Raw genomic sequence first — 113,295 nt, forward strand, 5'->3', positions numbered from 1 at the left:
ACGGTCCACGCCTTGCTCACACCGAACCGAACGAGACTGATCTTCAGCTCGTAGCGCCGATCAACATCGATTCAGCAGATCGTGTTAGCGGCTCTAAGTGACTTCAGCCGCCGTGGCGGAGTCGAACTGAGCGTCGAATTTGCAGCTTTTCGATTTCGCCGGCCGTGGTCGCGTCCAATCCGGGGGAGGGGTTGCCTTCAAGAAGACGCGGAAGGGTTCACCGGCATAGGCTGGACTGGCCGCGAGATACAACGTCCAATTGGCACATATCTCGACGTCAACGCGATTCCCTCCAGTGTCCGGGCCGGGTCGCAGGCGCTCGAGCGAATACGCGGAGCCAGCGTTCCGATTGCTGAAAATATCAAAGTAGACGGCGAGATAGCAAACGCTGCCCGCGGCTGTGCATCCGATCAACAGCCAGATCAGCAGCGTGAGCGGATTGACTCGTTCCCTCCAGCGAAGTTTCCGGGAGGCGCCACGGGTGCGCTTCCCTGCACCGGCAGGAGGTGTCCCCTCCCCACTCGCCGACATCTCCGTCACGCTCCAAGGTGGAACCTGCGTTTCTCACCAGAAACAGCCGTAGCCGGTCGCCCGACGATCGGGAACCGATGTGACCTAGATCCGACCGAGCTCAGTGGACCCGGTCACCCGCAGCCGGTCGGGCCGCCCCCGTTCAGGAACCTACGACCCGCCAGTGCAGCTCGGCCGGGGTGATCCCGGCCGCCGCCTGAGCTTCGGTCCGGCGGCGGCGGAACCACGATGTGGGGATTGGCTGCTTTCGGCGGGCTCGGGGGCTGGCACAGTCGGTGGGGTGGACATCGATGATGCGCAGCGGCTCTGGAGTGCTCGTCCTGGGTGGCTGAACACCGCCAGCTATGGGCTTCCGCCGCAACCGGCCTGGGACGCTCTGCAGGCGGCCCTCGCCGACTGGCGGGGCGGCGCCACCAGCTGGGAAGGGTGGGACGACGCGACCGATGACGCCCGCGCCGGCTTCGCCCGGCTGGTCGGGGTGCCGAGTGCGGACGTCGCCGTCGGGTCGCAGGTGTCGCAGTTGCTCGCGCCGGTCGCGACCTCGCTGCCGGACGGCGCCCGCGTCGTGGTGCCGGAGATCGAGTTCACCTCGAACCTCTTCCCGTGGCTCGCCCAGGGTGAGCGGCTCAAGGTGACCACCGTGCCCACCGCGCGGCTTCTGGAGACCGTCGCCGCCGGTTGCGACGTCGTCGCGTTCTCGCTGGTGCAGTCGGCCACCGGCGAGGTCGCCGCCTATGCGGACCTCATCGCGGCCGCTCGTGCGGTCGGCGCGCTGGTCGTGGTCGACGCCTCGCAGGCCTGCGGCTGGCTGCCGTTCGACGCGGCACCGGCGGATGTGGTCGTGGTGGCCGGATACAAGTGGCTGATGGGCCCGCGCGGCACCGCCTTCGCCTATCTGAACCCGGCCGTCCGCGGCTCGATCCGGCCGATCGCCGCCGGCTGGTACGCGGGCGCCGACGTGCGCGCCTCCTACTACGGCCCGGAGATGCGCCTGGCCGGCAACGCCCGCCGCTTCGACGTGTCGCCGGCCTGGTTCAGCTGGATCGGCGCCGCGCCCGCGATCGCCCTCGTCGAGCGGATCGGCGTGGCGCGGATCCACGAGCACAACGTGGCCCTCGCCAACCGGTTCCTGACCGGCCTCGGCCGGCCACCCGGCGACAGCGCGATCGTGACGGTCGACGCGCCGGGCGCCGAGGCCAAGCTGGCCGCCGCGGGCATCCGCGCCGCCGTCCGCGCGGGCCGGGTCCGCGCGTCGTTCCACGTCTACACCACCGAGGCCGACGTCGACCTCGCCGTGGCGGCGCTCAGCTGAGAGCGAAGATCACCACGCGGGGGCGCCGGGCGGGGTCGGCCGCGATGGACTCCCCCGGCTTCAGCGTTCCGGTGGCGAGCACCTCGCCGGTGCGTGGATCGACGATGCGGTACGCCGCGGGCGTACCCGTGTCCTGCATCATCGGCAACCACCCGCCCAGCTCCTGATAGACGATGTGCAGGGCGCCCGGCGCGCGGAGCGCGCGCGGCGCGATCAGGGTCTCCCAGTCCGGTTTCATGTCCGTCGTGGGCAGGCCGTGCAGGATCCGGCCGAGCAGGCCGACGTAGGTCGAGCCCTGGTAATCCAGGGCGTCGCGCCAGCTGCCGCCGGGGCCGAGGAAGAACGGCGCGTGGCCGGGCTCGCCGTCGCGTTGCACCCACTGCCAGATGTTCGCGGCGCCGTAGACGACGCCCATCGTGCCGCCCGCGCACAGGTTGCTCCACGCCTCGTGGCCCTGCCACCAACCCGTGGCGACGTCCGGGTGACCGGTCCGCTCATAGGACGGCTCGCCGTTCGCGACCGCCTTGACCGGCTCGTCGCGCCACATGTCCGCGACCCGTTCCGGCACGTGCTCGCCGCCGTGGCCGGTCTGGCACCACTGGAAGTCCAGCCACTCCTGGTCCTGATGAGCGTGGGCGCGGGCGTGCGGACGATAGTGGATGCCGGTCGGCTGGGCGTAGCAGTCGGTTTCGTGCACGGCACGACCGCCCGCTTCGACCTGTGGCTCGGTGCCCGATCCGTCGGCGCCGACGAGGTACACGGCGGGCCGGGCGCCGTAGCGGGCGACCAGGTAGCGGCAGTAGCGGGCGTACTCGTCCGGTGGGACGACCGTGCCGGCCACGTCCAGGCCTTTCCAGCCGAAACCCTGGAACACCGGCTGGAGCACGGGAACGATGCCGTGCTCGACCAGGATGCCGAGCAGCCGGTCGAGGTACTGGAAGTAGGCCGGGTTCAGCTTCGTGAGCCGGCCCTCGGGCAGGTCCTCGAAGCCGACGTCGAAGCCCTCGTCGGCGGTGCGGTCGCGGGGGCCGGTCGCGCGCATGTCCGGTTGCACCGACATCAGCAGCACGGCGTTGAATCCCTTGGCCTGCCGGTCGCGGGCGTAGACCCGGACCTGTTCCTCGGTGGCCCGCCAGGGCAGTGCCCAGGCGGTGTCGGCGACCAGCAGGGCCGGGGTGCCGTCGGCGTGCACGAGGCTGCGGCCGCCCGGGGACATGCGCCAGAAACCGTGCCGGTGGAAGGGATCGGCGCTGTCGTCCGGCACCACCGTCATGGTTCCGGTCCGGCCGGTCGTGGTCTCCCAGCGCCACTCGCCGTCGAACTTGGGCGAGGCGAATCGCACCCGCCAGACGCCATCGCCGTCGAAGAAGGCCGGCCGCCGCAGCACGGTCCCGTCGTCGTGAGTGAACGTCGCCCACGCACCGTCCGCGCCGTAGAGCTCCGGGCTCGACAGCGTGATCTCGGCTTCCTGCCACGGTCTGATGTCCATTCAGCGTCCGTCCGGGTCTCGGCTCAGCCCTTGGACGCGCCGGCGGTCAGGCCGCCGACGATCCAGCGCTGCAGGAAGGTGTACGCGATCAGGATCGGCACCACCGCGATGAGGATGCCGGCGGCCAGTCCGGTGCTGTTGTTGGAGAACTGGCCCTGGAAGTTGAGCAGCCCCACCGGGATCGTCTTGTTGGCGTCCGAGTTGAGCAGAATCAGCGCGAACAGGAACTCGTTCCAGGTCGCCACCGCGTCGAGGATGAACACGGTCACCAGCGCGGGCAACGAGAGCGGCAGCACGATGGTCAGGAAGATCCGCCACGCACCGGCGCCGTCGATCCGGGCCGCCTCGATGATCTCGTCCGGGATCTGCCGGATGAACGACTGCAGCACCAGCACCTCGAACGGGATGCCGAACGCCAGATAGGGCCCGATCAGCCCGAGCAGGCTGTCGGTCAGGCCGGCGCTGCGGGCCATCACGAACACCGGCACGATGGTGATGTAGATCGGGATGGTCAGGCCGAGGAAGACCGTGTACATGATGGCCGGGCCGAACCGGATGCGGAGCTTGGCCAGGGCGTAGGCGAGCATCGCGGAGACGAAGACGCCGAGCGGCACCTTGAGGACCAGCAGGATCGCGCTGTTGCGATAGGTCGTGCCGAAGTTGCCGATGTTCCAGGCGTCCGCGAAGTTCTGCAAGGTGAACGTGGACGGCCACGACAACGGCCCGTTGCCGACGAAGTCCGTCAGCGGGCGCACGGCGGTGACCACGAGCAGCACCAACGGCGAGATCCAGATCAGCGCGGCCAGCGTCGTCAGCACGGTCGCGCCGATGCCGCCCCGGGGCCTGCGGTTGACGGCGGGCCCGGGCTCGGTCGCGACGGTGGCGTCCGGCAGGGCCGCGGTCGGGGCGATGCTCATACCGCGTGCTCCTTCGTCTGGGAGCGTACGTAGGGGATGCTGACCGCGATCGCCACGACGGTGATCACGACCGCGATGGCGGTGCCGTAGCCGGCCTGGCTGTACTGGAACACGTTGAAGTACATCCACGTGCCCATCACCTGGGTGGCCGTGCCGGGGCCGCCGTAGGTCATCGCGTAGATCAGGTCGAACACCTTGAACGAGTCGATGACCGACAGCGCGATCACCACGTAGTGCGCCGGGCGGAGGCTGGGCATCGTGATGTGCCAGAACTGCTGCCATCGGGACGCGCCGTCGACGGTCGCCGCCTCGTACAGGTCGGGGTTGATGCCCTGCAGCGCGGCCAGATAGAGCAGCATCGGGAAGCCGACCCGCAGCCAGATCGCCGCGACCATGGTCGCGCCCAGCGCGGTGGAGTCCTGGCCCAGCCACGGCTGGGCCAGGCCGTCGAGGTTGACGGCGCGCAGGAACGCGTTGATCGCGCCGTACTGCGGGTTGTAGAGCCAGCCCCAGATCGACGCGACCGAGACCAGCGGCAGGACGGCCGGGGTGTAGAAGATGAGGCGCAGCACCGGTTTGCCGCGGACCCTGCCGTTCAGCAGGACCGCCAGCACGAGGCCGAGGACGACCGGCACGACGACCGTGACCACGGCCCAGATCACGTTGTTGATCGCGGCCTGCACGACCACCGGGTCGCTCGGCATGTTCCGGTAGTTGTCCAGCCCGACGATGTCGTAGTCCGCGCTCAGGCCGTCCCAGTCGGTGAAGCTGAACCACAGCGAGGACAGCGCCGGATAGACCAGGAAGGCGACGTAGACGAGCAGCGCCGGGAGCGCGAACGCCCAGGCGACCAGGCCCCCGTGCCGAGTCTTGGGCCGGGCTCGCCGATGCGTCGTGGTGGCCACCGGTCAGTCCTTGTTCCAGGCCTTGATGACGTCCTGCATCTTCTTCGCCGCCTCGGCCGGGCTCGACTTGCCCTGCAACACATCGCTCTGCACGGCGAAGTACTGGTCCGCCTCCTTCTTCGGGAAGGCCTGATCCTGAATCGTGTAGAAAGGCTGAGCCCCAGGACCCTTCGACCATTCGTACGAGAGCGGCAGCGTCGCCTGGTCCGGCTCGGCGCCGGTCACGATCGACGCGGAGATCTTCAGTGCCTTGATCGTCTCGACCTGGATCAGGAAGTCGAGCAGGGCGGCCGCCATGTCGGGGTTGCCGCTCTTGGCGTTGACCATGTAACCCTCGACGAAGCCGGAGTGCCGGGCCGGCTGGTGATCGGTGGGCAGCTGGAAGACGCCGAAGTCGTCCGCCTTCTTGCCACCGGCCTGGATGCCCTGCGCCTCGGTCCACGGTCCGGTCAGCGTGTAGGCGGTCTTGCCCTGCACATACCAGAGCTCGACGTCGGCCGGGTCCAGACCGACCGCGCCGTCCGGCAGCCACTTCCGGTCCTGCCACTTCTTGAAGTTCGTGAAGGCCGTGACCACCTCGGGCCGGTCCCAGCTCTCGTCGCCGGTGAGCAGCTTGTCGTGCAGTTCCGGGCCGGCCGAGACCTCCAGCAGGTATTCGAACAGGCGCATGACGTCCCAGCCGTACTTGCCGCCGAGGCCGGCCGGAGTCACCCCGGCCGCCACCAGCCTGGTGTTCGCATCCTCGAGCTCGGCATAGGTCTTGGGCGGCGCGGCGATGCCCGCCTTGGCGAACGCGGCCTTGTTGTACCAGGCGCCGATGCCGAGGGCGATGAACGGCAGCCCGCCCTTCACGCCGTCGAAGGTCATGCCCGAGACGGCGGCCGCGTTCAGCTTGGAGTCCCACCCGAACTTCGTGTAATAGGCGCTCAGATCCATGGCCTGCTTCGCCTTCACGAACGGCGCGCCGATCTGGCCGCCCCAGATCCGCCAGACGTCCGGACCCTTGCCGCCGAGCAGTTCGGTGCGCAGCTTGTCGGGATAGACGGCGGCGCCGGAGCCGGGCAGCGAGTCGACCGTCGTGGTCGTGCCGTTGGCCGCGTCGAACTTCTTGATCTGCTCTTTCAACAGATCGATGGTCGAGTTGTCCTCATAGGTGAACACCCGCAGTTCCTTGGACCCGGTGCCCGAGCCGCCGGTGCTCGGTGCGCCGGACGTGCCGCCGCCGGTGCAGGCGGCGAGAGCGGCGGCGAGAGCGGCGCCGGAGCTCAGGCCGAGAAATCGGCGCCGATCGAAGGCGTTGTCGGTCATGACACTCTCCTGGGGGGATGGCGCGGCCCTGGGGCCGCGGGATCGCCCCGGTCAGCGGAGGTTCTGTTGCCGGCCGAAGCGACGGATCTTGGCGAACATGTCCTCGAGCAGGAACCGGACGTCGACGATCTCGACCACCCGGATCGGGTTGCCGGAGCCCGGCAGGTAGTGGCCCTCCCGGCCGAATCGGGGAGCCGGCACGGTGCGGAACTGGGCGCCGCGCGGGAAGAGCATGAGGGAGACGGCCGGCGAGTCGCCCAGCGAACGGGACTCGATCGGCTCGCGGTGGTGGGTCGCGTTCCACTCGATCAGCTGGCGAATCAGGTAGTCGGCGAGATCGGAGGTGCCGCCGATCCTCTCCTCCAGCTCGGCATAGCCGACCGAGACCTGGGAGTACACATTGGACGGCACCTGCCAGACCGTGATCCCGGAATCGAAGACCACGTTGGCGGCGGCGATGTCGTTGCCGAGGTTGAACTCCGGGCCCGGATAGGAATCGACGCCGCCGTAGCCGACGCCACCGATCCAGATCACCACGACTTCGCGGCGGACGATCTCCGGGTCGAGCAGGATGGCCGTGGCCATGTCGGTCAGCGGGCCGAGGAACGCGACGAAGAGCGGGTCGTCGGCGGACGCGAGGCGGCTCTCGTCGATGATCAGGCGCGCGCCGGGGCTGCCCCGCGGCGTCGCCTCGTCGGGGATCGCGGTGGCCGCGCCGTCGGCCACCGTGATCTGTCCGGTCAGATCCATCAGCCGCAGCAGCAAGTCGATCTCCTCGCGGGACTCGGCCATGCTGCGGTCACTGCGGTGGTCTCCGAAGTGGGCGGCGATCAGGCCGCGCACCTCCAGCGTGGGCGACAGCAGGGCGTGCACGATGGCGAACTGGTCGTCGGCCTCGTTCTTGGCATCGGTGTTCACGATGACGCGGCGCCGGGCTGCTGGAGACATGGAAGCTCCTTGCTGTCAATTTCATTCAGCACCGTATATTTTATCGGTGAGCACCGTCAAGCAATCACTTCGTCATACTTCGGAAACTCCGCACCGTATTTTTATTCGCTTCCCGGCGCGGATACCCGGCAAGATGGATCCCGACGAGCAGCGGAAGGGGCATCCGGACATGACGGCAGGACCGCGGGGCGGGGCTCGCCCGCTCCCGGACGGGCAGCTTCGGATGATCACCAAGGTCGCCCGGATGCACCACGAGCGCGGCATCCGCCAGGTCGACATCGCGGAGACCCTGCACCTGTCCCAGCCGCGGGTCTCGCGCCTGCTCAAGCGGGCCGCCGAGCTCGGCATCGTGCGCACCGTCGTGGTCGTCGAGGAGGGCATCAACACCGAGGTCGAGGAGGCCCTGGAGGAGCGCTACGGGCTGGCCGAGGCGGTCGTCGTGGACGTCGACGGAGACAGCTCGGACATCCTGGCCGGGCTCGGGTCGGCCGGCGCCACCTATCTCGAGTCGATCCTGACCGGCGGCGAGCGGATCGGCATCTCGCCGTGGAGTCAGACGCTGCTGTCGATCGTCGACCGGATGCGCCCGCTTCGGCTGGCCGGCGCCGACAATGTCGTGCAGCTGATCGGCGGGCTCGGCGTGACCTCCGCCCAGGCCCGGGCCAACCGCCTGCTGGACGACCTCGCGCACATCCTCGGCGCCACCGCCACCTTCGTGCCCGCGCCGGGGCTGGTCGGCAACAAGACCGTCCGGGACAGCCTGCTCGCCGAGCCGGCGATGGCCGCCGTCGCCGCCGAGTGGGCCTCGCTGACCATGGCGCTGATCGGCATCGGGACCCTGCCGCCGTCCGAGTTCCTGCGCCAGAGCGGCAACGCGGTGGGCGACCAGGACCAGGCGAAACTGCTCGCCGCGGCGGCGGTCGGCGATGTCTGCCATCGCTTCTTCGACGCGGCCGGCGAGCCCGTGCCCAACGACCTCGACGACCGGGTGCTCGGCATCGATGCGGCCACGCTGCGGGCCGTGCCGCGCCGGATCGGCTTCGCCGGTGGCGCCGCCAAGCACGAGGCGATCCGGGCGGCGGTCGTCGGTGGCTGGGTGAACGTGCTGATCACCGACATCGGCACCGCGCACGCGCTGCTCGACTGAGCCTCGCCAGACCCGGGCGTTGACAAGCCCGACATCACGCGTTCACAGTGGTGGCATGAAGATTCGCCTATGAATGGATATTCATGAGTCTCCACCGAACACTCGTCATCGCCGTCGTCGCCGTCGTCGCCCTGACCACCGCCTCCACGCCGGCCGCGGCCTCCTCCGCCGGGCGCGCCGACAAACCGCGAACGGTCGTCACCACCGACATGGAGCAGGACGACCTCGCCTCGCTGGTGCGCTATCTGCTCTACACCAACGACGTCGACACCCAGGGCATCGTCTACACCAGCGGCCGGTTCCACTGGGCCGGCGACGGCAGGGGCACCGAGTTCTTCCTGCCGGGCCGGGAATACGACACACCGCAGACGTCCTGGCGGTGGACCGGCACGCGGACGATTCAGGATCAGGTGCTCCCGGCGTACGCGAAAGTGTTCGGGAATTTGCGAAGGCATGACCGGGACTATCCGAGCCCGGCGGAACTGCGCTCGCTGATCCGGGTCGGGAACATCGCGTTCGAGGGTGAGATGTCGGCGGACACACCTGGCTCCGACCTGATCCGCGGGCTGTTGCTCGATCGCGACCCCCGGCCGCTCTATCTGCAGGCCTGGGGCGGCACCAGCACGATCGCCCGCGCGCTGAAGTCCATCGAGGAGCGTTACTCGGAATCCCGGCAGTGGCCTCGGATCCGGGCCGCCGTCTCGGCGAAGGCGGTCATCCTGGCGAGCGGGTTCCAGGACGAGACCTACGCGGACTACATCGCGCCGAACTGGCCCGGGATCCGGGTCGAAGAGCTGTCCGCGGGCTATGCCACCTGGGGTTACAACTGCAACTGGGGCGGCGCGGGCAACGTGCGCGGGCTGCCCGCCGACCGCGTCTACTTCACCGGGCCGTGGATCCGGCCGAACATCCAGACCGGACCGTACGGTTCGCTCTACCGCTCGTGGCTCGACGGGCAGGCCATGCCGGGCGATCAGCTGGACATCTTCGGCGATCCGGAGCTCGCGCCCGGCGGTTGGTGCAAGCCGCTCGCGCCCTACGACTTCCTGTCCGAAGGGGACAACGTCGCCTTCAATCCGTTGCTCGACACCGGAATCCAGGCGCCGGACAAGCCGTGGCTCGGCGGCTGGGGCGGCCGCGCCGAACAGGTGACCGCCTCCCCCGACCTGTGGCGGCTGGTCCCGGCCGAGAACGGCATCGAGGACTACACGACGCTGCGCTGGGCGGCGGCCGCGCAGAACGACTTCGCGGCGCGCATCCAGTGGACCCTCGGACGGGCCGGCAATCACGCCCCGACCGTGCGGATCCTCGCCGATTCGGTGCGGGCGCGGCCGGGCTCGACCGTGACGCTGCGGTCGCACGTCTCGGATCCCGACCGGGACCGCGTGACGACGAGCTGGTGGCAGTACCGCGAGGAGGGCACCTACCCCGGCGCGGTGACGGTCAGCGCGCGTGGAACCGTCCGAGTCCCGGCGGACGCCCTGCCGGGGCAGACCATCTCGGTCATCCTGCAGGGCACCGACGACGGCGGGTTCCCGCTCACCCGCTACGACCGGGTGACCATCCGGGTTCAGGGGGTGTAGGCGCGGACGGTGGCTCCCCTGGTGAGGTAGAGGGCGCCGCCGGCCGCGACGACATGGTCGGTGAGACCGGTGTGGGTGGTGCCGTAGGCGACCGGCTTGCCGTCGGCCGGCGACAGGATGACCAGGGTCTTGGCGCCGGTCACGGTGTAGAGCAGCCCGCCGGCCCGGATCGGCCGGCCCGGGGCGTTGACCGCGCGGGTCCAGAGCAGCTTGCCGGTCGCGGCGTCGTAGGCGTTGATCCGGCCGGCCGACGCCACGTAGACCCGGCGCCCGTCCGTGGCCAGCTCGCCGGACTCGTTCCTGACCCGCCACAGCGTCTTCGCGGTCTTCGCGTCGACCGCCCGCAGCTCCTTCGAGTCCCACAGGTAGAGCTGATCGCCGGCCGGGTTCGCGGCGCGCGCCACCACCTTGCCGCCGGTCCCCCAGGTGGAGACGCCGGTGGCGATCGAAGCCACCCAGGTCTCCGGCGACGTCGTGCGGGACAACACGATCCGGCCGCCCGCCGAGACCGGACCACCGAGCACGGTGTTGGGCGCGTCCCACAGCTGCTTGCCGTCGGACACCCGGTAGGCCACCACGCCGTAGCGCGCGTCGTCGCAGGTGCCGCAATAGCCGGAGGTCGCGATCACGCCGGCGTCGGCGACGATCGTGTCGACCATCCAGGACCCCTGACTCGACCACTTCTCCACGCCGGTCTTGACGTCGAGCGCGGTGACCGTGCCGTCGTAGTTGCTGTTCGAGTAGCAGTTCGTGTCGGTGGCGATCACCAGGCCGCCGACCACCACGAGCCGTGCCGTAAGCGCGCTGAAGCTCTGGTTGATCCAGAGGCGCTTGCCGGTCTTGACGTCGTAGGCCGCCACCCCGGCGTCGTGCAGGAAGACGCGGCCGTCCACGACGACGGGCGCGGCCGGGGCCGGGCCGCAGCCGGGATCAGCCTCGCCGATGGTGACGCTCCAGCGCTGCTTGAGCTTCTTGATGGTGCTCGCGTTGACGACCGACTCGGCTGGGTTGTAGCCGGTGTTCCCGGGCCCGTAGCCGTCATGCGTCCACGTGGTGGGCACCACCGCCGACGCAGAGGCGCCGGCCAGCACCGCGGAAACCGTCAAGACCGCAACCAGCAGCCGCCGAACCTGTCGCATGCCCAACCCCCGTCGTTTCCCTGTTCAACGGACGGTCACGGGGGTTCGACACGGACGATGACTGCCGGACAGAACCCGCGGCGTTCCCCGGAGCTCGGCGCTCTCCACCAGCCGTTCATCAGGTTCACCGTGTCCGTCGTTCGGGTCGGCGTTCTCGTTATCGTCAGGAGCGAGTCCACCAGCACCCACTCCCCGCCGCCGGCGAGTATTCGCGTCGAGGCTTCGGTGCGGGCGTAGAGCACCGGCGGCTCCACGGATGTGAGTTCCCGCCAGGCCACCTCCGCCGCGGACACCCGGATCACGTCGGGCCCTGGCCATGGCCGCCGCCAACCCGCACCCAGACGAGTGTTGAGCTGCGCTTGCGTCGGCGATGTCGCGAACTCGAAATCAGCATGCTCGATCGCGTGACGCAGATAGCGCTCGGCCTGCGCCAGGGCATATGTTCCGTCGAGCCGTACGCCGACCTCCACGCCACTGGTCAGGCCGTGCTCACCGTCCAGATTCGCGGAGAACAGGGCACCATGCCGGCCGTCGGCGATGATGCCCTTGGCGTGATTCAATGAGTCACCGACGATGCGTACGCCGAGCGCATCGAGCGCGCGCGCCTCCTCGCGATGGTCGGCGATGTTGTTGCGTGCCCGGCAGAGCAGGGTCACCCGCACGCCCCGTGCGACAGCGGCCGCGATCCGGTCGTGCACGAGGTCCGGTTCTTCGATGAGGTCGCGCAACGCGAAGGTGGCGAGCAGCAACTCCCGCTCGGACCGGTCGATGATGTCGTGCATGGCCCGCAGGATGAATCGCTCGTCATCGTGCGTCCAGATCACCCCCGGCCGGCGGACCATGTCCGGCAGCGCCGGCTGACACGGTGACGGCGTCGGTTCCCGCCGGGCAAGGGCGTACGCCTCCCCGGGTGACGCCTCCCAGCCGCAGTCGGAGTACCACATGCGAGTGAAGAAGCGGGCCAGGCGGGAAGCCTCGACCGGATCCTCCAGGACGACGCCGCTCTCGCCGGTGACCTTGCGTTCGGGCCGATCGATGAGCGCACTCGTCTCCAGGTTCGCACTCGAGACGAGGGCGACCTCGTCGTCGATCACGAGAAACTTCGCGTGGCAGCTGTCGTAGCCACGGACGAAGATCCCGCGCCTGGTCATCTCCTCGAATCGGTGACGCTGGGCGGCGTCGGCCGCGGTCGCATCGTCCTCCAGCCCGGCCAATCCTCGATGCAGGCTCTGTTCGTTCCAGGCGGTGATGACATAGACACCGCCCCGGAGTCGTTCCACCGCCTCGAAAAGCGCGTCCAGCAGAGCCTTGTCGCCGATGCGAAAGCTGGCCAGGAAGACTTTTCTGCGAGCCCGGCGGATCAGCTCCACGGCGACCTGCTGGATGCTGGGCTCCGAGTCGCGGTAGCTGAACAGGTGGCGGTACTCCCCCGGATCCGGCGCGGCCACGAACGGCGCCCGGCCGCCGTCCCGGAGCAGGAAATAGCCACCGGGGACGGCCATGGCACCGAGGTCCAAGCGGTTGTCAGGCGTGGTCGAAGTCATCGTGCTCCCGCAGGGCGTAGGCGAGGCGATAGTGACCCAGTTGCCAGGCTCGGTCGAGGACCCTGTCGCTCGCCAGAGCCGCGACCGCCGAGTGCGGAAGACGGGCGGCCGCCACCGCGAGCCGATCGTGCACCACACGCGCGATCGAACCGGCGCTCACCGCAGCATTGATCGCCTCGTCCACGGCGACTGCGGCGGTCGCCGACGGGTCGGCCGCGACGAAGGCGAGTGCCACCTCGACGACGACGTCCGGCGTCTCGATCGCGAGGCCGGCCGGTTTGGCGAGATTCCTTCCGGCGCTCGCCATCACCGCGGCCTGGCGGCCGGTGACGGCGATCCGCCATGCCGCGGGCGACGCCCGGCGCGGTTGTGGCGGTGCCTCCGACGTCGCCTGACCGCCCACCAACGCCTGCCACATCTCCAGCGGACGCTCGGCCAGGACCTGATCGACTCCCAACCATCCCTTGACCAGACCTTTCAAGCCCGGAAGCAGAACCGCCGGCACCCCATCGCCGATGGACAGCCGCACCTCGGTGCCGGTGTCGCCGACGACTTCGGCGGTGCAGCGGAAGACCGGGCACAGCCCGTCCGCAAAGACGCTTGCTTCGGTCTCCACCCCGACGATGCCGGCCATCCCCACCAGGAGGTCGTTGAGGCTGCGCCCGCGCCAGGTCCCGTTCACCGGCCACCGGCCGGCCGGTCGCACCCGAGCGCGGTCCCAGCCGAGCAGGGGATCGCCCCCGGCGGTTTCCCGGTCCAGAAGGATGATCTCGCCGGTTGCCGGAAACAACACGACCTGAACGGTCGCGAGTCGCTCCTGTTCGATCTGCTCGGCCAGCACCATGCTCCGGCACAGCGCATGGTCGGCCGGCGCGCCGGTCGGAGAGAGTGCGCCGGCCGCGACCAGGCGGCGGCCGAGCACCGGAAGCAGGTGGGACGGCAGGTCGGTGATCTCCTCGAACTCCGCTGGGGTGGAGGCGCCGAACGCCAACCCGATTTCGAGGATGAACCGTTCCATCGAGGTGAGGTCGGTGGTCCCCGCCAACCGCACCGGGACGTTGCGCCACCAGCGCATGGGCACGAGAGACTCCTGCACGACCACCCACGTGTCCTCGTTCACGTCAGGTGGGGCATCGAGCAGGTGCAGCTTTCCGGTCACAGGTCCTTCACCAATCCGTAGCCATCGGCGCCGCTGTCCAGGAGCTGGAAGAGGTTCGCGTAGAACCGTTCGGCCGGATCCAGGCCCCTGAGCCGGCGCAGCGTGTCGCCATGGCCGACGAGGACCAACGCCCGGCGGGCGCGGGTGCAGGCGACGTTCAGGCGGCGGATGTCCTGGAGCCAGAGTCCGGCGTTGCGGCGCGGACCGCTCCGGCCCGGGTACGCACGGCAGAAGCTGACGATCACCAGATCGGCTTCCTGGCCCTGAATCTTGTCGATCGAGTCGATCACCCGGAATTTGAGTGCGCGGAAGGCGCCGCACGACGGCCAGCCGAGTGCCTCCCTGATGAGCGTGGCCTGCCGGCGATAGAAGGTGAGCACGCTGACCGTGATCGGCGCCGCGCCCACCCTTCTCAGTTCGCTCTCCCACCTCTCGCAGGTGGCGACCACCCAGTCGACCTCCAGGCTGTTGAAGCAGCCGTTCCGATACTGCTGGTGCCGGGCCCTCTCGCCATAACTCGAGGTGTCCAGCAGGGTGACCGGATGCCGGAGCGCGGTGGAGGTGAGCGGCGTGACGCCCAGCTCGGCCAGCTCGTCGGCCCGGGGAGTGCGATAGTCGCCGCGGTAGACGGGATCCCTGACCAGGCCGGCGATCGGCTCGATCATGCGACGTTGTTCGACCAGGGACTGCCGCAGCCCTTCGGGGCAGGTGGTCAGCGCACGTTCGAACAGACTCCGCACCAGGTGATCCAGCGTGGTTCTCAGCATCGCCGAGTCGAACCGTCGCCACATCTCCGTCACGAGGTCCCGGTAGTGGTCGGGCCAACTGCCGTCAGCGACGCAGCGTTCGGCCTGGCGCAGGACCTCCGCGACCCGGAACGCGTGCATCTCTTCGTCCTCGCGCCAGAGCGCGGCGAGCTCGTCCACCGCGGCTCTCACGTCCGCTGCACCGGTGCCGCCGGCCTTGTGCAGCGCGGCCAGTGCATGGAGATGCTGTTCGTCGGCGGGCTCGACATACGGTGGCAGCTGATGCTCGTCGCCCACCAATATCCAGCGGCGGGCCCGGACCGCACCGATCAGGAACTCGCTGTCGATCACCCGGCTGGCTTCGTCCACGATCAACGTGTCGAAATCCAAGCCTTCGATGGCTTCGGCCGTGACGCCGGCGGTCGTGCAACAGATCACGTTGGCGGCTTGGCGGAGCTCACGGGTCAGCCGATCGGGCTCCAGGGGACGCACCAGTTCGAACCATCGCTGTTCCAGGGTGATTCGCTTTGTCAGCACCGCGAGCTGCGAATCGACCTCGTGCAGACGCGGCAGTGGCGGCGTCCGGGCCGGCCGGCCGGATGCCGCTGCCGCCTGCTGCAGGGCCTGCTCGGCGGCATCGAGGGACTGCCGGTCGAGCTGCCACCTGCCGTAGCGTTGCCGGCCGTCGCCGTCGCGGGCGGCGCCCAGTGCCCGAAGGTTCTCCTGAGCGGTTTGGTGCTCCAGGCTCCAGCTGTGGTGCAGGCGGGCGAGCCGCGCGCCTTCCGCGGTCGCCGCTCGGCCGTCGCTCCGGAGCCGGCTCAGCTCGTCGGCCCGGCCGACGAGCCCGGCAGCCCAGGAGCGAAATCGCCGGCCGGCGGAGGCAGCCACTATCCGGTCACGCAGTTCGCCCGCCGTCCGATCCGCCACGACCATCGCTTCGGAGAGACTGTCGACGGCCTGCTGGGCGGCCTCCATCCGCTGGGTGCACGCGTGCCAGGACCGCTGAAACCAGCTCTGCCAGGCCCGGAACGACTCCGCTGACGCGGCCTCCTGCCTGGCCGCTCGGGCCCGGGCCGCCTCGGCACGGATGTGCTCGACCAGGATCGGACGCTCGGCGTGGAGCCGGTTTACCCGGCTTCGCCACACCTCAGACCTCGAGTTCTTCGGTGTCCGCGTGCGGCGCAGGTACTCGGCGCTGATCCGATCCAGCAGAAATCGCTGAAGGTCCTCGCTCACCTTCGCGTCGTCGTAGGCGAGGCGAATCGGGAAGACCTCGGGTCGGTCGCCGATCCGGCGGAGCACCTCGTCGACGGCCACGTGCATGGGAGCGAGCAGGAGCACTCGTTCGCCCCGGGTGACCAGGTGCAGGATGAGCTCCACGATGACCGTGGTCTTGCCGGTGCCGGGCGGGCCCTGGATCAGGAAGGCGTGCGGTGTGGCCAACGCACCCGCCACGGCATCGCGCTGCTCGTCGTTGAGATCGACGCCGCTGAGATTCCGGAGCGGCGTGGGCGACGGGTGCGCCGGCCGGAGCGTGGCGGGCTCGGTGAGAAGCGCGGCCAGATGATCCCAGTTCCCTTCGATCCTTCCGTCCAGGAAGGCGTTGACCGCGATCCTGTTCTTTGCCATCGCGAATCGGTCCTGCTGGACGAGCTTGACGCGTTCGCCGACCAGGAGGGTGCGGCGAGGCTGCGGAAGCTCACAGGCCCTGCCGTCGATCGCGAGCAGTGGCAGGCGGTGACTGTCTCCGTCAACGTGCACGGTGACCAGGCGATCTTCGGACAACTTCGCGGCGGAGGACAGCTCCAGCTCCGCCCTGCTCTCGTCCGCGGCGACGACGACCGCGGTCTCCTCGACCCGGCCGGTCAGTGCGCTGCGCGCCTCCAGCAATCGGAACACGGTCAGCAGGGGGCGGTATCGCTGACGCACCTCACCCTGCGTTCGCCCGTGCGCGGACACCGCCGGCTCTCCGGCGCGCAGCGCGCGGTGCGCCCGGCCCGTTTCCGTGCGGCGGCGACGGACCAGTTCCAACGCCACGCCGAACAACTGAGTCAGAACATCCAGGTCGCAGGCTTCTTCGTCCCACAGCTCGGTGAAAGCGACGTCCCCGGGACGAACCGGATCCAGCCGGCCGAGGCCGCCGCCATCCTTGATCGAGCTGACCTTGCCAACCGCGACTCCGCTGTCTTTGCCGCTCGACTGATTGACGTAAACGACGTGATACGTGCCGCGCAGGACGTAGTACGGACCCTGGTTACCCGACCTGCGTTCGATCATGACGCCGGCGCGCAGATCGGCCGCCACCTGAGTCAGCTCGAACCCGTAGTCGCGGCGCGGATCGACGCTCAGGCACACCCGGGCCGACTCGAATTCGGCCGGCTCGAACAGGTCAGGTCGATGGTCTCGCAGATAACGCTCAGCCCACTCGCTCGGCAGGCTCAGCCGACCCGTCATGCATCAGCCAGAAAGGTGAGTTGCTCGATTCTCTCGTCCACGTCCTCGGTGCCGTATTCGAGCTGCCAAAGTGCTCGTACGCTGCGCAACGCCAGACTTCCCAGATCCCGGCTCAGCTTGGGGTCGATCGTTCTCGAACCGTGGGCGAGCACCGATTCGTTGCGGACCCGGATGATGCCCTTCAGGTGCCGCAGTCCTCTCTCGGAGGACATGTTCAACCGCTCCATCAGCGGATCACCGAGGGCGTGCAGCAGCAAGGCGGCGTCCATCAACGCGATCGGAGCGGGAAGTCCTTTGGCCGGCACACCGTGGACTTTGACGCTGGCCGCAAGATAGCGTTTCTCGAGGTCCTCCGGGTCCTCGACCAGCAAATGGTAGTCGGGGTCACCGGTCCGGAAGCCGGATGCGATTCCGGCCAATCGCCGGGCGAAACAGCTTTCGATGGTCCGGTAACACAGCAGAGCACCGAAATCGTTACGGCCGAGCCGCAGATAATGCTGCCCCAGGAGGTAGAAGTTCAGCATCAGTGACGCATCCTGATGTCCGGCCGGCGCTCCGGCGAGCACGTCGAGGAAATCGAGTTGCCGGCGCAGCCGCCGGATCGCAGCGGGACGAACGCGGTGCCCGGGATCGGTCAATCGGGTCCGCATGATCTGCACCCGCTCGCTGATCTCCGTGAGGTTCAGATCGCACCATGCCTCGTAGACGCTGGACAGATCGCGGAAGAACCGGGCTCTCGAAGGTTCGTAGGCAGACTCGGCGACCTCCGCGAAGCGTGCCTGCGCCGCCGTGAACGCCCCGTGCCGGAAGGCGACCATGGCGGTGTCCAGTTCACGATCGCCGAACATCTTGGTCGGGTTCGGAATGATCACCAGGCGTTCGGTGCCGGGCAGGGACTGACGAAGCTCGGGGTCGAAGGTGCTGTCGATGTAACACATCGACAAGTCGAGCTGCGCTGCGGCCAGCGCGGCGCTGGCACTCATGACCTTTTTGCCGCCGGTGATGTCGATGATGATGTTCGGGCGATCGTTTCCGTCGTTTCCGGCCGGCCGCGCCGCCTCCTGGATCAGCTGGTAAATCTTCATGGGATCAGTCGGCTCGACAGAGTGTGCCTGAATCTGGGAAAAGGGCAGCGTCACCGCGTCGTGGATGGTGTCGAGACTGGATCGGGTCGCGTCCGAGCCGATGATCATTAGTCTCTTCGGGCGGAGCAGCTCGAAGGCCAAGATCGTCGTCTCCGGCGAAAACCCGGAAAGGCTCACCAGCAGGTCAACCGGCTCCCGTTCGACATCCGCTGAATTGATCTTCGCCTGTGCGATGACGGCCGGCAGCAGCTCGGTCAGCCGGAATCGGCGCGCCTGCTCAGCGGGAGGTCCTTCGCCGCAAGCGACTTCTCCTCGAAAGATGCGGCGCAGCTTGCCGTTCATCTGCTCCAGAGTGTCCATCGAAATCTGACTCTAGCCATCCATTGTGCTCAGCGCAGCAACGATTTTTCTACACGACCGGCGAAGAGTGACGGGCCATCGGGTCCGTGATCGAGTCCGCGCTCGCGGCGCGCGAACATCCTGAGCGCTGCGGCCGGCAGATCGTGGTCGAGCATGCGATCGACGCCACGGAAGGGGTGGGGGTAACACCACCGGTAGCGCCTGCTGTACCCGACTTTGGCCAGGCTGCTTCATTTTCCGGACGGCGGAAGGTTTACAGACTTTCAGGTGTGTTTAATCAACAGGAACCAGCGGTCCGCCTCCAGGGCCTGACCCGCCACTATCCGGCCGACGGGGAGCCGGTGCGCGCCCTCGCCGGCGTCGACGCGGTCTTCACTCGCGGCAGCTTCACCGCCGTGATGGGACCGTCCGGCTCCGGCAAGAGCACGCTGCTGCAGACCGCCGCGGGGCTGGACCGGCCCACCGCCGGCAGCGTCCGGATCGGCGGCACCGAGCTGTCCCGGCTCTCCGAGACGAAACTGACCCGGTTGCGCCGGGACCGGATCGGCTTCGTCTTCCAGGCCTTCAACCTGATCGGCGCGCTGACCGTCGAGGAGAACATCGTGCTGCCGCTGCGGCTGGCCGGCGCCCGCCCGGATCGGGCCTGGCTCGACCAGGTGATCGGGCGGGTCGGGCTCGGCGACCGGCTGCGGCACCGGCCCTCCGCTCTGTCCGGTGGACAGCAGCAGCGGGTGGCGATCGCGCGGGCGCTGGCGGCTCGGCCCGAGGTCATCTTCTGCGACGAGCCGACCGGCGCGCTCGACACCGCCACCGCCGCCGAGGTGCTGGCCCTGCTGCGCGGGGTCGTCGACGAGCACGGGCAGACCGTCATCATGGTGACTCACGATCCGGTGGCCGCCTCCTATGCGGATCGGGTGATCGTGCTCGCCGACGGCCGGATCGTGCGGGACATGCCGCAGCCGGGCGCGCGGGTCATCGGCGAGAGCCTGGCCGCGCTGGGTCGCAACCGGGAGCCGGTCCGATGATGGCGCTCGCCGCGCGCATGCTGCGCCACCGCCCAGGTTCGTCCTTTGCCACGTTGCTGGCGCTCACATTGGGCGCGCTGATCCTGACGGCGATGGGCGTGCTCGTCGAGTCGGGACTGCGCCATCACCCCGAGCCCGTGCGCTACGCGGCCGCCGATCTGGTGGTGGCTCGGCCGGACACCACCTTTACGACCAAGGAGTTCGGCGGCGACGTTCATCGGAGCACGGTCGTCCTGCCCGAGGGCGGCACGGTGCCGGCCGCGCTCGCCGGGCGGATCCGGGAACTGCCCGGGGTCGCCGCGGTCGCTCTCGACGAGAACATCGTGGTCGACGGCACGAGAAGTGGGCGCGGCTGGAGCAGCGCGGCGCTCACCCCCTATCGGTTGGTGGCCGGGCATGCGCCGCAGAAGGATGACGAGGTCGTGCTCGATGCGGCCGGCGCGCGGCTGAACGAGCGGGTGGACCTGCTGGTCGGCGGGGTGCTCCGGCCGTACACGATCAGTGGCCTGGTGGCGGGGAGCGGGACCGCCGCGGTCTTCTTCAGCGACGCGCACGCCGCGGCTCTCGCGCCGCATCGCGGAGAGGTCGCAGCGATCGGCGTGCTGGCCGCCCCCGGCGCCGACGTCGGCGACCTGCGTGCCCGCATCGCCTCCCTGGCCGGCGATGCGAAGGTGCTCACCGGCGCGGACCGCGGCCTGGCGGAGCGCTCGGCGGATCGGGCCGCGGCGAGCCTGCTGGTGCAGATCGGCGGCTCGTTCGGCGGATACGTGGTGCTGCTCATCGTCTTCGTGGTCGCGGCGACCGTCGGGCTCTCCGTGCGCCATCGCCGCCGCGACCTTGCCCTGGTGCGCGCGGTCGCCGCGACGCCCGGTCAGGTGCGCCGGATGATCATGGCGGAGGCCGCGCTGATCAGCTCGATCGCCGGCCTGCTCGGCGTGCCTCTCGGCCTGATCACGGCCCGGTGGCTGACCGGCGAGCTCACCGGTCGCGGCTTCCTCCCGGAGAGCTTCCCGATGGTGCCCGGCCTGATCGCCGCGCCCGCCGCGTTCGTCGTCGTGCTGGTCTCGGCCGTGCTGGCCGCGGTGCTGGCCGCGCGCCGGGTGGCCCGCATCAGGCCCGCGGAGGCGCTGGGCGAGATCGCGGTCGAGCCCACCGGCGGCGGCCGAGGCCGGCGGATCGGCGGTCTGATCACGCTCGCCGCGGCGGTGTCGGCGACGCTGGCCGCGATCGGCCTGAGCGGGCAGACCGCGATGGGCGCCGCGATCGGCATGCTCTATCTCTTCGTGCTGGCGGTCGCTCTGCTGGCACCCTGGATCAACCGTGCGGCGGCCCGGTTGCTCGAGGTGCCGCTGCGCGCGGTGTTCGGCACGAGCGGCTATCTGGCGACGGCCAACCTGCGCGCGAACGCCCGCGGCACGGCCACGGTGCTGACGTCGCTGGTGCTCGCGGTCGGGTTCGGCGGTTCGGTGTGGTTCCTGCAGAACAATCTGGAGCGTCAGGCGGTCACGCAGAGCCGTGCCGGCCTGCTCGCGCAGCGAGCCCTGGTTGCCCCGGCGGGCCTCTCCGGCTCGGCGGTGGCTGATCTCCGCGCGATTCCCGGGGTACGGGTGACAGCCGTCCGCCACACGTCGGTCGTCGTCCCCCTGCTGGGCGACGGCGAAGTCATCGCCGCACGGGCCGTCGATCCGTCGACCGCCTCGTCCACCCTGGACCTGAAGGTGACTTCAGGCAGCCTGACCGATCTGGGCGACGGCACGGTCGCGGTGTCGCGCACCCACGCGTCGATGTTCGGCTGGAAGCTCGGCGAGAACGTGGAGATGCGGCTCGGCGACGGCACCGAGACCCGGGCCCGGGTGATCGCGATCTATCAGCGCGGTCTCGGCTTCGGCGACGTCGTCCTGCCGCACGACACGGTCGTCGGGCACACCGCGGCGAACCTGGACGACGAGGCGTTGATCAGTGCGCCGCCCACCGCCGATCCCGCCCTGCGCGCGGTCGCCGCCGCGCATCCGGGCAGCACCCTCGTCGACACCGCCACGCTGACCGGCGGCCTGGCGCGGGACCTCGCCCTCAGCGCCTGGCTCAATCGCCTGCTGATCGCCGTGATGGTCGGCCTGACCGTGATCGCGGCCGCCAACGCCATGGTGATCGCCGCGCTGGCCCGCCGGCGCGAGTTCGCCGTGCTGCGCCTGACCGGCGTGACGCGGCGCCAGGTCAAGCGGATGGTCGACGCGGAGCAGCTCGGCCTGCTCGGAACTGCGGTGGTGCTCGGCGGCGCGATCGCCGCGCTGACGCTGAGCAGCGTGGTCCGGGCGCTGACCGGCAGCCCGGTACCCTATGTGCCGGCGCTGGGCTGGGTGGTGGTGCTCGGCGGGACCGCGGCGCTGGCCCTGGCCACGACCGTGCTGCCGATCGCCCGGCTGCTGCGGACGCCGCCGGTCGAGCACGCCGGCATCAGGGAGTGACCACCGGCCACTCCACCACGGTTTCCGTCCACATTCCAACTGCCTCTCATGGCTTCCGTCCGAGGGAGCTCACAGGATGGGTCCATGAACGGAGGTGGGTGTGTGATGACGGATCAGGACGAGGTGCGGGAGCGGGCCCACTCCGGGTGGGGGTTCCTGCTGGTGCTGGTCGTGCTGACCGGCACGGCCGGTTACCTGTACGTGAGCACGGACCCGACGCAGGGCCTGGGCTATCGGTCCGGTGATCGTCCGCACGAGATGCGCCGCGCGATCTGCTACAACGACGGTGGCCGCTGCCCGCCGAGCGGTCTGCGGTGGACGATCCCGGCCGCCGGCGCGGTCGAGACGAGGCTCACGCTCGACGATCCCGGGCGCACCGAGCTGTACGGCCGGATGAACCTCGCGTCGGCCGGCTGCGACGCCGCGGTCGACTGGTCCATCACGGTCGGCGGCGTTCTGATCGGCGGCGACACGATCCGCGCCGGCGGCCGCGACCAGCCGGTCGCCGGCACGCCGCCGGCGGGCTCGCAGGTGCTGACGGTCACGGCGCGGCGCACCGACGACGGGTCCTGCCCGGCCGTCTTCCAGTGGTTCTCCGCGGGCCTGACCTGACCGCTCGCGGGCCATGCCGAACTGCACGACGAGGCTTTCACGGTGGACGCGTTCGAGCAGCTCTACGCCATCGGACGGCCGGCCGCCGAGCCCTCGCCGCGACGGCCGGCGGCGGCCAGATAGGCGTCCAGGGCGGCCGCGCCGGCGAGCATGGCGCGGCCGCGCGCGGAGAGGCGAGCGTGCCAGTCGTGCAGCATCGACTCCAGCGGCGCGACGCCGCCGGCCGAACGCACCTGGACGATCAGCGGGGCGATCTGCGCCAGCCGGTAGCCGCCACGCCTGAGCTGGTGGACGAGCTGAGCGTCGCGCACGTCGGCCGCGCCGTAGACCCGGTAGCCCGTCCTCGGGTCGCGGCGCGGCTGGACGACGCCGGCCCGTTCCCACTTGCGCAGGGTGGCCGGGCGGACGCCGAGCCGCCGGGACAGCGGGCCGACGAACTGGTCGCCGCGCTCCGGGCGCGCCGGATTGAGGGTTGGCAGGGCGGCCTCGACGGCCTGGAGTGTGCGGCGGTCGTCGAGGAGCTGGGCATGACTCTCGTCGATGAGGCGCAGCGCCTCGGCGGTGTCGTCCCGGTTGACGGCCCGCATTATCGCGGTAGCGGACTGGTGGCCGTGGCCAGGCGCGAGGGCGAGGAACGCGTGCAGGGCCTGCGCGTGCCGCGGCGTGTAGGTGCGGTAGCCGTGTGGGGTGCGCTCGGCCGCGGGCAGGATGCCGGCCGACTCGTAGTTTCGGATCGCCTGGGTCGAGAGGCCGTGCCCGCGCGCCAGGTCGACCGGCCTCAGGTGCCCGTCCGTTCGAAGGTTTCGCCCCACCGCTCCGCCCACACTCGTGGAAAGTTTCAACAGTTGGTTCAACGATACCGTTAAGGGTATGTACATCGCTCTGAAGGAACTTCGGCCGACCCGGCCACGACTGCTCGCGCTGGGTGAGCCCACCCATGGCGAGGACACGCTGCTCGAGGTTCGCAACGATCTCTTCCGGCAGCTGGTGGAACGGGACGGCTATCGGACGATCGCGATCGAGAGCGACTGCGTCATGGGCCTGATCGTGGACGACTACGTCACGTCGGGCACCGGCGACCTCGACGACGTGCTGGCGCGCGGCTTCAGCCACGAGTGGGGCGCCTTCGGCGGCAATCGCGAGCTGGTGCGCTGGATGCGGGCGCACAACGAGGGCCGGCCGGCGCCGGAGCGGGTGCGCTTCGCCGGCTTCGACGGCCCGCTGGAGATCAGCGGCGCGGCGAGCCCGCGACAGGTCCTCACGACGCTGCACGCCTACCTGGCCGCCCACGTCGACGCCGGGCTGCTGCCGTGCGGCCCGGAGACGCTCGACGGCCTGCTCGGCGACGACGACCGGTGGACCGACCCGGCCGCGATGCGGGATCCGGCGCGGTCCGCCGGGCAGACACCCGAGGCGGATCGGCTGCGGCTGCTGACCGACCAGTTGGTGGCCCTGCTCGAATCGCAGACGCCGGGCCTGATCGCGGCATCTTCACGTGCGGACTGGGACCGGGCGCGGATGTTCGCGCGCACCGCGGTCGGCCTGCTGCGCTACCACTTCTGGATGGCCGACACATCACCGGCCCGGATGGCGTGGCTGCTCGGCATGCGGGATGCGATGATGGCCGCCAACCTGCTGGCCGTCGCCGAGCGCGGTCCGGCGCTGGCATCGGGCCACAATGGACACTTTCAGCGCCACCGGGGCAGCATGCGGATGGGCGGCGCGCCGGTGGACTGGTGGGGGGCCGGCTCGATCGTGAGCGCGCACCTGGGCGAGCGATATGCCTTCGTGGCCACCGCCATCGGCACGATCGCGCACCGCGGCGTGCGGACCCCACCCCCGGACACCGTCGAGGGCATGCTGTACGCCCGCCCGGGCGACCGCTTCATCGTCGACCCCGGCATGCTGACAGCCGCGGCAGAACGCGAATCCCCCTGGTACGGCTATTCCCCGCTGTCCCACCCGTCCGAGGCCGACGGCATCGTGTTCGTCAAGGACCTCTAGGCCGGGCGCGTGCGCCAGAGCAGCAGCACGAAATAGGGCGCACCGATCAGGGCGGTGACCAGACCCGCGGCGAGCTGGGTCGGGGCCAGGACGGTGCGGCCGAGGGTGTCCGCCACCGAGACCAGCAGGGCGCCCAGCGCGACCGCGACCGGCACCGCCCGGGCGTGGTTGGCGCCGACCAGCGCGCGAGCCGCGTGCGGCGCCACCAGGCCGACGAAGGCCAGCGCGCCCACCGCGGTGGCCGCGCTCGCGGTGAGCACGGCGGCCAGCGATAGAAACCCGAGCCGGGCCCGGCTCAGCGGCACGCCCAGCACCCGCGGCACGTCCTCGTCCAGCGCCACCAGGTCCAGCGTCCGGGTGCCGAGCAGGGTCAGCGGCAGCGCGATCAGCAGGACCAGCGCCACCGGGAACACCTGGGACAGGGTGCGGCCATAGGTGGAACCGGCCAGCCAGGTCAGCGCGAGGTTGGTGTTCCACGGCGAGGCGACCAGCACGATCAGGGAGGTAAGCGCGGCCGCGCCGGCACTGACGCCGATGCCGACCAGGACGATCCGGTCGGAAGCCGGGCCGCGGCCGGCCGCGAGCCGGTAGACCATCGCGAACGTGCCGAGCGCCGCGACCGTCGCGACGGCCATCACCGGCCACGCGCCGATGCCGGGCAGCAGCAGGACCATCGCGACCGCGCCGACCGAGGCGCCGGGCGTGATGCCGAGCAGACCGGGCTCGGCCAGCGGATTGCGGCAGACGGCCTGCACGACGATGCCGGCCAGGGCGAGCGCGGCGCCGCCCAGCAGTGCCGCCAGCACCCGCGGCCAGCGCTGGTCGAGGACGAACGTGACCGCCCGGCCGGAGTTGCCCTGCCACCAGTTGGCGACGTCGCCGAGCAGCAACATCCGGTCGCCGAGCAGCAGCGCGGCGATGAACGCGGCGATCAGGCCGACGCCGAGCAGCACGCCGATCACGGTGATCGCGGCGCGGCTGCGGATCCGGCCGCGCGCGCCGCGGGCGGGCGCCGCCGCCGGGCCACCGGACCGCAGCCGGCGGGCCAGCCAGACCAGCAGCACCGCGCCGGCGAACGTGGTTACCACGCCGGTGGGAATCGAGATGGCCCGCTCGGCGGGCAGCACCGCGCGCAGCAGCACGTCGGCGCCGACCACGATCAGCGCGCCGGTCAGCGCGGCGAACGGGAGCAGCAGCAGGTGTTTCCCGAGGCCGGTCACCCGGGTGGCGAGCAGCCGGGCGATCACCGGCGCGCTCAGCCCGACGAAGCCGATCGGCCCGGCGACGGTCACCGCCGTCGCGGACAACAGCACGGCGAGGACGACCGCGACGACCCGGGTACGCCGGACGTCGACGCCCAGCACCCGCGCCGAGTCGTCGCCCAGTTCGAGCACGTCGAGCCGGTGTGCGAGCAGCAGCACGGCCAGCACCGCGACCAGGATCAGCGGCGCGGCCAGGGTGACCTGCCGGGTGCCGGACTGCACGGTGGTGCCACTGCCCCAGCCGAACAGTCCCGGCGTGTTCACCTGGAAGAGCATCAGCAGCACATAGGTCAGCGACTGCAGGGCCAGCGCGACCGCCGAACCGGCCAGCACCAGCCGGGTCGGCCCGGACGCGCCCCCACGGGCCACCGCCAGCACCAGGCCGGCGGCGGCGAGCCCGCCGACGAAGGCGACCACCCCGTTGACGAAGAACGGCAGGGTCACCCCGAACGCCGCCACGGCCACGACGGCCACCCAGGCGCCGGCGTTGACGGCGAGGGTGTCCGGCGCGGCCAGCGGGTTGCGGGACACCGACTGCAGCACCGCGCCCGCGACGCCGACGCCGATGCCGACAAGCACCGCCGCGGCCAGCCGGGGGAACCGGCTCTCGATCAGGATCGCGACCGACTGGGCCCGGGCGTCGTCCGGCCGCGCCCACGGCAGGATCCCGTCGAGCAGTTCGCCGAGGCTGAGGCTGGCGGTGCCCTGGGTCAGGTGCACGGTGGCCAGGACCACCAGCAGCACGACCGCGCCGGCGAAGGCGCCGACGATCCCGACCGTGCGGCGCGGGGCCGGCGTCTGCGCCCGCGGTTGCGGCGGTGCGACCGTGCTGCTGATGGTGCGGCTGGTCATGATCGGTTACTTGGTGATGGCGCCGACGAGCGCGTCGATGTAGGCGTTGGCGGACAGCGGGCCACCGAACATCCAGATGCCGTCCGGGAGCCGCTTGACCCGCTGGGCCTGCACGAACGGCAGCCCCTTCCAGATCGCGTTGCTCTCGAGCGCCGCCACGTACGCGTCGCTCTTGTCGGCCTTGTTGCTGATGTAGACGAAGGTGTTGTCCTTGTTCGTCAGCTTCGTCAGGCCCTCGACGTCGGTCTGGGCCAGCCCGTAGACCTTGTCGCCGCCCTCGGTCCACTGGTTCTGCAGGCCGAGCTCGACGCCGATGCCGCCGAGGAACGACTGCGGGGTGAACATCCGGATCGACACGGTGCCGGAGTCGAGCCAGCCGTCCGACATGGTGTACGGCGCGCCGGCCTTGCCCGCCGCGGCGAGCTGCGCCTTGGCCGAGGCCACCTTGGCGTCGAAGTCGGCCAGCAGCTTCTCACCCTCGGCGACCTTTCCGGTGGCCTGCGCCAGCGTGGTCACCGACTTGCGCATGTAGCCGATCGGGTCCGGCCCGTTCGAACCGAGCAGGGCCACCACCGGCACCTGCTTGGCGATCTCCGCGATCACCGTCTCGGGCAGGTCGGTCGTGGTGACGACCAGGTCCGGGTCGAGCGCGATGATCGCGTCCAGGCTGGGCTCGCCGCGGGTGCCCACGTCCGGGGTCTTCGGGTCGATCGGCGCGGTCGTGTCCCAGTCGTTGTAGCCCTTGGGATCGGCCTGGCCGACCGGCTTGACGCCGAGCGCCACCAGGTTCTCGGTGGGACCCCACTCCAGGGAGACGACATTCGTGGCCGGCTTCTCCAGGGTGAAGGTGCCCCGCTCGTCGGTGATCTGGACCGGTCCGGACGAGGCGGACGGGCCGGGGGCGGCGGTGCCGGCCGGTTCCTCCGTGGTGCCGCAGGCGGCGAGGGCCAGCGCGGTGAGCGCGGCCGCCGTCGTGACGAACGCGCGGCGGGTTGTGAACATCAGGGGTTCCCCTCTGGTGGTGATTCAGGTGGTGGCGTGCCGGTGGGTGTGCCGGCCGATCGGCTGCGTGCGAACGCGCCCGTCCTCGTCGACGTGCACCTCGATCCGCAGCCCGTAGACCTCGCTGAGCAGCTCGGCGGTGAGGACTTCGGCGGGCGGGCCGGCGGCGCGTACGGCGCCCGCCGACAGCAGGACCACGTGGTCGGCCACGGCGGCCGCCTGGTCCAGGTCGTGCAGCACGACACCGATCGCGACACCGTGCTCGTCGGCCAGCTCGCGGACGGTGTCGAGGATCTCCATCTGGTAGCGCAGATCCAGGAAGGTGGTCGGCTCGTCGAGCAGCACCACGCCGGTGTCCTGGGCGAGGCAGGTGGCCAGCCAGACGCGCTGCAGCTCGCCGCCGGACAGCTCGTCGACCGGGCGCTCGGCCATGCCGGAGACACCGGTGAGCCGCATCGCCCGGTCCACCACCTCCGGACCCTGGGCATCGCCGGCGCCGAACCGGCCGCGGTACGGGTGCCTGCCGTACGCGACCACGTCGCGCACCCGGACCCCGCCCGGCGTCGGCCGGGACTGGGTCAGCAGGGTGACCTTCCGCGCGAATTCCTTGGGGCGCAACGAGAGCGCGTCGCCGTCGGGCAGCCGCACGGTGCCGGACCGCGGCGGGTGCAGCCGGGCGAGCGCCCGCAGCAGCGTCGATTTGCCGGAGCCGTTCGGCCCGACCAGCGCCACGACACGGCCGGCGCGGAGCTCGATGCCGGCACCGTGCACGACCGTGCGGCCGTCATAGTCCAGCGTGAGCTCCGCGCCGATGAGCGCACCAACCCCATCCATGCAGGTGAGGCTAACCTAACTTCCTGCGGATCTCCTACTCGGGCTGGTCACGCCGCCCTTCGCGGCTCAGCACCGCCAGATTCCGCTTGAGGGCGTTGAGGTCCTGCAGGTCCTGCCGGTTCGACCCGGCCGCCGCGTGCAGGTGTGCCGGGTGTGCGGCTCCCGGGCAGGTCACGCGCGGGTTCCACATCGCGAACCGGCCGGCCGGGTTCGACTGCCACGCCCACACGTGCAACGAGTAGTAGGCGGGCAGTCCGAAGCGGTTCGGCGCGGCGGTCACGTCGAACTCGTGGCCGAACAACCGTGGCGGCCGGCGGTGCGCGCTGTCCCAGTCGGCCTTGAGGACGACGTATTCGACGGCGGCGAGGACCAGCGTGCCGTCGCGGCCGGGCGCGTAGACCATCGCCTCCGGACGGACCGCCTCGACCCGGCCGTCGCCGACCAGATCGGACCGGGCCCAGTGCACCCCCATGCCGCCCATGCCGGGCATGTCGATGCACGCGATCCCGCTCGCGTCGGTGAGCAGGGCATAGCCGCGCTGTTCCGCGACGGCGATGCTGTGGAACTCCGTGGTGGCGGCCCGGACCGGCCCGAGGCCGGACGGCTCGGTCGCCCGGGCGACCGACATCGTGCCGGTCACCAGCAGGACCGTGGCGGCGGCGGAGCCGAGAAGGATGCTGCGGCGCATCGTCAGGCCCCTTCCTGCACGGGGTGGATCTCGTCGGCGACGAGCCCGTGCGCGGTCCGGTGCACGGTGTTCGCCGCCTCCGCGTCGGGCGCGTCGACCAGGCAGAAGATCTTTCCGGCGGCCTCGTCGACCCAGTACCTGAGGTACTGCACGTCGTAGCGACCCTGCGCCTGCAGGTCGGCCTTGTGCGCCTCGGCGACGTCGTCGAAGGACACTCCGCCGGCGATGTGGTGAACGTCCATGAAGAGCGGCATGACAGGTTCCTCCCGGGTTCGGATGCGGACCCCTGTCACGGTAGGAATGCGGCTCTGACCTGGGCATCGGCAGTCGATGCCCAGGTTGCGCGGCGGATTACCCAGATCGGGCGGCGGCGCGCGAGGACACCCCGAGCTTGCCCAGCACGGCGGACACGTGGTGGTGCACGGTGCGCTCCGAGATGTAGAGCCGGCCGGCGATCGCGGCGTCGGTCAGGCCCTCGCGCAGCAGCGCGAGCACCTCCGCCTCGCGTGGGGTGAGCCCGTGCGGGTTGGCGCGGGTGGCCGCGCGGGGTCCACGCGGGACCACGGTCTCGCCGGCCCGCCGCATCATCTGCCGCACCCGCGCGGCGGACCGATCGGCGCCGATGGAGGTGACCAGGTCCAGGGCGGCGGCCGGCGCGGATCGGGTCAGCGCCATCGCCTCGTCGTGCGGGCAGCCCGCCTCGCGCCACCACCGGGCGGCGGCCTCGTGCTCACCGCTCAACTCCAGCGCATAGGGCTCGGGCGGCGACTCGGGGCGCGGGCCCGGCGCCGCCAGCCGGTCCAGCCAGACGGCGAGCTCGGCGCGCAGCCACACGTCGTCGTCCGGCGAGCCCGCCGCGGCCTCGGCGACCCGCTCGTCGAGCCGCCCGCCCAGCCAGGCCGCCTCGGCCGCCACCGCGGCCACCCGCAGCGGCCAGCTGCGCTCGTCGACGCTGACGGCGAGCTGCCAGGCCTGCTCCAGCGCGTCGTCCGCGGCCGGATCGCCCTGTCGCAGACGGGCCGCCGCGAGCGGAATGAGCAGCGCCAACCGGTTGACCGGCGAGATCGTCCCGCGCAGCGTCTCCTCGATCAGGGCGACCGATTCGGCGAGCCGCCCGGTGCGCAGCAGGGCGGCGGCGTGGGTGCCGCGCAGGCAGACGCCGTACGTCGTCACGTCGTGCTCGTGGCAGAACGCGATGCCCTCGGTGTAGTGCTTCTCGAAGTCGGTGAACCGGCACCGGTCGACCGCCGACTGGCACAGGTTCGCATAGGCGCGGCCGGCCTCGTCCTCCCAGTCGTGCTCGACGGCGAGCTCCAGCGAGCGCAGCAGGTCGGGGAAGCCGTCCCGCCCGGCCGCCAGCTCCAGCATCCCGATGCTGTTGAGGCTGTATGCGACCGCCTTCGGCGCGGATGCCTCCGCGGCCTGGCGCAGTCCCTCCCGCGCCGCGGCCAGGGCCTCCTCCCGCGGATGCGTCTCGCTGATCACCGCGGCATGGAGCGACTGCGCCCACGCCTTCTCCGGCGACGCGGGCCGGCCGGCCATGACGGCGAGCGCCTCGTGCGCGGCGGCCGCGGACTCCTCGCCCCGGCACAGCCGCCAGAGGCAGCGCGACAGGCCGCGCAGGTTCTCGCTGATCCGCACGGGGTCGCCGAGTCCGCGGCGCAGCGCCAGCGCCTCGGCCCGTTCGGCCGCCGACTCCGCCCAGCGGTCCGTCAGCGCCAGCGCCGTGGCCAGCCCCTCGTGCAGCTCCGCGCGGGCCGCCGGGTCGCTGCCGCCGGCGAAGCGCAGCGCCCGCTGGAACTGCGCCGCGGCCTCCCGGTTGGATCGCAGCGCCACGGCGTCCGCGGCGGCGAGCGTGGCGTGCCGCAGCGCTTCGTCGGTCGCGCCGGCCGCCTCCGCGTGGTGGGCCAGGCGGGCATGATCCGCCGGCGTCCCGGCGCGCACCGCGGTCAGCGCCAGCGCGTGCAGCCGCGACCGCCGGCGTGCCGGGATCGCCCGCTCCACCGCGAGCCGGGTCAGCTCGTGCCGGAACCGGTAGGCCTCCGGCTCGCCGACCAGCGTGCCGGAGTCCAGGCATTCGTCCAGCGCCTCGGCGGCCGCGCCGGCGTCCAGCTCGGCGACCGCCGCCAGCATCGGCCCGTCCCCCGGCCGGGTGAGCACCGCCGCCGCGCCGAGCACCTGACGCGCCGCCGGAGACAGTCCCGCGGTGCGGGCCGCCACCACGTCACCGACCGTCCGCGGCACCTCCCCCGGCCCGGCGCTGAGCACCTCCTGCACATAGAACGGCACCCCGCCGGTGAGCCGATGCACCTCGTCCGCGTCGCGCCCGCGCTCGCCGGCCATCCGGCGCACCGCCTCCGGCGAGAGCGGCGCCAGCGAGAGGCGCCGGGTGCCACGATGGGAGGCCACCTCACCGATCACCGTACGCAGGTTCGCCACGTCCCCCGGCCCGTCGTCCCGGTAGCTGACCACCACCAGAGCCCGGGTCCGGGCGATCCGCCGGGACAGATAGCGCAACCAGTCGAGCGTGGCGTCGTCGGCCCAGTGCAGGTCCTCCACCACCAGCACGGTGGTGGCGCCCGGGTCGTCGAGAGCGGACAGGAACGCCGCGAACAGCTCCCGCCGATCCGCGTCCACCCCGCTCAGGGCCAGCAGCCGGCCGCCGACGCCGAACGCGATCTCGAAGAGCGGGCTGAGCGGGCGCGGCGTGAAGCTGCCGTCGCACGCGGACCACCACCAGCGCAGGTCGCCGCGCTGCTCGCGGAAAGCCTCCAGCAGCGCGGTCTTGCCGACCCCGGCCTCGCCGGAGACGAGCACGAAGCGCCCGCTGCCGGCCACCGCGTCGACCGCATAATCGTCGAGAGCCCGCAGGAAGTGCTCTCGCTCGACCAGCTCCATCGAGCGAGCTTACGTCTCGCCGGCCCGCCACGCCGACACACCATCTGGTGTTGTCATTTAGCCGTCACGGCCATATATGGTGTGCCCCGCAGCTGGTTCGATCATCGCTCCACGGTGGTCGAGGCAACAGGGAACCCGGTGCGAAACCGGGACTGCCCCGCAGCGGTGAGTGGGAACGACCGCCGTCATGAAGCACTGAGCGCGAGCTTGGGAAGCGACGGCCAGTAGGCGACCGACAGGTCACGCCCGCGAGTCCGAAGACCTGCCAGCGCGCCGCACGCGTCGCGTGCGGCGGTCGATGGCCGCGTGGGACGGCCGACGCCATCAGCCGGACGACCGCGTCCGGCGGCGTCCCCCTGCGCGCCCGTAACGAGGGGGACGGATGCAAGTTCGCAAGCGCGACGGCAACACCGAGACGGTGGACGTCAACAAGATCGTCAGGGCGGTCGAGCGGTGGGTCGCCGACCTGGACGAGGTCGATCCGCTGCGGGTGGCGACCCGGACGATCAGCGGCCTCTACGACGGCGCCACCACTGCCGAGCTGGACAAACTGTCGATCCAGACGGCCGCCGAGCTGATCGGCGAGGAGCCGCAGTACTCACGTCTGGCGGCGCGGCTGCTCGCCGCCTTCGTGGAGAAGGAGGTGCGCGGCCAGGAGGTCGCGAGCTTCAGCCAGTCCATCCGGTACGCGCACCTGCAGGGCCTGATCGGCGACCCGACCGCCGCGTTCGTGGCCCGCCACGCCCGCAAGCTCGACGACGCCGTCGACCCGGAGGGTGATCTGCGGTTCGAGTACTTCGGCCTGCGCACCGTGGCGGACCGCTACCTGCTGCGCCACCCGTCGTCGCGGCTCGTGGTCGAGACCCCGCAATACTGGCTGCTGAGGGTCGCGTGCGGACTGTCGCAGTCGCCGGCCGAGGCGATCGGCTTCTATCGGCTGATGTCGTCGCTCGCCTATCTGCCCAGCTCACCGACTCTGTTCAACGCGGGCACCCGGCACACCCAGATGTCCTCGTGCTTCCTGGTCGACTCGCCGCGGGACGAGCTCGACTCGATCTACGAGCGCTACCACCAGGTCGCGAAGCTGTCGAAGTTCTCCGGCGGCATCGGCATCTCGTGGTCCCGGGTCCGCGGCCGGGGCGCCCTGATCCGGGGCACCAACGGCCGGTCGAACGGGATCGTGCCGTTCCTCAAGACGCTCGACGCGGGCGTGGCGGCGGTCAACCAGGGCGGCCGTCGCAAGGGCGCCGCCTGCGTCTATCTGGAGCCGTGGCACCCGGACGTCGAGGAGTTCCTCGAATTGCGCGACAACACCGGCGAAGATTCGCGCCGGACGCACAACCTCAACCTCGCCAACTGGATCCCCGACGAGTTCATGCGCCGCGTCGAGGCTGATGCGGACTGGTCGCTGATCGACCCGTCGGATGCCCCGGATCTCCCGGACCTGTTCGGCGACGATTTCGACGAGGCCTATCGCACGGCCGAGAAGAAGGCGGTCAAGACCGTCAAGGCCCGCGATCTGTATGGCCGGATGATGCGCACCCTGGCTCAGACCGGCAACGGCTGGATGACCTTCAAGGACCGGTCCAACGCGCTCTCCAACCAGACCGGCGCGCCCGGCAACACCATCCACCTGTCCAACCTGTGCACCGAGATCCTCGAGGTGAACAGCGACGACGAGACCGCGGTCTGCAACCTCGGGTCGATCAACCTCGGCGCGCACGTCACCGCGGACGGGGTGCAGTGGGAACGGCTGCGGGCCACGGTCCGCACCGCGATCACCTTCCTGGACCGGGTGATCGACATCAATTTCTACCCGTCGGAGCAGGCGGCGGCCTCGAACCCGCGGTGGCGGCCGGTCGGGCTCGGGCTGATGGGCCTGCAGGACGCGTTCTTCCAGCTGCGGCTGCCGTTCGACTCCACCGCGGCGAAGGAGCTGTCCACCCGCGTACAGGAAGAGATCTTCCTGACCGCGCTCGAAGCCTCCACCGTTCTCGCCGAGCGCTTCGGCCCGCACCCCGCATTCGCCGAAACCCGTGCCGCACAAGGCAATCTGCACCCCGAGCTGTGGGGCGCCTCGGTCGGTCAGACCGAGCGGTGGGCGGCGGTGAAGACTCGGATCGCCGAGCACGGCCTGCGCAACTCGCTGCTGATCGCGATCGCGCCGACCGCGACCATCGCCTCGATCGCGGGATGTTACGAGTGCATCGAGCCGCAGGTGTCCAACCTCTTCAAACGCGAGACGATGTCCGGCGAGTTCCTGCAGATCAACACCTATCTGGTACGCGAGCTGAAGGCGCGCGGCCTCTGGACGGCGCGGGTTCGCGAGCAGATCAAACGGACCGAGGGTTCCGTGCAGGGCATCGCCGAGCTGCCCGCCGAGGTCCGCGAGCTGTTCCGCACCGCGTGGGAGCTGCCGCAGAAGGCGCTGATCGAGCTGGCCGCGAGCCGGCAGCCGTTCGTCGACCAGTCGCAGTCGCTGAACCTGTTCCTGAGCGCGCCGACCATCGGGAAGCTCTCCTCGATGTACCTGCACGCCTGGAAATCCGGGCTCAAGACCACCTATTACCTGCGTTCGCGCCCCGCGACGCGGATTCAGCAGGCGACCGTCTCGATCGAGCTCACCCCGGCCGAGGCCTGCTCCCTGGAGAACCCCGAGTCCTGTGAGGCGTGCCAGTGAATCAGAGGTTGCTCGATCCCGGCATGGACCTGACCCTGCGGCCGATGCGCTACCCGCACTTCTTCGACCGCTTCAAGGACGCCATCAAGAACACCTGGACCGTCGAGGAGGTCGACCTGCACGCCGATCTCGCCGACCTGGCCGGGCTGTCGCCCGCCGAACGGCACCTGGTGTCGCGGCTGGTGGCCTTCTTCGCCACCGGGGACACGATCGTGGCCAACAACCTGGTGCTCAACCTCTATCAGCACGTCAACTCCCCGGAGGGCCGGCTCTATCTCTCCCGGCAGCTGTTCGAGGAGGCGGTGCACGTCCAGTTCTATCTGAATCTGCTGGACACCTACGTGCCCGATCTCGCCGAGCGGGCGGCCGCCTTCGACGCGGTGGAGAACATTCCCTCGATCGCCCGGAAGGCGGAGTTCTGCTTCACGTGGATCGACTCGATCTATGAGATGCGTTCCCTGAAGTCCAAGGAGGACCGGCGGGCCTTCCTGCTCAACGTCATCTGCTTCGCCGCGTGCATCGAGGGCCTGTTCTTCTACGGCGCCTTCGCCTACGTCTACTTCCTGCGCTCGCGGGGCGTGCTGCAGGGCCTGGCTTCAGGCACCAACTGGGTGTTCCGCGACGAGTCCATGCACATGGCGTTCGCCTTCGACGTCGTCGACACCGTTCGCGCCGAGGAGCCGGACCTGTTCGACGACGCCATGGTGCAACAGGTCAGGGACATGCTCGCCGAGGCCGTCGAGTGCGAGGTGCAGTTCGCCGCCGACCTGCTCGAACAGGGCGTTTCCGGGATGTCCCTGACCGACATGCGCGAGTATCTGCAACACGTCGCCGACCGGCGGCTGGCCCAGCTGGGCATCGACCCGCTCTACGGCAGCACGAATCCGTTCGCCTTCATGGAGCTGCAGGACGTGCAGGAGCTCTCGAACTTCTTCGAGCGCAAGGTCTCCGCCTATCAGGTGGGCGTCTCCGGCACGGTCAGTTTCGACGACGACTTCTAGGCATCAGTTCGGACGGATCGGCAGGCGTTCGCCGGCCAGCAGGCGGCGGCCGCCCTCGACCTTGGCCTCATAGGGGTCGTCGAGTTTCCACAGGCGGGCGAGCTTCTCGGCCTCGTCCCAGTTGTAGCCGGCGTGGAAATACGCGTCCAGCTCACTGTCGATGGTCGGCGGCTCGGCGGACGGGGACTTCGATTCCCGTCCGCCGGCGGCCGTCGGCGGGGGCGCGGACGGCGGCTGGGCGGCCTCGCCCTGGATGAAGGCGTTCATCTGCACCAGGCCGAGCAACACTCCGGCGCCGAGCAGCACCCCGCTCGCCGACTGCATGAGCAGGCGCCGCCGGCGGTAGACCCGGGCCAGCGTCTCGACACGGTTGTACACCGCGCCAGGGTCGGGGGCCTGGTTCTCGTGTTCCTCCAGGGCCTTGCGGAACGGGTGCTCAGGGTAGTTCACACCTACCTAGACGGCTGTCGCTCGGGATCTGTGCAGTTGCCGGTCGAAGAAGTCGACGATCACGGCCAGCGCCTCCCGTTGCACCTCGTCGACCTGAGGGACACCGTCGGCGCCGGTCTCGGGGTAGATGTAGCCGTGGATGTCGTGGCTCCAGGAGCGCCACTCCGCGTCGGCCCGCTTCTCGGCCAGCAGGTCGTAGGTCAGCCGGAAGATGCCCTGGAGCTCGTCCTGCTCGCGGCCGAGGACCAGCGCCGGGATGTCGACGCCGTCGAGCCGCCGGGAGACCTCGTCCGGGTCGGTGATCCGGGCGCGGGCGCGGTCGGCGCTGCGTACCTCGAGGTTTTCGATGTTGCGCAGTCCGTCGGTGACCTTGACCGTCGGGGCGTCGTCGAGCCGCAGGGTGAGGAGCTCGTGGGAGGCCGGTTCCGCGGCCACGCCGGCCCGGAGCAGGCCTTGATATTGCGAGCACAGCTTGAACAGCATCTCGCCGGCATGGCTGACGCCGAGGTGCAGCAGGCGGTCGGCGTCGATGCGGGGGTGCCGCGCCACGTGCCGGAGCACCGCGACCTCGTCCTCGTACTCGAGGGGTGCCCGGCTCATCAGCTGCATGCCCTGCCGGATGTCGGTCCGCAGCGGCCCGCCGGTCTGATAGCCCAGCTCGACCTCGGTGCGGTAGCGGCTCCAGGCGCAGGCGTAGCCGGCGTCGAGGAGCACGTCGGTCACGTGCCGGAACCGGTGCACCCGGTCCCGCAGCCAGGCGAGCCCGCCGCCGCCGTTGCCATAGGCGACGAAGACGAACGGGTGCGGGCCGTCGCCCTCGGGCAGCCGCAGGGCATAGGGCGTGTAGAGCCCGTCCAGCGTCTCGGCCAGGAAGAAGTGCGCGGGCCGGTCGGATCCGGCGAGCGTCTCGGTGAACACCGGATCGTCCATCACGACGCCCTCAGCTCGACGGTCAGCCGGCCGAGCGGGCCGAGCTCGACGGCCGCGGTCTGGCCCGCGGCGACCGGCAGCGGCGGCAGCACCGACCCGGTGATGATGACGTCGCCGCCTCGCAGCCGCTCGCCGCAGGCCTCGAGCAGCTCGGCGGTCAGCCGCACCACCTCGACCAGCTCGCCGGTCAGCGCCGCGACGTCATCGGTGGCGGCGACCTCCGCGCCGTCGCGCAGGATCCGCGCGTGGATCTCGTCGGGGCCGGTCCAGCCCTCGCGCACCGGGCCGAGCAGCACGTGGCGGTGGAAGATGTTGCCGGCCAGGATCGTGCGGACGTCCTCCGGCGGCGGGTCGACGTCGGCCAGCTCGATCGCCGCCGACAGCCCGCCGACGGCCTGCCGGACGGCGTCCCAGGACGCCCCGACCGGCACGTCGCGCGCCAGGTGCACCGCGATCTCCGGCTCCAGCATCGGCGCCGCCCAGCCCGCCAGGGACACCGCGGCGCCGTCCGGCAGCAGGTTGCTCCGCAACAGGAAGCCGACCAGCGGGCGGTCGATGCCGAACTTCGCCCCCGCGGCCGGCGAGCCGAAGCCCACCTTCCAGCCGAGCGCGCGCTCGCCTTTCCGGAGCCGCTCCGAGCGGGAGGCGAGCTGCACGCGCATGCCGTCGATGATGCGCACGTCAAGCGCGGTCATTCCGCAGGCCCGTGCTGGTGCGTGTAGGCGTAGCCGGTCTGGTCGAGCGCGCCGGCGCCGCTCCAGCCCCAGATCAGCACGACGTCCTCGGTGCCGGTGTTGTCGAAGCCGTGCCAGTGTCCGCGCGGGGTGAAGATGACGTCGCCCGCGGTCGACGGCTCGCGGCCCTCGTCGGTGTAGATCTCGCCGGATCCGCTCAGCACCACCAGGAATTCGTCGGCGTGGTGGTGCAGGTGCCGTTCGTGCCGGGCGCCGGGCGGCAGCACCGTCTTGCCCACCGTCAGGTCGTCGGTGTTGCCGCGGTGCGCGCCGATGAGGAACTGGACTCGCATGTCGATCCAGCCGTCCTCGCGTTTGAGGCCGGGCTCCAGCGGCACGTCGTCGATCCGCGTGCGGTACACCTCTTTGCCGGTCATGCCGAACCTCCGATCCGCTGGTACGCCTCGTGCACGCTCACCAGGAAGTCGCGGTCGGCCGTCGCGGAGCTGCGGGCGGCGTTGAGCATCTCGCTGGTGGCCGAGCAGGTCGGCACGCTCATCCCGAGCTTGCGGGCCAGGTCCTGGGCCAGCACGAGATCCTTCTGCTGCAGCTCGACGTCGGCGAACACCGCGGCGTCGTCGACCAGCAGCGGGGCCCGATAGGAGATCACCGGCGAGGCGATGACGCTCTTCAGGACGGCGTCGACGACCGCCGCCCGGTCCACGCCGGCCTTCTCCACCAGCGCCACGCCCTCGGCGAAGGCGGTCACCGAGACGACCAGGGCCAGGTTGATCGCGACCTTGGTGAGGATGGCGTGGCCGTTCGGCCCGATGTACGTCACCTTCGGGCCGATCACGTGCAGCACCTCGCTGACGTGGTCGAAGGCCGCCCGGTCGCCGCCGGCCATCACCGACATCTGCCCGGCCGCGAGCGTGGCCGGGCTGCCGGAGACCGGGCAGTCCAGGAACCAGGCGCCGGTCTCGCGCACCCGCTCGGCCAGCGCCACGCTGGCGTCCGGCGCGATGGTGCTGATGTCGGCCCAGACGGTGCCCGGCCGCAGCCCCGCCAGCACGCCGTCCGGCCCGTCGGCGGTGGCCTGGATGGCCGGCGTGTTGGTCAGCATCGTGAACAGCACGTCGGCCCGCCCGGCCAGCTCACGCGGGGTGTCCGCCCAGCCCATGCCCGCATCGAGCAGCGGCTGGGCCTTCTCCTTGGTGCGGTTCCAGCCGATCACCTCGTGACCGGCGTCGAGCAGTCGCCGAGCGATCCCGGACCCCATCGCGCCCAGCCCGGCGAAGCCGATGCGTTCAATGGCATTAAACATAGGCCGGACGGTAACTCAGGGCCTCCGGGCTGCGCTAGCCCTTCGCGAGGTTGAGCCAGACGGCCCGCGCCGGCTCGTCGCCGAGTGCCCGGAAGCGGTGCGGGGCGCCCGACCGGAAGACGACGGCGTCGCCCGGGCCGAGCCGGAGCGTCTCGTCGCCGACCTCGACCTCGAGCCGGCCGCTCAGCACGTAGCCGTACTCCTTGCCGCGGTGGGTCGCGGGTGGGTGGTCGATGGCCGCGGTGCCGCCCGGCTGGTAGGTGACGAAGGCGAACGCGGCGTCCGGATCCGGGGCCGGGCTGAGCCGCTCCCAGCGCACCCCGCCGCCGAGCTCGATGGCGGTGCGCGAGCCGGCCCGCTGCACCAGCACCGGCCCGCCCGGGGCGTCCTCGTCGTCCGGCCCGGCGAAGAGCGCGTCCAGCGACAGGTTCAGCTCGGTGACGATGGCCCACAGGGTCGCGACCGAGGGCTGGGCCAGTCCGCGTTCCAGCTGCGAGAGCAGGCTCGGTGAGACGCCGAGCCGCGCGGCGAAGGCTCGCAGCGAGACGCCGGCCGCCTCCCGCTCGACCCGGATCCGCCCGCCGATGTCCGCCGTGACGGGTCGCGGGCGCTCATCAGCGGGTTCAGCGGGCACGCGGGAACTGTAAGGCAGGCACGCCGAGGCGATCCAGCAGGCGGCGCAGCGGGCCGAAACCCGGATAACTCAGGGGTGGAGCAGCTTCTGGGTCGCGGCGGTGTACTGGTCCGCCAGGCCGCGCGGGTCGGCCAGCTCCGGGCCGATCGCGGTCAGTCCGAAGTCGATGACGTCGGCGCCCAGCTCGCGCAGCAGCCGGGCCAGGAAAGCCTCGGCCGCATCCGCCTGGGGCTGAAAGTCGGCGGTCACCACCGGCACCGCCACCACCCCGGCGAGGGCGTTGGCCGGCAGTTGGTCGAGAAAGACCTTCAGGGCGCCGGTGTACGACCCGCGGTAGGTCGGAGTGGCGACGACCAGCAGGGTCGCGTCCTGCACCGCCAGCAGCGCCTCGCCGGTCGGGCCGTCACCGGGAGCGAGCAGCGACGGCGCCAGCTCGGCGATGTCGACCACCACCACCGAGCCCCGGCCGTCGCGGGCGGCCAGCCCTTCGCCGACCGCCCGGGCGAGCTGCAGCGTCCTCGATCCCGGCCGCGGATTTCCGGAGATCACCACAACGTCCGGCATGGGAGTTCCCTTCGTCGCCCGATCCGCTGTAATACTGCGACCATCCGATTACCGAAAGCAACCTCGCAACTCCTATCCAAGTTATGGGTAAAGTGGGAGTGCAGGAGGCGCTCATGACGCTGCATCTATCGGACATGACCCGCTTGGCCTCGCCCGCCGACCCGGCTCGCTTCGGGGCCTACGAGACACCGCGCGAGGTGGGCTTCACCGGGCGGATCACCGAGGACGGCCCGTTCACCGCCCGCCCGTTCCGCTACCACGTGTACGGCGGCTGGTTCTGCCCCTGGTCGCACCGCGTCGCGATCACCCGGGAGCTGGCCGGCCTGCACGACCTGGTCACCATGTCCTACGTCGACGGCGAGCGGGACGGCCGCGGCTGGGCGTTCCGGGAGCGCTACGGGCCGGACCCGGTGAACGGCTTCGAGCTGCTGCGCCAGGCGTACGAGGCGACGGTGGACGGCTACACCGGCTATGTCGCCGTGCCCACGCTGTGGGACCGCTACACCACACGGGTGGTCAGCAACGAGAGCACCGGCATCGGCATCGACCTGGCCACCCGCTTCCGCCATCTCACCGACGACGCGGTGGACACCTATCCCCCGGCGCTGCGGGACGAGATCGACCGGCTGGACCACCGGCTGCGCCCGGCGGTCAACGAGGGCGTCCGTGCCGCCGCCCGCGGTTCGAGCACCGCCCGGGACGCCCTGCTGGACGCCTTCGCGTGGCTCGACGACCGGCTCTCGCGCACCTCCCACCTGGTGGGCGGCGTGCTGACCGAGGCGGACATCCGACTCTGGGTGACCCTGGTCCGCTACGACGTGGGCCCGAACGCGCGCCGCGAGCTCAACCCCGGCCTGCACGTCTATCCGCACCTGTGGCGCTATGCCCGCCGGCTCTACCAGCTCCCGGCCTTCCGCGACACGACCGACTTCGAGGCCGTCACCGCGCCGGACGCCGAGCCACCGGACTGGCGGATCTGAACTGGCGGATCTGAACTGGCGGATCTGAGCCGTCAGCCGCGGGCCAGCGCGATCAGGCGGTCGAGGACGCGGCCGCCGGCCGTGCGCAGGCCGTTGTGCAGGAATTCGTCGGTCAGCCACCGGTGCATGCCGGGCAGGACGTCGGCCGTCTCCTCGGAGAACTGCCGGAGCACGTACGGGTCGTCGGCATAGATCACGGCGGCGCACGGCACGTCGACCGTCGCCAGCACGTCCGCGTCGTAGAGCCGGGGCCAGTCCTGCTCGGCCAGCCGCGCCGCGACCTCGCGGTAGGGCCGCAGCCCCGGCGTGTCCTCGAAGTGCCAGGGGAACAGATGCTCGCCGGTCAGCAGCGCGGAGTCGCCCCGGAAGTCGTCCGGCAGCGTCCGGTCCGCGGACCACCGGGTGGCGCCGCCGTCGGCATAGCTCGATTCGTGCAGCACCGCGTAGAGCGGGTTGCGCGCGTCGAACGGCAGCATCGCCGCGGCGTCGTGCCGGAAGCCGGGCGAGTCGAAGTCCAGCTCCAGCAGGTGGTGCAGGCTCTCCGCGCCGCCGTCCATGCCCAGGTGGTGGCCGATCGTGCGGATCAGCCGGCGGGACAGCGGCGTGCCGTCGAGGGCCCGGATCTCGCCCGCGTCGCAGCGGTCGAGCAGCTCGCGGAGCCGGTCGGCGTCCTGCGGGAAGCGGCGGTGGAAGCGGCGGTTCAGCCGGCGCATCGCGTCGTAGGCGGCCGCGTAGACGTCGTCGGCCGGGCGCCCGATCGGCGGCAGGCCGCCGGTGAAGAACACCTCGCGGAGGCTGTCCGGCGCGACGGTCAGATAGTGCAGTGAGCAGTACCCGCCGAAGGACTGGCCGAGCAGGCTCCACTGCCGGGCGCCCAGGTGCTCGCGCAGGGCCTCGGCGTCGCGGACGATGCCGTCCGCCCGGAAGTGGCTGAGCCACTCGGCGTCCGCCGCCGGGTCCGGGCCGGGGCCGCCGTACGGCGTGGAGCGCCCGGTGCCGCGCTGGTCCAGCAGGATGACCCGGAAGTCCCGCAGCGCGCGCTCCAGCCAGGCCGGGGACATCGGCCGGTCCGCCGGGCGGGGCGCCTCGTGCCCGGGCCCGCCCTGCAGGAAGACCAGGAAGGGGCGGTCGCGGCCGTCCGCGGCGGCGATCTCGCGCGCGTAGACCTCGATGGTTCGGGTGTCGGCGCGGTCGGGCGCCAGCGGGACCGTGATCCGGTGCTCGGTGATCAACACCCGGTTCACCCTACGACCTTGCCCGGATGTACACCGCGAAGTGTCCGTCCGGCACCTGACGTGGCAACCGGCCGGGGACTCCGCGACAGTTGTGCTCGTGCCTTCGAAGCTCGCGCGCAGGATCACCGGCGGTATCGCTCTGTTCACGCTGCTCGTGGCGGCGCAGGGCTGCCGGACGGCCACGCCGGCCGGGACCCCGGACGCCTCGGAGCCTCCGTCCGCCGCACCCTCGCCGTCCGCCTCCGCGTCGCCGTCGCCGTCGCCGTCGCCGTCGGTCACGCCCGACGCCAAGCTGGCCGCGATCCTGGCCGGCAAACGCAAGGTCATCGTGCACGTCGTGCCCGCCGACCGGGACCTGAGCGCCACCTACGAGGGGCCGATCGCGATCGGGGACGGGACCGACGACGGCGCCCTGTTCCGGATCCTGCCGCTGAAGAACGGCCGGCACCTGGTGGAGGCGTTGCGGGCGCGCGAGGAGGGCGGCCGGTGGTGCGTCTCGGTGCAGACCGAGAACGACGTGGCGACGCTGGAGACGGTGGAGTGCCAGGAGGCCGCCGAGACCGTCTTCACGATCGAGCCGACCGGCGAGGCCGACGAGAAGAAGCGGCCCACGGTGCGGATCGGCAACGACGAATACGGCGCCCTGCGCTGGAAGGACGCCGGCGAGCTGCTCTATCTCGACCGGGACGGCGAGACGCCCGCCACCTTCAGCTTCGTCGACCGGGGTGCCACCTGAGCCCGGCCCACGGCTCGCCGGTCGACCGGATCAGCCGCTACCGTACCGGGATGGTCATGCCGCTGCGCCCGGACGAGCCGTCGCGGCTCGGCCGGTACGAGCTGCTCGGCCGGCTCGGGCAGGGCGGCATGGGCACCGTCTTCCTGGCCCGTGACCAGCACGAACGCCTGGTCGCGCTGAAGATGATGCGCCCGGAATACGCGCACGACGAGGAGTTCCGCGGCCGCTTCCGCAGCGAGCTCAACCGGATCCGGCAGGTGCCCTCGTTCTCCACCGCGGCGGTGCTGGACGCCGACCCCGAGCACGACCCGCCCTACCTGGTGATGGAGTACGTGGACGGGCCGAGCCTGTCCGCGGTGGTCCGCGACGACGGCGTCCTCTCCGGTTCCGAGCTGCACGTGCTGGCGGTCGGCATCGCCACCGCGCTCTCCGCCATCCACAGCGCCGGGGTCATCCACCGCGACCTCAAGCCGGGCAACGTGCTGCTCGCCCGCGGCGGGCTGAAGGTCATCGACTTCGGCATCGCCCGCGCCTTCGAGGCCACCAGCCAGCACACCCGCACCGACCACATGGTGGGGACGGTCGCCTACATGGCGCCCGAGCGCTTCGACCCGGCCGACGGCCGCCCGGTGACGCCGGCCGCCGACATCTTCGCCTGGGGCGCGGTGGTGGCCTACGCGGCCACCGGGCGCACCCCGTTCCAGGCGGACTCCGCGCCGGCCACCGCCATGCGCATCCTGACCCAGCCGCCGCAGCTCGACGGGATCCCCCAGCCGCTGCGCGGTCTCGTGGCGGCGGCCCTGGCCAAGGAGCCGGAGCACCGCCCGACCGCTCAGACGCTGCTCGCCGACCTGGTGGCCGGCACCGTGCCGCCGGACGACGACGTGACGCCGCGCAAGCGGCCGAGCCGAGGGCTGGTGGTGGCCGCGGCGGGCACGGCACTGGCGGTGCTCGCGGGCACCGCCGTCGGCCTGGGCCTGCGGCAACGGGACGAGCCGGAGGACACCGCCGCCGCCCGGTCGTCGGTCTCCGCACCGGCGTCCACCCCACCCTCGGTTGCCGCCTCCGCCGACCCGTACGCGTCGATCCCCGGCGCCGGGCGACGCACCCTGATCCATGTCGCGGAGATCGACCGCGACCTCTCCCTGGATCGGCACTGGTACGAGGTGACCGCGTCGGACGGCACCGGCGTGGACGCGCTCTTCGTCCTCGAACCGGCCGGCGTGGACTTCCTGATCAAATCGCTGCGCAGCGACGGCCATCCGCTGGACGAACCGACCTGCGTGGGCGTCAAGCTGGTCCCGGGCGACGGGGCCTGGCTGCAGGCGGCCGAGTGCCGCCGCTCCGAGGCGACGCTGTTCTCGGTGACCGCGACCGGCGAGACGGACGACCAGGGCCGGCCGACGTTCCACCTCTACAACGAGGCCTACGGGCACGTGCAGTGGGACGCGAAGGAGAAGAAGGTGAGCGTCGACCAGATCGGCGAGGTCGACCCCGCCACCAGTTTCAGCTTCGTCGACCGCGGCCCGCTCTAGCGACTCATGATCCGGCCGGCGCGGCCGATGAGGTTGGTGATGCTGACCTGGTTCCGAACCGGCCGCGCGGCCGCGGTGAGCGTGCTCGCCTGCGCGCTGCTGCTGGCCGTCCACCAGGTCTGGTATTTCACCGACTGGGGCGGCGACCAGCTGAGCACACTGGTCACGGACGCCACGTACATCACTCTCGCCCTGGTGTTCACCGTGCTCGGCGCGCGGGTGGCCGGCTCCGGGCGGCAGGAGCAGCGGACCCGGCGGGCCTGGCGGTTCTTCACCGTCTCGTTCGTCTGTCAGCTCGCCGCGCACGCCACCTGGTTCGTCCAGGAGCAGATCGTGCACTACGCCGGCTACCCCTCCCCGGCCGACTACTGGCTGCTGCTCTCCAGCCCGTTCATGATCGTCGGCTTGCTGCTGCTGCCCGGCGAGCGGCGGCGGCACCGGGACCGGCTGAAGATCGCCCTGGACGCGCTCATCGTCGGCTCCGGCGGCTTCATCGTGATCTGGTATCTCCTGCTCGGCCCGATCCTCAACGCGCAGGGCCTCAGCGGGTGGGCACTGGCGTACACGGCGGCGCTGCCGATCGGCGATCTGCTGCTGGTGCTGGCCGTGGCCTCCGTCCTCTTGCGCCGGCGGCGGCCGGGGACGCCGGTCGGGCTGCTCGCCGGATCGATCGCGTTGTCGGTGACCGCCGACGTCTCGTACAGCTGGATCCAGTTGAACGGCGGCTTCACCGGGGGTTCCTGGCCGGACCTGCTCTGGCTGCTTAGCTGCTTCCTGCTGGTACTGGCGGCGGACCGGCAGTACCGCCGGCGGCGGGACCTGTTCTCGGCGCGCTCCGACCGGAACGCGGTCGCCCTGCTGCCGTACGCCGCCAGCCTGGCCGCCTACGCCCTGCTCGCCGAGAAGTCGTCGCACCTGCCGGTCAACCCGTACGGCGGGATGATCGTCGGCGCGGCGGTGCTCACGCTGTTCGTGATGGCCCGCCAGATGCACGCCGTGCGGGACAACCGCGAGCTGGCCACCACCGACGGGCTGACCGGACTGGCCAACCGCAACCTGGTGACCGAGCGTCTGGCACAGCTCAGCGCCCAGCCGATGCGCGCCGGCCGGCACAGCGCGGTGCTGCTGATCGACCTCGACCGGTTCAAGCCGATCAACGACACGTACGGCCACGAGGCCGGCGACGCGGTGCTGAACGCGGTCGCGGTCGCGCTGCGCGGCGTGCTCCGGGCCGGCGATCTGGCCGGGCGCCTCGGCGGCGACGAGTTCGCCGTCCTGGTGCAGGACGTGCCGTCCCGGGAGACCGCGGGCACGATCGCCGCTCGCCTGATCGAGGCCCTGCGCACGCCGGTGATCTTCGGCGAACACCTGCTGATGGTCGAGGCGAGCATCGGCGTGGCGGTCCGGGACGACCCGGAGGCGTCCGGCGAGACCCTGCTGCAGCAGGCGGACACCGCGCTGTACGCGGCCAAGCGGGCCGGCCGCGGGCGCTTCGAGTACTACTCGGACGTGCTGGACACCAAGGCCCGGGAAGCCGAGTTGCGCCGGGCCGTGGCGAACGACGAACTGGTCGTCTACTTCCAGCCCGGGGTGGCGCTCGCGACCGGCCGGCTGCTCGCGGTCGAGGCCCTGGTCCGCTGGAACCACCCCAGGCGTGGCCTGCTGGGACCGGGCGAGTTCATCGACCTGGCCGAGGACACCGGCGCGGTGGTGCCACTGGGCACGTGGGTGCTGCGAGCCGCCTGCCGGGAGGCCGCCCGCTGGCGGGCCGAGTTCCCCGGTGCGGAACCGCTGCGGCTCTCGGTGAACGTGTCGCCGAAACAGGTGGCCCAGCCGGATCTGGTGCAGACCGTCGAGCGGATCCTGACGGAGAGCGGCTTTCCGGCCGACCGGCTGACCCTCGAGCTCACCGAGAGCGTCATCCTGCAGCCGGATCCGCTCACCATCGGACGACTGCAGGCGCTGCGCGATCTCGGCGTCCGGCTCGCGGTCGACGACTTCGGCACCGGGTACTCCGCGCTGAGCTACCTGCGCAATCTGCCGGTCACGATGCTGAAGATCGATCGATCGTTCGTCACCGGCATCGCGGACGACCCCGAGGCCCGGTCGGTGTGCGAGGCCGTGGTCCGGCTCGGCGAGGCGTTCAAGATGCTCGTCGTGGCCGAGGGCATCGAGACGGCCGAGCAGGCCGCGGCGCTGATCGACATGGGCTGCGCGGTGGGTCAGGGCTTCCATTACCACCGGCCGTTGCCGCCGGCGGCGGCTGCGAGTCTGGTACGCGAGCAGTTCGCGACCGTCTGAGCTCAGAGGTCAGAGCTCAGAGGTCGAGGACGACCGTTCACCGACCGCAGCGTCGCCATGATTGTTAGTCTCCCCCGCGTGCCCCATCCGAGGCGAACGTCCAGGCCGGAGCTGACCGCCAAGGTCCGCTCGGTCACCGGCGTGACCGAGCACATGCGCGAGATCGAGCTGGTCGGTCCGGACTTCCCGCGCCTCGCGAGCCGCCCGGCGCACACCTGGTGGTGCAGGTGCCGGCCCGCCGGGTCTACTCGATCTGGCGGCACGCGCCCCGGTCCGCGGCGCTGACGCGGGCTATGTGGCTGGTGAGAGCGACACCTGCCGGCTGGTGCAGCGCCACATGGTGGAGCAGCGCGGCTTCGCCCGGCGCGCGGTCCGCATGCAGCCGCACTGGGCAGTCGGCCGGCCGGGGTTCGGCGCGGGCGCCGCCGATTGACGGACGTCACGCGCCGGGGCGCCGGGGCTATCGGGATGGATCCTGGTGGGCGAGGTAGCGCAGACCCCGCTTGAGGAACGCGCGCGGGTTGGTGTCGACATATCGCATCCAGGCCGGGTTCGGCTCGCCGCGCAGCCAGGCGTAGCGGGCCAGTGCGTAGCCGTACATGGGCTCGGTCAGGTAGCCGAGCCGGCTGGTGCGGGAGTAGCTGTAGTCGCCGCGGGTCTCGCGGGAGTAGTCGAAGGCGGAGTTCGCGGCGAAGACGCCGAGCCCGAAGAACACGGTCAGCAGGTCGGTGAGCGGCTCGTGGTCCTCCCGCCGGGCGGAGATCCGGCCCTCCGCCAGCAGCAGGACGTGCCCCAGCTCGTGGGCGATGGTCGCCACCAGGGCCATCGGGCGGGCGGCCTGATCGTCGCGGATTCCGATGATCGACCGGCCGTCGCGGACGCGGTGGTGGCCGGCCGCGCCGGTCGACTCCGAGTGGATCGGCATGGTGGCGGACAACGCCGGGTCGTCGTCGGACCGGTCGTGTTGCAGCTCCACCCGGGCGGGGTCGATGCCCATGTGCGCGCAGAGCCGCAGCAGCACCGACCGGACATCCTCGCGAGTCCCCCGATAGACACCCGGGAAGTAATCGTCGGTCGGCAGCACCACGTCGCCGTGCAGCCGGGCCGTGCCGAACTGCGCCACGAACCAGTCCATCGACCGGTCGATCCAGGCCTCTTCGGCCGATCGAACCGGGCATTCGGCCCGCGTCCACCACGCCATGCCCAGATTGTCGGCCATCCTCGCAACACCTGTTCGCCTGCCTGAGGATGCAGTAGGTTGCCGGTCATGACGTCACAGAGTCCATATGAGACGGTGATGGGGTTCGTGATCGGGCCGTGGCTGGCCCAGATCGTGCGCGCCGCGGTCGAGCTCTCGCTGGCGGAGCATCTGGCGGAGGGGCCGAGGACGGCCGACGAGATCGCGGCGGCGGAGGGCTCGGATCCGGGTGCGACGGCGCGCTTTCTGCGCGCCTGCGCTTCGATGGGGCTGGTGACGTACGCCGAGAAAGGCTTCGCCGGCACCGAGCTCCTGGCCGTGCTGCACCGGGACGCGCCCCTGTCTCTGCGGGACCTGGCGGCCTCCCAGTCCAGCCCGCTCCTCTGGCACACCTGGGCGCGGATTCCCGAGGCGATCCACAGCGGAGAGCCGCAGACCGAGCGGGCGCTCGGCATGCCGTTCTTCGACTACCTGGCCGCGCACCCGGACGAGGGCGCCCTCTTCGGCGCGGCGATGGCCAGCATGTCCGCGCCGGTCATCCGGGACGCCGTCGAGGTGATCGAGGTGACCGGCGCCGGCACGGTGGTCGACATCGGCGGCGCGCACGGGTCCTTCGCCCTCGCGATGCTGGCGCGGCACCCGGGCCTCGAGGGCGTCGTGCTCGATCTGCCGCACTCGCTGCCCGGCGCCGAGGCGGCCGCCGTCGCCGCCGGCCTCGACGACCGGTTCTCCGCGGTCGCCGGCGACTTCTTCCGGTCCGTTCCCGAGGGCGACCTCCTGCTGCTGAAGTTCATCCTGCACGACTGGCCCGACGAAGAGTGCGTGCGCATCCTCGCCAACTGCCGCGCCGCGCTGCGCCCCGGCGGCCGCGTGGTGATCACCGAGATCGCCATCGAGGATCACGCGCCCGGCATCGCGCCGCTGATGGACGTCGCGATGCTCGCGTCGGCGGGCAGCCGGGAGCGCACCGTGGACGAGTACGACCGGCTGCTGACCGCCGCCGGGCTGAGCCGGACCAGGGTGACACCGGTCCAGCTGCCCTACGTCGTCATCGAGGCGACCGCCTAGGGCGTGATCAGCTCGACGTCGTTGGCGGCCAGGGCGTCGCGCAGGCTCGGTGGTGGGACCGTGTCGGTGATCAGGTAGTCGGCGCTGCCCAGCTCGGACACCTGGGCGAACAGCCGGCGGCCGAACTTCGACGAGTCGGCGAGGATCGCCACGCGGGCGGCCCGCGAGATCATCTCCTGCATCATCGCGGCCTCGGAGAGGTTGCTCGTCGTGTAACCGGCGTCCGCGTCGACCGCGCCGACGCCGATCAGCGCCAGGTCGCAGCTGATGTCGAGCTCGGCGCCGGTGTTCGCGCGGAAGCTGACCGGGCCGATGGTGGCCAGCGTGAGCGAGCGCACCGCCCCGCCGAAGAAGTAGATGTCGCGGATCGCGGTGGGCGGCAGCGCGCCGGGCACCAGGAGGTTGTTGGTCGCCACGGTGAGCTCGCGATGCTGGCTCAGCTTGCGGGCGAGCGCCAGGGTCGTCGTACCCCCGTTGATCATGATGGTGGAACCGTCCTGGACCAGCTCCGCGGCCATCGCCGCGATCTTCTCCTTCTCCTGCTCCTGCATGGCGAGGCGCTGGTCGACCGCGCGGTCGGTGCGGGTGATGGTGGACAGGCTGACCGCTCCGCCGTAGGTGCGCACGAGCACCCCGTCGGCGCTCAGCTGGTCGAGGTCGCGCCGCACGGTGTCGATCGAGACGCCGAAGCGCTCGGCCAGCTCGCCGACCGTGACCTGGCCGGTGTCGGCGACATATGCCGCCAGTTGGGCCTTGCGCCCGGCCGGCAGATGGCGCTGCCGGTCATTGCTGTCGACGCTCACTGTGCTCCCCCCATAAGTGCGGCAGTATGCCACAACCGCGCACTCCCACTGCATAAAGCTGCTGAGATCTGCGGAGACGCGCAGGCCCCTTTCGGACACTTTTGTAGCTGATACGCCGCCTACTACGCAAGAGTCTGCCGTACTCCGCGGTTTTCTGCTGTTCTTTTCTTGTACGAAGACGTAACACGCTGCTAACGTGACGCGAACCCAGCAAAGAACTGAGAGACCTTGATAGAAGGAGCACGCCATGGCGGTACGCGCTTCCCGGACGAAGCGGTTACTAGGGGCAGCAACGGCGGCCGCACTGGTCGCGTTCTTGGGAGCCTGCGGGGGCGGCGACTCGGACGACACGAGCGCGGACGGCTCCGTGACCCTGGAGTTCGCTCAGTGGTGGGGCGCCGAGCTCCCCGCCGGTGACTTCGACAAGATCATCGCCGACTTCACGACGGCGAACCCGAACATCAAGGTCAAGCTGCTGAGCGCGCCCTACGACTCGACCAAGCAGCAGCTGGTCACCGGCGCGGCGTCCAAGACCCTGCCGGACGTGGTGGGCCTCGACGGCGCCTGGGTCAACGACTTCGCCAAGCAGGGCGCGATCGCCGACCTGTCCGCGCTGATGGCGGACGCCAAGTACGACCCGGCGGAGCTCGCCAGCACGGTGCAGTACAAGGACAAGACCTACATGATCCCGGTGGTCAACTTCATCTACCCGCTCTTCGTCAACGAGGATCTGCTGGCCAAGGCGGGCGTCAGCAAGGTGCCCGGCACACGCGCCGAGTTCCTGGACGCGGCCAAGAAGATCACCGCGACCGGCGGCAACGTCAAGGGCTGGGCGCTTCCGCTCGACACCGCCGTGCCGAACGGCGTCCAGAACGACGTGATGTCCTGGCTGTGGGCGTCCGGCGGCAGCATGCTGCAGGACGGCAAGCCCAATCTGACCAGCGCACCGGTGAAGAGCACGGTGGAGTACGTGAAGAGCCTGAACGACGCCGGTGTGATCGCGCCCGGCTCGCTCACCATGAAGGAACAGGACAAGGTCGAGAAGTTCACCACCGGCCAGGTCGGCATGATGATCGACTCGCTGGCGCACATCAACCTGATCAAGAAGAACGCGCCGGACCTGAAGTTCACGGTGGCGCCGCTGCCGGCCGAGGAGGGCTTCACCGGCAAGCGCGGCATTCCGTACGCCTCGTGGGGGATCGGCGTCTCGAACTCGACCAAGCACAAGGCCGAGTCCTGGAAGCTCGTTCAATATCTGATGAGCAAGGACGTCAACGCCTCACTGAGCACGATCGCGAACGGCTTCCCCGGCAACAAGACGGCGCAGCCGGACCTCAGCAAGAGCGACCCGCTGTTCAAGACGGCCTTCGACATCTACACCGAGGGCACGCCGGCCAACGAGTTCACCGGCCTGCCGAAGTCCGAGGACCTGATGCGCACCTTCGACGAGCAGCTCCAGCTCGTGCTGACCGGCAAGTCGAGCGTCGACGACGCCCTCGCCAAGTCGCAGGAGTCCTGGTCGTCGGTCATCGAATAGTCCGCCCGGGTGCCGCGCCGGTCGGCCGGCGCGGCACCCGCCGAAGGAGAGCGTGATGACATCAGTGACGGCACCGGAGAAGGCCCCACCGGCCACTCCGGAAGAGCCCCCGCGCGCCCGGCGCGGCGTGGCCCGGCGCCTGGTCCCGTTCGGATATCTGTCCCCCACCGTCGTGCTGATCGTGGTCCTGATGGTGGTCCCGATCGTCATGGTGATCGGCTACTCGTTCCGGGACAACGTGATCGTGCAGCCGGAGTCGATGTTCGCCGGGCTGGACAACTACCGCAAGGTGCTCACCGACCCGGACTTCCTGGCGGCGCTGAAGAACACCGCGGTGTTCATCACCGTCAGCATGGTGGCCCACCTGGTGCTCGGCCTCGCCTTCGCGATGATGCTGAACACGCAGCTGCTGAGCGGCTTCACCAAGGCGCTGTTCCGGATCGTCTACATCCTGCCGTGGCTGTTCACGATCGCGGTGATCGCGGTGATCTGGCGGCTGCTGCTCGACCCGGCCGGCGTCATCAACTACGTGCTGGAGACGCTCGGCCTGATCCAGGGCGGCGTCGAGTGGCTCGGCGACCCGGACAAGGCACTCTGGGTGGTGACGTTCGCCAACATCTGGTCCGGCTACCCGTTCTTCATGATCAGCCTGCTGGCCGGCCTGCAGGGCATTCCGAACGACCTGTACGAGGCGGCTTCGGTGGACGGCGCGAGCCCGGTGCAGAAGTTCCTGCACGTGACGCTCCCCCAGCTGCGTCCGGTGATCATCAGCATGGCGGTGCTCGACCTGATCTGGACGTCCCAGCAGTTCGCGCTGATCTGGATGATGACCGGCGGCGGGCCGCTGAACGCCACCGAGATGCTCAGCACCTTCACCTACAAGCTGGCCTTCAGCGAGTACGAGTTCGCCACCGCGTCCGCCGCCGCCGTGGTCGTGCTGCTCCTGACGATGGTCCTGGCCTTCTTCTACGTGCGTCAGCAGAGGGAACGGTAATGGCTTCCATCAAAGCGAGACGGAATCTGGCCAAGGCCGGCGTCCTCACCGGACTGATCATCGGGGCGCTCTTCGCCGGCCTGCCGGTGCTGTGGATGCTCGCCACCTCGTTCAAGGGCAACGGGGAGGTCTTCCAGTCGCCACCGCGTCTGATCACGAAGGGCTTCTCGTTCGACGCGTACACCGAGATCCTCGGCAACGGCGCCCAGTTGCGGTTCTTCCTCAACAGCTACATCGTCGCGCTGTCGGTGACGGCCCTGACGCTGCTGGTGGCGATCCTGGCGGCCTATGCGTTCAGCCGCTTCACGTTCCCGTTCTCGAAGACCATCAACGCGGTGATCGTCAGTGTCCAGGCGGTGCCACCGATCACACTCGTCATTCCGTACTTCGGGCTCGTCGTCGCGCTCGGCCTCTACAACACCTATCCCGGCCTGATCCTCACGCACATGGTGTTCACGCTTCCCTACGCGATCATCATGACCACCGCGTATCTGAACACGCTGCCGAGGGAGCTGGACGAGTCCGTCAAGGTCGACGGCGGCAGCAGCTGGACCGCACTGTGGCGGATCCTCGTGCCGATCTCGGTCCCGGGCCTGGTCGCGGTCGGGGTGTACACGTTCATGATCTCGTGGAACGAGTACCTCTTCGCGCTCACGCTCACCCGCACCGACGACATGCGCACCGTGCCCATCGGCATCCAGCTCCTGATGGGCCAGCACTCGTACGAGTGGAACCAGATGATGGCGATGAGCATTCTCGGGTCCATTCCGGTCCTCGTCCTCTTCCTGCTCTTCCAGCGACGGTTCATCGGCGGGCTCACCTCCGGCGCCGTCAAGGCCTGACCCCTTTTTCGACATAGGAGAAACGTAGAGATGCTGACGACCGGCAAGACGATCCTCGACGTCGCCAACGCGAACAGCTTCGCCGTGCCCGCGTTCAACATCAGCGACTGGGCCATGCTCAAGGGCATCGTGGAGATCAGCGAGGAGAAGGACGCGCCGCTGATCGTCGGGATCCACCCGGACGAGGTGGCGCACATCGGCCGCGAGTTGATCACCGCCATCGCCGAGCGGGCGCACCGCGCGAGCGTGCCGATCGCGATCCACTGGGACCACGGCGCGACCTACGAGCAGATGCTCGAGGCGTTCCAGTTCGGCTTCACATCGGTGATGATCGACGGTTCGCTGAAGCCGTTCGACGAGAACGTCGCGGTCTCCAAGCGGGTCGTCGACTCCGCGCACGTGCTCGGCCTGTCGGTGGAGGGCGAGCTCGGCACGATCGGCGCGAACGACAGCTACGCCGAGGCCGAGGGCGCCGCCACGATCATCTACACCGATCCGGACGACGCGGTCACCTTCGTCGAGCGGACCGGCGTGGACAGCCTCGCCGTGGCGATCGGCACCTACCACGGCTTCTTCCCGGCCGGCGTGACTCCCGAGCTGAAGCTCGACCTGCTCAAGGAGATCAAGAGCGCGGTACGCATCCCGCTGGTGCTGCACGGCGGGTCGAACAACCCGGACGACGAGATCGCCGAGGCGTCCCGGATCGGCATCAACAAGATCAACATCTCCACCGACATCAAGGTGGCCTACCACAACAAGATGCGCGAGGTGCTCGGCAACGACCCGCGGGTGCGCGAGCCCAACGCCATCCAGCCGGCCTGCATCGGCGCCATGAAGGAGGTCGCCGCGCAGAAGATCGACCTGTTCGGCGCCACCGGCAAGGGCTCGCTCTACTGAGATGAGCGACGCGTCCCGGGTAGTCCTCGGTCTCGGCAACTGCGTCGACTACGAGCTGAAGCTGACCGCCGGCGTGCTGTCGCAGCTGGCCGCCGACTACGGCATCGACGACCTGACGCCGCCGGCCGCGGTCGTCGACGAGCGGGATCTGGTGGTGTCGATCCTCGGATACGTGGCGCGCGGCGGGGGCGGCGAGCACTTCGTCGCCTCCGCCGAGGCGCTCACCACCTTCGCCGACCGGTTCCCGCACCGCGCCACCCTCGGCGGCACACCGGTGCGGGCGGGCTACGTGCTGGCCCGGGCCGGCGTGCCGTTCACCCTGCACCTGGTCACCGTCAACGACACCGTGCGCCGGTTGCTGCCGGCCGGCGCCGACTTCGTGTCCAGCGGCGCCGGGGACACCTTCTATCCGCATCTGATCGTGCAGTTCGATCAGGGGCTGCGGGTCGGGGACATCGTGGCGCCCTTCCCCAACCGCCTGATCTATGTCAACGACCCGGCCAACGAGTCGATGGCGCTGACCGACGACCTCGGCGCCCGGCTGAGCGAGGCGCGGGTCTTCCTGGTCTCCAACTTCAACGCCATGCGCGACAAGGACCTGCTCGACCGGCGGCTCGCGGCGCTGCGTGAGCACATGCGGCAGCTGCCGGCGGACGCGGTCACCTATTTCGAGGACGCGGCCTATCACGAGCCCGCGTTCAGCCGCCGGGTCCGCGAGGCGCTGCTCGACCGGATCGACGTCTACGGGCTCAACGAGGACGAGATGCAGTCGTACCTCGGGCGTACCGTCGATCTGCTCTCCGTGCGCGAGGTCACCGAAGCGCTGGCCGACCTGCGCGAGCTCATCCCCGCGCCGGCCCTGGTGCTGCACACCAAGTTCTGGGCGCTGTCGCTCGGCACCGACCACACCGCCGCGGTCGACAACGGCATCGTGCTGGCCGCCACTCGCTATGCGCACGGCGACGACTTCACCGACGCCGACGTCGAGCGGATGCGGCGCTCGCCGCGCCGGCCCGACTCGGTGGCCTTCGCGGCCGGGCTGAGCTCCGACACGATCTCCTGCGTCCCGGGTTTCGCGCTCGACGTCGAGAGTCCCACTACCGTCGGGCTCGGCGACACGTTCGTCGGCGGCTTCCTCGCCGCGCTCGCAGCCCCGAAGGAGCACCGATGACGATCGAGACGTTGCCGGCCAACCAGCCGGAGACGTTCTACCGTGGCGCCGGCCGGATCGCGGAGTTCCGCAACGTGCCGGCGCTCACCGACCGTCCCGAGGACTGGGTGGGCTCGACGACCACCCGGTTCGATCTGGCGCCGTCCGGACTCTCCACGCTGTCCGACGGCCGGCTGCTGGCCGAGGCGATCGCCGCCGCACCGGCCTGGTGGCTCGGTCCGGACCGGACGGACACCGGGATCCTGGTCAAGCTGCTCGACGCCGGCCAGCGGCTGCCGCTGCACGTGCACCCGGACCGCCGTTTCGCGACCACGCATCTGGCCTCGCCGTACGGAAAGACCGAAGCCTGGGTGATCGTCTCGGCCCGGCCCGACGCGTTCGTGCATCTCGGTTTCGCCCGCGACGTGGAGGCCGGGGAACTGGCCGGGTGGGTGAGCGGGCAGAAGACCGAGGAGATGCTCGCCGCGACCAACCGGATCCCGGTCGCGGCCGGCGACGCGATCCTCTGCCCGGCCGGCCTGCCGCACGCGATCGGCGACGGCATCCTGCTGGTCGAGATCCAGGAGCCGACCGACTTCTCGGTGCTGCTCGAATACGAGAACTTCGGCCTGGCCGACGGCCACCTCGGGCTCGGCTACGACCTGGCCCTGCAGTGCGTGGACCGCGGCGGGTGGAGCCCGGCGCGGGTCGAGGGTCTGCGCGGGACCGACCGGCTGCTGCCGGCGGCCGCGGACGAGTTCTTCGCGGCCCGCCGGCTGCGCGGCGTCGACCGGCTCGACCAGGGCTTCAGCGTGCTGGTCGCGGTCGCCGGCGAGGGCCGGCTGACCGGCGCGGAGGACGACCTGCCACTGCGGCGCGGGGACACGCTGCTGATTCCGTACGCGGCCGGCCCGCTCACCCTGACCGGCGACGTGGAGGCGATCCGCCTGGCGGCGCCGGCCTGAGCTCGCCGCGGATCTCGTCGGCGCCGGGCGCGCGGCCCGGTCGATCCCCTCGTCCGGCGCGCCGCCCGGACGGCGGTGCTGCTCTACCGGACCACGGACGCCACCGAGTTCGGCCGGATCTGCCGCGCGGTCGTCCGGGCGCGAACGGGTGGTTCCGCCATCAGCCCCGGAACCGGTGGACGCGGTACCACGCGAACCCGAGCAGGAGTGCCGAGGCCAGCGCGAACACGGCCAGCTCCCACCATTGGAACGTCCAGTAGCGGTCGCCCGGCTGGAACGTGACAGCCTGGTGGTAGTTCCGGCCGATCTGCGTGACGCAGTCGTGCATCTGTTGCCGGACGGCGTCCGGGACCGCACGGGCCGGTCCCCCGCCGCCGTCCTGGCCGAGCGTCGGGCAGGTCGCCCGGAGCACCTGATCGCCGAGCGGCCGGCCGGCGGTGTCCACGACGCGGACGGACTGGATCCAGGCGTCCGGGATCTCCGGCGTCTCCGGGTCCAAGGTGCCCGGTCCGACGCCGAGCAGGATGTTGCCGCCCGAGCCGTAGCCGGTCCGGTCCGGATCGAGCGGCAGCGCCAGCACCCGCGGGTCGGCCGCGAGCGGCCGGATCCACTCGGTCACCACGATCCGGGCGGTGAGCAGTCCGGCCAGGGTCAGCGCCATGGCCGGCAGCGTCCGGCGGGTGACCAGGCCCGCGGCCACGCCCAGGGCGAAGGCGAACAGCGCGTACCCGATCGGGGCGAGGTCGCGCTGGTCGAAGGTGCCGTAGCGGGCCGCCGCCGCGTGGTCGAGCGGCGCCGCCCACCAGGTGACGAGCGCGCCGAGCAGCGCGGTCGCCAGGACGGTCGCAGCACCGGCCACGGCCACCCGGGCCGCCAGCCAGTGGCCGCGGCTGATGCTCTGCGCCCAGACCAGCCGATGGGTGCCGGTCTCCAGCTCGCGGGCGATCAGCGGCGCGCCCCAGAACGCGCCGATCAGCGCCGGCGTCACGATCACGACCAGGCCGACGACGGTCCGCGAGCCGGTGTTGTCCAGGACCAGCTCGGTCAGGGCGGGACAGCGCGGAGCCGGCCCGCAGGCGCGGCGCGCGGCCGCGGCGGCGTCGGCGAGATGCGGCCGGGTGGCCAGGACCACGGCGGCGACGGCGACGAGTCCGATCGCGGCGGTCCAGGCCGAGGTCCGGAACTGGCGTAACGCGAGCCTGATCATGATGCCGCCCGGCCGAGCTCGTCGAGGACCACGCGTTCCAGGTCGGCGGGGGCGGCGCAGAGGTCGGCGATCGCGGCGGCGAGCCGGATCCGGCCCGCGGCGACGACCACCACGTGGGTGCAGGTGTGGGCGAGATCGGCGACCAGGTGTGTGGAGAGCACCACCGCGGCGCCGGAGGCCGTCGCCGCGGCCACCGTCTCGTCCAGGAACGCGCGGCGGGCGAGCGGGTCGAGGCTGGCCACCGGTTCGTCGAGGACCAGCAGGTCGGGCCGTTTCGACAGGGCGAGCGTGAGCGCCAGCTGGGCGCGCTGGCCGCCGGACAGGCGGTCGGCCCGCTGCCGGAGCGGCAGGCCGATGCGTTCCGTACGCTCCCGCGCGGCGGCCGCGTCCCAGCGGTGCGCGTTGAGCCCCGCGCCGAGGCTCAGGTGGTCGGCGACGGTCAGTCCGGCGTACGTCGGGGCGTCCTGCGCGACGAACCCGACCCGGCCGGACCGCATCGCCGCGTCCGGTGTGCCGCCGAGCACCTTGACGGCGCCGGTCGTCGGCGGCAGCAGGCCCACGATGAGCTGCAGCAGGGTGGTCTTGCCGGCGCCGTTCGGTCCGACCAGGCCGACGATCGCGCCCGCGGGGACGGCCAGGGTGCAGTCGCGCAACGCCCACCGCCGCCGGTATCGCTTGGCGAGCGCTTCGATGTGAAGGATCATGCCGCCGATGTCTACGCGGCCGGCGGTGACAGCCCGGTGACATGCGGCCGTCACCGTGCTGTCACCCGGCGGCTGGCATGCTGGGCCGATGCGGGTGCTGGTCGTCGAGGATCACGAGCTGCTCGCCCGGCTGATCGGGGCCGGGCTGCGCCGCGAGGGCATGGCCGTGGACGTGGTGCACGACGGCGGCCGCGCGCTGGAATGCCTCGACCTCGCGCCGTACGACGTCCTCGTGCTCGACCGCGATCTGCCGGCCGTCTCCGGCGACGAAGTGTGCCGGCGGGCCGGCGAACGCGGCCTTCCCGCCCGGATCCTGATGCTGACCGCCGCCGGCACGCTCGCCGACCGGGTGCACGGCCTCGATCTGGGCGCCGACGACTACCTGACCAAGCCGTTCGACTTCCCCGAGCTCGCCGCCCGGGTGCGGGCGCTCGGCCGCCGCTGCGGCCCGCCGGTCCCGCCGGTGCTGCGCTGCGCCGATGTGGAACTGGATCCGGCCCGCCGGACCGTGACCCGCGCGGGACGGCCGGTGGCGCTCAGCCCGAAGGAGTTCGCGGTGCTGGCGCACCTGCTGGTCCGCCCGGGCGTGGTGGTGTCCGCGGAGGAGCTGCTGGACCACGTCTGGGACGAGGCGGCCAATCCGTTCACCACCACGGTCAAGACCACGGTCGGCCGGTTGCGGGTCAAGCTGGGCGAGCCGCCGATCATCACGACGGTCCGCGAGGGCGGCTACCGTGCCGGCGACTGAACTGCCGCGGCTGCGGAACCGGCTCGCGCTGCTCCATGCGCTGGCGGCGGTCGTGCTGGGCGCCGTGCCGGTGGCCGTGGTGGGACTCGGCGCGTGGACCGGCCGGTCCACGCAGACGCCGGGCGCCGGGGCGGGCGGAGACACCACCGGCAACACCGGACCCGTGCTGCTGGCCGTCGCGGTGGGGTTGATCGTGGTGGCGCTCGTCGCGGCGCCGATCGGGTGGGCGCTGGCCGGGCGGGCGGTGCGACCACTGCGGGAGATCGCCGCGGCGGCCGCCGGCGCCACCCCCGATCGGCTGCCCGCACACCGCGAGCCGGGAAGGTACGAGGAGTTCGCCGAGCTGTCCGCCACGCTGGCCGGGCTCTATGCGCGGCTGGACGCCGCCTATGCCGCGCAACGCCGCTTCGTCGCCGACGCCTCGCACGAGCTGCGCACCCCGCTGACCGTGCAGCGGACGCTGATCCAGGTCACGCTCGCCGATCCGGACGCCGACGAGGCGACGTTGCGGGCCGGATACGCGGAACTGCTGCGCATCGGGGAGCAGCAGGAGCGCCTGGTCGCCGGGTTGCTGGCCTTGGCGCAGGGCGCCGTGGCGGCCGTACCGGTGGATCTGGCCTCTCTCGCCTCGGACCTGGTGAAGCTACGCGGCGGCGTCACCATCCGAACCGATCTCCGACCGGCCGTCGTGGCCCGCGCCGACCCGGCGCTGCTCACCAGCCTGATCGGCAACCTGCTGGACAACGCGATCCGCCACAACGTCGACGACGGCCGGATCGAGGTCTCGACGCACACCGCCGGGGCGCGGGCGGTGCTGACGATCAGCAACACCGGCCCGGTGGTGCCGGCGGACGCGGTCGGCCGGATCCTGCAACCGTTCCAGCGCCTCGCCGGGCCGCGCGGGCAGAGCGAGGGCAGCGGGCTGGGCCTGGCGATCGTGCAGGCCATCGCGGACAGCCACGAGGCCGAGCTGCGGGTGGAGCCGAACCCAGGCGGCGGCTTGACCGTGACTGTCGACTTCGCCGCCGCCTGACCCCTCACCGTCCGATGGGGACGGGTGCGGGTGCGGGTTCCGGCTCGTGCGCCGCGATCCAGCGGTGCCCGGCCACCACCGCGACGATCGCCAGCAGCGTGTACGCGCAGACCAGCAACACCCCGAGCCGGTCCTGGTCGGCGCCGCTCACCATGGTGAAGAGGAACGAGCCGCCGAACGCGTTGAGCGAGGCGTGCCAGACCGCCGCCAGCGACCACTGTCCCCCACTGAGCCGATAGAGCTGCAGCAGGATCATCTGGAAGGCCGCGTTGCCGAGCAGGCCCATCAGCCAGGTCGACTCACCGTTCAGCATCAGCGGCAGGTGCCAGCAGATCCGGATCGCGGCGAGGATGGCCCACGTTCCGAGCCAGCCGTGCCGGCGCAGCAGCAGCGGTGCGGCGAAGGCCATCCACGCGGCCTCCTCACCGATGCCGATGAAGACGAGCAGGACCACGAAGTTGAGCGGGATGCCGGTCCACTGCCCGAGCTGGTCCGCCGTCGGCAGCGGTGCCCCGAAGCCGTGGTTGATCAGGACGTTGACGACGTGCACGCCGAGCGGCAGGAGCAGGGCCAGCGCATACCAGGCGGGCGAGGCTCGCCACGAGCGCAGCCGCCGCCACCAGGTGGCGAGGGCGATGCGCCCCTGACAGGCGGCCACCACCAGCGCGGCCACGATCGGGCCGATCGGGTCGTGGCCGGGGTCGGAGCCCAGCCCGAAGGCGGCCGCGATGTAGTTCGACCAGCCGAACAGGCAGGCCAGCACGGTGAAGCTGACGAGCGGATGGTTGCGGATCAGGCGGACGGGACCGGTCATCGGGAAGCTCCCTCAACAGCTCGGCGGGATGCGGTCACGACCGCGGCGAAGTGGTCGGCGAGCCGGCGATGGCCGGCCGGCGGCGCCACGAAGGTGTTGGTGAGCGCGCGGGAGGCGAAGTCGGTGACCTCGCTCAGCCGTGGGTGCACCGGCCGCAGCACCGCCGATCCGGCGGTGAGCGCGCCGGGTGGCACGCGCAGGATGCGCGGCTTGCGCCCCACCGCCGAGAACGCCAGCTCGACGATCTCCCGGCGGGTGAGGATCTCCGGCCCGCCGACCGTCAGCTCGCCGATCTCCTCGTGGTTCAGCGCGTCCAGGCAGGCCTCGGCGACCTCGTCCGGATGGACCGGATTGGTCTGTGCCCGCCCGTCGCCGGGGATCCAGGCGATGCCGCGGCGGGCCATCGTGAGGAACGGGTCGAAGATCGGGAACATGCCGGTCGGCCGGACGATCCCGTACGACAGACCGGATCGGTCCAGTTGTTCGACGACCTCCTCGTGCGCCCGGGCGTAGCCGGTGCCGGCCCAGGCGGGCCGGATCAGCAGCGAGACGTAGACGAAGCGCCGGACGCCGGCCGCACGGGCCGCCCGGATCAGGTTGCCGTTGGCCACCGTGTCCAGGTCGCGGAAGCCGCGGCGGTCGCCGCCGCGGAAGGCCATCGGCGCGCCCAGGCAGGAGACGACGGCGTCGACCCCGTCGAAGGCGCCGCGCAGCGTGTCGGGGCGGGTCGCGTCGCCGAGCAGGACGGTGTCGGCGATGCCGCTCAGCTGCGCGGCGCGGGCCGGGTCGCGGGACAGGCTGGTCACGTTCGCCCCGCTGTGGTGCACTGCGGCCGCGACGGCGCGGCCCAGCATGCCGGTGGCGCCGGCGACCAGCACCGTACGCGGGTCGGTGTCTTCGATCATGGCATCGCTCCTTGCCTGGTGGGTGTGGTGACGTGTTCGTTGCGGACTCCGCTGGCCAGAAAGCGGGAGAACGCCCGGCGCAGCGGAGGGGTTCGGCCGAGCAGGCGCATCGGGCGCGGCAGCCGGACGGCGCCCGCCTGGTCGCGGGATCCGGAGATCAGCCGGCGTTGGACCAGCAGCTGGATCCGCTGGGTCAGGCGGGTGGGCGCAGCCGGCTGAAGTCGCCGACGGTGACCAGGCCGTCGTCGGTCATCATCGCCACCGACCGGGTCCGCTGCTGCGGCAGCCGGTCGAAGTCCGCGATCAGGCCGAGCTCGGCGAGCACCTGCAGCGTCGAGGCGTGGATCGTGTCGCCGCGGAAGTCACGGTGGAAGTCGGGATACTTCTCGAGCACGACCACGTCGACGCCGGTTCTGGCCAGCAGCAGGCCCAGCATGGCGCCGGCCGGACCACAGCCGACGATGCACACATCCGTACGGTCGGGCAGTTGATCGGTGTTCATGGCATCTTCTCCGTCGATCGGGTGGACAGGGCGATGACGTCGTGCCCGAAGTCCCAGAGCAGGGTCAGCAGGCCGCGCAGGGCGGGCTGGTCGGCGCCGGTCAGGGCGAGCACGGTGTGGCGATCGGATGCGCCGGGACTCAGCACGACGCCGGCGTACTGGGCTCGAATCGCTCGGGTGGCGGCCGCGCCGAGCGGGCCCGCCACGGTGATTCGGCAGCTCATGGCTCCCTCCCGTCGCCCTCGGGTGGAGGGCTGTCGGGAAGGACTCTCGGGCTCAGGTGGGTGGGCCGGCTCCACACCGCGGCCGGAACCACCCGGGGTGGTCCGGTCCGGTCTGCTCAGATCAGGCCGAGGTCGTGTCCGTGGCGCACCGCTTCGACCCGGGTGACCACACCGAGCTTGCGGTAGAGGCTCTTGGTGTAGCCCTTCACCGTGTTGATCGACAGGTGCAGCTCGCCGCCGATCTCCCGGGCCGACAGCGGGCCGCGCAGGGCCCGCAGGATGGCCAGCTCGCGATCGGTGAGCTCCTCGACCAGCTCGCGGCGGCTCCGGGCCAGCCGGCCGGCGTCCCGGCCGATGCGCGCGTCGAGCTCGGCCAGGTGGCGGACCACGACCGGGCGGACCGGCTCGGTGTCGGCGACCCGGTGGGCCTCGTCGAGGGTGCGCCGCGCGCCCGGCCGATCACCGGTCGCCCACTGCGCCGCGGCGAGGCTCGCCAGAGCGCCCAGCAACACGGTGGACTCACCCCAGTGCCGGGCCGTCCGGACGGCACGTTCCAGCGTCGCGACGGCCGCCGCCGGCTCCCGGACGGCCGCCAGCCGGCCCTCGGCGAGCCGCACCATCGCCAGCGCCGCAGCCGCCCCCTCGCCCCAGGCCCGCTCGGCCTCGTCCGCCCGCTCCCGCACGGCGGCGCACACCGCGGCGGACCGGTCGGACTCGCCCAACTCGGCCACGGCGAGGGCGAGCAGACCGGCCGTCTGCAGCACCATCAAGGGCGGCAGATCCCGGCGTGCGGGCACCTCCCACGCCCGCTGCAGAACCTCGGCGGCCTCGCCGGTCCGCCCGGCGCCGAGCAGCACTCCCCCGAGTGTGTTGAGGGCGTTCACATGACCCCACCGAGCCGGATCGGTCTCCAGCTCGACGGCGCGGCGGGCATAGGTCAGCGCCGCGCCGACGTCATCCAGGGTGCCGTAGATCGCCCAGGTGCAGTCCGCGTACCCGCGCAACGTGCGCCAGCCGGGCGGGGGCTCGGCGTCGGCGGCGATGTGCGGCTCGGCCCTGCCGAGCCAGTCGACGGCCCGGCCGGGACGACCCGACAGTCCGGCGGCGAGCGCCAGGTCGAGGCAGAGGTGCGGATCGGACTCGACGCCGGGCAGGCCGTCGCTGAGCCGCAGCATCGCGCCCATCGCGCCCCGATCCATGAACCATCGGGTGTGGCTGCGCAGCAACGCCCGGGCCCCGGCGGCGTCGCCGGCCGCGATCCGGTGCTCGACGGCCTGTTCCATCCGGCCCTGCGCGAGGAACCAGTCCGCCGCGCGGCCGAGCAACTCGGCAGGCGCATCCGGCGACGAGTCCGTCAGCTCCCGGCGCAGCACGTCGCGGAACAACCGGTGGCAGCGGAACCACTGCCCGTCCAGCGACGTGAGGAACAGGTCCGCCCGGGCCAGCGCGTCCAGCAGGGCGGACGAGCCGGTCCGCTGCAGCACCGCATCACAGAGCGGGCCGGACAGCCGTTCCAGCACCGACGCCCGGACCAGCAGGTCACGCCCGCCCGCCTCGATGCCGGGCAGCACCTCGCCGGCGAAGTAGTCGAGCAGATGCCGGTCGCCACCGCTGAGCCGGGCGGCGGCCGCGGCCGGGTCGGTCGCGCCGCGCAGGGTCAGCGCGGCCAGTTGGAGCCCGGCCGGCCAGCCCTCGGTGCGTTCCGCCGCCACCCGCGCGGTCGTCACCGGCACCTCGACCACGGCGGAGATGAGCGCCGTGCTCTCGTCCGTCGTGCAGCGCAGCTCGTCGACCCGGATCTCGGCCAGCACGCCGCGGGCGCGCATCCGGGCCAGCGGCAGCGGCGGGTCCGCCCGGGCGGCGATGATCAGATGCAGCGTCGGCGGCAGGTAGTTCAGCAGGAACTCCACGCTCTCCTGGATGACCGGGTCGCGCAGCAGGTGATAGTCGTCGAGCACCAGGACGTGCTCGCCCGGCTCGGCGGTGGCCGCGTTCAGCAACGCCTCGACGGCCAGGCTGATCGGGTCCAGGCCCGGAGCGCGCAGCGCGCTCAGCGCGTCGGTGGCCAGGCCGGGTGCGACCGCGGCCAGCGCCGACAGCAGGTACGTCCAGAAGCGCACCGGCTCGTCGTCGGCCTCGTCGATCGACAGCCACGCCACCCTCGGCGCACGGGCGGGGTCTGCCGCCCAGGCGCTCAGCAGCGTCGTCTTGCCCCAGCCCGCGGGCGCCACCACCACGGTCAGCCGGCAACCGTCGCCGGCGTCCAGCCGCTCGTGCAGCCGGTGGCGGGACACCGCACCCGGGCGCACCGAAGGAACCAACAGCTTTGCCGTCAGCAAAGGCCGGGCTCCCGGGCTGCCCACGTGCGCACCCTACCGCCGCGCGATCCGAGACTCGCCGGGCCGGAAGTCTCAGGACCGGGGTGGCGGGGACGATCGAGAGCACCGTGATCCTGTCTGTTCCCGCGCCGCATCCCGGCACGCGTCTGGTGCACGTGGGCCGCCAGCCCATCTTCGATGCGGCCGGTGACGTCGTGGCGTACGAGTTGCTGTTCCGCGGGCAGATGGACGCGATCGACGCCGGGCGCCGCGACGCGTACGCGACCAGCCAGGTGATCCTCAACGCGTTCGCCGAGTTCGGGGTCGGCGAGGTGGTCGGCGACCGCACCTGCTTCCTCAACGTGACCCGGGAGTTCCTGGTCGGCGAGCTGAGGCTGCCGTTCGGGCCGGACGGTGTGGTGCTGGAGGTGCTGGAGACCACCGAGATCGACGACGACGTGCTGGCCGGCGTGACGGCGCTGGTCGACGCCGGCTATCGGATCGCGCTGGACGACTTCGAGCCCGGCTCCTCCCACGAACGGCTGCTGCCGCTCACCTCGTACGTGAAGATCGATCTTCTGACGATCGACCACGCCCGCCTGGACGCGCTGGTGCGGACCTGCCGTGCCCTGCCGCACGTCACGCTGGTCGCCGAGGGGCTGGAGACCGGCGAGGACCTGGCGCTGTGCGATCGGCACGGCATCGAGCTGCGGCAGGGCTACCTGCTGAGCCGGCCGCAGGTGCTGACCGCGACCGCGCTGACGCCGTCCCGGTTGCGCAGCCTCGAACTGCTCGGCGAGCTCAGCTCGGCGGACAGCGACCTGGACAAGGTGCTGTCGATCGTCTCGGCCGATCCGGCACTCACCCTGCGGCTGCTCCGCGCGACCAATTCGGCCGCCAACGGCCTGCCCAGCCTGGTTTCCTCGGTGCGGCAGGCGGTGGTCCTGGTGGGTCTGACCCAGGTACGCCGGTGGGCGATGCTGATGTCCGTCGAGGAGGCCGCCGGCGCCACCGACACGCAGATGAACGACGCCCTGACCCGGGCGCAGCTGTGCGCCAACGTGGCACCGTCGTTCGACGCGCCGGCCGACGCGGCGTTCATCGCCGGTCTGATCGCGGCGGTGAGCGAGCTGCTCGGCACGCCGGCCGCCGCCCTGGCCCACCAGTTGCCGCTCGACGCGGAGATCCGGATCGCGCTGACCCGGGGCGCCGGGCCGCTCGGGCGGGTGCTGCGGCTGGTCAACGCGTACGAACGCGGCGACCTGACCGAGGCGGCCACCGCCTATCGCGGCGACGACCTGGTGGGCAGCGTGATGGCCGCGATGCGCTGGTCCACGCAGGCGCTGGCGGCGGCCCGATGACCGCGGCCCTGTTCAGCCTGAACGACGAGACCCTGCACGGCGAGCGGGCCGAGCTCCTGGCGAGCGTCGCCGAACTGGAGGCGCGGCCGGTGTCGGCGCTGCGCACGCTCACCGAGCCGGCCACCGCGATCATGCGCCGGGCCGAGGCGCTCGGCGAGACCGAGATCCTGCAGCGCGCCCGGCTGCTGGTGGTCAGCGTGATGATGCGCGAGGGCCGGATCGAGGAGAGCGGCCGCGAGGCGCACCAGGTGCTCGCCTGGGCGCAGCAGACCGGCAGCTCCTATCTGCTCGCCCGCGCGCACCGCGAGCTGAGCATGTTCTACCGGCTGGTCGGCGACGTGTCCTCGGCGCACACCCACGCCGTGCAGGGCGTCTCGCACCTGACCGGCGACGTGCCGCCGAACATCGTCGCCCGGCACCTGCTGACCCTGGCCGTGGCGTCCGACGAGAACGGCCACAGCGCCGAGGGCGACCGGCGCTTCGACGAGGCGCTGGACCTGGCCTCGGCGGTCGGCGACAGCGAGCTGACCATCCACATCCTGAACAACATGGCCTACACCGCGTACGAGCGGGAGAACCAGCCGCTGGCCATCGCCCTGGTCCGGCGGATGCGCGACATCGAGGCCCGCAGCTCGTTCTCGTTCAGCGCCGGCCAGCTCGACACCATCGCCCGGGTCGAGATGATGACCGGCGACTACGACCGCGCGGTGCTCACCCTGCGCGCGGTGCTGGACCCGGACTCGCGGGTGGTCGGCAACGAGGGTGACGCGTTCGCCACCTGCCTGCTTAGCCTGGCCGAGGCGCTGCGGCTGGCCGGCCGCTTCGACGAGGCCCAGCGGTCCCTCGACGACTGCATGGAAATGGCGCAGGAGCGCAGCCTGCGCTCGATCCGCGTGCAGGCCCGCGCGGCGCAGGCCGAGCTCTACGCCGCGACGCGTCGTTTCGAGGAGGCGTACCAGGAGTACCGCGAGTTCCACGCCGAGGCGACCGCGCTGCACTCGCTGGAACGCGAGGCCCGGGCACACGCGCTGCAGGCCGTCTTCGACGCCACCGAGGCGCGCCAGGCCAGCGAGCACTTCCGGGAGATGGCCCACCGCGACGCGCTGACCGGCCTCTACAACCGCAGGTACGTCAACGAGCGGGTGCCCGCCCTGCTGGGCGAGGCCGCACTCGGCAACACGCCGCTGTCCATCGCGATCCTCGACCTGGACCACTTCAAGCGCATCAACGACACCCGGTCGCACGCCACCGGCGACACCGTCCTGCAGCAGGTCGCCCAGACGCTCACCGAGGCGGCCGGCGGTGCGGACATCGCGGCCCGGATGGGCGGCGAGGAGTTCCTGCTGGTCTTCCCGGGCGTCGGCGCCGAGGAGGCCCGCCGCCGCTGCGAGCAGCTGCGGGCACAGATCCACGACTTCGGCTGGGCCCCGATCACCGGAGGCCTGCCGGTGACGGCGAGCATCGGCGTCACCACCTCGCGGGACGGCCGCGACACCCTGGCGGCGCTGCTGTCCCGAGCCGACCACAACCTCTATGCGGCCAAGCACGACGGCCGCGACCGGGTCGCCACCGACCCGCACTGACCGCTTCCGGCGCGCCTAGCACGACCCCGAGGAACAGACCGCGAGGTACGAGCTGCCGGGCCGGGACACGGCTTAGGGTCGACCTGTCGAAATCCCGGGGTGTCGTTCGTCTTACTCCGACGGATCCGATGGAGACGAGGAGGTCGCGATGAAATACATCATGCTGATCTTTCAGGGCCCGGCACTCGAGAAGCAGGCCGCGCTCACCGAGCAGGAGCAGAAACAGGTCTACGCCGACTACCAGGGGATCAACCGGACGCCGGGCGTGACTCCGGGCACGCCGATGGGTCTGCCGGAGAACGCGACCACGGTGCGGGTCGACGGTGGGCGGACGCTGACCACCGACGGGCCGTACGTCGGGATGAAGGAGGCCGTCGGCGGTTTCTTCATCCTCGAGGCCGACGACCTGGACGCGGCCATCGAGGTGGCCGCCCGCGTGCCGGCGGCACGTTACGGCGGCGCCGTCGAGATCCGGCCGTCGGAAGTGTATTGGTAGCCGCGCTCGACGAGGTCTTCCGCGCCGAGTGGGGCCGCGTCCTGGCGGCCCTGATCGGCGTCCTCGGCGACTTCGACCTCGCCGAGGACGCCGCGCAGGAGGCCTTCGCCATCGCCGCCGACCGCTGGCCCCGCGACGGGGTGCCGGACAATCCGCGCGCCTGGCTGATGCGGACGGCGCGCAACCGCGCCACCGACCGGATCCGCCGCGACCGGACCCTCGCCACCAAGCTGGGGCAACTGGCGACCGCCCACCATCCGGACGGGTCCGGTGCGGAGGTGCCGATGACCATCCTCGACGAGCGCCTGGAGCTCATCTTCACCTGCTGTCACCCGGCGCTCGCGATCGAGTCGCAGGTCGCGCTCACCCTGCGGACCCTGGGCGGGCTGACCACCGACGAGATCGCCCGCGCCTTCCTGATCCCGGAACGCACCCTGGCGCAGCGGCTGGTGCGGGCGAAGCGCAAGATCAAGGCGGCCGGGATCCCGTTCCGGGTGCCGCCGGATCACCTGCTCGGCGAGCGGCTCGACGCCGTTCTCGCGGTCGTCTACCTGATCTTCAACGAGGGCTACGGGGGCCGGGACGAGCTCGCGGCCGAGGCGATCTGGCTGGGCCGCGCGCTGGCCGAGCTCCTGCCCGGCGAACCCGAGGTCCGTGGCCTCCTCGCGATGATGCTGCTGCACGACTCCCGGAGCGAGACGCGGTTCGCCGACGGAGAGCTCGTGCTGCTCGGCGACCAGGACCGGTCGCGGTGGAACACCACGCTGATCGCCCGGGGACGCGCCGAACTCGACCGGGCGATCGCCCTGGGCGGCCGCGGGCCCTATGTCCTGCAGGCGGCGATCGCGTCGTTGCACGCCGAGACGCCGTGCGACTGGGCGCAGATCGCCGCGCTCTACGGCGAGCTCGCCCGCCTGACCGCCTCGCCGGTCGTCGAGCTGAACCGCGCCATCGCCGTCGCCGAGACCGACGGCCCGGAGGCCGGTCTGCGCATCGTCGACCGGCTCGGCCTGCACGATTTCCGCTATCTGCACTCGACCAGGGCCGAGTTGTTGCGGCGGCTCGGGCGGATCGACGAGGCGCGCCACGCCTATCGGCGGGCACGGGACCTCACCGACGACGGCGCCGAACGGCGTTTCCTCGACCGGAGGCTGGCCGAAATCGGTCCCACCTGACCCACGAATCCCTTGTGACACAAGGGTTTCGGGCGTTGTCCGGGCCGGTGCTGTTCCCGTCCGGAAGGACCATTACGCCGCCTTCCGGCCTCGCGATAGAAATCTGGCCCGACCAGGAAACTCTCGTGAGGAAGTCGAATGCGCAAACTTCTCGTGACCGCGGCCGCCGCCGTGGCTGTGTTCGCCGCCATGCCCACGGCGACCGCTCAGGCCGCCACCACCGTCGAGTCGGTGATCGGGGTCGGCACCCTCGGCCAGTTCGGCACCCCGACGGCCTATCTGGGCGCGGTCGGCAGCCAACTCGGCCAGCTCGGCGCGTTCACCATCACCTACCCGGACGGCACCTACGTGATCGGCGCGTCGAGCTGCCTCGTGGTCACCGACAAGACCGCCTATGTGACCGGCCGGATCGCCGCGTCCTGGGGCCCGCGCCGCGAGACCAACAGCTGGCAGCGGGGGAACTACATGGTGGTCGGCGTCCAGGACAACGGCAACGGCATCGACGTGGCGGACAAGCTGAACTTCTCGCCCGGCACCGCCGCCAACCCGGGCTGCGGCCCGTACGGCCAGGCCAGCCCCGACTTCTTCATCGTCAAGGGCAACTACCGGGTGACCGACGCCTAGCGGAACACCAGGCCGGCGCCGACCTCGATGACCTGTCCGGTCGTCTTGGCGGCGTCGTCCGACACCAGATAGCGCAGGGTCCCGGACAGATCGTCCGGGACCAGGATGCCCGGGATCGCCTGCACCGCGGTCGCGTTCACCGGCGGCGGGGCCAGTTCGCGCTCGCCCTCGGTGTCGACCGCGCCCGGCGAGATCGCGTTCACGGTGATGCCGTCCCGGCCGTAGGACCCGGCCAGTGACCGGGTCAGCCCGATCAGGGCGGCCTTGCTGGACACGTAGGAAGGCCCGGACGGCCCGCCCAGCCGCACCGTGGCGGACGCGATGTTGACGATCCGCCCCCACCGGCGCTCCGCCATGCCGGCGGCGAGCGCCCGGGCCAGCAGCATCGGGGCGGTGACGTTGACCGCGAAGGTCTGCTGCCACTCGTCGTGCGTCAGGTCGCGGATGTCCACATTAGAAGCCCGGGCGGCGTTGTTCACCAGCACGTCCACCGCGCCGGCGCGCGCCGCCAGATCGGCGACCGCCGCCGGGTCGCGCAGATCGGCCTCCAGCACGCTCGCCTCCGCACCGAGCTTCCGGCACCGCCCGGCGACCGTCTCGGCCTCCCCCGCCGCCGCGACGTGGTGGATCAGCAGGGTGCGCCCGGGCGCGGCCAGCCCGGCGGCGAGAGCGGCACCGATGCCCCGCCGCGCCCCGGTCACGAGTACGCGCATTCCGCCAGCGTAGATCGCCGGCCGGCCAGTCGATCTTCCGTTACGCCTCTGCATCGGCGATTTCGCGCCGATAGGAGGTGGAGAGCTTCGGTCGAGGGCCGGCGAAGGAGGATCGGTGAGGGGTTTGCGCCGACGAACGTGGCCGCAGTGGCGCACGGGATCCATGCTCGGCCACGTGCGCCTGCTGTATCTGGCTTTCTGCCTGATTTGGTCGGTGATCGGGCTTTCCAGCATCCGGGTGTCGGATCGAGCGTCCTGGGTGGTTCCGGCGCTGGCCCTCCTGATCGTGGAGATGTCGCTGCTGCACGGTTACCGGCGCGGGCGCTTCCCCTGGCAGACCTGGATCATCGAGGCGCCGTGCGTGGGCATCGTGGCGGCCGCCTCCGGCTACAGCATCACCGTCGGTCTGCTCTATCTGTGGATCAACTTCCGGGCGCTGTACGGAAACCTCAAGGATCAGCTGCTGGGGGCCGGCTGCGTGATCCTCATCCTGGGCGTCAGCGTCGGCCTCGCCGGGGCTCCGGCGGCCGACTCCACGTCGCTGGCGGTGATGGCGCTCATGGGGATGGCGGTGAACTACACCTTGGCGCGGGGCATTCGCGCGCGGGATCGGGCATCCGCCCGGGAGAGCGTGGTCGCCTCCGCCGGCGCGGCCTTCGCGGCCGTGACGGATCGGCGGGAGGCGGCACAGGCGGCGGCCGCGGCCGCGGCCCGCCTCGACGAGAGCATCAGCGGAGCCGTGGTGACCACCATCGCCTCGGGGTCCATCCGCCTGATCGGGGTCGCCGGCGCGGTGGGCACGGAGGCGCTGGGCCGCTCGATGGACTTCGGCGACCTGGGCCCGGAAGCGGGCGGCGCACTGCGACCCGGCGGGTCCGTGATGATCACCGACGGCGCTGCCGCGCCCTTCGCCGCGCTGGCCGGCGTGCCCACGCCGAGCAGATTGATGCTCGCGCCGCTGGCCGTGCACGGCCAGGTCTTCGGCCTCCTGATCGCGGTGTGCCACCGGCGTCCGGTGGATGACCTGACGGCACCCCTGACGACCCTGGCCGACGAGGCGGCGCTGACCCTTGATCAGCTGCTGAGCCAGTCCCGGCTGCGTGTCGTGGTGGAGAACTCCCCCGATGCGCTCATCCTCGCCGGTGGGGAGGGCGCCATCCGGTACGCCAATCCGGCCGCCGAGCGGCTGCTCAGGAGTGCGACCGAGGACCTGGTCGGCGGCGACGTGAGGCACCTGTTCCACCCCGACGAGCTCGACGCCGCGTTGGCGCCGGGGTCGCCCGGCCCGCTGACGTGCCGGCTGCGCGGGCGCGCGGACCAGCCGTGGACCGAGTTCGAGGTGCTGGTCGAGTCCGTGACCGAACACGACGGCTCCCGGAGCCTCATCGTCAACGCACGCGACATCTCCGAACGGCAGAGGCTGGAGGTGGAACTGCGGCACTCCCAGAAGCTGGAGTCGGTGGGCCGCCTCGCCGCCGGTGTCGCCCACGAGATCAACACGCCGATCCAGTTCGTCGGCGACAACGTCCGCTTCCTCGAGGACGCCTTCACCGAGCTGCTCACGCTGGTCACCGCGGTCAAGGAGCGGCTCGGTGACTCGGACCCGCGGATCGCGGAACTGCTCGGCGACATCGACGTGGACTTCCTGCTCGACGAGATCCCGGCGGCGGCCCGCCAGACGCTCGAGGGAATCGACCGGGTGGCCACGATCGTCCGCGCGATGAAGGCGTTCGGGCATCCCGGCACCGACGAGAAGACCCTCGCGGACATCAACGAGTTGATCGCCAACACGCTGGTCGTCGCGGCGGGTGAGATCAAATACGTGGCCGACGTCGAGACCGAGCTGGCCGAGCTGCCGCTGGTGCGGTGTCACGTCGGGGACATCAACCAGACGTTGCTCAACCTCGTGGTGAACGCGGCGCACGCCATCGACTCGGCCGGCCGGGGCCGGGGCACAATCCGGCTGACGACCTGGCGGGACGGCGACGACGTGGTCATCGAGGTGGCGGACACCGGCTCGGGGGTGCCTCCGGAGATCGCCGACAAGCTCTTCGACCCGTTCTTCACCACCAAGGAGGTCGGCCGGGGAACCGGGCAGGGCCTTCCCCTCGCGCGAAGTCTCGTGGTGGACCGGCACCACGGCTCCATCGGCTTCCGCACCGAGGTCGGCGCCGGCACGGTGTTCACCGTCCGGCTGCCGGTCACCGGGCAGGACCGACCGGCGCACCCCATCAGTCAGCTGGAGGTGGCAGCGGTATGACCGAGAAACCACACGTCGTCTTCGTCGACGACGAGCCGCGCATCCTGGACGGGCTCCGGCGGATGCTGCGACGGGAAACCGCTCGCTGGGACATATCGTTCGCCGCGGGTGCGGCGGAAGCGCTGAGCTTCATGGAGACGAAGCGGTGCAACGTCGTCGTGTCGGACTTCCGCATGCCGGGCATGGACGGCGGGCAACTGCTGAGCCGGGTGCAGGCGCTCTATCCGACGACCGCGCGAGTGATCCTGTCGGGGCAGACGGGCGAGGACGACGTCCTGCGCGTGATCCCGCTGGCCCATCAGTTCCTGACCAAGCCGGCCGGCCGTGATCAACTGGTGCAGACCGTCGAGCGGCTCATCGCGGCCCAGGTCGCGTCCGGAGACGACTCCGCCTGCCGGGACGTCTCCATGGTCAACTCCCTGCCGAGCGCGCCCGGCCTGGTGCTGGAGCTGATCGCGGAGCTGAACGCGGACGATTCTTCCGCGAAGTCCATCGGTGCGATCATCGAACAGGACCCGGCTGCCGCCGCCAAGGTGCTGCATCTGGCGAACTCATCGGCGTCCATGGTTAGTCACGTGATCAGCGACGTGGTCCAGGCCATCGCCCTGCTCGGCACCCACACGGTACGCGGACTCGTCCTGATGCACGACGTCGTCCGGAGCATCGATCCGGGGAAATTGCTGCCCGCCCAGTGGCTGCAGGACCTCACCGATCACTCGGTGCAGACCTCGCACCTGGCGCGGCGCCTAGCCGGGCCCGCGCCGTGGCGCAACGAAGCGTTCACCGCGGGCCTGCTGCACGAAGTCGGCCAACTGGTGCTGGCATCCTCCCGCCGCGACGACTACCCGGCCGTGCTCCAAGCGTGGCGCGCCGACGACCACGGGACCGCGGCCGAGGCCGATCGGCCGCCGCGCGACATGCTCGACGCCGCCGAGCGCGCCGCGTTCGGGACCTGTCACAGCGAGGCGGGAGCGAATCTGCTGACGCTCTGGGGTCTGCCCGCGGCAGTGGTGGAGACGGCGGCCGGCCATGCGGCCGCCGACACGTGGCGATCTGTCCACGACCCGGCGTCCGCCGTCGCCCTGGCGCATCTGGTCGTGGAGAAGGAATTCGGCGCCGTGTGCGGGACCGGCGAGCACGGGCCGGACGTGGCCGAGGACGAACTCGGCGTGCCGGAGCGCGAAGCCATCGACGGTTGGCGGGCTACTTTGCGGCGGTGACCTCGGTGCCGGATGGGTACACCAGCAACGGCTCGGTGACGCCCTCCTCGAGCGACGCGAAGTTGCGCAGGCGGCTCAGCAGGCTGGTGGTCACCTCCTGGCCGGGATTCACCAACAGGGTGCCGGTGCCACCGCGCACCGCCGCGGCGAACACCATGCCGATTCGCAGATCCGCGAGGCTGACCGTGCTGGCCTCCACCTCGGCCTCGTCCCGCACGGATGCGACGAGCGCGTCCAGCAGCACCGGGTCGTAGTGGCCGAGCCGGGAGCGCAACGCCATTCCGGCCACCCCGGGCGGCACGCCCTCGGCGAGGAGAACGTGGAAGTCCTGAACCAGGCGCAACAGGCGCGCTCCGAAGGGGATGTCCTCGCCGGCCATGCCGTCCCCGGGTGGCCCGGATCCATCCCAGTTCCGCCGCGCGTGCCGGATGGCGTCCGTGATCGCGGTCAGCCGCGGAATGGGCGCGATCAACCGCTCGGCCACCTCCGGGATCTCATCCACCATGCGCTGTTCGGCGGCCGTGAGCGGCTCACCCGCGCCCAGCTTCGCCACCACGGCCGGTGGCAACGACACGGCCCCCAGCTGCGACATCATCACGGCGAGCTCGACCGCCCACCGGTCGGCGACCGCCATCTCGTCGAGGACGGCGACCGCGGTGCGCCGCATCCGGGTGGCCAGAACGAAGGCGTCGGGGTTCGCCACCGACAGGACGTCCACCAGGGCGTTCACGCTGCCGCGCAGGGTCTTTTCCAGCAGCTCACGTTCGCCGACAACGAGGCGGTGCTGTGCCACGCAATCACGCAGCGCCCCGGTCATCGTCTCGTGGTCCACCGGCTTCAGCAGCATCCGGAAGATGCCGCCGTCGTTGACCGTGGTCGCCGCGTCGGACAGGTCGGTGTGCCCGGTGAGCAGCATCCGGGTCGCGTCCGGCGCGGCCTTGCGGACCGCGGCGAGGAACTCCGCACCGTTGATTCCCGGCATCAGGAAGTCCGAGACGATGACCTCGAACGGTTCCTCCCGGCCCAGCGAGAACAGCCCGTTGGCCGCGCCGACCTGGGTGACCACGTCGAAGTCGTGGCGCAGTTGCCGGCGCAGGCCGTTGAGCAGGTTGGGCTCGTCGTCGACGAGCAGGACGCGGGGCAGGGTCATCGGCGTGGTCACTTTCGCCCGGGTAAGGACTTATCTGCACAAACTACCCGGTCGCGGGCGTGCGGCGTCGGGGTTCACTGTCCTTCGCCGTCAACTCGCACCGGCAGGCAGATGGTGAAGGTGGAGCCCGCACCGGGGCTGGAGTCGAGCCGGATCGTCCCGCCGTGTTTCTGCACGATGCTCGAGTACGCCATGCTCAGGCCCTGGCCGGTGCCCTTGCCGACCTCTTTGGTGGTGAAGAACGGATCGAAGATGCGTTGCTGGGTGGCCTCGTCCATGCCGGTCCCGTCATCGGAGACGGCGATCTCGACCGTGTCGGCGCCACGGCTGGTCCGGATCCGGATGTGTCCGAGCCCCCCGTCGCCGCGCGGACCGACCGCCTGGATGGCGTGCGCGGCGTTCACGATGAGGTTGAGCACGACCTGTTTGAGCTCGCCCTCGTAGCAGGGCACCAGGCCGACGTCGTCGCCCAGCTGCAGGCTGAGTTCGGCGTGGTACTTCCACTCGTTGCGCGCCACCTGAGAGGTGCTCTCCACGGCCCGGTTGATGTCGACGTTGCTGCGCCCCTGGCCGGGATGCGAGAAGTCCTTCATCGCCCGGACGATCTGGGCCACCCGTTCCAGGCCCTCGAGGGACTCGGCCAGCGCGGTCGGCACCTCCGCGAGGAGGAAGTCCGCATCGATGTCGCGCAGCACCTCGGCCATCTGCGCGTCCGACTCGCCGAACCGCTCCTGCACGGCGGTGACCAGCGTGAGCATCTCGGTGAACGACTCCTGGATGAACCGGGTGTTGTCGGAGATGAATTGGATCGGCGTGTTGATCTCGTGAGCGATGCCGGCCGCGAGCTGGCCGATCGCCTCCAGCCGGTTGGTCTGGTGGAGCTGCCGTTCCAGTTCGCCGATCCGGGTCACGTCGGCGCCGATGCCGATGACGCCGCCGGCATCCGGCTGCGGCAGGACGCTCAGCAGGAAGCTGCGCGGCGAGCTGCTGGAGCCGGTGACCGTGACGTGATGATCGACGATCGGCGCGCCGCCGGCGAGCACCCGCTGCTCCAGCTCGGTGAGCACCGGCGTCAGGTCGTCCTGCACGCCGATCTCGCCCTCCTGCTTCCAGATCAGTTCGGTGTCGGCGGGCAGCCCGCGCATCGCGAGGAAGGCGCCGTTGTTGCCGACGTAGCGGCCGTTGGCGTCCTTCCAGTAGATGAACTGCGGGATGGCCGAGATGACCCCGGTGAGCACCGCTTTCTCGATGGACAACTCATGGGCCAGCGCCTCGGCCCGAGCCTTCGCCGCCAGCCGGGACCGTTCCGCCTTGACCCGGGCCGTGACGTCCCGTTCCACCGCCACGGTCCGCACGATGCCGTCGTCGTCGACCACCCGGTAGAGCTCCACCCGCAGCCAGCACCGGAGCCCGTGCTTGGTGCGGGCCTCGAACTCGGGCAGCACCACGGAACCCTTCGTGGCCAACGCCGCGGCGTCGAAGTGCGGCATCCGGTCGATGCCGAACAGGTCCATGCGGAGGCGGCCGACCGCCTCGTCGCGGGGGTAGCCGCTCAACTCGGTGAAGGCGTCGTTGACCCACTCGATGCGGCCCTGCTCGTCCGAGATCACCACCCCGTCGTCCACGTGGCGTGCGACCAGCGCCAACCGCGACGCCTCCCGGGTGGCCTGCCGCAGTTCGTCCTGCGTACGGGCCGCGGTCGTGTCGTCGGTGAGAGTGAGGACCGCTCGGGCCGCACCGTGCCCGTGGACCGGATCGACCCGCAGGCGCCACCAGCGTGGGCCGTCCCGGGTCTCCACCCGGTGGGTGCTCGCCGGGTCCGGCGTTCGCCCGTCCAGCACCTGCCGGACCGCTTCGGCGGCCCGGCGCAACAGGTCGCCGAGCCCGCCGGGGTGCCCATCGGCGAGGGTGAAGAAACATCCGTCGTCGAGCGCGACGCCGTGGGCCCGGGCCAGAATCGTGCGCCACACCCGATTGAGGTCGATGATCCGGCCGTTCCCGTCCAGAATGCAGAGTCCGGCATCGATCGAGTCGATGACCGCGCGCAACAACTCCTCCGCGGCGCGAATCCGGTCGGCGCGCTCGACCAGGCGTCGTTGCAGCGCCTCGTTGCGCCGCGACGTCGCCAGCGCCGTGCTGTCGGGCTCGGCGGCGGTGCGCCGGTCCGCGGCGACCACCAGCGCGTCGATGGTCCGGCGTTGCTCCTCGACGGTTCGGCGCAAGGCGGCGATCGCCTGGTCGCGATCCTCGGCCAGCACCGGTGATTCCGTCATCTCGGCTCCTAAGAACGACTCAGGCAAACGCCACCGCCACCAGAGTCATATTCATGTGCATGCCGTTGAACTGCTCGCCGTACGTGCTGAAGCCGACCGCCCGGTTCGCGGCGAGCAACGCCCCGACCCGACCGGCCAGGCCGTGGTCCTCGGCCTCGAGCCGGCGCTGGACACAGTCGAAGACCAGCATGCCGCTGATCGACCCGAGTTCGGCCCGGGTCGCGGCCAGACCCTGGTCCAGCTTCTCCAGCATCCCGGCCGAGCGGCCCAGGCGCAGCACATCGCCCACATCGACCCGCGCGAACATGCCGAGCGCACCGTCGGCCCGGATCTCCGCGATGCTGCGCACCCAGCCCGCGCCGCCCGCGGCGAGCAGCAGCGGATGCCTCGACAGTGTGGCCGGCGTGATCGCGGTGAGGTCCAGCTGCACCGCTCGGGCATACGCCTCCGCCGCCGGCTGCCCGTTGAGCGCTCGCACGATCCGCCGGTCGGGATCGACGTCGGTGGCGATCAGCAGGGTGTCCGTCGCCTCGTGGTGCTGCAGGCGCAACAGCCGGAACGGCGCCTCCGAGCCGACGACCGTCACGGTCGCGCGGCCGGGCGCGAAGACCCCGTCGTGGTAGACGGCGGTGCGGTGGAACTCGAGGCCGTCGCCGGCCGACCCACCGATGATGGGCAGATCGCCGCCCAGGACCGCCATCAGGCTGGCGGCGAGCACGTCCTCGTTGCGGGCCAGACCGTCGGTGAGCAGGACGGCGAACCCGTCCCTGCCCTCCCGGCCGGCGCTCAGCGCGGCCAGTTGCGTGCTCGCCTCCTCCACGGCGGCCGGCGCGTCGTCGAGCGGTCCGACCACCACCGTCCGGGCGTACAGGCCGCCTCCGGTCCAGGCGGCGGCGCACATGCCGCCGCCGTCATAGCCGTTCGCGCCGATGTTGCCCGAACTGGTGCAGCCGATCACCCGGTCGCCGAAGTGCCGCCGCAGCGCTGCCCCCACGACATCCAGGTCGTAGCCGGGCGCCACGAACACGGCGTACAGATCGGCGTCCGGCCCGAGCGCGGCGGCCAGTTCCGCGACCGCCGCCGCTCCCGCGGGTTCGTGCGTCGTCGCCGAGGCCAACCTGACGCCGGAACCACCGCGTGTCTCAATCAACGTCGACATGCGTTCCCCCGTGTGCGCGAGTCCTCTCCGTTCCGTTCGACCGGCTCGCCGGAAAGATGAGGAGCAAACCCGGGAACGTCGGATCCGCGGAGAGGTCGCGTCCGGCTGATCACTCCTGACGGAGTTCGCCCCAGACGTGCCAGCGGTCGATCTCGACCTGGGCGGCGACCCGCGGACGCTCGCGGTTCGCATACGCAGCACCGGTGTAGTGCCGGGCGAGACGGTCGATCTCACGCAGGCCGACGTCGTCGGTGATCGACACCACCCGGCCCTGCAGGCTCACGTGCGTGTACCAGTCGTCCCGCGCGAGCACGGTCAGCGAGATCCGGGGGTCGGCGTGCAGGTGCTCGAGCCGGGCCCGCTTCGCGTCCAGGTCGAGCAGCACCCGGCCGTCGTCCTCGAGCAGGTACCAGGTGGCCACGGTGACCGGGCGGCCGTCGGCGGCGACGGTCGCCATGACCGCGGGGTTGGGCAGCCGGAGCAGCTCGACGACACGGTCCGGCAGGGGAAGATCGGGCATCCGGCCAGCCTAGATCTCGGGGTGGGCCGCCGCGCTGAAGCGGGCGGCGACCTTCGCCACGGCGGCGTGCAGTTCCGGCCCGCCCTCGACGGTGAAGTCGAACGGGATCGCGGCCAGCCACTCCTGGGCGTACATCTCCGGGTTGCGGGTGGTGCCGGACAGGACGCACCCGTCGCCCTGCGGCTCGAGGCGGCCCATCGGCGGGCGGACCCACGGGGCCACCCGGTCGTGCGGCGCGTGGAAGAGCACCCGGGTGGTGAACTTCCAGCCCGCGCCGAGGTTCTCCTCCAACGCGGCGACCGGGTCCAGGTCGCCGGGCGGCACGAAGCCCGGTGCGAGCTGCTCGACGGCGAGAATCCGGTCGATCCGGTACGTGCGGATCGCGTCCGCCCGATGCGAGTGGCACAGCAGGTACCACCGCCCGTAGCGCACCACCACCGCCCACGGGTCGACCTCGCCCGCCCACTGTTCGCCGCTCTCGCCCCGATAGGTGACCAGGACGCGCCGCCGGGCCGCGACCGCGGCGACGAGCGCGCTGGTGGTGGCGGGGTCGGCGCGGGCCGGCTGCCGGTCGGTGGCGGCCGAGGCGTGCACCCAGAGCGCCGCCGCCTGCCGCCCGACACCCTCGGGCAGGGCCCGGATCACCTTGCCGAGCGCCGCGCCGATCAGGTCCTCGGCGTCGACCGCGGCCGGCTGCCCGTCGAGCACCGCCATCACCAGCCCGAGGGCCTGCTCCTCGGTGAAGACGACCGGCGGCAGGCGCGTGCCACGACCCAGCCGGTAGCCCCCGTAGAGCCCGCGGACCGACTCGACCGGGATGCCCGCCTCGCGGAGGATCCCGACATAACGTCGCGCTGCGCGCTCCGTCACCCCGAGCTGGGCGGCGATCTGGTCGGCGGTCGCGCCCGGGTTCTGCTGCAAGATCTCCAGCGTACGCAGGGCGCGGGCGGTGGGACTGGGACCGGTCGGCACATCGCGCAGAATACCGGAAGTGGATTGTCCGGAAGTGGTTCTATGTTGATCGCATGACTAACCAGCAGATCGTTCTTGTGGGTGGCCTGTGGCTCGACGCGTCGGTGTGGAGTCCCGTGGTCGCCGAGCTGGAGAAGCTCGGCCGCCGGGCCACACCGGTGACCCTGCCGGGTCAGGGCGACGGGAACTCCGCGGCGACGCTGACCGACCAGGTGGACGCGGTGCTCGCCGCGGTGGACGCCGAGCCGGACTCCTCGATCGTGGTCGGGCACTCCGCCGCCTGCACCCTGGCCTGGCTGGCCGCCGACGCCCGCCCGGAGCGGGTGTCCAAAGTGGTGCTGATCGGCGGGTTTCCGACCGATGACGGCAAGCCCTATGCGGAGTTCTTCGAGATCACCGACGGCGTGATGCCGTTCCCGGGCTGGGGCCCGTTCGAGGGAGCGGACGCACGGGACCTGGACGAGCCGGCGCGACAGGCGTTCGCCTCGGCGGCGATCCCGGTGCCGGAGGGGGTGGCCCGGGGCGTCGTGCGGCTGACCGACGAGCGGCGGTACGACGTACCCGTGGTGTTGATCTGCCCGGAATTCGACCCGGCCCAGGCACGGGAGTGGATCGCCGGCGGAGAGCTGCCCGAGCTGGCCCGCGCGAAGCACCTCGACCTGGTCGACATCGACTCCGGGCACTGGCCGATGGTGACCCGGCCGCAGGAGCTGGCCCACATCCTCGCCGACGCCTGAGAGAACGCCGAACGGCGGCCCGCTGAATCAGTCGGGCCGCCGTTCGGGAGAACGTGGAATCAGATGACGCGGATGTTCTCCGCCTGCGGGCCCTTCTGGCCCTGCGTGACGTCGAACTCCACCCGCTGGTTCTCGTCCAGGCTGCGGAAACCGCTCGCCGAGATCGCGGAGAAGTGGGCGAAGACGTCGGGGCCGCCGCCGTCCTGGCTGATGAAGCCGAAGCCCTTGTCGCCGTTGAACCACTTCACGGTGCCTGTAACCATGTCTGCTCCTTAGCAGGGGTGTTCGGGTCCGCACTGTGCTGACCCGCACGCCGCCGCGTTGATCACCCGCGCCGAACCGACACGACAAACGAAAAAGCGCCTCGATGGTTTCAGATGAACCATCAGGCGCCGGAAACGTCTTTGGAAATCAAAACTGCAACCCGGTAAACCTAGCACACACTCGCCGACGCATTGCGGGTAGAGTCGGCAGCGGATCAGTTCGTCGATATCGTTTGGCGGGCACAACCCCCAGGTTTGAGGGCTCTTTCGTGTCAGTGACACCCATGATCACCGCATCCCCCAAGACGCTGCGGCAAAAGGGGGCGGACAGCTTCCACGCCGCGCTCGCCGCGGTCCTGGCTGCCGGGCTCGACGACGCCCTCGCGGCGGGCGATCACCCGAGAGCGATCAGCTTCATCAACCGTGGCTTCGCCGAGGGCACGCCGGAGCTGGGCTGCGAGCTCCTGCGCCGGGCCATCGACGTGGTCGGGGCCTCACGCACCTGGACGGTGCAGCTCGCGCCGGTGCGCGGCCGGCCCGCTTCTTAGCGGCGCACCGCCTAAGGCCCGCCGAGGATCTCGTCGAGCTCGTCGTAAAGCACCGGCGGGCCGATGATGATCTTGTTGCCGGTGAGCAGCGCGTCGCCGGTCAGATAGTCGTTGGTCCGCGCACCGGCGGCCTGCGCGACGGCCAGCGCACCGAGACAGTCCCACGAGTTCAGGTGCGGCTCGATGTAGCCGAGCAGCCGGCCGCATGCGGCGTAACACAGCATCAGCGCGCCGGAGCCGTTGCGGTAATAGACGCCGCCGCGGCGCAGCAGCCGTTCGAGCACCGGCAGGATCCGCTCGACCGGGGTGCGCGGCGCGTAGCCGACCGCGATGATGCCGTCGGTCACAGCACGGCCGGAGTGCGGCGCGATCGGTCGCCCGTTCAGCGTCGCCGGCCGGCCCAGGCCGCCCTCGAACAGCTCGTCGAGCGGCGGGTTGAACACGAAGCCGAACTGCAGAACCCCGTCCTGCACATAGGCCAGCGACACGCACCAGCTCGCCATCCCGGTGACGAACGGCTGGGTGCCGTCGATCGGGTCGACGACCCACACGCCGCGTGCCTCGGCCAGTCCGCTGGCGCCGGTCTCCTCGCCCAGGAACGCGTCCTGCGGGAACCGGTCGGCGATGCCCCGGGCCAGCAGTTGCTCGACCTCCACGTCGGCCTGGCTGACGACGTCCTGCAGCCCCTTGGCGGTGACCCGCAGGTCCTCGAGCCGGGCGAACCAGCTCGCGGCCAGCGCCCCGGCCTCGCGCACCAGGGCCCGGCCGGCGTCGTAACGCTCCTGGACGTCCGGCGGCATCGCCACGTTCGACGTCATCGCCACAGCCAGGCCGCGCCGCGGACGCCGCTGGAGTCGCCGTGCCGGGCGCGCACGATCGGCGTGTGGAACACCGGCGAGAAGATCCGGTCGGCCAGCCGCGGCGGCAGGTCCGCGTACAGGTCGTCGACGTTCGACATTCCGCCTCCCAGCACCAGGACATCGGGGTCCAGAGCGTTCACGACCAGGGCGAGCCCGCGCGCGACGCGATCGACATAACGCTGCCAGACCAGCCGCGCGAGGCGGTCGCCGGCGTGCATCCGCTCGATGATCTCGGTCGGGGTCGACCGTACCGGTTCGGCCAGGTCTCGGCCCGCGTGCTGCGCGTACTCCCGGGCGAAGGCCCGGCCGGACACCCACGTCTCGAGGCATCCGTGCCGCCCGCAGTAGCACGCGGCGCCGGGCATCTCCGTGACGTCGGGCAGCGGCAGCGGGTTGTGCCCCCATTCCCCCGCGCCGTTGTTCGGGCCGTGGTGGGCGCGCCCGTCGACGGCGATGCCGGCGCCGGCGCCGCTGCCGAGGATCACCGCGAAGACCACCCGGAACCCCTGGCCGGCGCCGTCCGCCGCCTCGGACACGGCCAGGCAGTCCGCGTCGTTGGCGGTGCGCACCTCGCGGCCCAGCGCCGCCCGCAGGTCGTCCTCCACGAGCCGCCCGTTCAGCCAGGTGGAGGAGGCGCCCTTCGCGACGCCGGTGCGGGGATCCAGCGAACCGGGCAGCCCGACCCCGACGGTGCCGGACTGCCCGGCCGCGGCCTCGATCCGCGTCACCAGGCCGGCGATGGCCCGCAGGCAGGCCGGGTAGTCCGAGCGCGGGGTGTCCACCCGCTCGCGGGTCAGGACGGAACCGTCGCCGGCGAGAGCGGCCGCCTCGATCTTCGTGCCGCCCCAATCGACGCCGATCAGCATGCCCGCCAGCCTAATCCGATGGAGCCCGGCCGGATCCGCTCCGGCCGATCCGCGGGCCACCAGAAACGGTCGCCGATCAGCGGGTGGCGTGCCTGGGGACGGGGCGCAGGAGCCGGACCGAGTTGGCCGATTTCCGCCAGCATCGGCCGGCGACTCGCCGCAAGCATGGACGGGTGATCGACAAGAGGGCGTCTCCGCTGCGCAACGCCGCGTTCCGCCGCGTGTGGATCGGAGCCACGGTGTCAGCGGCCGGGGACGCCGCGAGCTGGGTCGCGCTCGTGGCGTACGCATTGGGTTTGGCGCACGGCAGCGTGGTGACCCTCGCAGTGCTGTACACGGCGCCCGTGGCGGTCGGTGGTCTGGTGGCCGGCTGGGCGCTGGACCGGTACGACCGCCGGTGGCTGCTCGTCGGGGACAGCCTGCTGCGGGCGGCGGTGTTCGGCACGATCCCGATCGCCGCGGTCTGGGGCGGGTTGACCCCTGTCCAGCTCTACCTCGTCGCCGCGGTGTACGGACTGCTGAAGATGACCAGCCTCGCCGGGTTCCCGACGATGATTCCCGAACTCGTGCCCTCCGGGCAGCTGATGGCCGCCAACGCCTTGGAGTCGGCGAGCTTCGGCATCGCCGGCCTGGTCGGCGCGGTCGGTGCCGGCGTCGCGGTGGCCACGGTCGGGCCCAGGTACGTGGTGGCCTTCGACGTTCTGAGTTACGTGATCTTCGCGTTGTGCCTGCTCGGTACGCGGACCGGTACCAGGCCCCCGCGGCGGCTCGCCCGGCCGGCCCGACGTGGTGGTGGGCTCGGGCCGGTGCTGCGGCTGATGGTCCGCGAGCCGGTGCTGCGCGATACCACGATCATGTTCGCGCTGTTCAACATCGGCGAGGGTGCCTTGCTGGTGGTGCTCCCGCAGCGGGCGGTCGAGTACGGGCTAGGCCCCGGCGGCTACGGCTACCTGGTCGCCGCCGTGACCGGTGGCGAGCTGCTCGCCGCGCTGGTTCTGCTGCGCTGGTCCTGGCGCCCCTCGCTGACGCGTTCGGTGGTGTTGGCGTCGCTGGTGGCCGCGGTGGCTGTACTCGCCGTGCTGGTCCCATCCCCGTGGGTTGCCGTGCTGGGTCTGGTCGGGCTGGGCGCCTGCGCGGCGGCGATGACCACCTGGGCGCAGACGCTCCGGATGTCTGCCACCCCATCCGAGGTGCACGGTCGGTTGTTCGCGTTGCTGCGGACGCTGATGCAGGCCACCCCGCCGCTGGGTGCCGGGCTGGCCGCGCTGACCCTGCGTGACGGCCTCGCCGCCACGGTGCTGGCGATCTGCGCGCTGATGGCGGTACCCGCCCTCGCCTTCGCCCGGGACCTGGCCGCCGCACAACGTCGAGCCGACAGCGGCAGGACACTCGAACCCGACCCGGTCGGCGCTGGCGGTCAGGCATGATCGCCGAGATGGACCTCGACTTCGAACGCTGCTACCAGGCCACCCGCAGCCGCGATCCGCGCTTCGACGGCCGGTTCATCGTTGGCGTACGCACCACCGGGATCTACTGCCGACCAAGCTGCCCCTCGCCGGTCTGCCCCAAGCCGGCCAACGTCACCTTCTATCGCACCGCTGCCGCCGCTCAGCTCGCCGGGCTGCGCGCCTGCAAGCGGTGCCGCCCGGACGCGGTGCCCGGCTCACCGGAGTGGAACACCCGAGCCGATGTCGTCGGTCGGGCGATGCGGCTCATCGCAGATGGAGTGGTGGATCGCGACGGCGTGTCTGGGTTGGCCCGGCAGCTCGCGGTCAGCGTCCGACACCTGCACCGCCTGCTCGTTGAGGCGGTCGGTGCTCCGCCGCTCGCGCTGGCTCGATCCCAGCGGGCATACCAGGCACGGCTGCTCGTCGAGACCACCGCGATGCCGTTCGGCGAGGTGGCCTTCGCCGCCGGCTTTGCCAGCATCCGGCAGTTCAACGACACGCTCCGCGAGATCTTCGACGCCACGCCGTCACAACTGCGCGCGGCCGTGCGCCGCCGCGGCGACCCGCACCCGGGCGGCGGCCTCACGCTGCGGCTGGCTCTGCGGCAACCGTACGACCCGCACGGGGTGCTCGGATGGCTGGCGGCCCGCGCGCTGCCCGGCATCGAGGAGTACGCCGACGGCATCTTCCGTCGGGTCCTGCGGCTCCCCGGCGGCACGGGCACAGTCACGCTGCGCCCGACGCCCGACCATGTGCATGCGACGTTCCGGCTAGCCACCGTGGCCGACCTGGGCGCCGCCGTGGCCCGCTGCCGGCGCCTGCTCGACCTCGACGCCGATCCCGGCAGCTACCTTCCGGTGCTGGCCACAGATCCGGCCCTCGCACCGCTGGCCGAGGCGGCGCCAGGGTTACGGTTACCGGGCACAGTGGACGGTGCAGAGACCGCGCTACGCACCGTACTCGGCCCGCACGCGCAAACCCTGGTCGCGGCGCTCGCCGAGCCGCTGTCCAGCCCCGACGGTGGGCTGACCCACACGTTTCCAGACCTCGAAGCCATCGCCGGCGCCGATCTCGCTCTGCCGGCGGCCCGAGCGAGCAGGGTTCGGGAGTTGGCGCAGCGGCTGGCCAACGGCGGGCTGCGCTTGGACGAGGGCGCCGACCGGGTCGAGGTCCGCCGCGGCCTACTGCTCGTACCCGGTCTCGGCCCCGCCCAAGTCGAAGACCTCATGCTGCACGCGCTCGGCGATCCAGACTCCTTCCCCGCCGCCGACCACAGCCTGCGCTCGGCCGCCAGGACCCACCAGCTACCCGCCGACACAGCCGGCCTCACGCGACGAGCCAACCAATGGCGACCGTGGCGCGGCTACGGGGCACACCTGCTATGGCGAGCGCAGTCGACATCCGTCCTGCCGGGCAAACCGCGGCAGACACGAGGCCGATAGCCCGGCCGCGCCGCAACACGCCTGTCTGGCGACAAACAGCGTTGAAACGTCGATAGGTGACAAGCAGCACTGAAAGTCGGTGACAACTCTCGCGCACAGCGGCGGCCGAGCCAACAGCTCACGGTTTCGCCGTCGAGGCTGACCGAGACCTGGGTGAGCGTGCCGTCGCTCTGCTCCGCCCGGCCCCGGCGAGGATCAGCACCGACGCGGCGAGCACCGCGACCGGACGCCGGCCGACGCCCGCGGCGATCCGCGCCCGGCGTAAGGTGACCATCGTCATGCAGCCGCCGGCCCGCGAGGTCGCGGCTGAGTTCTTCGTGCCGCTGGGCCGGCTGATGACCGAGGCTCTGGACGGCACGACGGCGGCCGACCTGAAACGCGCGACGGCCATCGTGCGCCGGCTGATCGCGGCGGTCACCGAGGCCCGCGGGCTTTAGCCCATTCATGTTAGTCTATGCGCGCTTTGCGCAAGGTGACGTCTTTGACGTCGAGACACGACATGGGGGAAAAGTGCATAGCCTCGGGAAATCGAGATTCAGATCAGTGTGCCGTCGATGGGTGTCGGCCGGCATTGCCGCACTGCTGGCCTTCGCACTGATGCCGGCGACGAATGCGAATGCGGCGACGCCCGCCGAAGAATGCGACTACCTGCAATTCTGCGCCTATACCCTGCAGAACGAGCAGGGCGATTATCAGGTCATTCTCAAGCAGCCGGGGATCACCTGTGTCAACCTCGAGCCGGCGCTCCAGGGTCAGATCAGTTCCGTGACGAACCGCACCGACTGGTTCGTGACCATGTTCGCCGGCACCAACTGCACCGGCGCGTCGGACTACATCGACTCCGGGGTCGGCTACCCCGACCTGCGGGTGCAGGGCTTCGACAACCAACTCCGGTCGATCCGGTTCGCCCGGTCCTACCCCGCGCCGCGGCCGTGCGAGGAGGAATACTGGTCGGATCTCTGCCTGTTCGCCGACGCCGGATCCGGCGGCGAGGCACAGGTCATCGGCGAGCGCCCGAACAACACCTGCGTCAACCTGCAGCCGGGCTTCAAGGCCACGGTGAGCTCCGTGCACAACATGCTGAGCGAGCAGGACGCGGTGCTGTTCGACGGCGACGGCTGCACCGGCAACTCGGTGCGCATCGACAGGGGCGCCGAGGTCGATCTCGCCACGCTCGGGTTCGACAACGTGCTGCGGTCCGTCCGGCTCGTGCCGGTCCCGACGCCGCAATGCGGCACCACGAACAGCGATCTCTGCCTGTACTCGGAAATCGGGTTCTCGGGCGTGAGCCAGGCGGTGGGCCCGCAGCCGGTCGGCACCTGCGTCAACCTCAACAGCGCGCTCATCGGTCAGGTCAGCTCGGTGCAGAACCGGCTGCCCGGCCAGCGCATCGACCTCTATGCCGGGACGAACTGCACGGGCGGCACACGCGGGCTCGAGGCCCAGCAGGCCATCCGCGACCTCAACGAGGTGTCCTTCGACAACCAGACGCGGTCGGTGCGTTTCATGCCGCCGCCGGACGAGTGCGACTACTCGTTCCACAAGCTGTGCGTCTATGCGGACACCGAGTGGCGGGGGGCGCGGCAGACCATCGCCCCGGAGCTGCTGAACAACTGTTTCAATCTGCAGGCGTCGATGCAGGCACAGGTCAGCTCGATGGAGAACAACACCTATCAGGAAGTCACCTTCTATACCGGCCTGAACTGCACCGGCAAGTCGGACTGGATCAGCTCGGGGGTGGGATATCCGAACCTGGGGTTCTTCGGCCTCGACAACCAGGTGCGGTCGGTGCGATACACCCCCACCGCACGGAAGATCAGCATCTACAGCTGACGTGCTGACATAACGAGGAACGGTCGCCGGCGCATTCCGGGCCGGCGACCGTTTTCGTTCCTCGCCCGGCCCGGTCAGGCCTCGCCCATCACCAGGCCCTCGATGGTGTGCTTCTGGGTGATCGGGGTGAGCCGGTCCACGATCGGGCAGTTCAGATGGCGGCGGACCGCGTCGGGCAGCGTCTCCCAATAGCCCTTGGTGACCGCCAGGTCGTGCTTGTCGCTGTTGGTGGCGTCCGGCGCGTCCACGCCGAGCACCAGCACCGGGCGCGACTGTGCGGAGCGATTGGCCGTGCCGCGATGGATGGTCAGCGCGGACCGGGCCGAGATGTCCCCGCGCTGCGGATATTTGCGCACGGCGCGCTCGGCATAGCGCTCGTAGCGGCTCTTCGGCGGGAACATGCCGTGGTCGAAGTCGGGCTCGTCGTCGAACTGGGTGCCGGGCGCGATCTCGAACGGGCCCATCTCGTCGGTGGTGTCGACCCCGGTGAGGTTGAAGGCCAGCGAGTCCAGCCGGCGCTCCTTGCGGGTCACCTCGGGCATCGGGAAGTCGCGGTGCCAGGGCTGGTTGACGGCGCCGGCGAACGGGATGTCGAAGCCCAGCTCCACGATCCGGTAGTCCGCGCCGAGCACGGCGGTGCAGACGGCGTCGACCCACGGATGGCCGGCCAGTTCGGCGAAGCCGCTCAGCTGCTCGGGATGGATCTCCACGTAGTAGCGGTGGGGACCCCGGCCCACCGCGCCGTTCGGCCGGGCGACGGCCTCCTCGAACGCGGCCTCGATGTCGGCCCGCATCGTGTCGGCCCAGGCCACGCTGAACGCCCCGCGCAGGGCCGTGATTCCGTCGTCGTAGATCGCCGCGCGAGCCTGCTCGCCGACCTTCGCCTTGTCGATGGCAGTCGTCATGCTCTTTATATTGCAACGTGGCATGCAACGTTGCAACCCGTAGAGTGGTGATCGTGAGTGCCACTCTTCGCCAGGTCGCCGAGCTCGCCGGCGTCTCCGTGCGCACGGTGTCCAACGTGGTGTCCGACTTTCCGCTGGTCGCCGACGAGACGAGGCAGCGGGTGCAGCGGGCGATCGACGAACTCCAGTACCGGCCGAACGCCGCCGCCCGGCACCTGCGCGGCGGACGATCAGGCCTGGTGGCGCTCGTCATCCCGGAGATCGCGTCGCCCTATTTCGGCGAGCTGGCCGGTCACCTCACCGACCGCGCCGAGGCGTACGACTGGACGCTGCTGGTCCAGCAGACCGGCGGCGAACCCGGCCGGGAGCGGGAACTGCTCGACGGCATCCGCGGGCAGACCGCCGACGGCCTCATCGTGAGCCCGTGGAGCCTGGCCCCCGAAGATCTGCGCCGCCGGCCGGACAGCGCCCCGCTGGTGCTGCTCGGCGAGCAGGACGGACACGGCCTGCTCGACCACGTCGCCATCGACAACGTCGCCGCCGCCCGTGATCTCACCGCGCACCTGATCGCGCGGGGCCACCGGCGGATCGCCGCGATCGGTCCCCAGCCGCGACTCACCAACGCGACCGCGGACCGGCGACTGGACGGCTACCGGCAGGCGCTGGCCGCGGCCGGTCTGCCGCACGACCCGGCGCTGGAGATCCCGGTGGAGCGCCTGCACCGCGCGGACGGCGCCGCCGCCATGCGCCGGCTGCTCGACAGCGACGTCCCGGTCGACGCGGTCTTCGGCTTCAGCGACCAGCTGGCCCTCGGCGCCCTGCACATCGCACTCCGCAGCGGGCTGCGCGTGCCGGCGGACCTCGCGATCGCCGGCTTCGACGACGTCGAGGACGGCCGGTACGCGAACCCGTCGCTCACCACCGTGTCCCCCGACAAACCGGCCATCGCCGAGGCCGCCCTCGAATGTCTCGCCGCCCGGCAGGCCCGGCGCGGCACCGGCGGCCCGGCACGGCGCATCGTCGCCGGCCACCGCCTCGAGATACGCGACAGCACCGGCGGCAGCGCGTAAGCCCCTCCGGTCCTGAGATTCACGGCTCCTAGGATTTGCGACCGACGGCGACGAACTCCGACACCACGTCGGTGATGCCGGGGTGTCCGGGGTCCGGTCGCCACGCCGTGGCGGTGACGACGCCCGGGTCCAGCAGATCGAGTCCGCTGAAGAACTCACCGATCTCGTTCACCGTGCGGGTCCTGATCGGGGCGGCGCCGCCCTCGTTCCACTGCCGCATCGACTCCTCGACGGCCGGCCCGTTGACCTCCGCGGTCGGGTGCGAGACCAGCAGGTGGCTGCCGGACGGTACCGCCGGCATTCGCGACCCGGGCGGCGAACTCGTCGTGCGCACCCACCGACCCCGTGCGGATCCGGCGAACATCTTGACGTCCTAGCGAACACATGTAATGTTCATTCGAACAAACAATCTGAACACGTGGTCGAAGTCGAGGAGCTCGCGTGACAGTCCAAGATCCGGCGCCGGTGTTGACCGGCGCGTCTCAGCCGCATACGGAACTCAGGACCGGCACGGTCGGCGCCGTCGGCGTGCTCATGCAGTCCATCGCCCAGATCTCGCCCACGCTGGGCGTCTTCTACACGATCGCGTTCACCACCGGACAGGCCGGCCGGGCGGCGCCGCTGACCTACCTGGCGGCCTTCGCGGTCTGCCTGATCCTGGCCATCCCGATGGTCGGGCTGGCCCGCCACCTGCCGTCGGCCGGCGGCTTCTACACGTTCGTGTCGGCCGGCATCGGGCCGCGCACCGGCTTCATCACCGGCTGGCTGTACGCGGTGATGGTGACGATCGTCCCGGCGGCGCTGGCGTCGTTCACCGGCGCGATCATCTCCGACGAGCTGGACAACCAGTTCGGCCTCTACCTGCCGTGGTGGGTCTACGGGCTGGCGATCCTCGCGGTGTGCCTCGCCGCCGCCTATCGCGGTATCGCCATCTCGATCAAGTTCCTGGTGGTGATGACCGTCTTCGAGATGGCCGTCGGGCTCGGCCTGGCGGTGACCGGCGTGTTCTCCCCCGGCCCGGGTGGAGTCAACGTCGCCGGGTTCAATCCGGGCGGCATCACCGACGGCTCCGGGTTCTTCCTCGCGATCGTCCTGTCGATCTTCGCGTTCACCGGCTTCGAGAGCGCCGCCGCGGTCGGCGAGGAGTCCCGTGATCCCAAGCGACTGATCCCGTTCGCCATCATCGGATCCCTCACCCTGATCGGCGTGTTCTACGTGTTCACCGCGTGGGGCCTGCAGATCGGATGGGGCACCGCCGACCTGAACGCCCTGGCCGACAGCCCGACCGCGCCGGCGTTCGTGCTGGCCGACCGGCTGTGGAACGGCGCCTCGCTGATCGTCCTGATCGCGCTGGTCAACTCCGGGCTCGGGGTCTGCATCGCCTGCACCACCAGCTCGACCCGCACGCTCTACGGCATGGCACGCACCGGGGCGCTGCCCGCCGCACTGGCCCGGGTCCAGCCGACGCACGGCACACCGGTCGTCGCGGTGCTCGGCCAGAGCGCGGTGGCCGTCGCCATTCTGCTGGCGGTCGGCCTGCCGCTCGGCCCGTACAACCTGTTCAACATGCTCGGCACCACCGGCACCTTCGTCTACATCCCGATCTTCATCCTGATGAACGTGGCGGCGTACCGCTTCATCAGCAGGCATCACCCACGGGAGTTCTCGGTGCTCAAGTACGTGGTCGCGCCGGTGATCTCGACGGCCGCCCTGGCCCTGATCGCCTGGTACAGCCTCAACCCGCTGCCCGACCTGCCGATCCGGCTCGCGCCGCTGATCGCACTGGGATACCTGCTGGCCGGGGTGGCCGTGCTCGTCGGCCGCAACCTCCGGCCCGGCCGGACCGGCTGGATGGCGCGGGCCGGGCAACTGCCGGAGACACCGGGCGGCACGGCATGAGCGGGCGATGGGGCACGATGCGGGGAGCAACCATCACCCGCCTGCGAAAGGTCGACACAGACGTGAGCGCTGAATCCAGGCACCAGGAGATCCTGCGGCTGCTGGGTGAGCGGGGAACGCTCTCGATCGGCGACCTCGCCGAACTGTTCACGGTCTCGGACATGACGATCCGCCGGGACCTGAACCAGCTCGCCGCCGAGGGGCTGCTGGTGCGCACCCGCGGCGGGGCCGCGGCGCCGGCCAGCGGCAGCTTCGAGCCGCCGTTCGGGCTTCGTGAGCGGACCCGGTCCGGCGCCAAGCAGGAGATCGCGGCCGCCGCGGCCGACGAGGTCGTGGACGGCCAGACGGTCCTTCTCGACGGCGGTTCCACCGGACTCGCCATCGCCGAGGCGCTGGCCGGCCGCAACCTGACGGTGTGCGCCCTCAACGTGCGGATCGCTCAGCTGCTCTCGGCGGACTCGTCGATGCGGGTCATGGTCCCCGGTGGTTTCATCCGGCCCGGCGAGTTCAGCGTGGTGGGCGCGGAAGCGGTGGAGATGATCTCGCGCTTCCGGTTCGACGTGTTCCTGATGACCGCCTCCGGGCTCTCGGTGGACGCCGGCGTCACCGAGTGGAACACCGAGGACGCCGCGGTCAAGCGGGCCGCCCTGGGCGCCGCGCGGCGTACCGTCCTGGTCGCCGACGCCGGCAAATTCGGTGCGGAGGCGTTCGTCCGGGTTTGTCCATTGTCCGCGGTCGATCGGCTGGTCACCGACGGGGCCCTCGCGCAGGAACACCGCAAGGAGATCGCCGCGGCCGGCACCGAGCTGGTGGTCGCGTGAGCGCCGAGCTGCCCGAGCGGGCCGACACGATCGTGGTCGGCGCCGGCACCGGTGGCGCCGCGTTCGCCGCCACGCTGGCCCGCCACTCCGGCGAGCAGGTGCTGCTGCTCGATGCCGGACCCGACTACGGGCCGCGCGACTCCGGCCGCTGGCCGGCCGACATGCTCGACGCGCTGGCCATCCCCGGCTCGCACGACTTCCACCTGCCGCCGGCCTCGGGCAGCCGCGGCCGCACGATCGACACCCCGCGGGCCCGGATCGTCGGCGGCTGCTCCGCCCACAACGGCTGCACCGCCTCGGTGAGCGCGCGGCACGACTACGACGAGTGGGCCGCCCAGGGCAACCCCGGGTGGACCGCCGACGAGGTCCTGCCCCTGCTGGAGTGGGCACACGAGCGGTTCCGCGTGCGGCGCTACCGATATGCGGAACTGACCCCGCCGCAGCGCGCGTTCGTCGAAGCCGGCCTGGCGTGCGGGCTGCCGCTCGCCGACGACCTGGACGACATCGCCGCGGCCGAGGGAATCGGCCCGATGCCGGTCAACATCGTCGACGGCGTCCGCTGGAACGCGAGCTTCGCCTTCCTCGACCCGGTCCGGCACCTGCCGAATCTGACCATCGTCGGCGACGCCCCGGTCAGCGACCTGCTGGTGACCGGCGGCGTGGTCCGCGGGGTGACCGTCCGGCGCGACAGCGGGCCGGTCACCGTCACCGCCGGCCGCGTGGTGGTGGCCGCCGGGGCCTACCACTCGCCGGCGTTGCTGCTGCGCTCCGGCATCGGCCCCGCCGCCGACCTGGCCGCCCTGGGCATCCCGGTGCGGGCGGACCTGCCCGGCGTCGGCCGCCATCTGCTCGACCACGCCTGCGTGCAGCTCGATTTCACCGGCACGCCCGAGCTGGCGGACCAGCTCGCGGCGATGGACTGGGGACCGGACGAGCAGAGCCTGGGCCGGATGCGGTCCACCCGGTGCGACGACGGCCCGTACGACGTGCACGTGTTCATGGTGGCCGGCTCGAACAGCGGGCACCCGGACCTGCCGCCGATCAGCCTGTACGGCGGGGCCATGCGCGCCCGCTCGGAAGGCACCGTCACGCTGGGCCCCGGCCTCGACTGGAGCCGGCCGGTCGTCGACCACGCCTACGGCACCGATCCCGAGGGACACGACGTCGCCGTCCTGGGCGAGGCGCTCGACCTGCTGCACAAGATGACCGGGCAGCCGGTGCTCGCCGCCCAGCTCGGCACGCCGGTCGACCGGGGCGTCGACCCGCTCGACGCCATCGCCAGCTACTGCCATCCGGCCGGCACGTGCAAGATGGGCCCGGCCACCGACCCCGCCGCCGTCGTCGACCACCGCGGGGAGGTCCACGGCGTCCGGGGCCTGCACGTCGCCGACGCCTCGATCATGCCGGCGATCACCCGCGGCAACATCAACCTGCCCACCGCCATGATCGGCGCCCGGATCGCGACCGTGCTGGCCGGCGTGGACACCCATGCCTGACGAGGGACGAGCATGAACAGCGACCTGACACCGTACGAGAAGGACATGCGCGACCAGCCCGCCGCCCTGGCCGAGCTGGCCGGCGTCGATCTCGACGCCGAGGTGCGCGACCTGCTCGCGCGGCCCTGGGACCGCATCGTGCTGACCGGCATGGGCAGCTCGCACTACGCGGCGCTGCCCGTCTGGCGCGCCCTGGCCGGGGCCGGCCGGGCCGCCTGGGCCGTGCCCACCGGCGAGCTCCTGGAGAGCCCCGGGCTGCTCACCTCCGGCACCCTGCTCGTCGCCACCTCGCAGTCCGGGGCCAGCGGCGAGATGGTCGAACTCCTCGACCGGACGTCCGCCGGCTCCGCGACGGCCGGCGCGATCCTGGGTCTGGCCGCCGATCCCGGCAGTCCGCTGGCCCGGCGCGCCGACGCCTTCGTCGACCTGCGCAGCGGCGCCGAGGCGACGGTGAGCACCAAGAGCTACCTCAACACCCTGCTCGCCCACCAGCGCCTGATCGACGGCTTCCTCGGCACCGACACCGCCGAGCCCGCCCTGGCGGCGATCGTCGCCGAGGTCCTGGAGCGGACCGACGTGACCGGGATCGGCGCGCAGGCGCTCGACGCCGCCAAGCCCCGGGTGGTCGCGGTCGGCAAGGGCGACGCGGCGGCGACCGCGCTCTATGCCGCGCTGATCACCAAGGAGAGCTCCAAGGTGCCGATGCAGGGCTATGTCGGCGGCGAGTTCCGGCACGGCCCCTACGAGCTGGCCGGTCCGGGATTGACCGCTTTCCTGTACGCCGCGGGCGCGCCCGCCGCCGACCGGACCCTGCCGGCGCTGGCCCGTGACCTGGTCGCCTCCGGCTCCACCGTCTATGCCGTGGGCGGCGAGCCACTGCCCGGCGTGCATACCCTGGCCGTGCCCTCCACGACCGGGCTCGGCGCGCTGGCCGGCGGCGCGGTCGTCGCCCAGCTCGTCGCCGTCAGCCTGGCTCGCGCCAACGACGTGGTCCCGGGTGAGTTCATCTATGGCAGCAAGGTGACGACGGCCCTATGACGGCCCGCTATCTGGGCGTGGACCTGGGCGGCACCGGCACCCGGATCGTCCTGACCACCGACGCCGGCGAGGTCCTGGCGGACCGGTCCATGCCCACCGAGACCGATCCGGCCACGGCCGCCGCCGCGTTGGTGGACGCGCTCGCCGGGATGGCCGGTTCGGTGGCCGGGATCGGCATCGGCGCCTCCGGCCCGGTCGATGCCGGCGGGGTGATCCGCAATCCGGCCACCCTGCCGGCCTACACCGGCCTCGACCTGACGCACATCCTGCACACGGCGTTCGGCGTGCCGGTCGTCATCGAGAACGACGCCGTCACCGCGGCGTATGGCGAAGTCCGGCGCGGCGCCGGCCGCGGCGCCCGGTCCCTGCTGATGGTCACACTCGGCACCGGAGTCGGCGTGGCGATGCTGACCGACGGCCGCCCGCTGCGGACGGCGGCCGGCGCACACCCGGAAGCCGGTCACCTGCACGTGCCCGGCCACGCGCCCTGCTATTGCGGCCGCTCGTCCTGCTGGGAGCAGCAGGCCTCCCGATCGGCGCTGCAGAAGGCCGCCGCCGACCGGCTCGGAATCGACCTCGACGACGCCTATGCGCGGGCCTCGGCCGGCGAGCCGGCGGCCTCGGCGCTGTTCGCCGGATATGGGCGGGCCGTCGGCCGGGGCCTCGCCGATCTTCTCACCCTGCTGGCACCCGAGCGGGTCGTGCTCGGCGGCGGCGGAGCACGGTTCCTGGCCGGCTACCGGGCCGCCCTGCAGCAGACCCTCGACGAGATCACCGGCTGCTACCCGCCGGTCCCGGTGGTTCCGGCGGAGTTGGGAGACATCGCCGGAGCGGTCGGCGCGGCGCTGTGGGCGCGCCCGGACACCATGGCGAACGCCTTGCACGATTCCCGGGTGACGAACGATTTCCCGCGCGCCGGTCGCCCCTGGAACGCGATCAACGGCGCGGCAGAGGCTAGGAATGCGGATCCGGCCGACGGCGTTCCGTGAGCGGTGCCGGCTTTCCCGGCCCGCCGGAAAGAGGTCTCATCATGAAGGTGCGCAACTCACTCAGGTCGCTCAAGAGCAAGCCCGGTTCGGTTCTCACCCGCCGGCGCGGCCGGCTCGTGGTGATCAACCGGAAGAATCCCCGCTGGAACGGCCGCCAGGGCTGAGCGATGCCGGTGCGCGCCGGCGACTCGAGGGTCGAGGCCGACGCGCACCGGAGCCTCCTTTACCGGGTGCTGAATGTGTAGGAGCCGGACGGAACCCGATAGACGGCGTAGCCGTCCTCCGCGCGCAGGAACCCGGCCCGGTGCGGGGTTTCCGCGACCGCGCCGTCGACGGTCGGCACCCACACCTCGGCGGTCGTGTTGGCCGGCACGGTCACCGTGAGCCGGAAGCGGCCGTCCGTCCTCGTCCACGCGGATCGGGCCACCCCCTGCGGCGTCTCATAGGTGCCGCGCACCGAGGTGAGGTCGCCGACCGGCTTCGGCTGGATGACCAGCTCCCGGTAGGCGGTGGCGCCGTCGGCGGCCCGGATGCCGGCCAGGCCCGCGTGGAACCACTCCTCGATCTGGGCGAGGATCATGTGGTTCTTGGAGTCGCCGCGGTTCCAGCGCTCGCCCATGGTCGTCATACCGCCGGGGTTGGCGGGAGTGGAGGCCATGAAGAAGCCGTAGCTGGGCTCCTCGTTCTGCTGCAGGAGTTCCCACAGCACGTCATCGCGGCCGGCGTCCATCAGCGAACGGACGATGGGCGCCATGCCGATCGTGCCGCCGCTGAAGTGCGGGCCCGATCCGTTGGGGTGGAAGGCGTAAACCAGCTCGACCAGGGCGTCGAGCACCCGTTTGCGATCGGCGTCGGGCACCAGGCCGGCGTCCAGCGCCAGGGCCTGCGCGGTCTGGGTGGCGCCGGCCGTGCCGTTGTTGCCGTTGGTGGTGTAGCGGCCCAGGGTGTCGTTGAAGAAGGCCGCGTTGAAGGCGTCCCGGATCTCCCCCGCCAACTGGGTGTATCGGGCGGCGTCGGCGGTGTGCCCGGTGAGCGCGGCGGCGCGGGCCATCGCCTGGATGGTCAGGTAGTAGCCCCACGTGCCGGTGATGCGGCCGGAGGTCTGATCCGCGGCGACCCAGTCGGCGAGCGCCGCGTCCACGATGTGCCCGGCGCCGACCTTCTGCCGCTGGATGTAGTCGACGAACGCGACCATGCGGTCGTAGGAGGCGTCCATCAGCGCGGGGTCGCCGTAGAGCTGCTGCAGCAGCTCGGGGACGAGCACGATCGCGTTGCCCCAGTTGATCTCGTCGCCGAAGCGGCCGGTGTAACCCCAGTCGTAGACCGGCGTCTTCAGCGCCACGTTGCCGGCCATCGGAGTGTCCGCTATGGACTGTCCCTCGACCAGGTGCCGCATCGTGGTGCGCAGGAAGGCGTCGAGCTGGAAGTCGCGGTGGATCGCGCCCATCGGCATCGTGTAGTCGGCCGGATAGGACAGCTTCTCCCGGCCGGGGCAGTCGGTGAAGACGGACATGATGTTGGCCGCGAAGGAGTAGCGCGCCATCGTGTGGATCCGGTTGATCCGGGCGTCGGAGGAGGTGAAGGTGCCGGCCACCGGGACGTTCGCCTGCAGGCGTACCCCGGTGATCAGGTCCTTGGTCGGGGTGAAGCCCGGCGGCAGACCGGTGACCTGGACCCACTGCATGCCGAAATAGTTGAAGTCGGGGTGCCAGGCCTCGCCGCGGGCGAGGCCGGCGGTGGTGTACGTGTTGAACAGGTCGGTGCCGCGGGATCCGCCGCCGCCCATCAGCGACGCCTGGTTGACCGTGCCGTCGGGGTTGAGCGACTCGGCCGGCGCCATCTTGACGGTGACCCCGGCGGGCAGCCGGGCCGGGTTGAGGCGCGGCCAGCCGACGATGTTCTGGCCGAAGTCGAAGACCCACGTGCCGGGCGCCGGGTTGGTGAGCGATACCGGCGTGCGGCGTTCCTGCACGGTGATCGGCTCGGCGACGCGGGCGACGAGTCTGGTGGCCAGGTTGGGCGGAGGTGCGATGCCGGCCGCGATCCAGCCGGTCGGGGTGCCGTCGCGGCGTTCCGCTCCCGCACCGAGATCGGCGCCGGGCCGATCCCAGCCGGGCTGCTCGCGCCGGGCGTCGTAGTCGGCGCCGGAATACCAGGCGTCGGTGACCAGCGGGCCGAGCGCGGTGCGCCAGGAGCGGTCGGTGACGATCGCGTCGGTGCTGCCGTCGCGGTAGGTGATCTCCAGGCGACCGATCAGGCGCGGGGTGACTGCGGCGCCGGCCGAGGCGTCGCTGGCGGCGATGTTGTTGCCGGACCCGGTGACCCGGGCGCCGGCCGGGTGCGCGCCGGTGAGCCCCGGCGTGAAGTCGATGCTCCCGGCGCCGATCGCGGTGATGACGCGGGATTCGAGCCGGTCCCCGCCCCCGCCGGTGTCGACGTTGATGGTGCCGCCGACGTGATAGCCGGTGGTGGTGTCGAGCGGCACGGTGGTGCTGCCGGCCGGGACGTCCGCGGTGAGGGTGCCGTTGCCCTTGAGCTGGCTCTGCCACCACGAATAGGGCGCGGTGCGGCCGACCGCCGGGTTGGTGACGCTGCGGCGCACGTAGGCCGGGCCGTTGCCGAGCGCGACCCCGACGGTGTTGGCGCCGGACAGCAGGGCGCGGGTGATGTCGTAGGTGCGATATTCGGCGGAGAGCTGGTAGTTGGCGTTGCCGGGCGCCAGGACCTCGTCGGTGATCTCGGCGCCGTTGACGGTGGCGTGGTGCAGGCCCACGCCGGCCAGGTAGAGGCGGGCGTCGGCGACCTTCTTGCCGCGGGGCACGTCGAACTGGCGGGCGAACAGCGGCAGCGGCCGGCCCTCGGTGCGGTCGGGGTAGTCGATCCAGCGGGCGCCGCCCCAGTCCTCCGGACTGAGCAGGCCCATGGTCCAGGTGGACGGCGCGGACCAGGCGGACGGGTTGCGGTGGGCGTCCCAGACGCGTACGCGCCAGGCGACGGTGTCCCGCGAGCCCAGGTCACCGCCGAACCGCACGTCCTGCCGGTCACCGCTCACCCGGCCGGTGTGCCAGAGCAGCCGCCCCGCGCGCAGATCCGCGACGGTGGCCGCGGCCTGCACCTCGAACGCGGTCTGCCGGTCGCCGGGACAGGTCTGCGCCCGGCACGCCCTACTCTGGATCATCTGCCAGGCGAGGGTGGGCCGCGGGTTGTCGAGGCCGAGCGGCGCGTCGGTGCGGCCGTCGACGCTGAGGTTGACGACCCGGACGCCACCGGAGGCGGCCGCGGCCGGTGGAGCCATGCCGAGGGTCAGCAGCAGGGCGATGGTCATGAGGAACGCCGGTCTTCTGATCGGTGACACCAGAACTCCTTCATTCTCGGGTGGGTCTTTCGGTCAGCGCGTCCACCCGCCCGGTGCGGGCGACCCGGGCGAAGGCGTGCGCGCTGGGCTTGGGGTGGCGGGCGAAGCAGTCCGCACGGTCGACGGCGACGAGACCGAACCGGGGCCGGTAGCCCTCGCTCCATTCGAAGTTGTCGAAGGCCGACCAGTGCAGATAGCCGCGCACGTCCACGCCCTCGTCGCGGGCCTGGGCCAGCGCGCGCAGGTGAGTGGCGAGGTAGTCGACGCGCTCGGCGTCATCGCCGGTGGCGATGCCGTTCTCGGTGACGATCAAGGGCAGACCGGTACGCGCGGCCCGATGCAGCATCTCGCGCAGTCCGTCGGGATGCACCGCCCAGCCCATCTGGGTGATCGGGGTGCCCGGCGGCGGCACCGCGAACAGGGTCGGCGAGGCCGGATCGACCCACTGTTTCCGGTAGTACTGCACGCCGAGCCAGTCCCCCGCGTCCGGCCCGTCGAGCCCGTCGAGATAGCGGTCGACGATCTCGTGCCGCATCTCCTGGTGCAGCGCACGGCAGGCGTCGTCGTCGCGGGCCGGGACGAGCAGCGGAAGCTGAACGGCCAGCCCGATCCGGGAGTGCGCCGCGCTGCGCACCGCCCGGACGGCCGCGTGATGCGCTTCGAGCAGCACTCCGCCGACCCGCTTCCACTCCACCCGGCTGGCGCGGCCGGGCGGGTGGTAGCCCTCGAGATATCCGTGCAGGGCGACCATCTGCGGTTCGTTGATGGTGCAGGCGTAGGGCATCAGGTCGCCGAGCGCCTCGGCGACCCGCGCGCAGTAGCGCGCGAACGTCGGGACGGCGTCGGCGGCCAGCCACCCGCCGCGGGCCGCGAACCAGCGCGGCAGCGTGAAGTGGTGCAGGGTCACGATGCCGATGAGCCCGTTGTCCCGCAGCGCGGTGAGGACCCGCCGGTAGTGCGCCAGCGCCGCGGCGCTGAACTCGCCGGGCGCCGGCTCGATGCGGGACCACTCCACCGACAGCCGGTGCGCGTTGTGCCCGAGCGAGGCGAGCAGCGCGAAGTCGCCGGCGTAGCGGTGGAGGTGGTCGATGCCGTCGCCGGAGGACTCCACCGCCGCGGTGCCGGGGGTGTGCTCGAAGTCCCACCAGTCGTTGTTCACGTTGCCGCCTTCCACCTGGTGCGCCGCCGTCGCGGCGCCCCAGAGGAAGCCGGCCGGGAACCTCAGGATCCGGCCTTGTAGTCGGTGTCCATCGAGGACAGCACCTGGGCCGGGGTGCTCTGCTCGCTGAAGACCTCCTGCAGGCCGCTGAGCATCGTCTGCTGCACCTTGGCGTTGGGCCACAGCTGGTCCATGAACGGGACGGTCCGGTTGTCCTTGACGAAGGTGGTCAGCTCGGTGAGCCCGGGGTCGACGGTCGAGCCGGCGTCGGGCAGGGTCGGCAGGCTGCCCTGCTTCTGGTTGAAGACCTTCATGCCCGCCGGGGACATCACGTAGGTGATGAACTTCAGCGCGAGGTCCTTGTTCTTGGCCTTGGCGTTGATGCCGTAGCCGGCGCCGGCGGCCGCGGGCATCAGGAACTTCGCGGGGTCGTCGGTGGCCGGCAGCGCCTTCATCGTGAACTTCCCGGCCGGGTTCTTCTGCTTCAGCAGGGCGATCACCCAGTTGCCCTGGATGATGCCGAGCGTCTTGCCGGAGGCGGCCAGGGTCTGGCTGGCCTCATAGCTGGTGCCCAGCGGGTTCTTCTGGAAGCAGCCGCTGCTCTGCATCTGCTGATATTTGGCCATCGCGGTGGTCCACGGCGATCCGGCGAAGGTGGCCTGCCCACCCTGCATCTTGGCGTCGAAGTCGCGGTCGGCGCCGTAGACGTCGGTGGCGACCAGCGCGTAGAGCGCCAGCTGGGTGACCCAGTTGTCCTGGATGCCGAGGGCGAACGCCGGGGTGCCCTTGCCCGCCGCGGCCTTGCAGAACGCGAGCAGATCGGTCCAGGTGCCCGGCGCGGTCAGCCCGGACTTCTGCAGGGCGTCGTCGTTGTAGACGGCGCCGATCCCGTTCAGGCCGAACAGCGCGTTGTAGGTCTTGCCCTCGTATTGCGCGACGGTCTTGAACGCGTCCGGCAACTGGCCGGCCCACGGCTGGTCGGACAGGTCGAGCAGATAGCCGGGCTTGGCCAGCACGTAGGTGGCGCCGGGGTTGCCGTTGCCCGGCCAGACGCTCAGCACGTCGGGGGCGGTGCCGGACGCGAGCTGCGTACGGATCTGCTGTTGATATTGATCTGCCCCGCTGGTGGTGAAGTTGACTTTCACTCCAGGGTTGGCCGCCTCGAACGCCTTGACGACGTCCTCGATGGACCCCTGGTCAACCGAGGCGAGCGTCAGCGTCTTCGAGTCGCCACCACTATTGCCGGACCCGGCGTTGGTGCCGCCGCTGCACGCGGTGACGGCGAGCGCGACCGTGGTGAGCGCGGCGAGAAAGCGTATTTTCATGGTGCTGTCATCCCTTCAGTCCTCCGGCGAAGCCGTTGATGATGGAGCGCTGCAGTGCGAGATAGACCGCGAGGACCGGCACGATGCTGATCACCAGCGCGGCGAAGATCAGGTTCCAGTCGGAGACGTACTGGCCGACGAAGCCGGCGATCGCGACCGGCATGGTCTGCTGGGTGCTGCCGCTCAGATAGAGCAGCGGGGTGAAGAAGTCGTTCCAGATGCTCACCGCGTTGAGCACCAGCGCGGTGACCGTGATCGGCTTGAGCATCGGCAGCACGACGTAGCGGAAGGTCTGCAGCGGCGTGCCGCCGTCGATCAGCGCCGCGTCCTCGAAGTCGCGGGGCAGCGCCCGCAGGAAGCCGACGTAGAGGAACGTGGTGAACGGGACCTGCAGCCCGGCATAGAAGAGCACCAGCGACCAGACCGAGCCGAGCAGGCCCAGATCGCGGACGGTCTGATAGAGCGGCAGCGAGGCCAGCTGGAACGGCAGGATCAGGCCCAGCATGATCGCCAGGAAGGTGCCCCGGGACCAGTGCGCGGTCGAGCGGGCCAGGGGGTAGGCGGCCAGCGACGACACCGCCAGCACGATCAGCACGCTGACCACGGTGACCACCACGCTGTTGATGAGCGCGCCGCCGAGGCCGGCCTCCTGCCAGGCGCTCGCGAAGTTGTCCAGGGTCGGCGAGGCGGTCGGCGCGATCGGCGACGAGTCGTCGGACGGCGCCCGCACGGCCAGGTTGATCAGGACGTAGACCGGGAACGCGAAGACGGCGGCGACCGCGATCATGAAGAGCTCGAGCGCGAGGGTGCGCGGGCGGTAGCGGTTCACGACGCGGCCCGCTCGTTGCGCGACAGCACGGCGAACTGCCCGGCCGAGACGACGGCGACGATCACCGTCAGGACGACCGCGAGGGCGATGCTGTAGCCGAACTCGCCCAGGGTGAAGGCGTCCTTGTAGATGAGGGTGGAGATGGTGTCGGTGGCGTGGCCGGGGCCGCCGCCGGTCAGCGCGTACACCTGGTCGAAGAGTTTGATCCCGCCGATGATCGACAGCATCAGGTTGATCGTGATGGCCGGCGCCAGCAGCGGGCGGATGATCGACCAGAAGCGGCGCACCGGCCCGCTGCCGTCGATGGCGGCCGCCTCGTAGATCTCCCGGGGCACCGATTGCAGCCCGGCCAGGAAGATCACCATCGAGTAGCCGGCGAACTGCCAGACCACGACCAGCACGATCATCCACAGCGCCAGATCCGGGTCGCCGAGCCAGTCCTGCCGCAGCGAGCCCAGCCCGACCGCGCCGAGCAGGCTGTTCACCGCGCCGTCCGGGCCGAGCAGGTTCCGCCACAGGTACGCGGTCACGATCGGCGTGATCACCGCCGGGGCGAACAGCAGCACCCGCAGCACGTTCCGGCTCTTGATCATGGTGTTGACGCCGAGCGCCAGCAGCAGCCCGATGCCGTTCTGGATGACCGTGATGGCCACCGCGATCAGCAGGGTGTGCCAGACCGCCTGCAGGGCGTCCGGGTCGTCGAGCATCGTGGTGAAGTTGCTCAGGCCGATCACGTCGAGGTCCGGGCTCAGGCCGTCCCAGTCGGTGAACGCGTAGTAGACGCCGCGGGCGCTCGGCACCAGCACCACGAAGGCGAACAGCACCATCGCCGGCACCACGAACCACCACGGCGGCGTCACCCGCCGCCGGGACCGCGAGGTGCTGGTCGCGGCCCGTTCCGGCGCACGTTCTCGAAGATCGACCGACACGGGAACCTCTTCGTTTGAACGTTTCACAGATCGCCCGAGGCGATGGGAAACGTTTTCCAAGATGTTTCGCCGACCTTAAGAGCGGATGCCGAACGACGTCAAGGAAAGTAGGTGATCTATGCTGGGTAACGTTTCCGAGAAGGCGGGAGATCGGATGCCGAAACAGACCACGCCGGCGCGGCGGGTGACGATCGTCGACGTGGCCCGCCACGCGGGGGTCTCCACCACCGCGGTGTCCAAGGTGATGAACAACGCCTACGGCGCCAGCCCCGACATGCGCGCGCGGGTGCGGGCGGCGATCGAGGAGCTCGGCTACCGCCCGTCGGCCGCGGCGCGGGGGCTACGCGGGAGCACGTACACGATCGGGGTGACCCTGCCGGACATCCGCAACCCGTTCTTCGCCGACGTCCTCGACGGCGTGACCGCCGGCCTCGACGGCACCGACTACGTGCAGATGATGGCCCGCTGCTGCAACGACGAGGTGGCGGAGGCACGCATCCACGACGCGATGATCGACCGCAGCATGGACGGGCTGATCCTGGTCGCGCCGACCGGCTCCCGCAAACATCTGGAACGCGTCGCGCGCACCGTCCCGACCGTGGTGGTGGGCCGGCACGGCCGGGCGACCCACTACGACACGGTCGCCGACGACGACTTCGCCGGCGCCGAGCTCGTCGTCGCGCACCTCGCCGCGCTCGGGCACCGCCGCATCGCCCACATCGAGCACCTGGAGACCGACCCGGTCCGGCTGGCCGAGATGCCCAACGCGATCCGCGCCGACGGCTACCGGCACGCCATGCGGGCGCACGGACTGGGCGAGCACATCGACGTCGCGTCCACCACCTACACGCAGGAGGGTGGCTACCTCGGCGCCCGGCAGCTGCTGGCCCGCGAGCATCGGCCTACCGCGATCTTCGCGGGCGCCGACATCGTCGCGATGGGTGTGCTGGACGCGCTCATCGAGGCCGGCCTGTCGGTGCCCGGCGACGTCTCGCTGGCCGGTTACGACAACACCACCTTCGCCGCCTTCGCGCCCATCTCGCTGACCACAGTGGATCAGGCCGGGCACCACATCGGCTCGGAGGCGGCCCGGCTGCTGCTCGCCCGGATCGCCACCCGCGACCAGCCGACGGCGCAGGTCAAGCTCTCCCCCACGCTCGTCGAGCGGCGCACCACGGCTATTTTTTCGCCGACGACAGGGCCCACGACGCGAGCAGGGTGAGCGCGTGCGCGGTCGGTGAGTCGGGCTCCGCCGCGTAAAGCGTCAGCACGAGGCCGGGCTCGGCGATCAAACCCATGCTTTCGTACGCGAGCTCGAGGTCGCCGACCACCTGGTGGTGGAAGTTCTTGACGCCGGTGCCGTGGATCCGCACGTTGTGCGCGCCCCACCGGCGGCGGAACTCGTCGCTGCGGGTGGACAGCTCACCGACCAGGTCGTGGATGCCCCTGTCGTGCGGGTCGACGCCGGCCGCGGTGCGCAGGTTGGCCACGGTCATGTCGGCGAAGCGGTTCCAGTCGGGATAGAACCGGTGCGCGGCGCTGTCCAGGAAGGTGAACCGGGCGAAGTTCGGGGTGCCGGCCGGGTCCGCGTAAAGGTCGCTGTGCATGGCCCGGCCGAGGTGGTTGGTGGCGACCAGGTCCGCGCGGTTGTTCACCACGATGGCCGGCGCGGTGATCGCGTCCAGGGACCACTGCAGGCTGGGCCGCACGGTCCACTGCCGGGGCCGGCGGTTCGGCCGCAGCAGCGCGCCGCTGCCGTTGGCCGCCTGCGCGAGGCGCATCAGGTGGGCGCGCTCGGCGTCGTCGAGCTGCAGGGCCCGGGCGATCGCCTCGAGCACACCGGCCGAGACCCCGGCGAGGGCGCCGCGTTCGAGCTTGGCGTAGTACTCCACGCTCATGCCGGCCAGCGCGGCGACCTCGCTGCGGCGCAGGCCGCTGACGCGGCGCTGCCCGCTGACCGGCAGCCCGGCCCGTTGCGGCGTGATCTTGGCGCGGCGCGAGGTCAGGAACTCGCGCACTTCGGCTCGGTTGTCCATCCCTCGACGGTACGACGCGCCGCGCCGGCGAGGGATGTACTGGCGGTACACCTCTGCAGAGTGACTCGTAGCTCCGCCGCGGGCGTGGTGAGCTGTCCTCGTCAGCCAGCATCGCGTCATACCGGAGGACGTCATTCTCACCGTCAACGCCATCGCCGCGACCTCGCCCACCGCACCGCTCGTCCGCACCACCGTCGAGCGTCGCGACCTCGGTCCGCACGACGTGCTGATCGAGATCCGCTACGCCGGCATCTGCCACTCCGACATCCACACCGTGCGCGGCGAGTGGGGCGAGGTGCCCTATCCGCTCACCGTCGGCCACGAGATCGTCGGCGAGATCACCGAGATCGGCGCCGAGGTCACCAAGCACGCCATCGGTGACCGGGCCGGCGTCGGCTGCATGGTCAACTCGTGCCGCGAGTGCGCGAACTGCCGGGCCGGCCAGGAACAATATTGTCTCAACGGCAACATCGGCACCTACGCCGCCGTCGACCGGGACGGCACGGTCACCCAGGGCGGCTACTCGACGCACGTGGTGGTCAACGAGGACTTCGTGCTGCGGGTGCCGGAGGCGATCCCGTACGAGAAGGCGGCGCCGCTGTTGTGCGCCGGGATCACCACATATTCGCCGCTGGCGCACTGGAAGGCCGGGCCGGGCACCAAGGTCGCCGTGGTGGGCCTGGGCGGCCTGGGCCACATGGCCGTCAAGATCGCCGCCGCGATGGGCGCCGAGGTGACGGTGCTGTCGCAGACGCTGGGCAAGAAGGACGACGGCATCGCCTTCGGCGCCGAGCAATACCACGCCACCGGCGACCCCGCGACCTTCGAGGCGCTCAAGCACAGCTTCGACCTGATCATCAACACGGTCAGCGCGCCGATCGACATGGCGGCCTACCTGGGACTGCTCCGCCTCAACGGCACCCTGGTCAGCGTGGGCGCGCCGCCGGAGCCGCTCGCCGTACCGGTCTTCGCGCTCTTCGCCAACCGCCTCTCGTTCGCCGGCTCCGGCATCGGCAGCATCGCCGAGACCCAGGAGATGCTCGACTTCTGCGCCGAGCGCGGCATCGCGCCGGAGATCGAGCTGGTCGGCGCCGACCAGGTCAACGAGGCCTACGAGCGGGTGCTCAGCTCGGACGTGCGCTACCGCTTCGTGATCGACATCGACACCCTGCGCTGAGACCGCGGCGGGAGAGGGGCGCCGACAGGATCCGTTCCCGCCCGAGCCGCGTGACGGTCAGCCGCCCAGCGTGACGTGCAGGATCTTCTCGTCGCTGTTGTCCGGGACGCTGTCCTTGTCGCCGAGGTTGCTGGTGGTCAGCCAGAGGCCACCGCCCGCAGCCGGCTCGGCGGTGCGCAAGCGGCCGTAGGTGCCGTTGAAGTAGGTCTGCACTCCGGTGAGCTCGGTGCCGCTGATCACCGCGCGGTACATGCGGGTGCCGCGCTGGCAGGCGATGTAGAGCGCCGAGCCGACCACGGCGATGCCCGAGCAGGAGCCCTCGGCCGTGGAGTAGGTGCGCTTCGGGGCGATGAAGCCGGCCGTGCCGCAGGCGCCGGAGGTGCCCTCGCAGGCGGGCCAGCCGTAGTTGCCGCCCTTGACGATCAGGTTCGTCTCGTCCATGACGGAGTTGCCGAACTCCTGCTCCCACAACCGGCCCTGCGCGTCGAACGCCAGGCCCTGCGGGTTGCGGTGGCCGTAGCTCCAGACGTACGTGTTGAAGGGGTTGTCGGACGGGATGCCGCCGTCCGGGTTGAGCCGCAGGATCTTGCCGCTGAGGTTGGCCAGGTTCTGGGCGTTGTCGCCGTTCTGGGCGTCGCCGGTGCTGGCGTACAGCTTGCCGTCCGGGCCGAAGCGCAGCCGGCCCCCGTTGTGGAACTTGTTGCGCAGGATGCCGCTGATCAGCACCTGCCGGGAGCCGGTGTCGAGGACGCCGCCGGTGAGCTTCATCCGGATGATCCGGTTGTCGGTGGGCGAGGTGTGCATGATGTAGAGCCACCGGTCGGTGGCGAACTCCGGGGAGACCGCCAGGCCGAGCAGGCCGCCCTCGCCGTCGGTGCTCTGCACGCCGGGCACGGTGCCGAGGTTCGTCTTGGCGCCGGTGGCGGGGTCGAGGCGGACGATGTTCTGGGCGTCGCGGCGGGTGTAGAGCACGCCGCCGTCCGGCAGCGTGGCCAGGCCCCACGGGATGTCGGTGTCGGTGGCGACCTGGTCCACCTCGCAGACCGGGTTGGCGCAGCTCGCGCCGGTGGTGACGGTGGCCGGGGCGCTGTGCGGCGAGGCGTTGGCCTGGGCGTCGCGGGCGACCACGTCGTAGACGTACCGCCGGGCCGGGGCGAGGCCGCTGTCGATGAAGGACGTCACCGTCCCCGGCACGCTGCCCACCTTGGCGTCGTCGCGGTAGACGTCGTACCCGCGGACGGCGATGTTGTCGCTCGATGCGGCCCAGTTCAGGGTGACCGTGGTGCCCTCGGCCGCCGCGACCAGCTGCTGCGGTGTGGTCGGCGCCTCCGAGTCGGGCGCGCACTGCGGCGGCGTGATCGGCACGGTGGCGCTGGCCTGGGACACGTTGCCCGCGGCGTCGCGGGCGTTGACGTAGAGGCCCCAGGAAGCTCCCGGCACGACGGTCAGGCTGGTCGACAGCGTCTGCCCGCTCACCGAGGTCATCTGCTGACCGTCGTGGTAGATGTCGTAGAACGCGACCGCGACGTCGTCGGTGGACGCGTCCCACGCGAAGGTCACCGCGTCGCAGACCAGGTCGCGCACCCGCGGATTGCCCGGCGGCGTCGGCGGCGTGGTGTCCGACGACCGCCATTTCTGGTTGCCCTGCCCGTTGCAGGTCCACAGCTGGACGAGCGCGCTGTTGTCGTTCGACGCGCCCTTCACGTCCAGGCACTGGCCGGACCGGTCACTGGTGATCGAGCCGTCGGCGTTGCGGTTCCACTTCTGGTTGGCGCCACCGTTGCAGGGATAGATCTGCACGGCGCCGGCGCCGGAGACGTCCAGGCACATCGTGTCGTCGTAGACCCGCAGCTCGCGGGCGGCGGTGTAGTTCCACAGCTGGTTCGGTTTCCGCAGGCAGTCATAGATGTTGACGCCCGCCCGGGGCTCACGGCTGTCGCCGATCACGTCCAGGCAGCGACCCGACGCGACGCCGACGACGGGCGAGCCGGTCGCCGCCGAGGCGGACCCGACGACCGAGACGATCGAGCCCACCGCGACGGCGACTACGGCCACCGGGGCCAGGAATCTACGAAAAGACACGAAGCGCAACGTACCCAATGATCGTCATCTATGCACGGTGACCGACCAACGGGCCGGGCCGGAAGTCGACGAAGGCCGGGCTGTCGCCGAGGCCGGCGGCGGTCGCGGCGGCCTGCAGGCGCCGGGTGGTCGCGGCCGAGTCCCAGCGGCCGGACCGGACCCGGTGCTCGACGGCCCGCAGCGCCGCGATGATCTCGCTGGTGACGAACGCGCAGTGGCCGCGGCGGGCGACGTAGGCCTGGCGCAGCAGGCCGGTGTCCCCGGCGCTCCGGACCTGGTCGGCGTAGCGGTTCTCGAACTCGACCGGCGCGAGCTGGTCGTAGAGCGTGTGCATGGTCAGCTGGGGCACGTCGAGGTGGCCGGACAGCGTCGAGGTGCGCGCCAGGCGGCGGACCGCGCCGGGATCCGGCCGCACGTCCGCGTGCCGGGTGAGGTCGCGCAGGTCCGCGTCGAGGTCCAGCCCGGCGGAGCGGTAGAGCTCACGTACGGTGTGCCGGTACGGCGACCGGGCCAGCAGCCGGCGGTAGTCCACCCCGGCGTTCCAGGACGCGTTTCCGCCGGCCGCGAGCTCGATCCAGTAGCGCGCGGGCATGATGAACGGCAGCGTGGCGACGAGCCAGTCGTACTGGGCCGTGGCGATGCCCTCGCTGTCCCCCGGCGCCGGCGGGCTCGGCTGGGCGGCCGACCAGGTGGGCATGTTGAGCAGCGCGGTGGCCAGGGCGACGCGGGCGCGTCCGGTGGCGGTGCCGCGGGCCGCGGTGGCACTGGCGGCGAGCTGCTGCGCCGCCGCGGCGCCCTCCCCCGGGTCGGCATAGCCGACGAGCTTGGCGGGCGCGTCCGGCCGGAGCAACCGGTTGAGGGCGTGCTCGCCGTCGAGCTGATAGTTGTTCAGGTCGATGCCGCCGGCCATCAGCCCGCAGGTGGACACCGCGCCGTCCAACCGGCGCCCGGCGACCTGGGCCTCCTGGCCGCTGACCAGGCCGCCCATCGAGGTGCCCAGGGCCAGCGTGATCCGGGGCCGTCCGATCAGGCGGGTGATCGCGGCCAGGCTGGCGAACTGGTCCCGGGTCGCGCTGTCCAGCGCCCAGAGCGAGCCGTCCGGGTCGTAGGAGGAGCCGACCAGGGCGTAGCCGCGATCGAGCAGCGCCCGCTGGGTGGCCGGGTTGGGAGCGTCGATCGCCTGCAGGGCGCCGAAGCCGTGGCTGTAGAGCACGAGCGTGCCGTTCCAGCGGGCCGGGACGTCTGCCACCCAGGTGGCGCCGTCGGGCAGGCTGCCGGTGTAGTGGGTGTCCTCGAGGGTGGCGGCGGACGCGTGCGGCGGGACCCCGCCGGCGACGACGAGGGTCAGGGCGAGAGCGGCGGTGGCGAGTCGGCGGATCATGGCTCCTCCTGGTGGGGTGGGCTGAGCGTGTCGGGTCGCAGGTCGAGGAGGCCGGCGGCGATGACATCGGCCGGTTCGGCGTACGCCGCCTCCAGGTCGCGGAAGACCTTCTGGGCGCGGACGGCCGGCCAGTCCGGCGGCAGGTGCTCGACCGGCAGCCGGGGATCCCGGCGGATCGCGGTGAGCCACTCGGCGACCAGGCTGAGCCGGGCCGCGAGCGGATCGCCGAGCGGCGGCGGGCCGTCCCAGCGGGTCAGGAAGTCCTGGTAGCGGGAGGCGAGTTCGGCCAGGTCGTAGGCGTCGCCGACCATCGCGGTGATGTCGGTCAGCTCGTCCGCGCGGGCGTGGAAGACCCGGGCGTGCGCCTCCAGGCCGAGGCCGGTGACGATCTCCTGGGCCGGCACCGCACCCGGGGCGATCCACAGGCCGCCCTGCAGTGGGCCGAACCCGGCCCAGGCCAGCTGGGAGCGCAGATCGTGGCGCTGCCGCTGCCAGGACTCGGGCAGCGAGAAGCAGAGCAGCGTCCAACTGCCGTCCCAGCCGTCGTTGACCGCGCCGGTCTGCCAGATCCGCCGCCGGCCGTCGTGCAGGATCGCGGCCGCTCGCGGGGTCAGCCCGAAGTACATCCTGCGGCCGTGCCGCTGGCGGCGCAGCAGGTCGCGGCCGACCATCCGGGTCAAGGTGGACCGGGTCGCGTGCGACGAGATGCCCAGGCGCGCGAACGTGTCGATGACGCTGCCGGAGAAGACGCAGACGTCCCGGTCCAGGACGAAGTCGCCGAGCAGCATCAGCATCAGCGTCTGCGGGCGCGGCGACGGTTCGGCGGGATCGGTCAATGGAGGAGACCTCTCAGCGACGGCATGCGCAAGATGTTAGGCAGAATCTTGACCGCAGTGAAAGGAACGCCTAACTTTTTCGACACGGTCCGGTAATCACCCGCAGGAAAAGCACCGGGAGGTACCCGTGCGCAGATCTGTGCCCGCTCTGGTCGTCCTCAGCCTCACGATCGCCGCCGCGGGCTGCGGCGGCGATGATTCCGGCGGCGACACCGCCGACCCGATCCGGATCGGCCAGATCGTCTCGCTGACCGGCAACTACTCGCCGCTGGGCAGCGAGAACCAGAAGTCCGTCGCGCTCGCCGTGGACCGGATCAACGCCGGCGGCGGCATCGGCGGGCGGCAGGTCGAGCTGACCGTCCGCGACGACAAGAGCCTTCCCGACCAGGCGGTGCTCGCCTTCAACGAGCTCAAGACCGACTCCGACGCGATCATCGGCTCGCCGTTCTCGAACTCCGCGCTGGCCACCATCCCGCTGGTCGACCGCGAGGAGATCCCCTACCTGTCGCTCACCCCGGCCGACGAGCAGGTCAAGCCCATCCACCCGTACGTCTTCGTCGTCCCGGCGCTGTCCAGCACCTATGCCGAGGCCGCCCTGCAGTACTTCCAGGCCGAGGGGCTGGTGCGGGTCGCCGTCGCCTTCGACACCAGGAGCAGCTATGCGGCGGCCGGCGCCAAGGCGCTGCAGGAGAAGGCCGGCACCTATGGCGTGACCCTGAGCCCGATCGAGGAGTTCCAGACCACCGCCACCGAGTTCGGCGCGGTGCTCAGCCACGTCCGCTCCTCGGACGCGCAGGCCCTGATGGTCTGGGCCACCGGCGCGCCCGCGGTCGCGCTCACCAAGCAGTACGCCGCCGCCGGGCTGGACGTCCCGCTGGTGCTGACCGGCTCACAGGCCAGCAAACTCTTCCTCGACCCGGCCGGTCCGGCCGCCGACGGCGCGACCATCGCCACCTCGATCGGCGTGGTCGGCGAGTTCTTCCCGGCCGGCCCGCAGAAGACCGCCATTGAGGAGCTCTCCACCGCGTTCACCGGCAAATACGGCTACCCGCCACCGCAGTTCGCGCAGGACGGCTACAGCGGGGTCAAGCTGCTGGCCGCGGCGATCGAGAAGGCCGGCGGCACCGACCGCGTCAAGGTGCGCGACGCCCTCGAGGGCCTGACGCTGACCACGCCGAACGGCACCTACACCTATTCGGCGACCAATCACAGTGGGCTGACCACCGAGCACATCGCGATCAAC

General features: G+C 71.2%; 100 protein-coding genes, 1 pseudogene and 1 riboswitch (1 of these 102 only partly in view). Of the genes and pseudogenes, 46 read left to right on the forward strand and 55 right to left on the reverse strand.

Annotation, left to right across the window (positions count from 1 at the left end; genetic code table 11):
* Positions 1 to 811: 811 nt before the first annotated feature.
* Positions 812 to 1,843 (forward strand): aminotransferase class V-fold PLP-dependent enzyme, encoded by a 1,032-nt coding sequence (locus tag ACZ6TI_RS38970; protein ID WP_465350280.1) that lies wholly within the window; start codon positions 812 to 814, stop codon positions 1,841 to 1,843.
* On the opposite strand, the gene ACZ6TI_RS38975 is transcribed toward ACZ6TI_RS38970, so the two are convergent.
* The 5 genes from ACZ6TI_RS38975 to ACZ6TI_RS38995 are packed head-to-tail and all read right to left on the reverse strand — an operon-like array spanning position 1,836 to position 7,410.
* Entirely contained in the window at positions 1,836 to 3,332 is a 1,497-nt protein-coding gene (locus tag ACZ6TI_RS38975) for a glycoside hydrolase family 140 protein (protein ID WP_465350281.1), read from the reverse strand. The two genes, ACZ6TI_RS38970 and ACZ6TI_RS38975, sit on opposite strands and share 8 nt — an antisense overlap.
* A gap of 23 nt (positions 3,333 to 3,355) precedes the next feature.
* Positions 3,356 to 4,249: a carbohydrate ABC transporter permease gene (locus ACZ6TI_RS38980; protein ID WP_465350282.1), complete on the reverse strand. Its 894-nt coding sequence runs from the start codon at positions 4,247 to 4,249 to the stop codon at positions 3,356 to 3,358.
* Positions 4,246 to 5,154: a carbohydrate ABC transporter permease gene (locus tag ACZ6TI_RS38985; protein WP_465350283.1), complete on the reverse strand. Its 909-nt coding sequence runs from the start codon at positions 5,152 to 5,154 to the stop codon at positions 4,246 to 4,248. Before ACZ6TI_RS38985 ends, ACZ6TI_RS38980 begins: the two co-directional genes overlap by 4 nt.
* Before the next feature lie 3 nt (positions 5,155 to 5,157).
* Complete coding sequence (locus tag ACZ6TI_RS38990; protein WP_465350284.1) at positions 5,158 to 6,462, reverse strand: ABC transporter substrate-binding protein; 1,305 nt, start codon at positions 6,460 to 6,462, stop codon at positions 5,158 to 5,160.
* A gap of 51 nt (positions 6,463 to 6,513) precedes the next feature.
* A complete protein-coding gene (locus tag ACZ6TI_RS38995) occupies positions 6,514 to 7,410 on the reverse strand; it encodes a nucleoside hydrolase (RefSeq protein ID WP_465350285.1) in 897 nt (298 codons plus the stop codon).
* A 223-nt stretch (positions 7,411 to 7,633) separates the two neighbouring features.
* Between ACZ6TI_RS38995 and ACZ6TI_RS39000 the strand changes: the two genes are divergently transcribed.
* Together ACZ6TI_RS39000 and ACZ6TI_RS39005 are read left to right on the forward strand one after the other, a co-directional pair.
* Entirely contained in the window at positions 7,634 to 8,557 is a 924-nt protein-coding gene (locus tag ACZ6TI_RS39000; RefSeq protein WP_465350286.1) for a sugar-binding transcriptional regulator, read from the forward strand.
* Between the two features lie 83 nt (positions 8,558 to 8,640).
* Positions 8,641 to 10,140, forward strand: coding sequence for a DUF1593 domain-containing protein (locus ACZ6TI_RS39005; protein ID WP_465350287.1), 1,500 nt, complete (start codon positions 8,641 to 8,643; stop codon positions 10,138 to 10,140).
* On the opposite strand, the gene ACZ6TI_RS39010 is transcribed toward ACZ6TI_RS39005, so the two are convergent.
* From ACZ6TI_RS39010 to ACZ6TI_RS39035, 6 genes are read right to left on the reverse strand one after another with little or no spacing between them, the layout of a single operon-like run.
* Positions 10,128 to 11,279: an outer membrane protein assembly factor BamB family protein gene (locus ACZ6TI_RS39010; protein ID WP_465350288.1), complete on the reverse strand. Its 1,152-nt coding sequence runs from the start codon at positions 11,277 to 11,279 to the stop codon at positions 10,128 to 10,130. The two genes, ACZ6TI_RS39005 and ACZ6TI_RS39010, sit on opposite strands and share 13 nt — an antisense overlap.
* A 35-nt stretch (positions 11,280 to 11,314) precedes the next feature.
* Positions 11,315 to 12,781: a phospholipase D-like domain-containing protein gene (locus ACZ6TI_RS39015; protein WP_465350289.1), complete on the reverse strand. Its 1,467-nt coding sequence runs from the start codon at positions 12,779 to 12,781 to the stop codon at positions 11,315 to 11,317.
* Between the two features lie 22 nt (positions 12,782 to 12,803).
* Positions 12,804 to 13,982, reverse strand: coding sequence for a hypothetical protein (locus ACZ6TI_RS39020; RefSeq protein ID WP_465350290.1), 1,179 nt, complete (start codon positions 13,980 to 13,982; stop codon positions 12,804 to 12,806).
* Positions 13,979 to 17,182, reverse strand: coding sequence for a DEAD/DEAH box helicase (locus tag ACZ6TI_RS39025; RefSeq protein WP_465350291.1), 3,204 nt, complete (start codon positions 17,180 to 17,182; stop codon positions 13,979 to 13,981). Before ACZ6TI_RS39025 ends, ACZ6TI_RS39020 begins: the two co-directional genes overlap by 4 nt.
* Entirely contained in the window at positions 17,179 to 18,627 is a 1,449-nt protein-coding gene (locus ACZ6TI_RS39030) for a hypothetical protein (RefSeq protein ID WP_465350292.1), read from the reverse strand. Before ACZ6TI_RS39030 ends, ACZ6TI_RS39025 begins: the two co-directional genes overlap by 4 nt.
* A 29-nt stretch (positions 18,628 to 18,656) precedes the next feature.
* Entirely contained in the window at positions 18,657 to 18,782 is a 126-nt protein-coding gene (locus ACZ6TI_RS39035) for a hypothetical protein (protein WP_465350293.1), read from the reverse strand.
* A gap of 114 nt (positions 18,783 to 18,896) precedes the next feature.
* Between ACZ6TI_RS39035 and ACZ6TI_RS39040 the strand changes: the two genes are divergently transcribed.
* From ACZ6TI_RS39040 to ACZ6TI_RS39050, 3 genes are all read left to right on the forward strand, one after another.
* Positions 18,897 to 19,652 (forward strand): ABC transporter ATP-binding protein, encoded by a 756-nt coding sequence (locus ACZ6TI_RS39040; RefSeq protein ID WP_465350294.1) that lies wholly within the window; start codon positions 18,897 to 18,899, stop codon positions 19,650 to 19,652.
* Entirely contained in the window at positions 19,649 to 22,117 is a 2,469-nt protein-coding gene (locus ACZ6TI_RS39045) for an FtsX-like permease family protein (RefSeq protein ID WP_465350295.1), read from the forward strand. Before ACZ6TI_RS39040 ends, ACZ6TI_RS39045 begins: the two co-directional genes overlap by 4 nt.
* A gap of 105 nt (positions 22,118 to 22,222) precedes the next feature.
* Entirely contained in the window at positions 22,223 to 22,729 is a 507-nt protein-coding gene (locus tag ACZ6TI_RS39050) for a hypothetical protein (protein WP_465350296.1), read from the forward strand.
* Between the two features lie 62 nt (positions 22,730 to 22,791).
* On the opposite strand, the gene ACZ6TI_RS39055 is transcribed toward ACZ6TI_RS39050, so the two are convergent.
* Positions 22,792 to 23,541 carry a MerR family transcriptional regulator gene (locus tag ACZ6TI_RS39055; RefSeq protein ID WP_465350297.1) on the reverse strand — a complete coding sequence of 250 codons (750 nt, stop codon included), beginning with the start codon at positions 23,539 to 23,541 and terminating at the stop codon, positions 22,792 to 22,794.
* A gap of 58 nt (positions 23,542 to 23,599) precedes the next feature.
* Here ACZ6TI_RS39055 and ACZ6TI_RS39060 point away from each other — a divergent pair, with 58 nt between their 5' ends.
* Positions 23,600 to 24,733, forward strand: a complete 1,134-nt coding sequence (locus ACZ6TI_RS39060; RefSeq protein ID WP_465350298.1) for an erythromycin esterase family protein — start codon at positions 23,600 to 23,602, stop codon at positions 24,731 to 24,733.
* Here ACZ6TI_RS39060 and ACZ6TI_RS39065 read toward each other — a convergent pair.
* From ACZ6TI_RS39065 to ACZ6TI_RS39090, 6 genes are all read right to left on the reverse strand, one after another.
* Positions 24,730 to 26,847 (reverse strand): iron ABC transporter permease, encoded by a 2,118-nt coding sequence (locus tag ACZ6TI_RS39065; protein WP_465350299.1) that lies wholly within the window; start codon positions 26,845 to 26,847, stop codon positions 24,730 to 24,732. The two genes, ACZ6TI_RS39060 and ACZ6TI_RS39065, sit on opposite strands and share 4 nt — an antisense overlap.
* Positions 26,848 to 26,853: 6 nt before the next feature.
* Positions 26,854 to 27,849, reverse strand: coding sequence for an ABC transporter substrate-binding protein (locus ACZ6TI_RS39070; protein ID WP_465350300.1), 996 nt, complete (start codon positions 27,847 to 27,849; stop codon positions 26,854 to 26,856).
* 24 nt (positions 27,850 to 27,873) lie between these two features.
* Positions 27,874 to 28,683 carry an ABC transporter ATP-binding protein gene (locus tag ACZ6TI_RS39075; protein ID WP_465350301.1) on the reverse strand — a complete coding sequence of 270 codons (810 nt, stop codon included), beginning with the start codon at positions 28,681 to 28,683 and terminating at the stop codon, positions 27,874 to 27,876.
* A 34-nt stretch (positions 28,684 to 28,717) separates the two neighbouring features.
* Positions 28,718 to 29,371 (reverse strand): hypothetical protein, encoded by a 654-nt coding sequence (locus ACZ6TI_RS39080; protein ID WP_465350302.1) that lies wholly within the window; start codon positions 29,369 to 29,371, stop codon positions 28,718 to 28,720.
* Between the two features lie 2 nt (positions 29,372 to 29,373).
* Positions 29,374 to 29,625: a DUF4242 domain-containing protein gene (locus tag ACZ6TI_RS39085; protein WP_465350303.1), complete on the reverse strand. Its 252-nt coding sequence runs from the start codon at positions 29,623 to 29,625 to the stop codon at positions 29,374 to 29,376.
* 97 nt (positions 29,626 to 29,722) lie between these two features.
* A complete protein-coding gene (locus tag ACZ6TI_RS39090; RefSeq protein ID WP_465350304.1) occupies positions 29,723 to 32,269 on the reverse strand; it encodes an ATP-binding protein in 2,547 nt (848 codons plus the stop codon).
* A 76-nt stretch (positions 32,270 to 32,345) separates the two neighbouring features.
* Positions 32,346 to 32,553, forward strand: a riboswitch (cobalamin riboswitch).
* A 98-nt stretch (positions 32,554 to 32,651) separates the two neighbouring features.
* Between ACZ6TI_RS39090 and ACZ6TI_RS39095 the strand changes: the two genes are divergently transcribed.
* Together ACZ6TI_RS39095 and ACZ6TI_RS39100 are read left to right on the forward strand one after the other, a co-directional pair.
* Entirely contained in the window at positions 32,652 to 34,949 is a 2,298-nt protein-coding gene (locus tag ACZ6TI_RS39095) for a ribonucleoside-diphosphate reductase subunit alpha (protein WP_465350305.1), read from the forward strand.
* 23 nt (positions 34,950 to 34,972) lie between these two features.
* Complete coding sequence (locus tag ACZ6TI_RS39100) at positions 34,973 to 35,950, forward strand: ribonucleotide-diphosphate reductase subunit beta (RefSeq protein WP_465350438.1); 978 nt, start codon at positions 34,973 to 34,975, stop codon at positions 35,948 to 35,950.
* A gap of 3 nt (positions 35,951 to 35,953) precedes the next feature.
* Here the strand turns inward: ACZ6TI_RS39100 and ACZ6TI_RS39105 are convergent, their stop codons facing one another.
* The 7 genes from ACZ6TI_RS39105 to ACZ6TI_RS39135 all read right to left on the reverse strand — a co-directional run bounded on the left by ACZ6TI_RS39105 (position 35,954) and on the right by ACZ6TI_RS39135 (position 40,526).
* Positions 35,954 to 36,400, reverse strand: a complete 447-nt coding sequence (locus tag ACZ6TI_RS39105; RefSeq protein WP_465350306.1) for a hypothetical protein — start codon at positions 36,398 to 36,400, stop codon at positions 35,954 to 35,956.
* A gap of 6 nt (positions 36,401 to 36,406) precedes the next feature.
* The gene (locus ACZ6TI_RS39110; RefSeq protein ID WP_465350307.1) at positions 36,407 to 37,330 is read right to left on the reverse strand and encodes an alpha/beta hydrolase family protein; all 924 of its coding nucleotides are present in this window, start codon (positions 37,328 to 37,330) and stop codon (positions 36,407 to 36,409) included.
* Positions 37,330 to 38,025 (reverse strand): 2-keto-4-pentenoate hydratase, encoded by a 696-nt coding sequence (locus ACZ6TI_RS39115; RefSeq protein ID WP_465350308.1) that lies wholly within the window; start codon positions 38,023 to 38,025, stop codon positions 37,330 to 37,332. Before ACZ6TI_RS39115 ends, ACZ6TI_RS39110 begins: the two co-directional genes overlap by 1 nt.
* Positions 38,022 to 38,441, reverse strand: a complete 420-nt coding sequence (locus ACZ6TI_RS39120) for a cupin domain-containing protein (protein WP_465350309.1) — start codon at positions 38,439 to 38,441, stop codon at positions 38,022 to 38,024. The genes ACZ6TI_RS39115 and ACZ6TI_RS39120 overlap by 4 nt, the downstream gene beginning before the upstream one ends.
* Positions 38,438 to 39,328 carry an NAD(P)-dependent oxidoreductase gene (locus tag ACZ6TI_RS39125; RefSeq protein WP_465350310.1) on the reverse strand — a complete coding sequence of 297 codons (891 nt, stop codon included), beginning with the start codon at positions 39,326 to 39,328 and terminating at the stop codon, positions 38,438 to 38,440. The genes ACZ6TI_RS39120 and ACZ6TI_RS39125 overlap by 4 nt, the downstream gene beginning before the upstream one ends.
* A 34-nt stretch (positions 39,329 to 39,362) precedes the next feature.
* The gene (locus tag ACZ6TI_RS39130) at positions 39,363 to 39,962 is read right to left on the reverse strand and encodes a helix-turn-helix domain-containing protein (RefSeq protein ID WP_465350311.1); all 600 of its coding nucleotides are present in this window, start codon (positions 39,960 to 39,962) and stop codon (positions 39,363 to 39,365) included.
* Between the two features lie 69 nt (positions 39,963 to 40,031).
* Positions 40,032 to 40,526, reverse strand: coding sequence for an NADPH-dependent FMN reductase (locus tag ACZ6TI_RS39135; protein WP_465350312.1), 495 nt, complete (start codon positions 40,524 to 40,526; stop codon positions 40,032 to 40,034).
* 113 nt (positions 40,527 to 40,639) lie between these two features.
* On the opposite strand from ACZ6TI_RS39135, the gene ACZ6TI_RS39140 reads away from it, so the two are divergent.
* Positions 40,640 to 41,506 (forward strand): glutathione S-transferase C-terminal domain-containing protein, encoded by an 867-nt coding sequence (locus ACZ6TI_RS39140; protein WP_465350313.1) that lies wholly within the window; start codon positions 40,640 to 40,642, stop codon positions 41,504 to 41,506.
* 32 nt (positions 41,507 to 41,538) lie between these two features.
* On the opposite strand, the gene ACZ6TI_RS39145 is transcribed toward ACZ6TI_RS39140, so the two are convergent.
* Positions 41,539 to 42,750: an alpha/beta fold hydrolase gene (locus ACZ6TI_RS39145; protein WP_465350314.1), complete on the reverse strand. Its 1,212-nt coding sequence runs from the start codon at positions 42,748 to 42,750 to the stop codon at positions 41,539 to 41,541.
* An 88-nt stretch (positions 42,751 to 42,838) separates the two neighbouring features.
* Between ACZ6TI_RS39145 and ACZ6TI_RS39150 the strand changes: the two genes are divergently transcribed.
* The 4 genes from ACZ6TI_RS39150 to ACZ6TI_RS39165 all read left to right on the forward strand — a co-directional run bounded on the left by ACZ6TI_RS39150 (position 42,839) and on the right by ACZ6TI_RS39165 (position 47,746).
* Positions 42,839 to 43,477 carry a hypothetical protein gene (locus tag ACZ6TI_RS39150; protein ID WP_465350315.1) on the forward strand — a complete coding sequence of 213 codons (639 nt, stop codon included), beginning with the start codon at positions 42,839 to 42,841 and terminating at the stop codon, positions 43,475 to 43,477.
* A gap of 50 nt (positions 43,478 to 43,527) precedes the next feature.
* Positions 43,528 to 45,012: a serine/threonine-protein kinase gene (locus ACZ6TI_RS39155; protein ID WP_465350316.1), complete on the forward strand. Its 1,485-nt coding sequence runs from the start codon at positions 43,528 to 43,530 to the stop codon at positions 45,010 to 45,012.
* A 39-nt stretch (positions 45,013 to 45,051) separates the two neighbouring features.
* A complete protein-coding gene (locus ACZ6TI_RS39160) occupies positions 45,052 to 47,313 on the forward strand; it encodes a putative bifunctional diguanylate cyclase/phosphodiesterase (protein ID WP_465350317.1) in 2,262 nt (753 codons plus the stop codon).
* A gap of 253 nt (positions 47,314 to 47,566) precedes the next feature.
* The gene (locus ACZ6TI_RS39165; RefSeq protein ID WP_465350439.1) at positions 47,567 to 47,746 is read left to right on the forward strand and encodes an SIP domain-containing protein; all 180 of its coding nucleotides are present in this window, start codon (positions 47,567 to 47,569) and stop codon (positions 47,744 to 47,746) included.
* A 27-nt stretch (positions 47,747 to 47,773) separates the two neighbouring features.
* On the opposite strand, the gene ACZ6TI_RS39170 is transcribed toward ACZ6TI_RS39165, so the two are convergent.
* Positions 47,774 to 48,532, reverse strand: coding sequence for a hypothetical protein (locus ACZ6TI_RS39170; RefSeq protein WP_465350318.1), 759 nt, complete (start codon positions 48,530 to 48,532; stop codon positions 47,774 to 47,776).
* Between the two features lie 48 nt (positions 48,533 to 48,580).
* On the opposite strand from ACZ6TI_RS39170, the gene ACZ6TI_RS39175 reads away from it, so the two are divergent.
* A complete protein-coding gene (locus ACZ6TI_RS39175) occupies positions 48,581 to 49,579 on the forward strand; it encodes a methyltransferase (protein ID WP_465350319.1) in 999 nt (332 codons plus the stop codon).
* Here ACZ6TI_RS39175 and ACZ6TI_RS39180 read toward each other — a convergent pair.
* Entirely contained in the window at positions 49,576 to 50,382 is an 807-nt protein-coding gene (locus tag ACZ6TI_RS39180; protein ID WP_465350320.1) for a DeoR/GlpR family DNA-binding transcription regulator, read from the reverse strand. The genes ACZ6TI_RS39175 and ACZ6TI_RS39180 overlap by 4 nt on opposite strands.
* Positions 50,383 to 50,629: 247 nt before the next feature.
* Here ACZ6TI_RS39180 and ACZ6TI_RS39185 point away from each other — a divergent pair, with 247 nt between their 5' ends.
* From ACZ6TI_RS39185 to ACZ6TI_RS39210, 6 genes are read left to right on the forward strand one after another with little or no spacing between them, the layout of a single operon-like run.
* A complete protein-coding gene (locus tag ACZ6TI_RS39185; RefSeq protein WP_465350321.1) occupies positions 50,630 to 51,919 on the forward strand; it encodes an ABC transporter substrate-binding protein in 1,290 nt (429 codons plus the stop codon).
* Between the two features lie 55 nt (positions 51,920 to 51,974).
* Complete coding sequence (locus tag ACZ6TI_RS39190; RefSeq protein ID WP_465350322.1) at positions 51,975 to 52,913, forward strand: carbohydrate ABC transporter permease; 939 nt, start codon at positions 51,975 to 51,977, stop codon at positions 52,911 to 52,913.
* Positions 52,913 to 53,755, forward strand: coding sequence for a carbohydrate ABC transporter permease (locus ACZ6TI_RS39195; RefSeq protein ID WP_465350323.1), 843 nt, complete (start codon positions 52,913 to 52,915; stop codon positions 53,753 to 53,755). The genes ACZ6TI_RS39190 and ACZ6TI_RS39195 overlap by 1 nt, the downstream gene beginning before the upstream one ends.
* Positions 53,756 to 53,785: 30 nt before the next feature.
* Positions 53,786 to 54,652, forward strand: coding sequence for a ketose-bisphosphate aldolase (locus ACZ6TI_RS39200; protein WP_465350324.1), 867 nt, complete (start codon positions 53,786 to 53,788; stop codon positions 54,650 to 54,652).
* A gap of 1 nt (position 54,653) precedes the next feature.
* Positions 54,654 to 55,823, forward strand: coding sequence for an ADP-dependent glucokinase/phosphofructokinase (locus ACZ6TI_RS39205; RefSeq protein WP_465350325.1), 1,170 nt, complete (start codon positions 54,654 to 54,656; stop codon positions 55,821 to 55,823).
* Positions 55,820 to 56,767, forward strand: coding sequence for a class I mannose-6-phosphate isomerase (locus tag ACZ6TI_RS39210; protein ID WP_465350326.1), 948 nt, complete (start codon positions 55,820 to 55,822; stop codon positions 56,765 to 56,767). Before ACZ6TI_RS39205 ends, ACZ6TI_RS39210 begins: the two co-directional genes overlap by 4 nt.
* A 160-nt stretch (positions 56,768 to 56,927) precedes the next feature.
* Here the strand turns inward: ACZ6TI_RS39210 and ACZ6TI_RS39215 are convergent, their stop codons facing one another.
* The gene (locus ACZ6TI_RS39215; RefSeq protein WP_465350327.1) at positions 56,928 to 57,974 is read right to left on the reverse strand and encodes an ABC transporter permease; all 1,047 of its coding nucleotides are present in this window, start codon (positions 57,972 to 57,974) and stop codon (positions 56,928 to 56,930) included.
* On the reverse strand, positions 57,971 to 58,678 hold the full coding sequence (locus tag ACZ6TI_RS39220) for an ABC transporter ATP-binding protein (protein WP_465350328.1): 708 nt from the start codon (positions 58,676 to 58,678) through the stop codon (positions 57,971 to 57,973). The genes ACZ6TI_RS39215 and ACZ6TI_RS39220 overlap by 4 nt, the downstream gene beginning before the upstream one ends.
* A gap of 88 nt (positions 58,679 to 58,766) precedes the next feature.
* Here ACZ6TI_RS39220 and ACZ6TI_RS39225 point away from each other — a divergent pair, with 88 nt between their 5' ends.
* Positions 58,767 to 59,426: a response regulator transcription factor gene (locus ACZ6TI_RS39225; RefSeq protein WP_465350329.1), complete on the forward strand. Its 660-nt coding sequence runs from the start codon at positions 58,767 to 58,769 to the stop codon at positions 59,424 to 59,426.
* Entirely contained in the window at positions 59,413 to 60,459 is a 1,047-nt protein-coding gene (locus ACZ6TI_RS39230; RefSeq protein WP_465350330.1) for a sensor histidine kinase, read from the forward strand. The genes ACZ6TI_RS39225 and ACZ6TI_RS39230 overlap by 14 nt, the downstream gene beginning before the upstream one ends.
* 4 nt (positions 60,460 to 60,463) lie before the next feature.
* Here the strand turns inward: ACZ6TI_RS39230 and ACZ6TI_RS39235 are convergent, their stop codons facing one another.
* The 5 genes and pseudogenes from ACZ6TI_RS39235 to ACZ6TI_RS39255 form a co-directional block, all read right to left on the reverse strand.
* On the reverse strand, positions 60,464 to 61,273 hold the full coding sequence (locus tag ACZ6TI_RS39235; RefSeq protein WP_465350331.1) for a CPBP family glutamic-type intramembrane protease: 810 nt from the start codon (positions 61,271 to 61,273) through the stop codon (positions 60,464 to 60,466).
* Positions 61,270 to 62,178, reverse strand: a complete 909-nt coding sequence (locus ACZ6TI_RS39240) for an SDR family oxidoreductase (protein ID WP_465350332.1) — start codon at positions 62,176 to 62,178, stop codon at positions 61,270 to 61,272. The genes ACZ6TI_RS39235 and ACZ6TI_RS39240 overlap by 4 nt, the downstream gene beginning before the upstream one ends.
* A gap of 303 nt (positions 62,179 to 62,481) precedes the next feature.
* Positions 62,482 to 62,680: pseudogene (locus ACZ6TI_RS39245) on the reverse strand (FAD-dependent monooxygenase); the annotation flags it as partial.
* Positions 62,677 to 62,904 carry a hypothetical protein gene (locus ACZ6TI_RS39250; protein WP_465350333.1) on the reverse strand — a complete coding sequence of 76 codons (228 nt, stop codon included), beginning with the start codon at positions 62,902 to 62,904 and terminating at the stop codon, positions 62,677 to 62,679. The pseudogene ACZ6TI_RS39245 and the gene ACZ6TI_RS39250, both read right to left, overlap by 4 nt.
* A gap of 116 nt (positions 62,905 to 63,020) precedes the next feature.
* On the reverse strand, positions 63,021 to 65,213 hold the full coding sequence (locus ACZ6TI_RS39255; protein WP_465350334.1) for a helix-turn-helix transcriptional regulator: 2,193 nt from the start codon (positions 65,211 to 65,213) through the stop codon (positions 63,021 to 63,023).
* Between the two features lie 137 nt (positions 65,214 to 65,350).
* On the opposite strand from ACZ6TI_RS39255, the gene ACZ6TI_RS39260 reads away from it, so the two are divergent.
* The 5 genes from ACZ6TI_RS39260 to ACZ6TI_RS39280 all read left to right on the forward strand — a co-directional run bounded on the left by ACZ6TI_RS39260 (position 65,351) and on the right by ACZ6TI_RS39280 (position 70,461).
* Entirely contained in the window at positions 65,351 to 66,583 is a 1,233-nt protein-coding gene (locus ACZ6TI_RS39260) for an EAL and HDOD domain-containing protein (protein WP_465350335.1), read from the forward strand.
* Entirely contained in the window at positions 66,580 to 68,166 is a 1,587-nt protein-coding gene (locus ACZ6TI_RS39265; RefSeq protein ID WP_465350336.1) for a tetratricopeptide repeat-containing diguanylate cyclase, read from the forward strand. The genes ACZ6TI_RS39260 and ACZ6TI_RS39265 overlap by 4 nt, the downstream gene beginning before the upstream one ends.
* 148 nt (positions 68,167 to 68,314) lie before the next feature.
* Positions 68,315 to 68,662 carry a YciI family protein gene (locus ACZ6TI_RS39270; RefSeq protein WP_465350337.1) on the forward strand — a complete coding sequence of 116 codons (348 nt, stop codon included), beginning with the start codon at positions 68,315 to 68,317 and terminating at the stop codon, positions 68,660 to 68,662.
* A complete protein-coding gene (locus tag ACZ6TI_RS39275; RefSeq protein WP_465350338.1) occupies positions 68,656 to 69,837 on the forward strand; it encodes an RNA polymerase sigma factor in 1,182 nt (393 codons plus the stop codon). Before ACZ6TI_RS39270 ends, ACZ6TI_RS39275 begins: the two co-directional genes overlap by 7 nt.
* 138 nt (positions 69,838 to 69,975) lie before the next feature.
* Positions 69,976 to 70,461: a hypothetical protein gene (locus ACZ6TI_RS39280; RefSeq protein ID WP_465350339.1), complete on the forward strand. Its 486-nt coding sequence runs from the start codon at positions 69,976 to 69,978 to the stop codon at positions 70,459 to 70,461.
* Here the strand turns inward: ACZ6TI_RS39280 and ACZ6TI_RS39285 are convergent.
* The gene (locus tag ACZ6TI_RS39285) at positions 70,458 to 71,174 is read right to left on the reverse strand and encodes an SDR family NAD(P)-dependent oxidoreductase (RefSeq protein WP_465350340.1); all 717 of its coding nucleotides are present in this window, start codon (positions 71,172 to 71,174) and stop codon (positions 70,458 to 70,460) included. The two genes, ACZ6TI_RS39280 and ACZ6TI_RS39285, sit on opposite strands and share 4 nt — an antisense overlap.
* A gap of 175 nt (positions 71,175 to 71,349) precedes the next feature.
* Here ACZ6TI_RS39285 and ACZ6TI_RS39290 point away from each other — a divergent pair, with 175 nt between their 5' ends.
* Positions 71,350 to 73,434 carry a two-component system sensor histidine kinase NtrB gene (locus ACZ6TI_RS39290; RefSeq protein WP_465350341.1) on the forward strand — a complete coding sequence of 695 codons (2,085 nt, stop codon included), beginning with the start codon at positions 71,350 to 71,352 and terminating at the stop codon, positions 73,432 to 73,434.
* Positions 73,431 to 74,654: an HDOD domain-containing protein gene (locus ACZ6TI_RS39295; RefSeq protein ID WP_465350342.1), complete on the forward strand. Its 1,224-nt coding sequence runs from the start codon at positions 73,431 to 73,433 to the stop codon at positions 74,652 to 74,654. Before ACZ6TI_RS39290 ends, ACZ6TI_RS39295 begins: the two co-directional genes overlap by 4 nt.
* Here the strand turns inward: ACZ6TI_RS39295 and ACZ6TI_RS39300 are convergent.
* From ACZ6TI_RS39300 to ACZ6TI_RS39320, 5 genes are all read right to left on the reverse strand, one after another.
* Positions 74,638 to 75,804: an HD domain-containing phosphohydrolase gene (locus ACZ6TI_RS39300; protein ID WP_465350343.1), complete on the reverse strand. Its 1,167-nt coding sequence runs from the start codon at positions 75,802 to 75,804 to the stop codon at positions 74,638 to 74,640. The genes ACZ6TI_RS39295 and ACZ6TI_RS39300 overlap by 17 nt on opposite strands.
* Positions 75,805 to 75,878: 74 nt before the next feature.
* Entirely contained in the window at positions 75,879 to 78,077 is a 2,199-nt protein-coding gene (locus ACZ6TI_RS39305; RefSeq protein ID WP_465350344.1) for a PAS domain-containing protein, read from the reverse strand.
* Positions 78,078 to 78,096: 19 nt separating this feature from the next.
* The gene (locus ACZ6TI_RS39310) at positions 78,097 to 79,236 is read right to left on the reverse strand and encodes an FIST N-terminal domain-containing protein (RefSeq protein ID WP_465350345.1); all 1,140 of its coding nucleotides are present in this window, start codon (positions 79,234 to 79,236) and stop codon (positions 78,097 to 78,099) included.
* A gap of 109 nt (positions 79,237 to 79,345) precedes the next feature.
* On the reverse strand, positions 79,346 to 79,756 hold the full coding sequence (locus tag ACZ6TI_RS39315; protein ID WP_465350346.1) for a TIGR03618 family F420-dependent PPOX class oxidoreductase: 411 nt from the start codon (positions 79,754 to 79,756) through the stop codon (positions 79,346 to 79,348).
* Between the two features lie 9 nt (positions 79,757 to 79,765).
* Complete coding sequence (locus ACZ6TI_RS39320) at positions 79,766 to 80,728, reverse strand: helix-turn-helix transcriptional regulator (protein ID WP_465350347.1); 963 nt, start codon at positions 80,726 to 80,728, stop codon at positions 79,766 to 79,768.
* A 53-nt stretch (positions 80,729 to 80,781) separates the two neighbouring features.
* On the opposite strand from ACZ6TI_RS39320, the gene ACZ6TI_RS39325 reads away from it, so the two are divergent.
* On the forward strand, positions 80,782 to 81,465 hold the full coding sequence (locus ACZ6TI_RS39325) for an alpha/beta fold hydrolase (protein ID WP_465350348.1): 684 nt from the start codon (positions 80,782 to 80,784) through the stop codon (positions 81,463 to 81,465).
* 59 nt (positions 81,466 to 81,524) lie between these two features.
* On the opposite strand, the gene ACZ6TI_RS39330 is transcribed toward ACZ6TI_RS39325, so the two are convergent.
* A complete protein-coding gene (locus tag ACZ6TI_RS39330; protein WP_465350349.1) occupies positions 81,525 to 81,728 on the reverse strand; it encodes a cold-shock protein in 204 nt (67 codons plus the stop codon).
* A gap of 284 nt (positions 81,729 to 82,012) precedes the next feature.
* On the opposite strand from ACZ6TI_RS39330, the gene ACZ6TI_RS39335 reads away from it, so the two are divergent.
* Positions 82,013 to 82,276 carry a hypothetical protein gene (locus ACZ6TI_RS39335; protein WP_465350350.1) on the forward strand — a complete coding sequence of 88 codons (264 nt, stop codon included), beginning with the start codon at positions 82,013 to 82,015 and terminating at the stop codon, positions 82,274 to 82,276.
* An 11-nt stretch (positions 82,277 to 82,287) separates the two neighbouring features.
* Here ACZ6TI_RS39335 and ACZ6TI_RS39340 read toward each other — a convergent pair whose 3' ends face one another.
* Complete coding sequence (locus tag ACZ6TI_RS39340; protein ID WP_465350351.1) at positions 82,288 to 83,094, reverse strand: inositol monophosphatase family protein; 807 nt, start codon at positions 83,092 to 83,094, stop codon at positions 82,288 to 82,290.
* Positions 83,091 to 84,002, reverse strand: coding sequence for an ROK family protein (locus ACZ6TI_RS39345; RefSeq protein WP_465350352.1), 912 nt, complete (start codon positions 84,000 to 84,002; stop codon positions 83,091 to 83,093). The genes ACZ6TI_RS39340 and ACZ6TI_RS39345 overlap by 4 nt, the downstream gene beginning before the upstream one ends.
* A gap of 173 nt (positions 84,003 to 84,175) precedes the next feature.
* On the opposite strand from ACZ6TI_RS39345, the gene ACZ6TI_RS39350 reads away from it, so the two are divergent.
* The 4 genes from ACZ6TI_RS39350 (at position 84,176) to ACZ6TI_RS39365 (ending at position 88,725) form a co-directional block, all read left to right on the forward strand.
* Positions 84,176 to 85,429 carry an MFS transporter gene (locus ACZ6TI_RS39350; protein ID WP_465350353.1) on the forward strand — a complete coding sequence of 418 codons (1,254 nt, stop codon included), beginning with the start codon at positions 84,176 to 84,178 and terminating at the stop codon, positions 85,427 to 85,429.
* An 8-nt stretch (positions 85,430 to 85,437) separates the two neighbouring features.
* On the forward strand, positions 85,438 to 86,892 hold the full coding sequence (locus tag ACZ6TI_RS39355) for a DNA-3-methyladenine glycosylase 2 family protein (protein ID WP_465350354.1): 1,455 nt from the start codon (positions 85,438 to 85,440) through the stop codon (positions 86,890 to 86,892).
* A gap of 278 nt (positions 86,893 to 87,170) precedes the next feature.
* Complete coding sequence (locus tag ACZ6TI_RS39360; protein WP_465350355.1) at positions 87,171 to 87,329, forward strand: hypothetical protein; 159 nt, start codon at positions 87,171 to 87,173, stop codon at positions 87,327 to 87,329.
* 121 nt (positions 87,330 to 87,450) lie between these two features.
* Positions 87,451 to 88,725 (forward strand): peptidase inhibitor family I36 protein, encoded by a 1,275-nt coding sequence (locus ACZ6TI_RS39365; RefSeq protein WP_465350356.1) that lies wholly within the window; start codon positions 87,451 to 87,453, stop codon positions 88,723 to 88,725.
* Positions 88,726 to 88,799: 74 nt separating this feature from the next.
* Here ACZ6TI_RS39365 and ACZ6TI_RS39370 read toward each other — a convergent pair whose 3' ends face one another.
* Positions 88,800 to 89,630, reverse strand: a complete 831-nt coding sequence (locus ACZ6TI_RS39370) for a phytanoyl-CoA dioxygenase family protein (protein ID WP_465350357.1) — start codon at positions 89,628 to 89,630, stop codon at positions 88,800 to 88,802.
* 53 nt (positions 89,631 to 89,683) lie between these two features.
* Here ACZ6TI_RS39370 and ACZ6TI_RS39375 point away from each other — a divergent pair, with 53 nt between their 5' ends.
* Positions 89,684 to 90,700, forward strand: a complete 1,017-nt coding sequence (locus ACZ6TI_RS39375) for a LacI family DNA-binding transcriptional regulator (RefSeq protein ID WP_465350358.1) — start codon at positions 89,684 to 89,686, stop codon at positions 90,698 to 90,700.
* Between the two features lie 28 nt (positions 90,701 to 90,728).
* Here ACZ6TI_RS39375 and ACZ6TI_RS39380 read toward each other — a convergent pair whose 3' ends face one another.
* Positions 90,729 to 91,001: an SAM-dependent methyltransferase gene (locus ACZ6TI_RS39380; RefSeq protein ID WP_465350359.1), complete on the reverse strand. Its 273-nt coding sequence runs from the start codon at positions 90,999 to 91,001 to the stop codon at positions 90,729 to 90,731.
* 140 nt (positions 91,002 to 91,141) lie between these two features.
* Here ACZ6TI_RS39380 and ACZ6TI_RS39385 point away from each other — a divergent pair, with 140 nt between their 5' ends.
* The 6 genes from ACZ6TI_RS39385 (at position 91,142) to ACZ6TI_RS39410 (ending at position 97,107) form a co-directional block, all read left to right on the forward strand.
* Positions 91,142 to 92,599, forward strand: a complete 1,458-nt coding sequence (locus tag ACZ6TI_RS39385; protein ID WP_465350360.1) for an APC family permease — start codon at positions 91,142 to 91,144, stop codon at positions 92,597 to 92,599.
* 62 nt (positions 92,600 to 92,661) lie between these two features.
* Positions 92,662 to 93,420: a DeoR/GlpR family DNA-binding transcription regulator gene (locus tag ACZ6TI_RS39390; RefSeq protein WP_465350361.1), complete on the forward strand. Its 759-nt coding sequence runs from the start codon at positions 92,662 to 92,664 to the stop codon at positions 93,418 to 93,420.
* Positions 93,417 to 94,916 (forward strand): GMC family oxidoreductase, encoded by a 1,500-nt coding sequence (locus ACZ6TI_RS39395; RefSeq protein WP_465350362.1) that lies wholly within the window; start codon positions 93,417 to 93,419, stop codon positions 94,914 to 94,916. Before ACZ6TI_RS39390 ends, ACZ6TI_RS39395 begins: the two co-directional genes overlap by 4 nt.
* Positions 94,917 to 94,928: 12 nt before the next feature.
* Positions 94,929 to 95,954: an SIS domain-containing protein gene (locus ACZ6TI_RS39400; RefSeq protein ID WP_465350363.1), complete on the forward strand. Its 1,026-nt coding sequence runs from the start codon at positions 94,929 to 94,931 to the stop codon at positions 95,952 to 95,954.
* On the forward strand, positions 95,951 to 96,943 hold the full coding sequence (locus ACZ6TI_RS39405; RefSeq protein ID WP_465350364.1) for an ROK family protein: 993 nt from the start codon (positions 95,951 to 95,953) through the stop codon (positions 96,941 to 96,943). The genes ACZ6TI_RS39400 and ACZ6TI_RS39405 overlap by 4 nt, the downstream gene beginning before the upstream one ends.
* A gap of 41 nt (positions 96,944 to 96,984) precedes the next feature.
* The gene (locus ACZ6TI_RS39410) at positions 96,985 to 97,107 is read left to right on the forward strand and encodes a ribosomal protein bL36 (protein WP_465350365.1); all 123 of its coding nucleotides are present in this window, start codon (positions 96,985 to 96,987) and stop codon (positions 97,105 to 97,107) included.
* Between the two features lie 59 nt (positions 97,108 to 97,166).
* Here ACZ6TI_RS39410 and ACZ6TI_RS39415 read toward each other — a convergent pair whose 3' ends face one another.
* From ACZ6TI_RS39415 to ACZ6TI_RS39435, 5 genes are read right to left on the reverse strand one after another with little or no spacing between them, the layout of a single operon-like run.
* Entirely contained in the window at positions 97,167 to 100,298 is a 3,132-nt protein-coding gene (locus tag ACZ6TI_RS39415; protein ID WP_465350366.1) for a family 78 glycoside hydrolase catalytic domain, read from the reverse strand.
* Positions 100,299 to 100,308: 10 nt separating this feature from the next.
* Positions 100,309 to 101,526 (reverse strand): glycoside hydrolase family 1 protein, encoded by a 1,218-nt coding sequence (locus tag ACZ6TI_RS39420; protein ID WP_465350440.1) that lies wholly within the window; start codon positions 101,524 to 101,526, stop codon positions 100,309 to 100,311.
* Positions 101,520 to 102,782: an ABC transporter substrate-binding protein gene (locus ACZ6TI_RS39425; protein WP_465350367.1), complete on the reverse strand. Its 1,263-nt coding sequence runs from the start codon at positions 102,780 to 102,782 to the stop codon at positions 101,520 to 101,522. Before ACZ6TI_RS39425 ends, ACZ6TI_RS39420 begins: the two co-directional genes overlap by 7 nt.
* Before the next feature lie 7 nt (positions 102,783 to 102,789).
* The gene (locus ACZ6TI_RS39430) at positions 102,790 to 103,611 is read right to left on the reverse strand and encodes a carbohydrate ABC transporter permease (RefSeq protein ID WP_465350368.1); all 822 of its coding nucleotides are present in this window, start codon (positions 103,609 to 103,611) and stop codon (positions 102,790 to 102,792) included.
* Complete coding sequence (locus ACZ6TI_RS39435; RefSeq protein ID WP_465350369.1) at positions 103,608 to 104,540, reverse strand: carbohydrate ABC transporter permease; 933 nt, start codon at positions 104,538 to 104,540, stop codon at positions 103,608 to 103,610. The genes ACZ6TI_RS39430 and ACZ6TI_RS39435 overlap by 4 nt, the downstream gene beginning before the upstream one ends.
* A 154-nt stretch (positions 104,541 to 104,694) precedes the next feature.
* On the opposite strand from ACZ6TI_RS39435, the gene ACZ6TI_RS39440 reads away from it, so the two are divergent.
* Positions 104,695 to 105,762 carry a LacI family DNA-binding transcriptional regulator gene (locus ACZ6TI_RS39440; RefSeq protein WP_465350370.1) on the forward strand — a complete coding sequence of 356 codons (1,068 nt, stop codon included), beginning with the start codon at positions 104,695 to 104,697 and terminating at the stop codon, positions 105,760 to 105,762.
* On the opposite strand, the gene ACZ6TI_RS39445 is transcribed toward ACZ6TI_RS39440, so the two are convergent.
* Positions 105,719 to 106,576: a helix-turn-helix transcriptional regulator gene (locus ACZ6TI_RS39445; RefSeq protein WP_465350371.1), complete on the reverse strand. Its 858-nt coding sequence runs from the start codon at positions 106,574 to 106,576 to the stop codon at positions 105,719 to 105,721. The genes ACZ6TI_RS39440 and ACZ6TI_RS39445 overlap by 44 nt on opposite strands.
* Before the next feature lie 133 nt (positions 106,577 to 106,709).
* Here ACZ6TI_RS39445 and ACZ6TI_RS39450 point away from each other — a divergent pair, with 133 nt between their 5' ends.
* Entirely contained in the window at positions 106,710 to 107,753 is a 1,044-nt protein-coding gene (locus ACZ6TI_RS39450) for an NAD(P)-dependent alcohol dehydrogenase (protein WP_465350441.1), read from the forward strand.
* A 57-nt stretch (positions 107,754 to 107,810) separates the two neighbouring features.
* On the opposite strand, the gene ACZ6TI_RS39455 is transcribed toward ACZ6TI_RS39450, so the two are convergent.
* The 3 genes from ACZ6TI_RS39455 to ACZ6TI_RS39465 are packed head-to-tail and all read right to left on the reverse strand — an operon-like array spanning position 107,811 to position 112,052.
* Complete coding sequence (locus ACZ6TI_RS39455; protein WP_465350372.1) at positions 107,811 to 109,835, reverse strand: PQQ-dependent sugar dehydrogenase; 2,025 nt, start codon at positions 109,833 to 109,835, stop codon at positions 107,811 to 107,813.
* 28 nt (positions 109,836 to 109,863) lie between these two features.
* Positions 109,864 to 111,216 (reverse strand): hypothetical protein, encoded by a 1,353-nt coding sequence (locus ACZ6TI_RS39460; protein ID WP_465350373.1) that lies wholly within the window; start codon positions 111,214 to 111,216, stop codon positions 109,864 to 109,866.
* Positions 111,213 to 112,052 (reverse strand): PaaX family transcriptional regulator, encoded by an 840-nt coding sequence (locus ACZ6TI_RS39465; protein ID WP_465350374.1) that lies wholly within the window; start codon positions 112,050 to 112,052, stop codon positions 111,213 to 111,215. Before ACZ6TI_RS39465 ends, ACZ6TI_RS39460 begins: the two co-directional genes overlap by 4 nt.
* Positions 112,053 to 112,179: 127 nt before the next feature.
* Here ACZ6TI_RS39465 and ACZ6TI_RS39470 point away from each other — a divergent pair, with 127 nt between their 5' ends.
* Positions 112,180 to 113,295 carry the 5' portion of an ABC transporter substrate-binding protein gene (locus ACZ6TI_RS39470; RefSeq protein ID WP_465350375.1) on the forward strand. It continues 63 nt past the right edge of the window, so the window shows 1,116 of its 1,179 coding nt (coding positions 1-1,116); its start codon is at positions 112,180 to 112,182; its stop codon lies beyond the right edge, outside the window.

This window comes from Actinoplanes sp. NPDC051388, from assembly GCF_055586225.1.

Coding starts and splice junctions, on each gene's coding strand:
- ACZ6TI_RS38975 (WP_465350281.1), bottom strand. CDS start 3,332: ATGGACATCAGACCGTGGCAGGAAGCCGAGATCACGCTGTCGAGCCCG.
- ACZ6TI_RS38980 (WP_465350282.1), bottom strand. CDS start 4,249: ATGAGCATCGCCCCGACCGCGGCCCTGCCGGACGCCACCGTCGCGACC.
- ACZ6TI_RS38990 (WP_465350284.1), bottom strand. CDS start 6,462: ATGACCGACAACGCCTTCGATCGGCGCCGATTTCTCGGCCTGAGCTCC.
- ACZ6TI_RS38995 (WP_465350285.1), bottom strand. CDS start 7,410: ATGTCTCCAGCAGCCCGGCGCCGCGTCATCGTGAACACCGATGCCAAG.
- ACZ6TI_RS39000 (WP_465350286.1), top strand. CDS start 7,634: ATGATCACCAAGGTCGCCCGGATGCACCACGAGCGCGGCATCCGCCAG.
- ACZ6TI_RS39005 (WP_465350287.1), top strand. CDS start 8,641: ATGAGTCTCCACCGAACACTCGTCATCGCCGTCGTCGCCGTCGTCGCC.
- ACZ6TI_RS39010 (WP_465350288.1), bottom strand. CDS start 11,279: ATGCGACAGGTTCGGCGGCTGCTGGTTGCGGTCTTGACGGTTTCCGCG.
- ACZ6TI_RS39015 (WP_465350289.1), bottom strand. CDS start 12,781: ATGGCCGTCCCCGGTGGCTATTTCCTGCTCCGGGACGGCGGCCGGGCG.
- ACZ6TI_RS39025 (WP_465350291.1), bottom strand. CDS start 17,182: ATGACGGGTCGGCTGAGCCTGCCGAGCGAGTGGGCTGAGCGTTATCTG.
- ACZ6TI_RS39030 (WP_465350292.1), bottom strand. CDS start 18,627: ATGGACACTCTGGAGCAGATGAACGGCAAGCTGCGCCGCATCTTTCGA.
- ACZ6TI_RS39035 (WP_465350293.1), bottom strand. CDS start 18,782: ATGCTCGACCACGATCTGCCGGCCGCAGCGCTCAGGATGTTCGCGCGC.
- ACZ6TI_RS39045 (WP_465350295.1), top strand. CDS start 19,649: ATGATGGCGCTCGCCGCGCGCATGCTGCGCCACCGCCCAGGTTCGTCC.
- ACZ6TI_RS39050 (WP_465350296.1), top strand. CDS start 22,223: ATGACGGATCAGGACGAGGTGCGGGAGCGGGCCCACTCCGGGTGGGGG.
- ACZ6TI_RS39060 (WP_465350298.1), top strand. CDS start 23,600: ATGTACATCGCTCTGAAGGAACTTCGGCCGACCCGGCCACGACTGCTC.
- ACZ6TI_RS39065 (WP_465350299.1), bottom strand. CDS start 26,847: ATGACCAGCCGCACCATCAGCAGCACGGTCGCACCGCCGCAACCGCGG.
- ACZ6TI_RS39070 (WP_465350300.1), bottom strand. CDS start 27,849: ATGTTCACAACCCGCCGCGCGTTCGTCACGACGGCGGCCGCGCTCACC.
- ACZ6TI_RS39075 (WP_465350301.1), bottom strand. CDS start 28,683: ATGGATGGGGTTGGTGCGCTCATCGGCGCGGAGCTCACGCTGGACTAT.
- ACZ6TI_RS39080 (WP_465350302.1), bottom strand. CDS start 29,371: ATGCGCCGCAGCATCCTTCTCGGCTCCGCCGCCGCCACGGTCCTGCTG.
- ACZ6TI_RS39085 (WP_465350303.1), bottom strand. CDS start 29,625: ATGCCGCTCTTCATGGACGTTCACCACATCGCCGGCGGAGTGTCCTTC.
- ACZ6TI_RS39090 (WP_465350304.1), bottom strand. CDS start 32,269: ATGGAGCTGGTCGAGCGAGAGCACTTCCTGCGGGCTCTCGACGATTAT.
- ACZ6TI_RS39095 (WP_465350305.1), top strand. CDS start 32,652: ATGCAAGTTCGCAAGCGCGACGGCAACACCGAGACGGTGGACGTCAAC.
- ACZ6TI_RS39100 (WP_465350438.1), top strand. CDS start 34,973: ATGGACCTGACCCTGCGGCCGATGCGCTACCCGCACTTCTTCGACCGC.
- ACZ6TI_RS39110 (WP_465350307.1), bottom strand. CDS start 37,330: ATGGACGATCCGGTGTTCACCGAGACGCTCGCCGGATCCGACCGGCCC.
- ACZ6TI_RS39115 (WP_465350308.1), bottom strand. CDS start 38,025: ATGACCGCGCTTGACGTGCGCATCATCGACGGCATGCGCGTGCAGCTC.
- ACZ6TI_RS39120 (WP_465350309.1), bottom strand. CDS start 38,441: ATGACCGGCAAAGAGGTGTACCGCACGCGGATCGACGACGTGCCGCTG.
- ACZ6TI_RS39125 (WP_465350310.1), bottom strand. CDS start 39,328: ATGTTTAATGCCATTGAACGCATCGGCTTCGCCGGGCTGGGCGCGATG.
- ACZ6TI_RS39135 (WP_465350312.1), bottom strand. CDS start 40,526: ATGCCGGACGTTGTGGTGATCTCCGGAAATCCGCGGCCGGGATCGAGG.
- ACZ6TI_RS39140 (WP_465350313.1), top strand. CDS start 40,640: ATGACGCTGCATCTATCGGACATGACCCGCTTGGCCTCGCCCGCCGAC.
- ACZ6TI_RS39155 (WP_465350316.1), top strand. CDS start 43,528: ATGGTCATGCCGCTGCGCCCGGACGAGCCGTCGCGGCTCGGCCGGTAC.
- ACZ6TI_RS39160 (WP_465350317.1), top strand. CDS start 45,052: ATGCTGACCTGGTTCCGAACCGGCCGCGCGGCCGCGGTGAGCGTGCTC.
- ACZ6TI_RS39170 (WP_465350318.1), bottom strand. CDS start 48,532: ATGGCCGACAATCTGGGCATGGCGTGGTGGACGCGGGCCGAATGCCCG.
- ACZ6TI_RS39175 (WP_465350319.1), top strand. CDS start 48,581: ATGACGTCACAGAGTCCATATGAGACGGTGATGGGGTTCGTGATCGGG.
- ACZ6TI_RS39185 (WP_465350321.1), top strand. CDS start 50,630: ATGGCGGTACGCGCTTCCCGGACGAAGCGGTTACTAGGGGCAGCAACG.
- ACZ6TI_RS39190 (WP_465350322.1), top strand. CDS start 51,975: ATGACATCAGTGACGGCACCGGAGAAGGCCCCACCGGCCACTCCGGAA.
- ACZ6TI_RS39195 (WP_465350323.1), top strand. CDS start 52,913: ATGGCTTCCATCAAAGCGAGACGGAATCTGGCCAAGGCCGGCGTCCTC.
- ACZ6TI_RS39200 (WP_465350324.1), top strand. CDS start 53,786: ATGCTGACGACCGGCAAGACGATCCTCGACGTCGCCAACGCGAACAGC.
- ACZ6TI_RS39205 (WP_465350325.1), top strand. CDS start 54,654: ATGAGCGACGCGTCCCGGGTAGTCCTCGGTCTCGGCAACTGCGTCGAC.
- ACZ6TI_RS39210 (WP_465350326.1), top strand. CDS start 55,820: ATGACGATCGAGACGTTGCCGGCCAACCAGCCGGAGACGTTCTACCGT.
- ACZ6TI_RS39215 (WP_465350327.1), bottom strand. CDS start 57,974: ATGATCAGGCTCGCGTTACGCCAGTTCCGGACCTCGGCCTGGACCGCC.
- ACZ6TI_RS39220 (WP_465350328.1), bottom strand. CDS start 58,678: ATGATCCTTCACATCGAAGCGCTCGCCAAGCGATACCGGCGGCGGTGG.
- ACZ6TI_RS39225 (WP_465350329.1), top strand. CDS start 58,767: ATGCGGGTGCTGGTCGTCGAGGATCACGAGCTGCTCGCCCGGCTGATC.
- ACZ6TI_RS39235 (WP_465350331.1), bottom strand. CDS start 61,273: ATGACCGGTCCCGTCCGCCTGATCCGCAACCATCCGCTCGTCAGCTTC.
- ACZ6TI_RS39240 (WP_465350332.1), bottom strand. CDS start 62,178: ATGATCGAAGACACCGACCCGCGTACGGTGCTGGTCGCCGGCGCCACC.
- ACZ6TI_RS39250 (WP_465350333.1), bottom strand. CDS start 62,904: ATGAGCTGCCGAATCACCGTGGCGGGCCCGCTCGGCGCGGCCGCCACC.
- ACZ6TI_RS39265 (WP_465350336.1), top strand. CDS start 66,580: ATGACCGCGGCCCTGTTCAGCCTGAACGACGAGACCCTGCACGGCGAG.
- ACZ6TI_RS39270 (WP_465350337.1), top strand. CDS start 68,315: ATGAAATACATCATGCTGATCTTTCAGGGCCCGGCACTCGAGAAGCAG.
- ACZ6TI_RS39280 (WP_465350339.1), top strand. CDS start 69,976: ATGCGCAAACTTCTCGTGACCGCGGCCGCCGCCGTGGCTGTGTTCGCC.
- ACZ6TI_RS39285 (WP_465350340.1), bottom strand. CDS start 71,174: ATGCGCGTACTCGTGACCGGGGCGCGGCGGGGCATCGGTGCCGCTCTC.
- ACZ6TI_RS39295 (WP_465350342.1), top strand. CDS start 73,431: ATGACCGAGAAACCACACGTCGTCTTCGTCGACGACGAGCCGCGCATC.
- ACZ6TI_RS39300 (WP_465350343.1), bottom strand. CDS start 75,804: ATGACCCTGCCCCGCGTCCTGCTCGTCGACGACGAGCCCAACCTGCTC.
- ACZ6TI_RS39305 (WP_465350344.1), bottom strand. CDS start 78,077: ATGACGGAATCACCGGTGCTGGCCGAGGATCGCGACCAGGCGATCGCC.
- ACZ6TI_RS39310 (WP_465350345.1), bottom strand. CDS start 79,236: ATGTCGACGTTGATTGAGACACGCGGTGGTTCCGGCGTCAGGTTGGCC.
- ACZ6TI_RS39315 (WP_465350346.1), bottom strand. CDS start 79,756: ATGCCCGATCTTCCCCTGCCGGACCGTGTCGTCGAGCTGCTCCGGCTG.
- ACZ6TI_RS39325 (WP_465350348.1), top strand. CDS start 80,782: ATGACTAACCAGCAGATCGTTCTTGTGGGTGGCCTGTGGCTCGACGCG.
- ACZ6TI_RS39330 (WP_465350349.1), bottom strand. CDS start 81,728: ATGGTTACAGGCACCGTGAAGTGGTTCAACGGCGACAAGGGCTTCGGC.
- ACZ6TI_RS39335 (WP_465350350.1), top strand. CDS start 82,013: ATGATCACCGCATCCCCCAAGACGCTGCGGCAAAAGGGGGCGGACAGC.
- ACZ6TI_RS39340 (WP_465350351.1), bottom strand. CDS start 83,094: ATGACGTCGAACGTGGCGATGCCGCCGGACGTCCAGGAGCGTTACGAC.
- ACZ6TI_RS39345 (WP_465350352.1), bottom strand. CDS start 84,002: ATGCTGATCGGCGTCGATTGGGGCGGCACGAAGATCGAGGCGGCCGCT.
- ACZ6TI_RS39355 (WP_465350354.1), top strand. CDS start 85,438: ATGGACCTCGACTTCGAACGCTGCTACCAGGCCACCCGCAGCCGCGAT.
- ACZ6TI_RS39360 (WP_465350355.1), top strand. CDS start 87,171: ATGCAGCCGCCGGCCCGCGAGGTCGCGGCTGAGTTCTTCGTGCCGCTG.
- ACZ6TI_RS39370 (WP_465350357.1), bottom strand. CDS start 89,630: ATGACGACTGCCATCGACAAGGCGAAGGTCGGCGAGCAGGCTCGCGCG.
- ACZ6TI_RS39380 (WP_465350359.1), bottom strand. CDS start 91,001: ATGCCGGCGGTACCGTCCGGCAGCCACCTGCTGGTCTCGCACCCGACC.
- ACZ6TI_RS39400 (WP_465350363.1), top strand. CDS start 94,929: ATGAACAGCGACCTGACACCGTACGAGAAGGACATGCGCGACCAGCCC.
- ACZ6TI_RS39405 (WP_465350364.1), top strand. CDS start 95,951: ATGACGGCCCGCTATCTGGGCGTGGACCTGGGCGGCACCGGCACCCGG.
- ACZ6TI_RS39410 (WP_465350365.1), top strand. CDS start 96,985: ATGAAGGTGCGCAACTCACTCAGGTCGCTCAAGAGCAAGCCCGGTTCG.
- ACZ6TI_RS39425 (WP_465350367.1), bottom strand. CDS start 102,782: ATGAAAATACGCTTTCTCGCCGCGCTCACCACGGTCGCGCTCGCCGTC.
- ACZ6TI_RS39440 (WP_465350370.1), top strand. CDS start 104,695: ATGCCGAAACAGACCACGCCGGCGCGGCGGGTGACGATCGTCGACGTG.
- ACZ6TI_RS39445 (WP_465350371.1), bottom strand. CDS start 106,576: ATGGACAACCGAGCCGAAGTGCGCGAGTTCCTGACCTCGCGCCGCGCC.
- ACZ6TI_RS39460 (WP_465350373.1), bottom strand. CDS start 111,216: ATGATCCGCCGACTCGCCACCGCCGCTCTCGCCCTGACCCTCGTCGTC.